Source organism: Massilia mucilaginosa (assembly GCF_011682145.1).
Taxonomy (GTDB): domain Bacteria; phylum Pseudomonadota; class Gammaproteobacteria; order Burkholderiales; family Burkholderiaceae_D; genus Telluria_A; species Telluria_A mucilaginosa.
The window spans coordinates 115,219-199,720 of sequence record NZ_WHJH01000007.1; the positions used below are offsets into that span (position 1 = coordinate 115,219).

Genomic DNA, 84,502 nt, shown 5'->3' on the forward strand with positions numbered 1-84,502 from the left:
GCGCAACGAACTGGCGACCGCATTCTGGAGCGCGGTCAAGACCGGCACCAGCAAGGACATGCGCGACAACTGGTGCGTCGGCTACTCCGAAAAATACACGGTGGCGGTCTGGGTCGGCAATTTCGACGGCAGTCCGATGTGGGATGTGTCGGGCGTGACGGGCGCCGCGCCCGTGTGGCGCGACGTGATGGAGCGCCTGCACCGCGCGCTGCCCAGCCGCGCCCCGGCCGTGCCGCCCGGGCTGGTGCAGCAAACGGTGAGCTACCAGCCGGCCCTGGAAGCGCCGCGCCGCGAATGGTTCGTGCGCGGCACCGAGAGCGCGCAGGTGACCCTGGCGGGCGCGGAGAAGCGCCGCGCGGCCATCCTGTATCCGGGCCAGGCCGGCGTGATCGCACTCGACCCGGATATTCCGGCCGGCCGCGAACGGGTGGTATTCCGCGCGCAGGGGGCGCAGGGCCTTGCGTGGCGCCTCGATGGGGTGGCGCTGGGCGCCGGCTCGGCCAGCCACGCCTGGCAGCCGGTCGCCGGCGAGCACGAACTGGCGCTGGTCGACGCCGACGACAAGGTGGTCGCGGCGACCCGCTTCAGCGTGCGCGGCGCGGCCGCTGCCATCCCGGCCGCGTCGGCGCAATGACCCGGCATGGCGGCAGCGGGCAGGATGGCGCCGTGGCGCGCACGGGCGGCCGCATCGGCCGCCTGCGTTACCTCGTGTACACCATGCTGCCGGGCGTGCTGCTGTTCCTGCTGATGGTGTTTCTGACGGGCCGGCACAGTCCCTTCGGCCTGATCGTGCACATTCTTTTGATGGAGACGCTGCCGCTCGTTGTCGCGCTCTGCTTCACCGCGATCGCGACGCTGATGACGGCCAGGCGCCTGCGCGATATCGGCGTGTCGCCGTGGTGCTCGCTGCTGATGCTGGTGCCGGCAGTCAATGGGCTGCTGGCTTGCTATTTGCTGTGCAAGAAGGGCGACCCCGCGCCCAACCGCTACGGACCAGCGCCACCCGGCAACACGATGGCGCTGGCCGCAGGTGCGTGGTGCCTGGCGCCCCTGGCCGGCGTTCCGCTGGTACTGCGCTCGCTCGGGGGATGACGGCGGCGGCTGTTGTTAATGCTCCAAAACAAGTATTCGGCCGGGTTTAGTTTGATATAATTGCAATTCTTAAACCTCGGCAACAAAAGTTCCTGCAGCACCGACGCGGGCACGAGCCAGCCGCACCGCACATGCCCATGACTACCCCAGCCAACCACGCCGCAGCGACCCTGCGCGACGCCATCCGCGAAGCCGCCGATGGCCTGATCAACCGCGACCATCTGGCCGAACTGATGATCCTCGGCGCCGTGGCGCAGGAACACCTGCTGGTCATCGGCCCGCCCGGCACCGCCAAGAGCGCCGTGGTGCGGCGCGTGGCGCAAAGCCTGGGCGGGCGCTATTTCGAGTACCTGCTGGGGCGCTTCACCGAGCCGTCCGAACTGTTCGGCGCGGTCAACCTGGGCAAGCTGCGCGAAGGGCTGGTCGAGACCGACGTCGGCGGCATGCTGCCGGAAGCCGACATCGCCTTTCTCGATGAAGTCTTCCTCGGCTCGACCGCGATCCTCAACACGCTGCTGGGCATCCTCAACGAGCGCCAGTTCCGCCGCGGCCACACGCATATCGCCTGCCCGCTGCGGCTGTGCGTGGCCGCGTCCAACGCGCTGCCCGACGACGACAGCCTGGCCGCTTTCGCCGACCGCTTTCTGCTGCACGTTTTCGTCGAGGCGGTGCCGGACGCGCGTCTGGAAGACCTGCTGGCCGGCGGCTGGGCGGTTGGCCAGCGCGCCATCACGCCGCGCGCCGACATGGCCACGCTCGACGCCCTGCACCGCGCGGTGCCGCTGGTGGACATGCAGGCCGTGCGCGCCGACCTGGCGCAGGCGGTGCGCAAATTGCGCGGCGCCCAGATCGTCCTGTCGGACCGGCGCATCGTCAAGGCCCAGCAACTGATCGCGGCGGCCGCCGTGCTGGCCGGGCGCACGGTCGCCACCCGCGCCGACCTGTGGCCGCTGGTGTACGTGGTGCCCAGCGCCGCCGGCCAGCAAAGCGCGCGCGAAACCCTGCGCGAGCTGTTGGCCGAAGCGCGCCATCCGCTCCTGCACGCGGTGGTGGAGACGGCCGTGCAGCAGCCGCTGGCGCGCATCGCGCGCCTGGCCGAAAGCGCCGACCAGCTGCTCGGCGCCGTTCGCGGCGAGGCCTTCCGAGGGGCCGCCTTTCGTGGCCCGGCGGAAGCGCTGCTGCGCGAAATCGACGCCAACTTCGGCAAGGATAGCCTGCCGCCGGAACTGTCGGCGCGCCGCGCGCAGCTGGTGGTGGCCGTGCAGGGCGCGTAATGAGCCCGCTGGGATGGATGGCGCGCCCCGCCGGCAGCGCGCCGGAAGCGCGCGGCCAGGTGTCGCAGGGCGGCGCGCTGCGCCAGGTACTGGCGCGCCTGGCGCGCTGCGACGACGAGGCGCTTGCCGCACTGACGGCGGTGGCCACGCGCGACATGCTGGTGCTGCTCGGGCGCGGCGCCGCGCTGCCGTGGGTCGACGGTGCGCGCTACTGCGCCGCGGACCCGCTCCAGCGCATGCTGTGGCTGCCCACCGACACGGCCCCGCAAGCGCCGCTCGACCTGGTGCTGGCCAACCTGGCCGGGCGTGGCGCGCACCTGCCCTTTTTGCTGTGGGACGCGCCCGAACAAGTGCTGCCTCTGGGCCAGCCGCTTGCGCTGGACCGGGCCAGGCTGGCCTGGCTGGCGCGCGAACTCGCGGCATGACGACCTTGCTTCCGGACCGCTGGGATCCCTGGCTGGACAGCCTGCCGCCGGGGCTGGCCGATCCGCTGCGCGCGATGATGGCGCAGCTGCAACCGCTGCTCGGCCTGCTGGCGCCGCTGGCGCCGGATGCCTGTCCGCGCATGCGCTGCGTGGCCATGTTCGACGCCGGTCCGGGCCAGCCGGACGCCGCGCGCGTGCTGCACATGGCGCTGTTCATCCTGCTGGCGCGGCGCGCGCGGGCGGCCCGGATGCACTTGCGCTGGGGCGTGCTGCAAGCGCCGGGCCGGTCGCGCTTCAGCGCCGACGAGCATGCGCTGGGCGCGCTGCTGACGGTGCGCGCGCCGCTGCCGGCCGGCCAGGCCGACCTCGATGGCTGGAACACGGACCAGGCCTCGCACGATGCGCCCGACGATTTCTGGCAGATCGGCGGCGCCGGCACGGCCGCGCTGGCGCGCATGACGGCGCGGGTGACCGTGGCCGTGGCGCCCGATGGCGCGTCGCTGCAGGTGACGCTGGCGCGGCAGGGCGGCGTGCACGCGCTGCGCCTGGCGCTGCCGCAGGCCGGCATCGTGCAACGCCTGGTGCGCCATCCGGTCGCGGCGCTGGCTGAAAACGGCCGTTTGCGCACCGGCTTGCGCGACGCGCCCACGCCCGAGCACGCGCCGCACTTCGGCTTGTCGGACACGAAAGTGCTGGCCTCCCGCTTCGATGGCGGCACGCTGGAGTTTTCCCTGCATCACGCGTTCGAGCCGCACGCCGGCATGCCGGTAAGGCGGCGCCTGCCGAAACGCGGCAGGCTGGCCGGCCAGCTGCTGTTCGGCGGCCGCGCCGGCCTGGGCCAGGTCGCGCTCAGTGGCGAGAGCATGATCTTCAACGGCTTTACCGGCGAGTTCACGAATAGCCGGCGCTGCCCGCTTCCTCCCCCCGCGCAGTTCCAGGCCCCCGGGCGTGGCGGCCGCCCGCTGCCGACCTTCTACCAGTTTCATGACCGGATGCAGTACGTCTTCATGCTCGATGGCGCCGGCCGCCTGCTTGAATGGTCCGCCGAGCGCGGCCAGCCCGAGATCGGCTTTCGGGTGGTGGCCAGCGGCGGCGCCAGCGTGGCCCAGGGTACCCAGGTGCTCGGCTACGCCAGCGTTGCCGGCGGCAAGACGACCATCCACGCCATCTCGCAACATGGAGACGCTGCGACGATCTGTTTTCCGTTTGCCGCCAGGCGCGTGCTGTTCGGCGAATTCATCGGCATGCCCAGCCTGGCGCGGCTCGCCGTGCAGGTCGGCGCGACGCAATGGCTGCTCGCGGCCGGCGCCGACATGCAGACGGTCGAGGTCGATGAGGGCGCCACAGTCATCGCACTGGTACGGGCATCGGCCAGCCATATGAACAAGCAGCCGGCGCTGCTGGTATTGAGCGCCGACCGCCAGAGCGCCAGCCTGTGCACGGCCACGCTGCGCCAGGTGGTGCTGGTCACCGGGCTGCCCATGGTGCATCTGGTGACCGACCAGCGCGCGCAGCTGCTGTGCTGGATGCTGGCCGGTACCCACGAGCTGTGCGTGCGCGCGCTGCATGGCGGTGGCTTGCTGCTGCACGTGATTCCCGACCAGGCCGCGCTGCCGGACGCGCGTCCCGCATGAAGCTGCCCGCGCAACTGGCGCCGTGGAGCGCCTGGCTGGCGCTGCTGCCGGATCACCTGGCCGCGCCGCTGGGCGAGATGCTGCTGCGCCTGCAGCCGCTGGTGGGGCGCATGGCGGGCCTGGCGCCCGGCCCGGACCGCACGCCGGTGGGGGTGGGCGGCATTTCCCGGCGCGGCCCCTACCATCGCCTGCTCCTGAGCGAGTGGGCGGTGCTGGACGCGGCGCCCGATGAATTCCTGCGCCGCGCCGCCGCCGGCGAACTGCTGTTCGGCGCGCCCGAGCCGCAAGTGCAGCGCCGCGCGCGCACCTGCGTGGCGCTGTTCGACGCCGGTCCGGCGCAACTGGGCGAGCCGCGCCTGGTGCACCTGGCGCTGTTCATCCTGCTGGCGCGCCGCGCGCATGACGAAGGCGCCAGCTTCGGCTGGGGCATCTTGCAAACGCCCGGCCCGCTGCATGCCGACTGCGGCCAGCAGGCGCTGTTCCGCTTGATGAGCGCGCGCACGCTGCTGCGCGCGGGCGCCGCCGCGCGCGACGGCTGGAACGGCCTGCTGGCCGGCATCGCGCCGCACGCCGAGCTCTGGCAGGTGGGCGCGCCCGAGGCCGTGGCGCTGCGGCGCGAAAGCGCGCGCGCCACGATCGGGCAGGCGCTGTCCGAGGATGGCCTGCAGGTCGGCATCACGCAGCAGGGCAGGGCGCGCCACATGCTGCTGGACCTGCCCGCGCCGGCCAGCGCGGTGCGCCTGTTGCGCTTTCCGGGCGGCGAGCCGGCCAAGCCGGCGCGCAACCGCATGGGCGGGCGCGATACGCCCTCGCTCAAGCATGCGCCGCGCTTTACCATTTACCAGGATCACGTGGTGACAGGGCGGCCCGATGGCGGGACGCTGAGTTTTTCTTACCTGGACGCGCACGCCGCCATTGCGCCGGCGCCGCGGCGCCAGCGCGCGCCGAAACGCGGCAGCGTGCTGGGCATCTGGCCGCTGAGCCACGGGGTGGCGGACGTGGCCGCGTGCGGCGAGACCCTGATCTTCCGCCATTTCGGCGGTGCGTTCGAACGCTGCGAATGCGCGCGCCCGCCGGCGCAGCAGTTCGCGGCGGCGCGCGGGCCGGGGCGCTGGCTGCCGACCTTCTTCCTGCACAAGGCCAGCTTCGACCAGGTCTTGATGATCGATAGCGCCGCGCGCCTGGTCGGCTGGAGCGCCAGGCGTGGCGCTACTGGCGCGACCAGCTTCGCACTGGTGGCCGGCGGCGTCGTCGGCGCGGTCCAGTGCCAGAACCGGCTGCTCTACGCCAGCGTGGCGGACGGCCACACCAGACTGTATCGTTACGAGTCCGCCGCGCCGGCGCCGGTCGACGACCTGGTGTTCGAGTGGCCGGTCTTGCGCGTGCTGTACGGCGAAGTGAGCAGCCTCGCTCCCGAGCACATGCTGGGCCTGCAAGTGAGCGGCACCGAATGGCTGCTGGTGCATGGCCGCGCCTCGCGCACCCTGGCGATCGGCGACGGCGCCACGGTGATCGGGGTGGCCCGCCTGGCGTCCGACAGTCCCGAGCTGGCGCTGCTGGTGATCAATCCCGACCGCTGCACGGTGGAGCTGCGCGGCGCGACGCAGCGGCGCACGATCCTGCATGCCCATTTTCCGATCGCGCACCTGACGCTGGACCCATCGAGCCAGATCATCAGCTGGCTGCTGAGCGGGAGTCACGAACTGTTCGTGCGCCGGCTGCACAGCGAGCTGGCGCTGCTGCACTACACGCCGCCGCTGCAAGTGTACCCATGAGCGCGCGCGTGCATGTCATTCCCGATAGAGGTCCGTATGGATATTGAGATTCGCCAACCGCTGTTCAGCGGCCACCTTGACGTGCGCGCGCTGTGGTTCGACTTGCCCCTGCTGGGCGAGGCCGAGGCGCGCCGCCGCGTGCTGGGGCACTGGCAGGCCGGGTCGCAGCTGTTCCAGGCCGGCGGCGGCTATCTGCTGGCCTGGCCGGCGCCGCGCTGGCGGCATGTGGAGTCGCTCGACGCGCTGGCATTGTGCCAGGTCGGCGACGTGCTCAGCAGCGCGCCGCTGACGGCGGCCGAACTGGGCGCGCTCCCGGCCGGCGCTTACTGGCTGGTGCGGGGCGGCGTGGCGCAAGCGGCGGTGCCGCAGGCGCGCGTCGATCCGGCGCCGTGGCTGGCGCTGGACGCGATCGCGCTGCGCCAGCCTTTGGCGCCGCCGCGTCCACCGGCCGAGACGGCCGTGCAGGTCCCGATGGCGCTGCATGAAGTACTGGGCGAGGCCATGCCGGTGCGCAGTGCCGACAGTATCGTGTTCGAGCAGAAGGCGAGCGAGCGCATTCGGCGCGACCCGCAGGCCAAAGACACGCCGCAGCCGTCCGGCGCGGGCGCCGCCGAGCTGGCCGCCGGCGCGGCGCTCGGCTTGCTGGGCCTGCTGGCGCGCGGCCTCGGCGCCGGCCGCGCGGCGGGTCCGGCGCAGGGCGCGGGCGCAGGGCAGGGCCGCAGGGTGGGCGCGGGACATGTGCCAACGTACGCTACGGGCAAGCGTAGCGCGAAGGCCGCGGGCAAGGACGCGCAGGAGAGTGCGGGGCAGGACGACGGCGCCGGGCCAGGCCGGCGCGCCGGGCCGGGGCCGTTGGCACGCCGCCTGTCGGCCTTGATGGCGCGCCTGGCATCGCTGACCCGGGTGTCGACAGTGCTGGGCTGGCGCCAGGCCACCTACCTGCAGCATTTGTTCGACCTGTTCGACAAGGGCGACCTGGCCGAAGCGCTGCGCCGCGCGGTGCCGATCGATGCGATCGGCGGCGCGGCGGCGCCGCAGGCGCTGGGCAGGCCGCGGCCGCGCACCAGCCTGACCGTGCGCGGCCCGAGTCCGTCGGCGCCGTCGATCGGCCTGGCGGACGACCTGGTCGCGCGGTTGCGCGAAAAATACCGGCGCAGCTTCGAGCAGCTCGAGCGCGAAGGGCGCATCGACGAAGCGGTGTACGTGCTGGCCGAACTGCTGCAATGTCCGCTGGAGGCGGTCACCTATCTCGAAAAGAAGGAGCGCTATCTCCAGGCGGCGCAACTGGCCGGCACCGTGGAACTGGCGCCGGCGGTGGCGGTGCGGCTGTGGCTCCTGGCCGGCGAGATCGAGCGCGCGGTGCGCGTCGCGCGCCTGCACAACGATTTCGACGCCGGCGTGCGCCTGCTCGAAAGCGGCGACAGCGAGCACGCGGCGCCGCTGCGGCGCGCCTGGGCCGAGTACCTGGCCGCGCGCGGCGACCTGATGGCGGCGATCGATGTCATCTGGCCCTTGCCCGAGCATCATGCGCTGGCGCTGGGCTGGCTGGTGCAGGCCGAGCGCGGCGGCGGCACCCTGGGCCTGCAGGCGCTGGCGCGCAAGCTGGCGCTGATGCCGGGCACCCTGCGCTCGAGCGCGGCGGCGATCGAGGCGCTGCTGGCGGCGCCGGGCGAGGAAGGCGTGCAGCGGCGCGCGCGCATGGCGACGGCGCTGGTGGCCGCCTTGCCGGCCTCGGACGCCACGCGCCGGGTGGCGGGCGCGCTGCTGCGCCTTGTACTGCCGGAACGGATGGAAGGCTTGAGCCGGCTCGACAAGACGGTGCTGGTGCAGCTGGCCGACCTGGCCGCCAGCGACGCGCTGCGCGCCGACCTGCCGCTGTTGTCGACCAGGGACGATCACCCGGCGCCGGGCCTGCCGCTCGGCGGGCGCAGCGAGCCGCTGGCGCTGCGCCTGGAAGAACGCGGCCTGATGCCGATCCACGACGCGCGCGCGCTGCCGGACGGCGACTATCTGCTGGCGCTGGGCGAGAGCGGGGTGGTGCGGATCGGGCGCGACGGCGTCCAGCTGGCCCATTATCCGGTGCCGGCCGCGCACCTGGTGATCTCGCACAACGGCACACGCGCGCTGGCGCTGATGGGGCGCGAGCGCACATACCGGGTCAGCCGCCTGGACCTGATCGGCGCCAGCGTGTCGGACTGGCTCACGCTGGAACTGAAGCACTGGTCGCCCGATTACGATGGCGTGTCGTGGAACGTGGCCATGGAGCGGCGCCTGGCGGTGCTCGACACGGGCGCGCCGCGGCAAAGCATCGTGTGGCAGGTGGCGGACTTGCCGGGCCCGGTGGTCAGCTATGCCGACCGGGCCGGCGCGCTGACCATGCTGTTGCAGGTCGACGACGGCATCGAGCAGTGGTCGTACGAGCAGCCGGGCCGCCACCTGCGCCAGCGCGACTGGTGGAGCGACATCGCCTGGTACGAGGGCATGTCGATCCTGCCGGGGCCCGCGGGCGAGGCGCCGTATCTGGCGACCGCCGACTGGATGAACGAGCAATTGCTGGTGGTCCAGCATGGCAAGCCGACGCCGGTGACGGTGGCGCTGGGGTCGAACACGCCGCGCACCGTGCTCATCGACGGCAAGTGGCTGGTGCTGATCGCGGCGGTGGAACAGGCGGTCTGCTGCCAGATCGTCACCCTGGCCGATGGCAAGCTGCGCGCGCGCGTCGAATTCGCGCAGGACGATGAGGCGCGCTTCAGTTTCCACGACGGACGCCTGCTGGTGTTCGACCGGGCCGGGCGCCTGGTCGACATCGATTGCGCCTCCGGGCTGGCGCACAGCCTGTGCCTGAGCTGAGCGGGGGCGGCGGCATGGAAGAGACGGACAATCCCTACGCGGCCCCGGCGCCGGGCGCGTTCTACACGCCCTCGGTGTTCGGCCTGCACGGGCGCATCGGGCGCGGGCGTTACCTGATGTATTCGCTCTTCCCCACCTGCGCCACGCTGCTGCTGCTGGCGCCGACGTTCATGGTTTACTGGATTTTCCTGATGGCTGTCGTGATCGGGCTCGCGCTGCTGGCCTTGCTGTCGCATTTGCTCATCGTCGCCGCGCGCCGCCTCGACGACCTGGACCGTCCGCGCCGGTGGAGCCTGCTGCTCGTGGTGCCGGGATTGAACCTGCTGTTGGTGTTGTATCTGCTGGGCGCCCCCGGCGATCCCGGGGCGAACGCGCACGGCCCGGCGCCCACCTCGGGCGTGGCGGCCTTGACCCGGGGGGCGTGGCTGGCCTGTGCGCTGCCGCCGTGTATTCTGCTGGCCCTGTACCTGCTCGCCGCTCTCACACTGCCGGTATGATATGGCAAGCGTTTCAGCTTGAAACGACGCCAGCGCCAACGCTGGGCCACTAACGGGAGCGAGACCATTGGATAATCCGTACGCAGCGCCGGCATCGACGACACCGGTGCCGGATCCGCGCGCCAGCTACACGCCGACGCCGTTCAGCCTGGACGGGCGGATCGGGCGCTTGCGTTACCTGGTGTATGGTTTTTTGCCGGCGCTCGTCTTGCTGATCGTGCTGGCGTTTCTGATCGGCCAGTTCGGCCTGGGCCAGCGGCGCGGGCTGGTGCAGCTGCTTGCACTGGGGACAGCGCTGGCCGCGCTGGCGATCGCGCTGGCGATGACGCGGCGCCGCCTGCACGATCTGGCACGGCCGGGATGGTGGGCGCTACTCATGCTGGCGCCGCCGCTCAATCTGCTGCTGATCGGCTATCTGCTGTACCGGGCCGGCGACGGCGGCGGCAACCGCTACGGACCGCCGCCGTCCGGGAACACGACCCTGGTGGCGGCGGGGATGTGGGGCATACTGATGCTGGGGGTGACGCTGATTGCGGCGCAGTTCGAGATCGGATGAGGCAGGCCGAGGGGTGGCGCGATGCCGCACCCGGCCGCCTACAGCTGGCCGCTTTCCTTGATGTCGAGGTAGCGGTTCACCAGCGCGGCGCTGAGCTGGTCGGGGGTGATGTCGATCAGGCGCTCGGCGCGGATGCCGAGGCGCCGGATGGCGTCGCGCCGCTGCTGCAGGTAGTGCACCGTGGCGCTGTAGCGCAGGGCGCTGGCGAAGGTGTCGACCTGTTTCGCGCGGGTGCCGTCCATGACTTTTTCGCGCAGGCTGGCGCAGATCACCAGGTGCTTGCTCGACATCAGCTCGCAGGCCGAGCGCAGCGCCGTGTCGTCTTCGTCGCGCAGGTTGGTGATGATGACGACAAAGGCGCGCTTGCTCAGGCGATTGAGCAGGTTGCTGGCCGCTTGCAGGTAGTCGGGCGCCATCTCGGCCGGCTGCACGTCGTACACCCCGGCCAGCAGGCGATCGAGCCCGTTGCGGCCCTTGCTCGGGGCCAGCCAGCGCGTCTCTTCGCCGCCGAAGGTCATCAGGCCGACCGCGTCGCCCTGTTTTTGCGCCAGGAAGCCGAGCGTGAGCACGGCGTTCAGTGCGTGGTCGAAGTGGGTGGTGACGTCGTCGCGCGCCAGCATGCGGCGCCCGGTGTCGAGCAGGAACACGACTTGCTGGTCGCGTTCTTCCTGGTATTCGCGGGTGATCGGCTTCTGGCGCCGCGCGGTCGCCTTCCAGTCGATCGAGCGCATGCTGTCGCCGTCGCGGTATTCGCGCAGCTGGCGGAAGTCGGTGCCTTCGCCGCGGCGGCGCTTGCGGATCGCGCCGGCCGCCGGCGCGCGCCGGTCGGTCGCCGAGAGGGTGTGCCCGAGCAGCTTGGAAAAGTCGGGGAAGACCTTGATGTGCGATTGCTCGCCCAGGCGGTGCAAGCGCTGCCACAGGCGCAGCGGCGAGCGCACGCGCAGGTGGGCCGCGCCAAAACCGGCCGGGCCGCGCTGGTCGGGGCACAGGGTATAGGTGACGGCGGCGTAGGCGCCGGGCGCGATCGCGCTGGTGTGCGGCAGGCCCTGCATGCCCCAGCCGGCCGGATAGTCGTCGTACAGGTCGAGCGCGAGCGCGCGCGTGCCTTCGTTATGGAGCTTGAGCGTGACCTTGTTCCAGGTCCCGACCGGCCACACGCCGGCCAGCTCGCGCTCGATGCGTACGTGCGGCGTGGTGCGCGAGATCCAGGCGTCGGCGCAGGCGGCCACCAGCGCGGCCAGCCCGGCGCCCTGCCACAGCGGCACCAGCGCCGGCACATGGCTGGCGGCCGCGCCCAGCAGCGCCCAGCCGCCGGCCAGGGCCAGCAGGGTGCGCGACGGCATCAAGGCGTCAGCCACGCGGAGCGGCGATTTCTTCGATCAGGCCAAGCAGCAGGTCGTCGCTGGAGAGGCCATCGAGTTCGCTTTCCGGGGATACCGCGATGCGGTGGCGCAGCACGGGCAGGGCGGCCGACTTGATGTCGTCGGGCGTGACGTAATCGCGTCCGCAGGTCAAGGCCATGGCGCGCGCCATGCGCACCAGCGCAATGGACCCGCGCGGACCGGCGCCGATGGCGATCCCGGGCCAGTCGCGCGTGGCGCGCACCAGCCGCACGGCGTAGGCGGAAACCGCATCGTCGACGCGGATCTTGGCCACCAGCTGCTGCAGCACGACGATGGTTTCGGGCTTGACCAGGGTGGCCACCTGGTTCACATCCAGGCCGTCGCCGACGCGGTCGCGCGTGACCATGCGAAGCATCTGTTCTTCTTCCTCGACGCTCGGGTAGTCGATCCGCACCTTGATCAGGAAGCGGTCCAGCTGCGCTTCCGGCAGCGGGTAGGTGCCTTCGTTTTCCAGGGGATTTTGGGTGGCCAGCACCATGAACGGCGGCGGCAGCTGGTGCGATTCGCCTTCGATCGTCACCTGGCGCTCCTGCATCACTTCGAGCAGCGAGGACTGGGTCTTGGCCGGGGCGCGGTTGATTTCGTCGGCCAGCAGCAGGTGCGAGAACACCGGGCCCTTGCGCACGCTGAAGGACTGGGTCTTCATGTCGTAGACGGCGTGGCCCATGACGTCGGCCGGCATCAGGTCGGGGGTGAACTGGATGCGCGAAAAGTCGCCCGAGAAGGTCTTGGCCAGGGCCTTGACCAGCAAGGTCTTGCCGAGGCCCGGCACGCCTTCGATCAGCACATGGCCGCCGGCCAGGCAGCAGGCCAGCACCTGGTCGACGACGGCCTGCTGGCCGATCACGGCGCTGCGGATTTCCTCGCGCATGCGCTGGACGATGCCGATCGCCTGGGTCAGACGGTCGGCCGGAATGGCGCTGGCGGCGCTGCTGGCGATGCTATCGTTCATAGTGATTTCTCAGTGTTTGTAGGGTGCGGATCTGGCGTGTGAATCGGGTGACGTGGCTGGCGGCATCCTGCTGCAGGGCTTCGCTGACGTCGGCTTCAGGGATGGCGCAGGTGCGCGCCAGGGTGGCGAACAGCTCGCCCTCGGGCATGCGGAACAGGGCCGGGACGCGGCGCCGGATCAGGGCCAGGGTGTCGTCGCGCGCCGCTTCGAGCAGCATCTGGCGCCCGCCGTCGGCTTTCCACAGCCAGGCGCCGGAGGCGTCGATATGTTCGAGCAGCGAGCGCCGTTCGGCCTTGGGCGCCGGCAGGATCGGGCCGAAGCGGCGCACCGCGCTCCAGAACAGCAGCGCCAGGCAAACCGCCAGGCTGACCAGGGCCAGCTGGTAATGGCGCCACAGCGCCTTGTACCACGGCAGCACGTTGAGGCGCTTGACGATGGTGACGTGCTTGCCCGGCGTGAGTTCGGTCAGCGCCAGCAGCAGCTGGGCGTGGTCGCGCTCCGGCAGCTTGCTGTTGGTGAAGAAGCCGTTCGCGACCAGCACGATGCGGCCCTTGCCTTCGCCGTACACGCGCACGGCGCCGCCATCGTCGTCGCTCCACAGGGGGGCGGCAGCGCCGACCAGGCTGACCATTTCGGTGGTCCCGGCGTCGAGTTCGAGCGCGTACTGCTTGCCGGGCAGGGTCAGATGGCTGAGCGCCTGTTCGCGCGCCAGCCTGGCCTTGGCCATCGCTTCCGGCTTGTTCTTGTCCTTCTCGTCCGGCTCGGTGCGGCACTTGCAGGCCAGCGCATCGGGGCGCGCGCGCACGCCGAGGTGGTCGGTGAGCGGGTCGATGTCGTGGTCGGCTTCGTCATCAGTCGTTTCTTCGGCGGTCTTTTCCTCGTCCGCCGCGTCAGCCGCCGGCGCTTCATCGGTGGTGCTGGCGTCTTCGCCGGCCGCCGCTTGCGGTTCCGCTTCTTCTTCGGTCGCTTCTTCGGTCGCTTCTTCCGACTCTTCTCCCGCCTCGTGTTCCGCTTGCTCTTCGTCGCTGTAGGCGATCAGCGCTTCTTCGGCCGGCTTGATCCAGCGCGGTTCGGCGATCAGCGTGTTGCCGCGCCGCACCCACTCGAGCAATTCGCGGGCCTGGTCGGGCGTGGCCGTGCCGGAAGCGCCGCTGACGATCATGGTGCCGCCAGCGGTCTGGGGCACCACCAGTTCGCCCAGCGAGCCGGCGCCGGTAACGCTGCGGCCGTTCTGGCGCAACAGGCGCGTGGCGGCCAGCATCGGGTCGGCCGCGGCCGCAGCCGACTCGTGCTCCACCGAGGTCCAGCGCAGTTCCATGTTTTCGTGCCACCACCAATAGCCGAAGGCGCCGAGGATGAGCAGGACGAAGGCGATCAGGATGCCTTTTGCGCTGTCGCTCATGGCGTCACCTCGCGTACCGCGCCGAACTGGGCGTCCCATGCGGCGCAGCAGGCCAGCAGGACGTCGTCGCCCGGCCAGCGCGCGGCGTAGGCGCCGTTCAGCCAGAGCGTGGTGGCGCTGTCGGCCACGTCGAGCCGTGCGCGCGCCAGCCGCCCGCGCTGCTCGGCCTGGCGCGCCAGGCGCAGGCAGTCGCCTTCGGTATTGCCCTGGCGCAGGGCCAGCGCATCCTCGGTCACCAGGCGCGACAGGGTGGCGCGGTACAGCAGCGCCAGCGCGGCGCGCTGCTCGCCCCTGGCCCAGAAGGCGCGCACTTCGTCGGTGACGTTGGGCGGCAGCGATTCGGCGCGGATGTTCAGGCCGCCGATTTCGGTGGCCACGCGCACCTTGGCGGCGCGTTCGAACGCCGGCAGATGGTGGCGGTAGCGGTACAGCAGCCAGCCCACCAGGCCGATGGCCAGCGCGATGACCACCATTTTGAAGATGTCGGCGGCAAAGTTAAAGTTGACCGACGGGAAATTGAAGTCCTCGTCCTTGTCATCTTTCTTTTTCTCCGGCTCCTTGCTCTTTTCCTTCATGCGCCAGATTTCGGTGCAAGCGTAGCCGCGCAGGTCGTCCGTGGCGTACAGCTGGTCGATCTGCTTGCGCACGCCCGCTTGTTCCGGTGCCAGCAGCGGACCGCGTTCGGGCCGGCGCGGGCCGTCCTTGGGCGGTTCGCACTTGGCGGGGCCGGCAACTGCTGCGGCGGGCGCGGTGGCGGCGGCCGGGGCGGCGAGGGCCGGCAGCGGCAGGCTGGCGGCCGACAGCAGCACGCCGGCGCCGGCCAGCGCCAGCAGGGCCGACAGGACCGGCGCGGCGCGCGTGCGCGCGGCCGGACGCTTCATCTGGCGCAGCTTGATTTCGATATCCCACGCTTCCATGCTGGCGCGCCGGTTCAGGTACAGGGTGAAGCAGCAGGCGGTGTAGACCGGCGCCATGATGGCGGTGGCCATGCCGAAGGCGCCCAGGGTCATCAAGGCCACCGCCATGGTCTGCGGGGCGGCGCCGTCGGCGGTGACGTACAGGATGAACGGGTTGGTGGTTTTGCCGTCGCTGATGAAAATCCCGATGAAGCCGAGCACGCCGAGTTGCAGCACCATTTCGAGGTGGGAGCAGACAATGCCGAACCAGGCGGCCGAGGAGGCGGTGCCGTTGTTGCCGAGCGTGGCGCGGCGCAGGTTGGCGACGCGTCCGCGCGCGCCTTCGAGCATCCAGACCGGATGCGACAGGCCGCGTCCGGGGCTGAACGGACGGCCCCAGGTAAGCAGGCGAAAGGCGCCGCCGCCGATCTGGCGCGGCCAGGCGCGCACCGCTTCCTGCCAGGTGACGGTGGTGCCGAACACCTGGCGCGAGAGCACGTACAGCGGCGCGCGTTCGAGCAGGGGCTTGAACCACCACGCCAGCAAGATCCAGGCCCAGCCCAGGTCGGGCAGCCAGACGGTGAGCGCGGCGCACAGCGCCAGCAGCGGCAGCCACAGGACCAGGAAGGACATGTAGGCGGCGCTGGCGTGCGAATGCAGCAGGGAAAAGCCCAGGTCGAGCGCCTGGGCATTCGTGCGCGGGCGCAGTTCGATCTGCAGTTTATCGATTTGCATGGCGGCCTCTTATTGCTTGCCGCGGCCGGCGAACAGGAAAAATCCGATCACCAGCACCCAGCAGGTGCCGCCGACGGCGTATTTGACATTGATCGGTACCACGCTCGAGGCCGACCAGAAGGCTTCGATGAAGGCGGCCAGGAAGGTCATCAGGCTGCCGCCGACGATCACCGGGAACATGGTTTGGCTGGTTTCGTACAGGGCGTGGGCGCGCGTGCGGCGGCCCGGATGGATCAGCGCCAGCCCGAGGCGGATGCCCGACATGCCGCACAGCAGCAGCCCGGTGACTTCGACGCTGGCGTGGGTGATCACGAACGACCAGAACTGGTGCGCGGTGGCCGGGTCGCGGCTCAGCCAGGCGGCGATCACGCCCAGGTGCATACCGTTGAAAGCGACGCTGACGAGGGCTGGAATGCCGCCGAAGATGCCGCCGGCGAAGGTGCGAAAGCCGATCGAGACATTGTTCCAGATGTAGTGGCCGAACATCATCACATCGCCCTCGCTGCCGCCGCGTCCGACGCTGGTGCGGCCCGGCTGGTACATCTCGCGATAGTCGGCCAGCTGGCTGGCCGAGGCGAAGCTGTAGGCCCACTGCGGCTTGAACCAGACCAGCAGGCCGACGCCGAGCGCGACCCCGAAAAAGGCCAGGCAGGTCAGCAGCAGCAAGCGCCATTCGGCGCGCACGCGGCACGGGAAATCGACCAGCATCCAGCGCACCAGCGTGTTGGGGCGCTCGATCGCGGTGCCGTACAGGCGCCGGTGGCAGGCGCCGACCAGTTTTTGCAGATAATCGGTGAGGGCCGGCGAATAGCCGCGCTGGCTCGACAGCGCCAGGCACTGGCACAGGCGGCGGTACAGGGCCGGCAGCGCGCGCTGGTCGGTACCGGCGCCCTCGAGCAGGGCGCTGATTTCGGTCCAGAGGGCGGCGTGGTCGGCTTCGAACTGTTGCTGTTTCATTTGTTAAAGCCTGCCACGTAGCCGCGCATGCGTTCGACCGAATCGGCGCCCTGGGCGCCGGTCAGCGGTTCGGCGATGGTGCCCAGCTCGGCCATGCGGTCGAGCGGCAGGCGGTTTTCGCGTTCGAACAGGTCGACCAGGGTGCGCTGCTGGTCCGGGCTGAGCGGGAAGGGCAGCGGCAGCGGTTCGGCCGACGGCGGGGTCGGGCGCGGCATGGGTTTTTCGACATAGATGACCTGGGTGCCGGCCACGATGTCGCCCAGGCGGCGAAAGCGCGCATCGAACAGCATGCACACCAGGCCGGTGGCGTACAGGAACGGCAGGAAGTCGGCCACCAGCAGCAGGTTGCGCAGGGTCGATTCGCGCCAGCCGACCGGCAAGCCGTCGCTGCGCACCACTTCCAGGCCGAGCGCGCGCTTGCCCAGCGTGCGGCCATTGAAATACACTTCGCTGATGATCGGATAGCCCCAGTAGGAGACGAACAGGATGACCAGGAACAGGCCGCTGCCGAATTTGCCGCTGGGCGTGATCAGCTGGGCCAGCCCGCAAAACAGCAGCCAGACCACGACATCGATCAGCCAGGCGGCCGCGCGCAGGAAGGGGCCGGCGGGCGTCAGTTGCAGGCTCACGCCTTCGGGCGTGGTCAGGGACAGGCGGCCGTCTAGCAAGCGTATGCCTCTTTGCGCTGCGCGAATGCGACTGAAGTGATGACCGCCATGCTTATACCGTGTTAAATTTACTGTAGGATGTATTTATTGTAACCAAGAAACGATGTAAGCATGGCAAAAATGTGAAAATCACAGCGCATTTGTTGGGAATGGACCACTTTTGCTGTCATGTTGCGGGCTTTTTCGTGACATCGGTGCAAGGCGTGCCGGTGACCGACGCTGCGAGTATACTGCGCCCGCGCGGGTCGCGTCACAGATTATCGGGTGGACTTTTTGAATAGAAAACTGATTATTGGCGTGTGTATTGCCGCCGCCGCGGCCTCGGTGGCGCAAGTGCCGGACAAGCATGCGGCATCGCCGTCCGCTACGCTGGCGTTTCCGCGCCATTTGCTGGCCGATGCCGGCAGTTGTCCGCTGCCGGCGTGGCCGCGCGACGCGCTGCTGTACGATTTGCAGGGCAGCAGCACGGTGTCGTTCGCGATCGGGGCCGACGGTGCGGTCGAGCGTGCGCGCTTGCTGCGCAGCAGCGGCTGGAGCGTGCTCGACGACGCGGCCCTGCGCGGCATTGGCGCCTGCCGTTTCAAGGCCGGACTGGACGCGGCCGAACGCGCCGGGCCGTATCCGATGCAGTTCGCCTGGAAGCTCGACGGCGCGGCCGGCGTGGCGCCGCGGCTGCTCGTCGGCAGCTGCCGGCCCTCGGCGCATTTTGCGCGCTTTGTCCCGGACGCGCTGGCGTCCGGCATGGCGTCCGCTACGGCGTCCAATGCGGCGCCGGGCAGCGCCAGTGGCGTGCTGGTACGCTTCTTGGTGGGCGAGGGCGGCGTGCCCGGGCGCGTGGTGGCTGAAGCCGAGGGACAGCCGCCGGCGCTGGTGGCGGAGGCGCTCGACTTCGTCCGCTCGTGCCGCTTCGATGACGACGACACTCCCGGCGAGCGCAGCGCCAGCATGACCGGCCGCGTCGTCGAGAGCTGAATTGGACATCGCGCGCCTTGAAAACAAACTGATCGTCATCAGCGAGCCGGCCGGCGTGGCCGCCTACGACTTCGACATCGGCCTGCACGTCGCCTGCACCCATCCGTACCGGATCGACGGAGAAGAAAGCTGCGTGCTGCGGATCGGCCCGATTGCCGATTACGCGGCCGAGTTCGACGACAAACTGGCCATGGGGCTACGGCTGGTCAATTCGCCGCAGGAGCACGTGCGCGCCAGCGAACTGGAAGCCTGGTACCCGCTGCTCGGCGCGCTCACCCCGCGCACCGAGGTGTTCGACAGCCTGCCATCGGCCGACGCGATCGAAGCCGGGTTCGCGTGGCCGGTGTTCATGAAAGGCTCGCGCCAGACCAGCAAGCACAATCCCGAGCTGTCGGTGATCCGCAGCCGCGCGCACTACGCGGTGGCGGCGCAGCTGTACCGCGCCGATCCGATCCTGCACTGGCAAAAGCCGGTGATCCGCGAATTCGTGGCGCTCGAAGCGGTGCCTGGGCAGGTGGCCGGAAAGGTCCGGCCCTCGGTCGAATACCGCTCGTTCTGGTGGCACGGACACTGCGTGGGCTGGGGGCGCTACTGGAACCAGGTGGCGCCGTACGCCTGCGCCGACGAGCATGCCGGGCGCGCTCTCGCCGCGCAAGCCGCCGCGCTGGTGGCGGTGCCGTTCCTGGTGGTCGACGTGGCCAGGACGGCCGACGGGCGCTGGATCGTCATCGAATGCAACGACGCCCAGGAATCCGGCTACGCCGGCATCGCCCCGCAACTGCTGTGGCGCGCACTGCTGGCGCGCATCGACGCCTGATTCTTCCTTCGGCGCCGGCTTTCGTTTCCCAACCGGGGTCAGAGCTCTGACTTGAAATTTTGCAAAATCTAAAAACCTTCAAGATCGCGCATGGCCGTCGTATTTCGCCAAACTACTCCAATCGGCATGTAAAACAGCCGGTTTGTTGATCGGGCTGCTTAACAATGTTTCGAGTCAGAGCTCTGACCCCGCTTCGGTTTGTTGATCGGGCTGCTTAACAATGTTTCGAGTCAGAGCTCTGACCCCGCTTCAGAGCTCTGACCCCGCTTCAATGTTTCGAGTCAGAGCTCTGACCCCGCTTCCCGCTTCAAAAAAGAAAAGGGACGAAGCGAAACGAAAAGGCGCTGAGGGCGCTTATCTCCAGGTGGCGCGGTAGGCTGCGAAGCGGCTGGCGGAGGCGGGGCTGTTGAGCGGCTCGATGACGTCGTCGCTGCAGTCGCCATCGGCCACGCAGAATACGACCGACACCGCGTCGCGCTCGGCGCCGCTGCCGAACACGCCGTCGTCGGCCAGCTGGCGCAGCGCCTCGGCGCAGGCGCCGAAGACCCAGGCGCGCAGGGCGTCGATGTCGACCTCGTTGGGTAGGTCGCGGTGGTAGGGCAGGATCATGCGGTAGGCAATGTCCAGGTAGGCGCCTTCTTCGAAGAACGACCATTCCTGCGGCGCCCAGCGCATGTCGTCGCCGCCGCCGTCTTCGGCCAGCGCCTCTTCGCTGTTGGCGACCGGGACGATGGTCATGGCGCTTTCGTCGCTCATCAGGGCGAAGCCGTTCATGGCCTGGTCCGGATGGGCCGCGCGCATGGCGTTGAAGGCCTTGCGGGCGCCGTCGCGGATTTCGGCCGCCAGCAGGGCGGCGTCAAGCCGGTTCAGGTCGATCTCGAGCTGGCGCGAGAGCGTGAAGCCGGCGGCCACGGCCTCGCCGCACAAGGCGTCGTAGCGCGCCTGAGCGGCGGCCGGGCTGGCCAGTTCGTCGAGGCCGTCCGTGCCCCAGGTTTCGGCCATGCCGGTGGCGTGCCAGACGGCGTTGCCAAGCAGGCGGACTTCGAAGAACTGGCGCGGTTTGGCGCCGATGTGTTTGTGGAAAAGCGACCAGTTGGTTGTCATTGTTGCGTGTCTGATTTGATAGTGGAGAATGTGGGGGAAGCGTCAGCTTTCCATCTGGACCGAGGTGACGGTGCCGTCGAGGTCGGCGTACACCACGATGATCTGGTCGCTCGCCATGCCGGCCAGCCGGTAGTCGAGCACCATGTAGGTGTCGTCGCTTTCCCAGTAAAAGCCGATGCGTTTGAGGCGCAGCGCGGCCAGTAGCTGGTCCACGCCGATCGCGTGCTTCACGCCGCTGCCGAAGCAGGCGGCCAGTTCGCCGGTGGAGCATTCGTCCAGATGGTACTCAAGAAAACGGAAGCTGCGTGCCCGTTCGCCGCTGGCGAAGTCGGCGCGGATGCTTGCGCGGGCGCCGGCGTCGAGCGCGGCGACGTCCGCCAGCATGGGCGCCGCTTGCGCCGCCACGCCGCCGATGGCGTGGCCGTCCCGGGCGTGGAAGTCGATGCGCAATCTGCCCAGCGGCGAGTCGGCCTCGTGCCACCAGTCCGGGGCCCCGGCATCCGGAAAGCCGGCCTGGCCGAGCAGGGGAAGCGAGATCGTGGTCATGGATTTCCTGATAAATAGCGCCGTGGCGCGGGCAAGCCTGTTTCGGCAAGAAGTATGCAGGCCGCGCCCGCTTCTGTCACGCCCAATCTGGGATGCCGGCCTGTCCCGCCTGCTCGCGGGCCAGGTCGATGAAAGCGCGCAGCTTGGGCTGATGCTGGGTCCGCACCGGAAAGTAGAGGAACAGCCCGCTGGTGGTTGGCACGAATGGCGCCAGCACCCGTTCGAGCCGGCCGGCCTCGATATCGGCAGCCGCTTCCATGTCGGGCAAGTACGCCAGGCCCATGCCGGCCAGCGCAAACTGGCGGATCAGGGTGGTGTCGTTGACGATCACGCCGCCGCGCGTGTCGACGTGGAAGGCCTGGCCGTCGCGCACGAAGCCCCAGCGATGCAGCGCGCCGGAATCGGGGAAGCGGTAGCGCAAGCTGTGGTGCGCCGTGAGCGCTTCGGGTGTGTCCGGACGGCCGCAGCGCGCCAGGTAGGCGGGCGCGGCCAGCACCGACCAGCGCAGGTCGGCGCTGAGGCGGACAGCGACCATGTCCTGGTCCACCGACTGGCCGAGCCGGATGCCGGCATCGAATCCGGCCGCGACCAGGTCGACCGTGCCATCGTCGAGCGCGATATCGAGCGTGACGTCCGGGCAGCGCTGGCGGAACCGTTCGGCCAGCGGGGCAATGCTCAAGGCGCCCAGCGCGCGCGGCATGGTCAGGCGCAAGGTGCCGCTGGGCCGGCCGTTGGAGGCGTGCAAGGTGGCGAAGGCATCGTCGATCTGGCCGACCGCGCCGCGCAGCATGCCCGCGAGCGCGGCGCCGGCTTCGGTCAGGGCCACGCTGCGGGTGGTGCGCCGCAGCAGGACGGCGCCGTGGCGCGCTTCGAGCAGCTTGACCGCCTTGCTGACGGCGGTGGTGGTCACCCCGAGGCGGGCGGCGGCGGCCGTGAAGCTGTTCAGGTCGGCAACGGCAAGAAAGGCGCGCAAGCCGTCGAAGGAAGAGTCTGTCATTGTGATTGTGAACTGGAAGTGCAAAGGCTATGAAGCATTATGCTCTTTTTATTGATGATCGCGCCAGCTACGATGGAAGCTCTTTCGACACATCAAGGGGAAACACCATGACACTTCAGCTTGCCACTCCGATTGCTACCTACTTTGCGGCTGCGAATGCCGCCGATTCAGACCAGCTTGCCTTGTGTTTCGCGCCTGAGGCCAGCGTGCGCGACGAGGGACACACCATCCATGGGCGCGCGGCGATCGCCGCCTGGGCCAGCGCCTCGCAGCGCCGCTACGGGGCCGTGGCCACCCCGCGCACGGTGCGCGACGACGGCGCGGACGTGGTCGTCACCGCCGATGTGAGCGGGAACTTCCCGGGCAGCCCGCTGCCGCTGCATTATCATTTCACGCTCGGCGAGTCCGGCATCGCGGCCCTGGCGATCACGCCGTGAGCGATGCCTGCGCCGGGCCGGATGTTGCATTAATCTTAACATGGCCTATGATGGCGCTTCTTCAACACGAGTGAAAGCGGCGCCATGTCCATCCCGGTCGACAGCAGGTATTTGCAGGTCTTGTTCGAGGGGCATGGGATGTCGAGCGAGGTGCTTGACGGCTGGGTGCTGCCGGAAGGGCGGCGCCCGGCCATCCGTGCCGAGTGGTACCCGAACCGCAACGGGTTTTCGGGCGTGTTCAATGTGCGTGTCCTGATGCCCGATGGCCAGGAGTTCCAGGAGGCCTGCTCCGGCATGGGAACCGGCGACGACGGCATCGACGATGGCTTCGTCAAGTTTACGGAAAACGCCTTCCATGTGCTGCTGGCCGCGCTGTGGGGGCGCGACCAGGAGGAGCAGGTATGCACCGAGGTGCTCGCTACGCGCGACGGCGCCTGCACGGCGTATCTTGGCCCCTTCCTGGCACGCGGCACGGCGCACTTTCCGCCGGAGCTGCCGGAGCGCATCGAGGAGTGCATCAGGCAAGCGAGCTTGCCGGCCGAGATCCACTGGTTGCGTTTTTTCTTTGGCAACGACGACGGCACATTCACCTTCGAGGCGCTCAACAACGGCGAGCCGTGGGACGACGGCCTGCGTGCGCTGGAAGGCTGCGCCTGGACGCCGTCCGAGCACTACTACACGGTGCGCACCTTCATGGTGCTGCGCCGCGTCGCGCCGGGGTAGGCGCAGGCCAGCCCAGTGTCCCGAGTCAGAAATTCGTTGAATAAATATGGCGATAATCGCGCCGATACCGCGTCACAAATGCTCGCCAGGCATTTGCCTGTCTGCGCTTTGTTCCTTGTCTCGGTGCGATTTCGCCATGTTTAATCATCAACGAATTTCCAACTCGGGACACTAGCCCAGCGCTTCCAGCGCGGCCTGGTCGACCTCTTCGGCGCGTTCCGCTGCGTTCGGGTAGGCGGCGAGGCGGCGCAGGTCGGCGGCCAGCGCAGCGCGCAGGGCCGGCGAGCGCATGAGCACCTGGCGGATGAGGTTGGTTTTCCAGATGCCGTCATCGCCATCGAACACTTGCCTGATGGCGGGCGCGAGCGGCGCGCCGATGCTCGCCAGGAACGGCGCGAGTGGCTTGGCCACCGGCCAGTTCGTATCCCGCATCCACTCCAGCAGGGCGGGCAGCACGGGGAGCACGGCGGGCCAGCCGGCTGCGATGGCCGCCTGCACGGCGTCGAGGTCGTGCTTATCGTCGGGAATCAAGGGCGAGGTCGGGAGCATGGGGTATGGGCTGGACGCCGTTGCCGGCAACAGCGGCAACGGTAACATGAGCGAGCGCTGACGGTCAGCGCGCGCCGGTGCCGCCGGTCAGGGCGGCCGGCAGGTTGTCCACGTTGTCGAGCTTGTACGGGAACAGGGGGGTGTCGCCAAATACTTTGGCGCCGCTATCTTTGTCCGGATCGGTGGCCGACTTGCCGGTGTAGCGGTTGGAGGCGATGTTGGCGTCGATGAAGGCGTCGTTGTTGCTGGTCCAATGCGGCTTGGCGGTGTTGGCGAAGAAGTTGCCTTCGATTTTGACCTGGGCCCCGGCGCCGGCGCCGATGGCGAAGTAGGGCACGTCCAGCCAGTAGTTATTGAACAGGTGGGTGCGCGAGGCGGCGCCGTCGAGCTTCGGATTGCGGCCGGAGGTCTTGTTCCAGAAGTTGTGGTGCAGGGTCACCTGCGAGTTGCTGAAGGCGTTGGTGTAGTGGTGCTGGTTGCCGCATACGGCCGGGTTGGTGCCGTCGAACCGGTTCCAGCTCAGGGTCACGTTCTTGCTGTCCTGGATGTCGATGTGGCCGTCGCTGATCAGGTTGAAGCGCACATGGTCGACCCAGACGTGGCTCGACTTGCTGATGGTGATGCCGTCGCCGCCTTCGACCAGGCCGGGGTTGATGTTTTCGATGGCCAGGTTGCGGATGATGACGTTCTTGGCGCCGGAGAGATTGAGGCTGGCGCCGATGATGCGCGCATCCTTGTTCAGGCCGACCAGGGTTTTGTTGGAGCCGACCCGGATCGCGGTTTCATCGCGCGCACGCATGAAGCGCGTTTCGCTGGTCGAGCCGAGTTCCTTGCAGCTCTGGGCGCCGACCGGGATCCGGTAGGTGCTCTTGCCCGGGTCCTGGTAGGTCGGGCAGGCCACCGCGCAGGTGCTTTCGGAACGCATGGCGGTGCGGCAATCGATGGTGGTGCCGGCGGGAATCTGGATCACGGCGGCGGCGCTCGATTGCAGGGCGCCGCTCAGGGCGCTGCACGAGGTCACCGTCACTGGCGCGCTGTTGCCGCCGCCGGTGGTGCTGCTCAAGCCGTCGGCGCCGGGCTGGGCCGCGAAGCCGTCGGGAGCGGCTTGCGCCGTCGCGCCGCAGGAACCATTGGTGGGGTTGAAGAACCAGCGTTGCAGGCCGCTGCCGGTATCGGTGGCCTGGTAGGCGCGCGTGCCGCTGTTGTTGTCGGCCACGGTGAGCGACTTGCTGGAGTGGCGGGCGACGACGTTGTAGCCGCCGCCGCTCGATTTCTTGAGCAGCCATTGCTGGTTCTGGGCGCCGCTGGCGTTCCACTGGATGATGCGGGCGCCGTCGCTGGCCGACAGGTTCAGCACGTCGAGCAGCAGGCCGCTGTGTTTTGCCTGCATGGTCCAGTAACCGTTGCCGGCGTCGCGCAGCGTGAATTGCTGGTGGGCGCTGGCGCCGTAGCCCCACTGCTGGACTTCGGCCGCACCCTGGGTCGAAGCGGCCACCACGTCGAGCGCTTTGCCGGAGGCGGCGTTGACGATGCTGTACACCCCGCCATTGACCACGGCGGCGTTGCAATTGGCGGCGCTGGCCGGGTTGGCCAGCAGGCACAGGGGAATGGCGAGCGAGGCGGCCAGGGAGGTCAGACGGCGCGCGGGAAGCAGGCGCGCGGTAAGCAGTTGCGGCGCGTCTGGAACAGGAAAATCGGTCATGGGGGCAGAACTCCGGGATGAGTTGTCAATCGGGCTACGCAAGGGGTTCGCTTGTGTTGGCGAAATGAAAAGAAAACGATGCTATCAGCAAAGTTATGCATATAAATATATGCATTTTCTCGTCAGCCATGCCGTATTCGTATGCCTGCGTTGGCGCGCCTCCCGGATCACGCGCTGCAGGGCAGGGCGCGGTCGAGCTCCTCATGCTTGCCGCGCCGGAGCAATTCCCGGATCTGCGCCGCCGGCAGCGGTTTGCCGTAGTGATAGCCCTGCGCCTTGTCGCAGCCGTTGGCGCGTAAAAATTCCCCTTGTTCCTGCGTTTCGATGCCTTCTGCCACGGTTTCCATTTTCAGGCTCCGGGCAAGGGCGATGATGGCGCGGGTGATGGCCGCGTCTTCGGTGCTGTGCGGCAGGTCCTGCACGAAGCTGCGGTCGATCTTCAGCGCACTGACCGGGAAGGTCTTGAGGTAGCTCATCGACGAGTAGCCGGTGCCGAAGTCGTCGATCGCCAGCGCGATGCCGGCGCGCTTGAGCGTGTGCAGCTTGTCGATCACGCTGGCCGAGGCGTCCATCAGCATGCTTTCGGTCAATTCCAGTTCCAGCCAGCGGGTGTCGATGCCGCTGTCGTCGACGATGGCCAGCACCGAGGCGACCAGCCCGTCTTCGCTCAGCTGGCGCCCGGACAGGTTGATCGACATGCGGATGGCGTGGCCGTCGTCATGCCAGGCGCGCAGCTCGTGGCAGGCTTCGCGCAGCACCCATTCGCCGATCGCCACGATCATGCCGGTTTCTTCGGCCACGGGAATGAAGTCGGCCGGGCTGATCATGCCAAGGTCGGGATGGATCCAGCGGATCAGCGCTTCGGCGCCGCAGATGGCGCCGCTGCGCAGGTCGATCTGCGGCTGGTAGTACAGCACGAATTCCTTGCGTTCGAGCGCGCGGCGCAGGTTGTTGTCGAGCGTGAAGCGCTTGCGCGCGTCTTCTTGCATGCTGTGGGTGAACAGCCGGCAGGCGTTCTTGCCGCTGTTCTTGGCGTAGTACATGGCGCTGTCGGCGTATTTGAGCAGCTCGTGCATGTTGGCCGCGTGGTCCGGATAGACGCTGATGCCGATGCTGGCGCTGATGTGGATCTCGTGGCCGGAGATGGCAATCGGCTGGGCAATCTTGAGCAGGCATTTTTCGGCCACCATGGCGGCATCCTCGATCTGGTGCACGTTTTCGAGGATGATGGCGAACTCGTCGCCGCCGATGCGGGCGATGGCGTCGCCGGCGCGCAAGGTGTCGGTGAGGCTGCGCGAGACCAGGCGCAGCAGGTCGTCGCCGATATCGTGCCCGAGCGTGTCGTTGACGGCCTTGAAGTTGTCGAGGTCGATGAACATGACCACGGCGCGCTCATGGCACTGCGCGGCGCGCGCGATGACCGCTTCGAGCCGGTCGTTGAAGAAGTGGCGGTTGTGCAGCTGGGTCACATTGTCGAAGTGGGCCAGGCGGTCGAGCTTGACCTCGACCCGCTTGCGCTCGCTGATTTCGGCCTCCAGTTCGCTTTCGCGCTTCTGGATGCGGTCGAGCATGGTGTTGAACGCGGTCGACAGCATGCCGATATCGGCCAGCGAACTGACCTCGGCGCGGATCGCGTAGTCGCCCAGGCGCGAAATCTGCGCGCTGGTGTCGGACAGCGCGCGCAGGGGATCCGTGATGAAGCGCTGCAGGCGCGACAGTACCAGGTGGGCGATGGCGAGCACGGCGAGCATGACGGGAATGGTGAGCGCCAGGTACAGCGCGAGCTGGTGGTAGACGCTGTCGAGCGAGCTTTGCACGATGAGCGTGCCGAGCCGCTGGTGCTGGACGATCAATGGCGCGGCCACGGTGACGTGGCGCCAGGACAGGGTGGAGTCGCTGGCGCTGGCGCTGGCCCGGCGCGGCGCGAGCGGCAGTGCCTGCCCCGCGCCGGCGTCGCGCAGGTAGCTGGCGAAGCGGCCGCTGGCGTTGTCGTAGACCACGGCCGACTGCACATCCGGCACCACGCGCAGGGCGGCCAGGATTTCGTTGGCGGCGAGCTGGTCGCCGAACAGCATGGCGGCCGACATGTTTTCGCTGCCCATGGCCGCTTGCGCCTGGGTCTGGCGTACCAGGGCCGAGGTGAAGAAATAGCTCTGGATTCCGAGCAGGAACAGGGTCGAGAGCAGGATCACGGTGCCGCTGGTGACCAGATTGGCCCATTTGAGCTTGGTGCTCAGGGTTTGTTTCCTGCGGTTGCGCTGCCATGGGCGTTTCATGATGGGTCCGTTTGGTGGGTTCAGTACACGGCGCGCGCGAGGCGCAGCACTTTGGAGCTGAGCGTGATATTCGCGGCGCGCGCCGCCTCGGCGTTGAATTCGAAGGCGATGCGCTTGTCCTCGACGCCCAGTTCGACCATGATCCCCTGGCGCGCCGCGCCCTTCGCGTCCGACACGGTCAGCACGCCTTCCTGCCGGGCCGACTGCGCCAGCAGGGCCACGCTGTCGCTTTCGGAGGCGCTCACGAAGACGATCTGGCATTGCTTGAGCGCGTCCCCGCCCGAGCGCGGGTAGGCGATCGTCATTTTCGCTTCGCCCAGTGGTTTGCCCTCCAGGCTGGCGAGCAGCTTGCCGAAGGGATCGCGCCCGAGCACGCACAGCCTGACCAGGGGCGCGTCCGGATTCGGGAAGGTGCTGAACAGGGCGATGTTGTAGATGAATGCCGCTTTCGCGGCATATTCCGCGGCGGCCTGGGCTTGCGCCTGGGCGGGCGCGGGCAGCAGCAGGGCCAGCGCCAGGGCGCAGAAGCGCCGCCGGCGGGCGGCGCGCACGGGAGCGCAAGCGGGAGCGGGCACGGCAACGGGAGCGGCGCTGGGCTTGGGTCTGTGGCGCATCATCGGAAGGTGTAGCTCGCCTGGATGCGCCAGCTGCGTCCATCCTGGGCGATGGCGTTCAGGTAGCGCGCCGGCGAGCCGCTGTCGTAGTGCTCTTCGCTGGCCGAATCGGCGTAGTGCTTGCCGAGCAGGTTGTAGATGCTGGCGGACAGTTCGACGTGTTTGCCCAGCGCGCCGCTGAGCACGGTCAGGTTGACCAGGCCGAAGCCGCCCACCTGGCCGCCGGCCGTGGTGCGGCGGCGGCTGGTGAACTGGCATTCGAGCGCGGCGCGCAGGGTATCGCCCCAGAGTGGCTTGGCGTAGTTCAGCTTGAACAACTGGCGCGGCGAGTTGCTCAGCCATTCACCGCTGGTGCCGTTGTGCGCGTATTGCAGGCTGATGCTGGTCTTGAGCGAACTGCCGTCGTTGCGCAGCCATTCGGCCTCGAACTCGGCGCCTTTGGAGCGCGCCGAATCGATATTCGAATGAAACAGCCGGCTGTCGAGCGGGTCGGTGGTGAGGGCGACCAGATCGGTGAGGCGGTACTGGAACAGCGAGGCGGTTGCCCTGAAATTTTCGGACGGAAAATATTCGCCGATCAGTTCATAGGTCTGGATGCGCTCCGGTTTGAGTCCGGGATTGAGCTTGTAGCCGGTGCTGGTGGCGTAGTGGCGCTCGTAGGAGTTGGGCGAGCGGAACGCGGTGCCGTACAGGGCTTTGAGCGTGCTGTGCGCGGCCGCTTTATAGATCAGCGCGAGGCGCGGATTGCTGTTGCCGCCGCCTTCGTCGTCGTGGTCGTGGCGCAGGCCGGCGTTGAGGATGAGCCGTTCGCCCAGCCGGAACTCGTCCTGCACGTAAAGCCCGGCGCGTTTCTTGGGGCGCTCGCTGAGCAGATACGATGCGTAGGGGGCCAGGTCGTAGTTGATCATCGTGCGCTTGTGGTCGCTGGCGTACTCGGCGCCGGCGATGATCTTGTGATTGCGAAATGCCGTGCTCAGCAGGCGCAATTCGGTGGACACGGTGCGGCTTTCGGCGGCGTCGATATTCACCGTTGCGCTGTCGGCGACGTAGATGTAGGTGCCCTGGTAGCGGTAGTTGCGCAGATTGACGCCGGCGTGCACTTCCAGGGTCGGGCTCAGCGCCGCCTGCCAGGCCGCGCTGGCGGACACGTACTCGTCGCTGGTCTGGCTGCGCGGATCGTTGAACTGCTGGCCGTAGGATGCGGTCGGGATGCCCTTGGTGCGCCGTCCGGCATAGGCGCTGGCCGAGAAGCCGCCCCAGCTCAGCCTGGCAAAGGCGCGCTTGTAGAGGTCATGGTCGAGCTGGCGCGCCACGCCGAAGTTGGGGGCGCCATCGTCGTATTCGGGAAAGTACTGGTCGCCGCCCTTGCGTTCGAGCCAGGACGCGCCCAGCAGCAGGTCGAGCCCATTGGTGTAGCCGAAGCCGGTGGCGATGCGGGCCTTGCGCGTGGCGGCGCTGGCGGCGCTGGCGGCCAGGGTGGTGCCCTGGAGCGCGGCGCCGGTCTTGGTGATGACGTTGACGACGCCGAAAAATGCGCTGCTGCCGTACATGGCCGAGCCCGGTCCGGGCACGAATTCGACCCGCTCGACCAGGCTGACATCGATCGGGAATTCGGTGCCGACGGCGCCCTGGTCGTACACCATGTCGTTGAGGCGGCGGCCGTCGACCAGGATCAGCAGGCGGGTGTTGAAGTCGCCCGGGCGGCCGGAGCCGCGCGTGCCGACGTAGCTGTAGTTGCGGTCGTCCGTCACGTAGACCCCGCGCACGCTGCGCAGGATGTCGGCCAGCGAGCGGTAGCCGAAGCGGCGGATGTCGTCGGCGGTGATCACCGACACCGACGAGGGCGCTTCGCTGATTTTCTGGGCGAACTTGGAGGCGGTGATGATTTCCAGGTTGAGCAATTGTTCGATCGGCAAGGCGTTCAGGTCTTGCTGGTAGTCGGGCTCGGCCACGGCGGGCGAGGCCAGGCTGGCCAGCGCGGCGGCGAGCGCGACGGCGCGCAGGGGAGGGTTCGGTGTCGGAGTCATGTCCAGGTCCTGCGCTGTGGCCGCCAAGCGATGCCGGGGCGGAAGGCCCGCGTGCTTGGTGCGGGAATGTTTCCAGTGGTCAACTTAGTAGTCCAGTGTAAGATTGTCCGACACGCAGCTTGTTGATTAAGGTTAAGCATGGGACTGCGGGGTGGGATTGCCGCAACAGCGCTGGCGGGCCGGTACATTGCCGGTTTGGTATCGTGATCGGATACGCTTCGTCGTGCCGGAAGCGTCTTTGGGGTTGATGGGCTAGCAAGGCGATGAGTGGAAGCGATTTGCTTGATAATCAGCAATGAGGTCATCGCTGTTGCGGCCTCTTGCGCGTAGCGCCAGCGCGACAGACGACCGGTCACATGCCATCCGGGAACCTGAGATGCATATTCAGCGACATGGATGTTCGGTACTTTACTTCCCTGCGCCGCAGCGCGTGCCGCGTCGGGAGAAGACAACTTGGGGAATGTAGTGGAGGGTTTAATCTACGGCGCATGCCTGCTGATATTGATGTGCTTCGGCATGCTGTACGCCCTGTTCAAGGGCGGGAAAAGCTGGTGGAGCAGGATCAATACGGTCGGGATCGTGGTGTTGATCGATCTGGCAGTGATCGGGGTCGTCATCCTGCTCGATATGTTCATGCCGATGCGGATCAAGGACCTTCTCAATACGCCGATTCCCTGGCTGATGGGGGCGATTCCGGGTTGGTACTACGCGTATCGGGCCAGCCTGGACAAGGTCGCCGTGGCACGGTGAGCGGGAGGTCGCCGCATGGATCGTCGGGTCCGGCAAATGGCGCACGCATGCGGGAGGTATCCGACGCGGCGTGGCAGGGCGGCGTCGGAGCAGTTATCGGGGAAGGCCGGCAGCGTGGGCGGTCCGGCAATGATGGCGGCGGCGCCGGGAAGCGCCGGCCGGCGTCAACAGGTGACGAGCCCGGATGCTCTGGGTTATATCAGCGGTGCCAGATGTGGCGCAAGAATGTCTTCGAGCGTTAACGGTGCGAGGCTGTTTTCTCCTTCGCACAATTCAAACAGATAGTTGTTGGCATCGCGATTGCGGAATTCCTGGTCGAAAAGCAGCACGCCGTAATGGCCGTTGCGGTCGTAGAAGAAATGGTCCGCCGAGTTTTGGTCGACCTCGCAGTGGCCGAAGCAGACAAAGTCGGCATTCATGCGCGCGATGTCATCGTCCGGAAAATCCTCGCTGTCGCGGTAGTCTTCCCAGCACCATTTGGCGTCGAGGACGTCGACCAGGCCACCGAAAGGATGGGGGAAGCCGGGGCGCGAGCTGAACGTGAGGGCAAAGCCATCGATGTTGATGTCGATGGAAAATCCACCGAGCGTAAGCAGAATGTGCTTGAGATCGGGCGGGACGGGAAAGCCGGTTTTCTGCTCGATGGCGGCGATGGATTGCGCCGTTTCGCAGGGCGAGAAATCGTGGCGCGAGCGTGGCGCACCGGGTGCCGCGGCCCGTTCTTTCAGGGCGTGCAGCGCGGTCAGGATGGTGGGAAGGGATGGTGTCATGCAGAGCCTGATGGTGAGGTGTGGAGGGCTGGCTGGGGCGGCGCGTTTCGTGCTGAGACAGGGCAGGTCTGAGCACGGCTTGTCGAGATCATCGCCGCTTTCACGCGCACTGACAAGTAGCCGCACGGCCGCTTGGAATGCCGGTACCGGTGGACATCAATGTTATCTATATGTGGGACAGGGAGCAGCTGCTGCTGTATTGGGAAGACTATTTCTTGAACGCCGTGCTCGCAACCCCATGCCGCGCCGATCAGTCATCAAGGAGTATGATCGTGTGAATGCAAAAAAAGGTTTCGCGCCGAAGCGGGAAACCCTGTTCTGTACTGCTGTATTCGTGGTAGGCCGTGCGGGATTCGAACCTGCGACCAACGGATTAAAAGTCCGCTGCTCTACCAGCTGAGCTAACGACCCGAAGAAGCAAGATTATAGGGGGCATCCACGCTTCTGTCAAATGCCCCAGCACACATTTTTTACCGTGGTGTGACGCTCAGCTTACTTCAGCACCGCCAGCCGGTCCTTGGCCGCCTGCGCCGCGCTCGACTCCGGATACTTGGCGACCAGGTCCTTGAGCGCCTTCCTGGCGTTCTTGGTGTCCTTCAACTCGGTGTAGCTGCTGGCGATGTTGAGCATCGCGTCCGGCGCCTTGGCGCTGTCGCGGTACTGGCTCACCACCAGTTCCTGGGCCGAGATGGCGTTCTTGTAGTCGCGCAGCGCGTAGTAGGCGTTGCCCAGCCAGTACTGCGCGTTGGCGGCGTAGCCCGAGGCCGGATAGCGGCGCACGAAGTCGCCCAGCGCCGAGGCCGCGCTCTTGTAGTCGCCGCCCTTGAACAGGGCCATGGCCGCGTCGTAGGTGCGCTGCTCGTTCGGATCGACCGCAGCCTCGCGTCCGTCGATGGTCACCTGGCGCGGCTCGAGCTTGCGCAGGCGCTCGTCGAGGTCGGTGTAAAAATCTTTCTGGCGCTTCTGGGCATTGGCCAGTTCGTTGGTCAGCACTTCCACCTGGCCGCGCAATTTGGCGATCTCGGACAGGGTCTGCTCCTGCTGGTTCACCATGTCGAGCGCGCTGCTGCGGTCGGACTTGCTGTCGATGCGGGCATTGAGCTCGCGCGCGATGGTGTCGACCTTGGCGCGCAATTCGAGGATGGCCTTGCGTGCTTCATCATCGTCGAGCAGGCCGGCGTGGCTCTGCAGCGGCACCCAGGCGGCCAGCGCCAGGCAGGCGGCGGCAATGCGGGACTTGGACAGTGTGATCATGATCGTGACTCTTTCAAAACCGTTGAAACTACAGCACCGTGGCACAAGGTCAGCGGGGCGGGCACAGTTCGCACTGCGCGCCGCCCCGATGGTCCGGATGCCGCTTACGGCAAGCGATTAATAGACGATGTCGGCACGACGGTTTTCGGTCCATGCCGCTTCGCCACCACCGGTCGCTTTAGGCTTTTCTTCGCCCAGCGAGACGGCTTCCATCTGCGACTCCGCTACGCCCAGCGACGCCATCGATTTACGAACGGCTTCAGCACGTTTCTGGCCCAGTGCCAGGTTGTACTCGGTGCCGCCGCGTTCATCGGTATTGCCCTGGATGATGATCTTGCGGGTCTTGTTCTTGGTCAGGTAGCCGGCGTGGTTCTCGACGACCGGTTTGCCATCTTCGCGCACGACGTAGCTGTCGAGGTCGAAGTAGATGCTGCGGTTAGCCAGCACGCCTTTTGGATCGTTGACCGGATCGATGACCGATTCGGTCGTTTGGGTGGTGACTTCGCGCGTGTCGTCTTTCACGACGGTCTTGCCGGCAACCGGCTTTTCGGTCACTTGTACCGGCGTGTCTTTGACCGGGGTGTTGCAAGCGGACAGCAGGGCGGCGCTGGTGACGATGAATGCGAGGGTTTTAAAATTGCGCATGGGTGTTTTCTCCTGGACGGTGTTAAAAATAACGTGAACGATGTTGTTACTGCGATTACTTCATGAAGGGACCCCAGTTGGGCTCCCTGATGTTTCCTGCCTGGGTTGTTAAGCGCTGCTTGACCCTTCCATCGACCGACACCACAGCCAGCGAAGTACGACCGCCGCCTTTGGTTGCGTACATGATGTATTTGCCGTTTGGCGAAAAACTCGGTTCGGTGGCCGCATCGGCCAGGCGCAGTTCCTGGCCGCTGGCCAGGTCCATCGCATAGAGGGAATAGCCACCGTCACGCTGGGATACCCAGGCCAGGGTTTTGCCGTCCGAGGAGACGCGCGGGCTGATATTGTAACTGCCATTGAAGGTCACGCGTTGCGCGTTGCCGCCGGCCGCTGGCATTTTGTAGATTTGCGGACCGCCGCTGCGGTCGCTGGTGAAATAGATGGTCTGGCCGTCGGCCGAGAATTGCGGCTCGGTGTCGATGCCGTTACTGTTCGACACGCGGCGCAGGCCGCTGCCGTCGATGCCCACCACATACACCTGGGTGTGGCCGTCTTTCGACAATGCCATCGTCAGGCGCGTGCCGTCGGGCGACCAGGACGGTGCCGAGTTGCTGCCTTTTTCATTGACCACGATCTTGCGCGCGCCCGTGACCAGGTCTTGCACATAGATGATCGGCTTGCGCTTTTCGAACGAGACGTAAGCGACCTTGCCGCCGTCGGGCGACCATGACGGCGAAATGATCGGTTCGTTCGAGCGCACCGCGACCTGCACGCCTTCGCCATCGGCGTCGGCGATTTCGAGGCGGTAGTCGCGCGCGCCGCGGTTTTCATTCACGTAGGCGACGCGGGTGGAAAAGGCGCCGCGGCTGCCGGTCAGTTTTTCGTAGATGTCGTCGGCGATCTTGTGGGCCGACAGGCGCGTGTATTTCGGCTGCGCGGACTGGGTCATGCCCGACAACTGGCTGGTCTTGATGGTGTCGTGCAGCTTGTAGCGCACTTCAAAGCGGCCATCGGCCAGTTTCTGCACGCTGCCGACCACCAGCGCATCGGCGCCGCGCGACTTCCAGCTGCCGTAGTCGATGGAGGACGTGTCCGACAGGGTGCCGGCGTCGATGATCTTGAAAACGCCGCTGCGTTCGAGGTCGGCCCGGATAATGGCCGACACCTGGGCCGGCGCCACGCCTTCGTCGGCGAAGGCGGCAATGGCGATCGGGATCTGGTTATTGCCGTAACCGGCGATTTCAATCTTCAGCTGGGCCTGGGCGCTGGCGCCGGTGAGCAAGCTTGCGCTGAGTATCAGATAGTGTAGTTTCTTCATGGTTCCATTCGGTGAAAAATCGTGGCGCGTGAAGGTGGATCAGTTCATTTCTTTCAGGGCGAAGCCAATTTCGAGAGAGCGTTCTACCGTACCATCTTTTTTCTTTGGCAGTGGTGACGATTTGATAATGCTTTTTTCCACAGCATCATCGAAAGCGGCGACACCGCTGCTCTTGACCAGTTTGACCGAGATGATCTCGCCGGTCGGCAATTGTTCGATCCGGAACACCGCCCTCGGATTGCCGGAATAGGCTTCGCTGTTCACATAGCCACCCTTGGCGTTCTTGATCTTGGCGGTGATGCTGGCAATGTAGCCGGTATCGCTGCGCGGCGCGCTCGATTTCTCGGCCTCGCCGGCGCCGCCGGCAGCCCCGGTGATTCGGCGCATTTCATCGGCCCGCATTTTATCGAGTTTTTTCTGCTCCTCGGCGGCCTTTTTATCCTTGGCGGCTTTTTCCTGGGCCAGTTTCTCGGCCTTGTCGTCGGCTTGCTTTTCAGCCTGCTTCTCGGCCAGCTGCTTTTGCTGGTCCTGCTTCTGCTGTTCCAGCTTTTTCTGGTCGAGTTTCTTCTGCTCGTCGAGTTTCCTCAGTTCGAGCAGTCTCTTTTCTTCAGCCAGTTCCTTGCGCGCTTTTTCAAGCGCCTGTTTTTCCTCAAGCAAGCGCTCCTGCTTGCGCTTTTCTTCCTTGAGCTTCTTTTCGCGTTCGAGCGCGATGTCCGGCCTGGCGACCGGCGGCTTTTCCACCGGCGGCGGTTCGACCGGCTTCGGAATGACTTTTTCGACCAGCTTCGGCGGCGGCGGTGGCGGCTGGCGCACCGGCGGCGGCGCTTCGCGCGGCTCGGGCGGGGCGGCGGCCGACTCGGTTTTCATGTCCCAGATTTCCGCTTCGGTTTCGGTCGGCACCGTGTTCTGCCAGCTGATGCCGGCCCACAGGAACAGCAGCAGACCGGCGTGCACGGCCAGCGCCAGCGCGACCGACGGGACGCGGCTCGGCTCGGGCGGCACGGTGTAGGGGCCGCTAGGCGCGGCGGCGGGAGTCAGGGGCGCCATCGTCTTCACTTGGTGGCAAGGCCGACCCGGTTGATACCCATCTTTTTCGCTTCCGAGATGAGCTGGATCACGTCGTCGTACTTGCTCTCGCGGTCGCCGGCGATCATCACCGGGTACGCCGGATGCTCGGCGTGCAAGGCGCGCAGGCGGCGCATCACGGCGGCGCGGTCCGCCAATTGCTCGGCCGCGGCACTGTTCTTGCCGTTGATGCCGATGCTCAAGCTGGCGTCAGGTTTCAGCACGATCTGGATATAGTCGTCCGGCGGCAGCGCGGATTTCTCCGCGCTCGGCAGGTTGATCACGCTCGGGCTGTTGGCTGGCGGCACGACCATGAAAATGATCAGCAACACCAGCATCACGTCGATGTAGGGGACGACGTTGATTTCGGACTTGAACTTGCGTTTGCGTCCGCCGCGCAGGCTGCTGGAAAACGATGCCATGAGTGCCTCCGATCAGCGCGACTGGCGCTGCAAGATGTTCGAGAATTCTTCGACGAAGCTCTCGAAGCGGATGGCCAGGCGGTCGATGTCGTGCGTGAAGCGGTTGTAGGCGACCACGGCCGGAATGGCCGCGAACAGGCCGATGGCGGTCGCGATCAGCGCTTCGGCAATCCCGGGCGCGACGGCGGCCAGGGTCGCCTGCTGCACGTTGGCCAGACCGCGGAAGGCGTTCATGATGCCCCATACGGTACCCAAGAGGCCGATGTAGGGCGAGACCGAACCGACCGAGGCCAGGAAGTTCAGGTGCGAGTCGAGCGCGTCGAGTTCGCGCTGGAAGGCGGCGCGCATGGCGCGGCGGGCGCCATCGAGCACGGCGCCGGTGTCGAGCGGATCGCGCTGCGGCGAGGCTTGCTTGCCCTTGATGAATTCGCCCATGCCGGCTTCGAAGATGCGCGCCAGCGCGCCGCTCTGTTCGCGCGTGGTGCTGGCGTTCTGGTGCAGGGTGTGCAGGTTGCCGCCGGCCCAGAAGCTGCGTTCGAACTGTTCGGTCTGCTGGCGGGCGGCGCGCACCGCGAAGGCTTTGCGGAAGATATAGGTCCAGCTCATGATGGACAGGCCCAGCAACAGTGCCATGATCAATTGCACGATCAGGTGCGCGTTACCGATCAGGGCGATAAAGGAAAGGTCTTGGGCTGCATTCATTGGCGTTGGAATTTTCTAGGTGTGAAGTGTCAGGCGGCACGCATTTTAGCAGCGGTGGCGTCGGGCAGGGCGCGTGGACGCAGGGTGACTGCGTCCACGCAGCCCACTTTGACCGTCGCGCTGGCCAGCAAAACATCGCCGTGCCAGGCTTGCTGGAGGAACTGGACCGATGCGCGCCCCAGTTTTTCTATACTCAATGTCAAGTTTAATGCATCATCGAGCCGCGCTGGCGCGTGATAGTCGATGCTGGCGTTCTTGACGACGAAGATCGCGCCGTGTTCGTCGCGCAGCGCCTGTTGGCCAACGTTGGCCGCACGCAGCCATTCGGTGCGCGCGCGTTCGAAGAATTTGAGGTAATTCGCGTAAAAAACGATGCCGCCGGCATCGGTGTCTTCGTAATAGACCCGAACCGGCCAACTGAATACAGAGGGCATTTCATTTGCCATAAGTGAATATCGGAAACATTTTACGCGGTTTTTTGCTGTAAATGTACGCAAGCGTACATAAAGATCGGTGCCCGGCGGCCCGGATGGCGCACAAGTAGACGTGAGCCATGCCGAAGTGCCAAGTTCTGTAACAATCGCTTACATGGGCAAGTAGTCTTGTTACGCGGCCGCCGGCGCCGCTGTCAGTTGCGCTTGATCGCGAACGGCCCGAAGCCCTGGCAGGTCGGCATCATCTCGATCATGTTGATGTTGATATGCGGCGGCAAGGTCGCGATCCAGAACGCGGTGGCGGCGATATCCTTGGCCGTGAGCGGGTCGGTACCTTCGTACACCTTGGCCGCTTTGTCGTCGTCGCCCTTGAAGCGCACGTTCGAAAACTCGGTCCCGCCGCACAATCCCGGTGCCAGGTTGGTCGCGCGCACGCCGGTGCCCACCAGGTCGGCGCGCAGGTTCAGGGTGAACTGGTCCACGAACGCCTTGGTCGCGCCGTACACATTGCCGCCCGGGTAAGCATAGTTGCCGGCCACCGATCCCAGATTGATGATCAAGCCGCTGCCGCGTTCGACCATGGCCGGCAGCAGCGCCCGCGTCATGGTCACCAGGCCGGTGCAGTTGGTGGCGATCATGGTTTCCCAGTCGGCCAGCGGGGCTTCGTGGGCCGGCGCCGTGCCCAGCGCCAGACCGGCATTGTTGATCAGCACATCGACCTGGCGCCATGATTGCGGCAGCATCGACAAGGCTTCGTTGATGGATTCCTTGCAGGTGACATCCATGACGAGCGGCAAAGCCAGGTCGCCCAGTTCGGCCGCGAGGGCTTCCAGGCGGTCCTTGCGGCGCCCGCTGATGACGACCTGATGGCCGTTGTTGACGAAGGTACGCGCCATTTCGGCGCCGAAGCCGGCCGAGGCGCCGGTGATGAAAACGATCATAGTGGTGTCCTGGAGAAGTGCAAAGCTGTGCCGGATTGTAGCCCAAGTGACCAGATTGACCGCCACCTGCCATTTAGGCAATCCCATTCCTTGCCCTATTCAAGGACTTAACTTACAATTTGGGCTCCATTACGTCTCACGTAACTGGCGAAAAGTCGCGGCGCATAGCTGCCTGGCGGCGAAAGGTGGGCATCCACCGGGGAACGTGAGATTTCATCAGCCGTTCGCCTGGGCAGCCACCGATGGAAGCGCACGATGAGGCTGCCTGTTCCATTTCCAACGGCTCCCCTCATTCGATCCTTGCATATCAGGTGCCTCGCACTCTTATCGATTGGAGTTTTTTCATGTTTTCAAAAGAACACACGCTCGCCCATGTTGACCCGGAATTGTGGGGCGCGATCCAGAAGGAAAACGCACGCCAGCAAGATCACATCGAGCTGATCGCGTCCGAGAACTACACCTCGCCAGCGGTCATGCAAGCCCAGGGCTCGCAGCTGACCAATAAATATGCCGAAGGCTATCCAGGCAAGCGCTACTACGGCGGCTGCGAATTCGTCGACGTCGCGGAACAACTGGCGATCGACCGTGTCAAACAGCTGTTCGGCGCCGAAGCGGCCAATGTGCAGCCCAATTCCGGCTCCCAGGCCAACCAGGGCGTGTTCTTCGCCATGCTCAAGCCGGGCGATACCATCATGGGCATGTCGCTGGCCGAAGGCGGCCACCTGACCCACGGCATGGCGCTGAACATGTCGGGCAAGTGGTTCAATGTGGTGTCGTACGGCCTGACCGAACAAGAAGACATCGACTACGAGGCCATGGAGCGTCTTGCGCATGAGCACAAGCCAAAAATGATCATCGCCGGTGCATCGGCGTTTTCGCTGAAAATCGACTTCGAGCGTTTCGCCAAGGTCGCCAAGGCAGTGGGCGCTTACTTCATGGTCGACATGGCGCACTACGCCGGCCTGATCGCAGCGGGCGTATATCCCAACCCGGTGCCGCACGCCGACTTCGTCACCTCGACCACGCACAAATCGCTGCGCGGTCCGCGCGGCGGCATCATCCTGATGAAAGCCGAGCACGAAAAAGCCATCAATTCGGCCATCTTCCCTGGCATCCAGGGCGGCCCGCTGATGCACGTGATCGCCGGTAAGGCAGTTGCCTTCAAGGAAGCGCTGGAGCCATCGTTCACCGAGTACCAGAAGCAGGTCGTGAAAAACGCCGACGCACTGGCCAAGGCGCTGATCGCGCGCGGCCTGCGCATCGTGTCCGGCCGCACCGAGTCGCACGTCATGCTGGTCGACCTGCGCGCCAAGAACCTGACCGGGAAAGAAGCCGAAGCCTTGCTGGGCGCCGCCCACATGACCTGCAACAAGAACGGCATCCCGAACGACCCGCAAAAACCGTTCGTGACTTCCGGCATCCGCCTCGGCAGCCCGGCCTTCACCACGCGCGGCTTCAAGGAAGACGATGCGACCACGGTCGGCAACCTGATCGCGGACATCCTCGACAACCCGAACGACGCCGCTGTCGTGGAGCGCGTCAAGGCCGAAGTCAAGAAGCTGACCGACAAGTATCCGGTCTACGCGGCTTGATCTAAGCTCACTCACAGCAGCGGCCGGCGCCCCATGAAATGTCCTTTCTGTCAGCATGAAGATACGCAGGTCCTCGATACGCGCGTATCCGAGGAGGGCGATTCAATCCGGCGCCGGCGCCGCTGCGCCAAGTGCGACAAGCGCTTCACCACCTATGAACGGATCGAATTGTCGATGCCGATCATGGTCAAGAAAAACGGCAGCCGCACCGAGTACGCCTCGGTCAAGCTGCGCGGCAGCCTGATGCTGGCGCTGCGCAAGCGGCCCGTGTCGGCCGAGGCCATCGACCAGGCCGTCGCGTCGATCGAGGAAAAACTGCTCACCAGCGGACAGCGCGAGGTCGATACCGGCCACGTGGGCGAGCTGGTCATGCAGGAACTGAAACGCCTCGACAAGATTGCCTACATCCGCTTCGCATCGGTCTACAAAAACTTCGAGGACCTGGCCGAGTTCCAGGAAGCGATTGCCGAAGTAGGCCACGAACGCAAACCGCGTAAATAGTTCAGCTCACACCTTTGAGGCAGGCCATGCATGCCTGTCCGCAGCGCTGTTAACGTAACTCCCAAGCGATCCGGATCACCAGTTCACCGACCTTGCAGCCCTTGCTGACAGGCTGCGGCGGTATGACGGGGCGCGTCGTTCAACGCGTCGTCTAACGCGTCGTCTAACGTTGCGGGGGAGTCATGCGGTCAAAGCGGAACCATGTCGCCGGCGGATTCACGCTCATCGAAGTGCTGGTCGCGGTGCTGCTGCTGGTCGTCGGCATCCTCGGCGCGCTGGGCACCCAGGTCGCGGCGCTGCGCACCCGCCAGGAATCGAGCCTGATGTCGCGCGGGGTGCATCTGGCCAGCAGCCTGGCCGAACGCATGCGCGCCAATGCCGCGCAAATGCAGTTAAGCGACGCCATCAATCCCTATTTGCAACTGCGCTACCAGGCGGGCGAAGGTGCGCCGCCGCCCGCGCCCGTCCAATGCTACGGCGCGGGCCGCTGCGACAGTGCGCAACTGGCCCGTTTCGATATCGCCGACACGGTGGCCGCGCTGCACGCCGGCTTTCCGGGCGGGCGCATCGCGGTCTGCCGCGACGCCGCCGTGTGGGACGATGCGAGCCGGGCGCTGGCGTGGGAATGCGCGGGCGCGGCCGGGGCGCCGGTGGTCATCAAGCTCGGCTGGCAGGGGCGGCGCGCGCAACGCGCCGGGTCCGGCCCCGCCGCGCCGTCCGCGCCGGCGGTGGCGGTGATGCTCGGGACGGGGACGCCATGAGGGCGCGCAGCGGCTCGCGCAGGTGGCGCCAGACCGGCCTGGGTCTGGTCGAACTGCTGGTCGCGCTGGTGCTCGGCCTGCTGGTGAGCCTGGCGGCGGCAGCGCTGCTGGTGTCCGCCCAGTCCGGCTACGCCGCGCAGCACCAGCTGGCGCAGACCGACGACGCCGGCCGCTTCGCGCTCGAGACCATCGAACGGGCGGTGCGCCAGAGCGCCTGGGTCGACCTCGAGCGCGAGGACGCGCCGCCGGCGCCGGCCGCGACGGCCGCCCGCATCGGCGGGCTGGACGACCATGTGCTGGCGCGCAGCGGGCCGGGCATCGACAATGCGCGGCCGGGCGGCGTCAACGGCAGCGATGTGCTGGTGCTGCGCTTCGATGGTGCGGGAGCCGGACCGGACGGCGACGGCAGCGTGCTCAGCTGCGCCGGGTTCGCGCTTGGCACCGGCCATGAGGGCTGGAGCATTTTCTATGTCGCTGCCGGCGCCGCCGGCGACGCCGAACTGCGCTGCAAATACCATGGCCAGAAGAACTGGCGCAGCGATGCCGTGGTGGGCGGGGTCGATACCTTCCAGGTGCTGTACGGGCTCGATACCGACGAGCCCGGCGACGGCTTGCCCAACCAGTACCTCGGCGCCGGCGCCGTCAACGCGCTCGACGCCGCCTTGATGCTCGATGGTGCGACCCCAAGCGAGCGCGAGCGCGACCTGCGCCGCAAGACCCACTGGAAGCGCGTCGCCAGCGTCAGGGTGGCGCTGTTGCTGCATGGCGCGCGCGGCGGCGCCGGCGGGCGCGAGCCGATTGCCTACGAGCTGTTCGGCCCCGGCTACAGCGGCGCCGGCGACCCCGGCACGCGGATCGACGAAGCACTCCTGGCGCCGGCGCAGCGCTGGCGCGAGCGGCGCATGTTCGCCACCACCATCGTGATGCGCAACGCGGCCATGTGAATCCCATGCAAACACTTCCATGCCAACGTGAGCGCCAGGAGGGCGCCGTGCTGCTGACGGCGCTGTTCGTGCTGCTGGCGCTGATGATCCTCGGCGTGTCCGCCGCCCGCAGCGCACTGAGCAGCGAAAAATCGGCGCGCCACGAGCGCGACCGGCAGATCGCCTTTGCCGCGGCCGAGGCGGCGCTGGCCGATGCCGAACACGATATCGAGGGCGGCAGCGATCCCTCGTCCGAGCGCGCCGCACTGTTTGCACGTGGCAATGCGCTCGGCTTCGTGGATGGCTGCGGCGCCGGGCGCGACATCAATGCCGGCTTGTGCCTGCACGTGGCCGGCCAGCCGGCGTGGCAGAGTGTCGATCTGTCGGGCAATGACGGGCCGCAGGCGGCCGGCGTGGCGTACGGCCGCTTCACCGGTGCGCAGCTGCCGGCGGGCAAGGGCACACTGCCGCTGCGCGCGCCGCGCTACCTGATCGAACTGTTGCCGCACACCCAGGCCGGCGCCGATGCCGCCCGTCCGCCCGGCAACTTTTACCGCATCACCGCGATCGGATTCGGCTCGCTCGATGCGACCCGGGTAGTGCTGCAAGCGTTTTACCTCAAGGCGGCGCCGGAGGAGGGGGCATGAACGCCACCATTGAGCGCTGGCTGGCGTCGCTGCCCGCTTCACTGTTCGCTGCGCTGCTCATCTGCTGGGCCTGCGTGGCCGGCGCCGCGCCGCCGCTGTTGCAGGTGCCCGACGGCGTGCTCGGCGCACCCGGCCAGATTCCGCCCAACCTGCTGATCAATCTGTCGCTCAGCTTCGCCGACGCCGGCGCCGCCTATCGCGACACGTATGCGGGGGCGACCGATTATCCCGGCTACTTCAACCCGCGCCTGTGCTACCGGTATCCGATGAAGGCGCATGCGCGCTCGGTAAGCGAGCCCGACTTGGACGAACGCCTCGGGCATTTTGCACCGGTCGGCCCGGTGGGGACGGACCTTGGCTGCGGCGGCGCTGCGTTCAGCGGCAATCTGCTGAACTGGGCCACGGCCGCGACCCTGGACCTGGTGCGCCTCGGCCTGACCGGCGGCGACCGCGTGCTCGACGACCCGGGCATCACCGTGCTACAGCGCGCCTGGCTGCCCGATGGCGCGGCGCACGTCGATTTTTACGCGAACGCCCTGCATTTCCCGCGCAAGATGCTGCCCGCCGTCCAGAGCGCGGTGCTGACTCCGTTCGGCAAGATCGACCTGGTTATCGTGTCGTGCCGCAACCGCGTGCTGTTCAGCGATACCCAGAAAGGCAAAAGTTGCGACGCTCCGCGCTACGGCAAGAGTGGGACCCGGCTGGCGTCCGATAAATTTCATGGCGAATTTCTCGCACGGGTGCGCGTTTGCACGCCCGAGGACAGCGCCAGCCGCCCAGCCCTGTGCCGCCCGTACGGCGGCGCGTTCAAACCGGAAGGCGCGCTGCAGCGGCATGCGGCAAGCGGACGTATCGGCGTGATGGCCTATGCTGCTGGCGAGCGCGAGCAGGGCGGCGCGCCCGATGGCGGCGTCCTGCGCGCGCCGCTCAAGTTCATTGGCGACCAGGCCATCGCGCCCCCGCGCTACGAGGCGCAGCCCAACCAGCGCGCCGAATGGAGCGCCAAGACCGGCGTGTTCGTCCCCAATCCCGACCGTGGCAGCGGCGCGGCCAGCGGCAGCATTGCCGCCATCAATCTGGCGGGCCGGAGCAAGCCGGCCAGCGCCGGCAGCTACGCCGCCAGCGACCCCGGCGCGGAACTGTTTTACGAAGCGCTGCGTTATGTACAGGGCCGCGAAGCGAGCGCGCCAGCGGGCGGCGTCGCGCCGGATGGCTTGCCGGTGTGGTCGAGCCGCGCCGATCCGGTGACCGCCGCCTGCCAGCGCAACGTGATTGCCACCATCGGCCACCCGGCCTTTATCGACGACCGCCACGTGCCGGGCAACACCCAGGCCGGGCGCAAGGACGCCGCGCGCGCCGCCGATGGCTTCGCCCCGGTCCGTTTCGACGTCATGCAGGCAACGCGCCGCGTCGGCGAGATGGAAGCCGACCGCGGCGGCGCCTACGGCAATAGCGCCCCGCGGGCCGAATTGAGCGAGCTCGACAAACGCAGCGACGGGCCGAACGGCGCCGGCAGCCTGTACCTGGCCGGCGCGGCCTGGTGGGCGCACACCAACCCGATCCGGCGCGACAAGCCGGTCACCATCACCAGCATGGCGCTCGAGCTGGGCGTACCGGAACGCGAGCGCACCAGCGCGCTGTACCTGGCCGCCAAGTACGGTGCCTTCGACGACCGCAACGGCGACGCCAATCCCTTCATCACCAGCGGCGAGCGGCGCGACGATACCGAGTGGCGCGCTGCCGGCGGCAGTCCGGCCGGCTTCTTTGGCGCCAGGGATGCGTTTGCGATCGGGCCCGCCATCGACGCCCTGTTCGCCGCTGCGGGTTCCAGCGGCGGCGACACGCCCGGTGCGCTGGTGGCCAGCCCCGTCAGCAAGGGGCGCGGCTTCGTGCTCCAGGCCAGCGGCGACCTGTCCAGGGCCAGCGGCAGCTTGCGGCGGCGCGCGCTGACCGTGGGCAAGGACGGCGCACCGTCCATCTCGGACAAGGTGGAATGGGATGCCGCCGAACTCCTCACCGGCAACGATGGCGTGCGGCCAGCGCTGCCGCCCCGCATGGCGCCGGCGGCGCGCAAGATCTTCACGCTGGCCTACCAGCCCGACAAAACGGTGACGGTCCCGTTCGACTGGGCCAGCCTGCCAAAGGAATCGCGCGCCTTGCTGGACGTTGCCGTTGCCGGCGGCGCGCCGGACGGACTGGGCGAAGCGCGCACGGCCTTCCTGCGTGGCGGGCGCGACAGGGAGGAAGGCCAGCCGGGCGGCGTCTTGCGGCGCCGCGCCAGCGTGCTCGGCGACGTGGTTCACAGCGTGCCCCTGCTGGTCGGGCCGCCGCCGCCGTCGCGCGGCGACCTGGCCTATCTCGACTTCCACAAGCGCCAGCGCGAGCGGCCTGGCGTGGCCTATGTCGGGGCCAACGACGGCATGCTGCACGCTTTCGACGCCGCCAGCGGCGCCGAACTGTTTGCCTATGTGCCGCACGCCTTGACGCCGGTGCTGGCGCGGCTGGCCGACCCCGGCTACCGCCACCGGCCGTATGTCGACGCCAGCGCCGGCAGCGGCGAAGCGCTGGTCGACGGGCGCTGGCGCACCATTCTCGCCTCCGGCATGGGCATGGGTGCGCGCGGCGTGTTCGCGCTCGACATCTCCGATCCGGCCGCTTTTCATACCGGTCTTGGCGCGCTGTGGGAATTCACCGGCCGCGACGACCCGGCCATGGGACATGTCGCCGCGCCGCCGCTGGTCGTCAGGTTCCGGATTGCCGTCAAGGATGGGGTGCCGCAGTACCGCGACTTTGTCGTCGTCGCCAGCGGCATCAACAACGGCGCCGGGGATGGCAGCGGCGCGCTGTTCCTGCTCGCGCTCGACAAGCCGGCCTCGGAGCGCTGGCAGCGCGGCGTCAATTACTACCGCTTCCTCACGCCGGTGGCCGATCCGTCGCAGCCCAACGCGCTCTCGCCTCCGGCGCTGGCGCTGGCGGGCGACGCCAGCGTGCGCCATGCCTACGCCGGCGACTTGCAGGGCCGGCTGTGGCGCTTCGATTTCAGCGGATCGGCGCCGTGGAGCTCGGCGGTGTCGCCCCTGTTCGACGCGCGCGACGCCGGCGGCAGGCCCCAGCCCATCGCGCACGCGCCCCGGATCGTGTTCGCGCCCGGCGGCGGCTACCTCGTGCTGTTTGGCACCGGCAAGTTCATCGAACTGGCCGACACGCAGCGCGGCAGCTTTCTGCCGCAATCGTTTTACGCCGTCCACGATGCCCTGGACAAGCAGCCGCCGATCTCGCGCGCCCGGCTCGTGCCGCGCATCCTGAGCGGCACGGCGCGCTACGCAGTGGCGGGCGCATCCGCCGAGCTGGATGGACTGGACGGGGAAAACGCGCCGAAAGGCTGGTTCTTCGATTTTCCCCATACCGCCGTCGACGGCGAGCGCGTCGCAGGCAGCCCGCTGTCCCGGGCCGGAACCCTGATCGTCGACACCTTGCTCCCTGGCGCCGACCCATGCAGTGCGCCGGCGTCGCGCAGCTATGTGCTCGACGCGCTGAGCGGCCTGGCCATCGGCGCCGATGGCCGCGTGCGTTCCGGCGAGAGCACGGGCGAGCGCTACTCCGCGCTGGCCGGCGTGCCGCCGCTGCTGATCGAGACCGCCGCCAGCACCGGCGCGCGCGGCGCCACCGGCCGCGCCGAGGCGGCGCACACCTACGCCATCGTGCGCCCGCAGGAGGGCGGCAAGGCGGCGCCGGCCCAGCAGGTAAGCATCCGTTACCCGTCGCGCCGCCTCGGCTGGCGCGAGGTGCACAACTGGCAAGACCTGCACGATGCGGCAAAGGAAAAATAGTCACCCAGCGAAAGGAAACGGCAATGAAAACCAGTCGAGGCTTTACCCTGATCGAAACCATGATCGTGATGACCATCATCGCGCTGCTTGCCGCGCTCGCCTATCCCGGATACCAGGGCTTCGTGGTCAAGGCGCGCCGCGCCGAAGCCCAGGCGGTGCTGCTCGATCTGATGCAAAAGCAGGAGCGCTACTACACGCAGCACAACCGCTACCTTGCTTTCGCGGCCGGCCAGAGCGGTCCGGATCAGGACCATTTCAAATGGTGGTCCGGCAGCAGCGCGCAATCGAGCGCCTACGAACTGCGCGGCAAACCCTGCGCCGGCCAGGAGATCGCGCGCTGCATCGTCATCGAAGCCATTCCCGGCACCGACCGGGTTGACGCCACCTTCCGCGATGGCGAATGCCAGACCCTGACGCTCAACAGCGCCGGTGAACACAGCGCCAGCGGCAGCGCCGCCGGTTGCTGGCCATGACGCGCGCAGCACCGCCGCCGGCGAACGCGTTTTCGCTGGTCGAGCTGATGGCGGTCCTGCTCATCGCCGCCATTGCGCTGGCCGTCGCCGTGCCGGACCTGCGCGCCATGATCCGCCTGTACCAGCTCAACGCCGCCGTGAACGACTTGTCCGGCGCCATCGGCCTGACGCGCGCGCAAGCGATGGCACGCGGCCAGCGCGTCGTTCTCGCACCGCTTGAACCCGCCGGTACCGACTGGAGCCTGGGCTGGGTAGCGTTTGTCGACCACGACGGCGACCGCCGCCCCGGGGCGTCCGACGAGCTGATCGCCACGCACGGCCCGGTCGGCAAGGGCATCGTCGTCAGCGCCGTGTTTTCCAGCCAGAAGCTGCCCGATTACCTGGCCTACAACAGCGCCGGACGCAGCTGTACTGCGACCAGCAGCGCGGCGGCGCGCTGGGGCACGCTGTCGCTGTTCCAGGGCGAGCAGACGCGCCGCATCAAGATCAACATGCTCGGCCGCGCCCGCGTGTGCGATCCGGCGCGCGACGGCGCAAACTGTGAAGGGGAAGAGGAGGAGTCTTAGCGGTGACAGTGAAAACCGGCGCGGCGATGGCATTGTCACCGGCATCGCGATTGCTCCGACACGGCGTGGCGTTTGCCTCGTTACCTGGGCAGCGCTTGCTCCGTCACCGGTGCGGCGTCTGCCACGTCGCCGGCGCGGGCAAAGGCGCGCCGCGGCGAACGGCGAAAAAGCGGCCATCGCACCCGCCCCGGCGGGAACGGCTGTCTTGGCGTAAAATCGCGGTCAGCCATTTACGCTGGGACACTTGTGCAATTACTTACTGATTCAGCAGCCATGAGCCTGGCCCTCGACTGGGCCGCCAAAGGGCTGTACACCACCTCGCCGAACCCGCGTGTCGGCTGCGTGATCGTGCGCGACGGCGTGGTCATCGGCGCCGGTCACACGCAACCGGCCGGACAGGCCCACGCCGAAGTCCAGGCCCTGCGCGACGCCGAGGCCCGCGGTAACGACGTACGCGGCGCCACCGCCTATGTCACCCTGGAACCGTGCAACCATTTCGGACGCACGCCACCGTGTTCGGATGCTCTGGTGCGCGCCGGCCTGGGCCGCGTCGTCGCCGCCATGGTCGACCCCAATCCGCTGGTCGCCGGGCAAGGGCTGGCCAAGCTGGCGGCGGCCGGCATCGCCGTCAGTTCCGGACTGCACGAAGCCGAGGCGCGCGAACTGAACATCGGCTTTCTGTCGCGCATGCAGCGCGGCTTGCCATGGGTCCGCCTCAAGACCGCCGCCAGCCTCGACGGCATGACGGCCCTGCACAATGGCGCCAGCCAGTGGATCACCGGTCCGCAAGCGCGTGCCGATGGCCATGCCTGGCGCGCGCGCGCCTGCGCCATTCTCACCGGCATCGGCACGGTCAAGGCCGACGACCCGCAACTGAACGTGCGCGCCGTGGAAACCACGCGCCAGCCGCGCCGCATCATTGTCGACAGCAAGCTCGAGATCGATCCCGCCGCCCGCGTTCTCGCCGGTGCGCCGAGCTGGATCGTGGCCGCCGTGCCCGATCCCGCCAAGGAAGCCGAGCTGCGCGCCGCCGGCCACGACGTCATCCTGCTGCCCAACGAGAGCGGCAAGGTCGACCTGCCCGCCCTGATGCGCGAGCTGGGCCGGCGCGACATTAACGAACTGCACGTCGAAGCCGGCGCCAAGCTCAACGGATCGATGATCCGCGAAGGCTGCGTCGACGAACTGCTGGTCTACCTTGCGCCGAGCCTGCTGGGCGAAGCCCAGGGCATGTTCGCGCTGCCCGCCTTGACCAGCCTCGACCAGCAAAAGCGCCTGCGTTTTCACGATATTGCCCCGCTGGGCGAGGATCTGCGCATCCTCGCCCGCTTTACCCATACCAAGGAATAGACCAGCATGTTTACAGGAATCGTCGCCGCCGTCGGCAAGATCAGCTCCGTCCAACCACTCGAAGGCGGCCTCGACGCAGGCGTGCGCCTCGACATCGACGCCGGCGGCCTGCCGCTGGCCGACGTCGCCCTGGGCGACTCGATCGCCATCAACGGCGCCTGCATGACCGTGGTCGCCAAGACCGACAGCGCCTTCAGTGTCGACGTCTCGCGCGAAAGCCTCAACTGCACGGTCGGTCTCGACGCCCCGGGCGAAGTCAACCTTGAAAAAGCGCTGACCCTGGCCGAACGCCTGGGCGGGCACCTGGTGTCCGGCCACGTCGACGGGCTGGGGCTGGTGCACCGCTTCGAAGCCGTGGGCGAATCGTGGGAGCTGGTCATCGACGCCCCGCACGACCTGGCCAAGTTCCTCGCCTTCAAGGGCTCGGTCGTCATCAACGGCGTCTCGCTGACCGTGAACCGGGTGCAAGACCTGGACGCCGCCTCGGGCAAGCTGTGCCGTTTCTCGATCAACCTGATTCCGCACACGATCTCGGTCACCACGCTCAAGCACTTGCGCGCCGGCAGCAAGGTCAATCTGGAAATCGACCTGATCGCCCGCTACGTCGAGCGCATGCTCTCGGTCGGCAAGGCCTGACCGGCATCCCCGGCGGTGCACCCGTGTTGCGCCGCCAGTCTTACTAGAACCGAACGGAAGCGCATGACGATTACCCTGCAAGCTGTCACCGAACACAATTTCCACGCCATCATCGAGCTGCCCCTGCTGCCCGAGCAGCAGGACTACCTGGCCAGCAATGCCTATTCCATCGCCCAGGCCAGTTTCTACCCTGACAGCTTCTTCACACGCGCCATCTATCTGGGCGACACGCCGGTCGGCTTCATGTTGTATGCGTCGAATGACGACGATGGCAAGCCGGATGAGTACAGTATCTTCCGCTTCATGATTGCCAGCGGCGAGCAGGGCAAAGGCTACGGGCGGCGCGCCATCGAATTGTTGCTCGATGAAATCCGCAACCGTCCGGGCGCTGCCGCGATTCACATCTGCTACGTGCCCGGCAACCCGATCGCAAAAACGTTTTACGGCAGCCTGGGCTTCGTCGAAACCGGCCTGGATGAGGATGGCGAGATGGTTGCGCAAATCCGCCTGGACGGGGCCGGACAGGAGCCAGGAACTGCCCACGCTTGACCGGCAGTCCCTCAGCGCGGCCGGAAACTTTGCCGGTACTGCTGGGGACTGGTCCCGACCTGTTTGCTGAAACATGCGCGCAAGGCGGCGCTGGTACCGAATCCAGTCGCGTTGGCAACCTGCTCGATTGACAGCGCGCTCGTCTCCAGCAGGGACTGGGCGCGCCGCACCCGCGCGCCAAGCAGCCATTGCAGGGGCGAGGTGCCGGTCTGCTCCAGAAAGCGCCGGCTGAGCGTACGTTTGCTCAGCGCGGCATGCGCGGCGATGGCCTCCAGCGTCAATCCGCGATGCAATTGCGACTCCATCCATTTCAGCACCGGCTGCAGCGCCAGCGACGACGACGGCTCCGGATGCACGATGAACTGCGACTGCCCGCCGCCACGTTCGAGCGGCATCACCGCTGCGCGCGCGGAATCGGCAGCGACCGCGGCCCCGTAGTCGCGCCGCACCAGATGCAGGCACAGGTCGAGTCCGGCCGCAGCCCCGGCCGAGGTCAGTACCTTGCCGTTGTCGACGAACAGCACGTTCGGATCCACGCTCACCGCCGGAAAGCGCCGCGCCAGTTCGCTTGCCGCCAGCCAGTGCGTTGTGGCGCGCTGGCCGTCCAGCAAGCCGCTCGCCGCCAGCAGAAAGGCGCCGGTGCAAATCGACGCGATCCTCGCCCCGCTTGCGGCGGCATTCCTGATGGTCGCCAGCACCGCTTCCGAGGCCGGCGCGTCGATATCGTCGATGCCCGGAACGATCACGGTATGCGCCCCGGCCGCGTGGCCCAGATGAAAGCGTGTGTGCAGGTCGAACAGCCTGGCCGCGACCGAGGGCGCTTCGCCGCACACAAGCACCTCGTACGCTACAGGCAAGCCCGGCACATGAACGCGGTCGAAAATGTCACACGCTGTGGCCAGGTCGAATGGGATGACGCCATGCGGCGCCAGAATGACAATTTTATGCATGGCGCAATTCTAGCGGTCGTATGCAAACGTGTCAGTCCTGGCAACGGGTTTGGCTCAATCCTTGCGCAATATGGCAATCCGGCCAATGTTCAGCCGGCCACCGCGTCCCCATAATCCTGCTTCAACCCAAAGGGGGACCATGGACTCACGACTGAAGCAATTGGAACGCATACGCCACGCGGCCCTATGGGGAGGGGCGACCTTGGTGCTACTGCTCGGCATCGCGGTACCGCTCAAGCATCTTGCCGGCCAATCCGGCCTGGTGACGCTGATGGGGCCGCTGCACGGCATGGCATTTCTCTATTATCTCTCGACCGTCACCAGCAACGTCACGGCCGACGACTGGACCCGCACCGAAGTCGCGCAACTGATCGGCTGCGCCATGCTGCCGCTCGGCGCCTGGTTCAGCATCGGCCTGGTCAAGCGCAAGGCCGCCGCGCTGGCCGGGCCGGCCGCATGATCTACCTGCTCCTGAAAGCGCTGTATATCGTCGCCGTGATGACGTGGATCGGCGGCGTGCTGATGCAGGCATTCTTGTTGCGCACCGTCGTCCGCCAGCGCTTGCCGCTGTTGCCGGACGAGCGCAGCGTGATCGGCGCCGCGGTGCGTTGGGACCGGCGCCTGATCGCTCCGGCGATGCTGCTGGCGTGGGCTTGCGGACTCGGGCTGGCCAGCCAGGGACACTGGTCGATGATGCCCTGGCTGAATCTGAAGCTGGCGCTGGTGCTTGCCTTGTCGGCCGTACACGACATTCAGTCAGGCAGCCTGCGGCGCATGCTCGACAATCCGGCCCGCCCTCCGGCCGCCTGGCTGCGCCACGCAAGCGCCGTGGTGCTGTGCGGCGTGAGCGCGATTGTTTTTCTGGTCGTGCTAAAACCGGGCTGAGGGTGACGAGTGGCGCGGCGGCAGCATGGACGTCGCCGGTGCTCTGTACTGGCCTGATACAAAAAGGGCGCGGCAAGCCTTGGTAGCGCACTGCGCAATCGTATATATTGAAGCCGCTGAAAGCGTCGTCCCAGGCTTCCTGGCCGATCATTGCCTGTCTCTTGCAAGAGCCGGCAGAAATCTCACCTACCTCCACTCACTATGTCACAACTCCACACAGTCCTGTTCTCGGTCATGATGGCCGGCGCGATTGCCCCCGCATTGGCTGCCGAGCCGGCGGCCCTGCGCGACTACCGCGCCCTGGCGATCACGCCCGACGGCAAGCGCATCGCCGCCCTCGAATCGCTCGACCCGGGCGCTCTGCCGGTGCGCCCGCACGCGGTCGTGGTCGTGCGCGACGCCGCCAGCGGCGCCATCGTCGCCCAGTACGACCCGTGCGCCACCTGCATCTACGACCATCCCGCCTGGTCGCCCGACCGGCAATCGCTGGTGTTCATCAGCGCCGACGCCAAGGCCGGTACCGCCACCGTCTACATCGCCGGTGCGGCGGGCGCCGCTCCGGTGGCCGTCGTCAAGGGCGTGGCCAGCACCGCGCGCTGGTCGCCCGAAGGCAAGCGCATTTCGCTGCTCGCCACGCCGGGCGCCAAAAAGCTCGCCGGCGCTGTCGAAGCCGGGGCACGCCAGGTCGGCGAAATCGGCGTGCAGGAAGACGCCCAGCGCCTTGCCCTGGTCCCCGCCAACGGCGGCGAACTGACCATGGTGTCGCCACCTGACAGCTATATTTACGAATACGACTGGACCCCGGACGGCAAAGGCTTCGCCGTCACCAGCGCCAAGGGCAATGGCGACAACAACTGGTGGGTCGCCACGCTCGGCCACGTCGACATCGCCAGCGGCGCGCTGCGTGTGCTGGCCGCTCCCAAGATGCAGATGAATATTCCGCGCGTCTCGCCCGACGGGCGCAGCGTCGCCTTCATCGCGGGGCTCATGAGCGACTTCGGCTCGGTCGGCGGCGATGTGTTTACCGTGCCGCTGGCCGGCGGCGAACCGCACAACGTCACTCCGCGCTTTGCCGGCTCCTTCAACGCGCTGGCCTGGCAGGGCAAGCACTTGATCGCCTCGGCGCTGGTCGGCAGCGAGCACGCGGTGCTCGCCATCGATCCGGTCAAGCGCGGCACGCGCACGCTCTGGTCGGGCGCCGTCGGCGCCACCGGTTCGCGCCAGGGCCGCTTCGTCTTCAGCGCCGACGGCGCCGTTGCCGCTTCCGTCCACGAAGACTTCGCGCGCGCACCGCGCATCGTCGCCGGACGCCTGCCGCAACTGGCCGCCATCACGCGCGACAACGACGGCTTTGCGCCGCAGGTACGCGCCAGCAGCGTCGAATGGACCAACGACGGCTTCAGGATGCAGGGCTGGCTGCTCGCACCGCTGGCGATCGAAGCGGGCAAAAAATATCCGATGGTGGTGCAGGTGCACGGTGGGCCGGCATCGGCCGCTTCGCCGCGCTTCGTCTCCAACGGCGAACAGGCCAACCCGCTGCTGCGCGACCTCGCGCGCAAAGGGTATTACGTTTTCTTGCCCAACCCGCGCGGCAGCTTCGGCCAGGGCATTGCCTTCAGCAGCGCCAACAAGCGCGATTTCGGGGGCGGCGACTGGCGCGATATTTTGGCCGGCATCGACGCCGCCGCCAAAACCGCGCCAGTGGACACGGGCCGTCTCGGCTTGATGGGACACTCCTACGGCGGCTTCATGACCATGTGGGGCGTCACCCACAGCGACCGCTTCAAGGCCGCGGTGGCCGGCGCCGGGATCGCCAACTGGATCAGCTACTACGGCCAGAACGGCATCGATCAGTGGATGATTCCCTTCTTCGGCGCCTCGGCCTACGACGACCCGGCGGTGTACCGGGCGGCCTCGCCGATCGAGTCGATCAAGGCCGCAAAGACGCCGACCTTGCTGTACGTGGGCGAGCGCGATGTGGAAACGCCGGCGGTGCAATCGATGGAGTTCTGGCACGGCCTGCGCGCCATGGGCACGCCGACCGCGCTGGTGATCTACGATGGCGAAGGCCACGCGATCCGCAAGCCCGAGCACCAGCGCGACCAGCGTGCGCGCACGGTGGCGTGGTTCGAGCGCTATCTCAAGTAGGGAAGGGTGAGCGTGCCGGATTCCGTGCGGCGCCCGGCACGCTCGCCAGATTGCAAGCGTGATTGAGCGGTGGGGTCAGATGTTGTCGGGATGATCAATGCGCTTCCAGTTCAGTCCATCGAACACAGCCAGCCAGCGCTTTGCAACCACTAACATTTGCCCAGCGCAGGAATCCAGCGCCCTGCATTTGAAGCTTCCCTCGCCGGTGTCCACATATCGCAATCCGTCTTTTTCCAGACGGTATAGACCTTTCAGACCACCTACATAAAGATGGTCGTCAAACCATGTTGCCGCGTAAAAATCGTCATGCACGCCAGTAGCCAGAGCATGGAAATTGTTACCTTTGCCTTGGACTAACACGCCCCTGTTGCCTGCCGCATAAACAAAGCCATCTTCGGCACAGTGAACGCAATTCAAGTCTACATTCGTCGGTTTTTCTATTTGAAACCATATCTGTCCATCAAAATGAAAAATTAAGCCTTCGCGGCCAACGCAGTAAATGTCGTCCTCAGAAAAACCGTTGATTGCGGTCAAGTCGCGCTGGGTGGGAGCGGCTGCTTGTAGCGCATCCGGGACGGTCATGCCTCGTTGCAGAAAATCCCCAAAGGTCAACGCCTTCAATCCCTTGTCGAAGGGCTCCCACTTTCCGTCGACGCGGCGCATCACTCTGCCACCGTACCCACACAGATAAAGATTTCCTCCGACTTGCGAGATATCTGTCAAAGAAGCGATGCCGTGTCCATGCTCTCCACCTGGCAAATCTTCGTCGATCACATCTTTCTTCCTGCCCGGAATGTAAAACCCAACGACCCCACTTCCCTCTTCCAGAGTGACATAAGCGCGGTCTTCTTTTGATACCGTGTTTGCCAAGACGCAGACTGCACTTACCTGCCAGTTTCTGTCCTGATAAAACCACCTCCCGGATTCGAACCACATAATTCGACCGTGATCGTACTCATCCAACGGTTGGATGTCCAATCGGGTTGAAAAGAAAAAGTAGTCTTTTTCAATAATGCAGCCATCTAGGAATTCTAATGATGCAGCGCTTTTTGCCAAAATATACTCCTAGTTAGACGGTTTCATTTTGCTGGCGCGTGATAGTGCTTCCCCAAATTTTTGCATTGTTAATCCACTTTTACCGCGTGGGTCAGCTCTAAGTAGTAAATCTTCATCTAATCCGAGAGCTTCATGTCGCGTTCGTAGCGTAGTCCTGATTTTTTGCATGTTGCAACCTGTAACGATCGATGCTGCATCCGATCCGACCGCTTCAAGATTTTCCAGCGTGGATGTCCATTGTGGATCGGCATTTTGGCCGACGATTTCTTCGTTGTAATCGTAGATTTTGTGTATGGCAGCATGCTGTTCTTCCGAAACGCAAATACACTGACCTTTATCGTCGTCCATCTTTTTCGCATAATAATACCCGCCGCCCCGGCTTGACAGATATTTATCCAGAAGCTGATCGATTACAGTTCCATAAGATATGATCCCGGTTCTCTGTCTCCGGGTTCCAGGGGAACGCCAGCAGCGGTCCGGAACGATGTGATGCGAACGTCCGCCCGGACACTCTTTATCCCTGTCCTTATACGAATAGATCTTGCACTTGTCGTCTTCCTCATCGTTCTTATTGTCCTTGAACCGGTTGGCGAGGATATTCAACAAACCCATCAGCGCCGCATAATGTTCCGCAGGACCCAGCAACACCGGTCCCGGTGGCGCCGCCCCCGGACTGGCTGGCTGTGGCAACTCGTCTATCGGAAAGCCGCCCGGCGGCCGTGGCGCCGGTAATCTCGGCGGTCCTTTTCTCACCAGCACGCCGGCTCCCGCCTGCTGCCCGACAGCCCCACGAACCAGGATAGACATGTTCGCCGCTCTTAAGTTTTATGGTTATGGCTCATGAGGTCAAGGTGTCGCGGCACGTTGTACCCTTCGACGAACACGTTCGGCGACCACGACAGAAAGTAGGCCTTGCCCTTGATGGCGCCGCTCTTGATCCCCTTCCTGAACGCCTCGGTGGCAGGCTCGTTGCCGGTACTGGTCGCAATCCGGCTCTTGTCGCGCAGCGCGACCGGTTCGCCGTACATGAAGACACTGGTCGAGCCGTTTTCCAGATCGCTGATCTTTGCCGTGTTGGGGTAGGGGACGGGGACGCCGATCCTGGCCGGTCCGGGCGGGCTGCCGCAGACGTCGGGGAAGGCCGCGGTGCTCATCCCCGCCTTGGAGGCCTTGCCCGCGATGGACATGCTATTGGCGTAAATTCGGAACATGGCCATCCTGGATTCCTCCGTTATGATCAGGCTGAAAACTCTCCAAAACTAAGCAGGGCGGCACTGCGTTCGCCTTCATCGCTCGCCATCAGGCACAGCATGTTGAACGACGGTGCATAGCCCTTGTGCGCGGCGGCGTAAGCCCACGCGAGCGCCAGCAACCCGGCCGCCGCTCCGGTCTCGCCGAGGCTATCGGCCAGCATCCATAACGGCGTGCCGCAGACATTCGTGCGCGCCGCCGCCAGCGCGAGTTCCTTGGCGTAGAAGTCTTCGCTGGACTGGCCGCTGATGCGCAAGCCGACCGCGCCCGAATCTGGCGGCAATCCACCCAGCGAAGTCCTGATCGCGTCGCTCATGGCGAGCGCCCTGTTCGGTGCCGCACCCCCGATAATGGCCAATTCGTGCGCGATCCCCAGGCCCGTGCAAAACAAGGTTGCGCCCGACGCGGACGAAGACGCCCGCTGCCTGTTGCTCCATCGTGGCGCAAGCTGCGATACCTGATCGGGCCGCGCCACCAGCACCGCGCACGCTGCCTCCCCCGGAATGAACCCGTGCGTATTGACCGACGAGAGCACCCGTCCGGCGCCATGCATCGCCAGCAAAGTACCCGCACCGACATAGGAGTCGACGGCGGCAATCAGCACGAACGGATGCGCCCCGGCCAGCGCGAACGCGTCGTTGAGGGCGATCGCGGCGCCGGCCTGGCCGTACGCATACACCCGCGACTGCGGCGAGAAGTGACGACCGAGCGCTTCCTCCAGGGCCGGACGCAAACCGGCATCGAGCGCAGCGACGCGTCCCGGCCGCGTCACTTCGGCGACGCATAGAAGCAGCGGGATATCGCGCGTATCCGGATGCGCCAGACCGTCGAGGCATTCACCGATCGCACGCGCCAGCATGGCGGCATGCTTGTCGATGGCCGGCCCCCGGTCGGCTTCCTGCCCCAGCGTGACCAGTCCCGCCGTCATCGGCTCGCCACGGGGATCGATGAATGTCAGGTCGTGAAAGTTATTGAGCCTCGTGCGTAGTGCCGCGAAGGTGGACGGCGCGTTCAGTCCCACGCAGGTCACCGCACCGGTGCGCAGCAGGGCAAGCGGTGCGGTCATGGCGCGCCCCCGGCGCTGTCGCGCCGCCGGGATGGAAATTCACCGGCCAACACCTCCAGAGCAATGGTAACGACGTGGCCTTGTGGACGCTCGCCGATCTCGATGCCGCTGAACCGCAGGATATCGTTGTCCAGCTGTCTGACCACCCGCCACACGACCGTGAAGCGCTGCCTGTCCGGCTCGAAAACGAGTGTGTCCGCACGCGCGTCCACGTGTTCCTGGCTTCCCACGCGCGGTGTCAGCGTCACGCACATGGCCAGGTCGGGAAGCGTGAATGCGAGCCGGCCCGATGGCGTCAACGCCGGATGCGTCAGGTTCACCAGGATCACGGCTTCACCGCCGCCAAGCTGCGCTAAGCGTTGATCTTCCGGCGCGCTCTGAAAATAGCGCGCGTCGAAATCAGGCGGCAAAAATGGAAAAACCTGTTCCAGCCAGTTCGCGTCGTACGTGCCTGCGTACTTGACGCGTGGCTCCCAATGGCGGCCCAGCGGGCCAAAACTCAGTGGCGCATACGTTCCCCTTGGGCTGGTCACCGGGTCGGACGGCGATTCGGTCCGCGCCACCGGCAAGCCGTGCGCAAATGTGCGCTGCGGGTGATAGCCGCAGCCAACCGGGTTGCGAACATAGACCAGGCGATCGGCGTCCTCCTCCGGGCCGGCCTCCATTCCGCCGTACGCAATGTCGTAGCTGATGGACTGCCTGATAAACGGTTCCGGCTTGCCGATGCCGACCAGCGCGCCGAACAGGTGGGCGCGCCACTGGCGTTTGCCGAGCACATTGAATGCCTTGGACATGCTCCCGACCCGCAGCCCTACCGGCACCACGTCCGCCGCAACACCGCGTGGAGCGTAAGCACTGCCCAGCAGAAGAACATCGACCATCGGCTTGGCCAGGCAGTAATCGCACTCGTATTCCGGCGCGCTCGAACCGGGTTCGCCGGTGGCCGTGTCGGCCAGGGTGATCGGTACCTGTTCATCCATCGGCTCCGGCAGCTCGCCAGCGCAAGGCAAGCGAAACGTGGCCTTGACCACCACCACCACCAGGCACTCGCTTCCCGCCTTGTCGTGCATCGTTGTGTAGCCCGCGGCGAACCTGGTGTGATTGGTGAGGTTCATGCCATCCCCGGTCAGTTCAATGAAACGGAAGCGCCCTTGACCCTGTTCTGACCCGCTGCGCGAGAAAGGATATGCTTACCCCTGATTTCAATATTGCCTTGCGCGTCAAGCGTGATCGAGGCCGCACCGCACATGAGCGTCATCCGGCGATGCGCGACCAGCACGATTTCTCCGTCATCGGCCGATACCTGCAATGGTGCTCCCGACAAGGCGGCCGGCGTCCCGCCACCGGCGCGATCCTCCTTCGCCCGGGGCGCCCGGACAATACCCATCACGACGGGGGACCCGAGGTCGGCGCCTTCGAACTGCAAGGCGATGCGTGCGCCGATATGCTCCTGCCGAAGCTCGACCAGGGACAGCGCGGCAATGGCGGGTCTGCCGCCGGCTTGTACCAGGGGAGCGCCGTCGGCATCGAAACCCGCCAGCGTGCCAATGACGATGCCAGGTTCGTTACATGCGTCCCGGCGCTTCGCGGCCGGCGCGCCCGGGTGGGCAAGTGCGCGGTGAAGCGTCGCCAGCCCGCGATGCGCCTGTTCGCCGGTCGATAAAATATGCGTAATCCACGAATCGGATACAGGCCTGCCCAGCAGATACCGCACACCGCTCGGGTAAAACTGCGCATTGGCGTCCACCAGGCTGTCAACCGGGCGCGATCCGGCAGGGGGTACGCCGGTGTACTGTCCGCGCCCGCCCGAGGTTCTGCGCGCACCATCTTGTTGGCATCCAGATCGAGGCCGGTAATCAGGCGCATCGCCTCGCCAGCCAGTCTGGCCTCGGCGCTGTCGTCGAGCTGCGCAATCAGCCAGGGGATATCGGCCGGGTCGCCGTTCCATCCGGCCGCTTGAATCGTCAGCGCGCGCTGTTCGGCGCATTGCTTCCATCGCGCCATGTGTTCTTGTAATTGGCTGCCCGACAGTGCAAGGCAAAGCAGCTTTACGGCCTCCGAAGCATGCGCGCCTTGCGACGCCGCACAGGACTGCAAGGACGGAATCGACCCATCGCGCTCACCGAGCAGCAATGCGCATCGGGCCGCACTGAAAAACGCTGGGTCCTCGGGCGTGGCTGTGCCGAGAAAGCTCGCTACGCCAGGTAAGAGGCCGGCTCTCCCGCAGTGTGCGATCGCATCGAATTCGGCGGCGCCCGGTGAGGCGGTGCCGGCCAGCAGCGCATCGTCCGCGATTGCGGCATGAAGGTGACAATGGGCGAGGGCGGCATGGCGCAAGACGCCATTTCCGGAGCTGATTTTTTCAGCAATCAGGCTGGCGGCAGCGGCCGAGTCGAACCATGCCAGGGCGCCGTGAACGGCATCGGAAAATCCGGGCTTGCCGGCCAGGCTGGCGATGGCATCATCCATCGCCTCGCGATCGTCGTCGAGGAAGGCGATGGACAACAAGACAAACGCGTCGGCGCCGACATCGAAGCATCGGCGCGCGGCGGCCTTGTCGTACGCCGCTTTGGCCAGCGCCATGCCGGCATCGCCGGCTTCATAGAGGCCATCCAGATGGGCATCGATTACGCCATCGATATCGACGAGTTGATCGAAACGCAGCCGGACATCGGCCGACTCACGGCGTCGTCGCCACCATGTTGTGGCCACATCGGTAACGTGTTGCGCGACGATCGCAGGATTGGTCACATTGGCACCGTGAAAGCATATCGTAATATAAACTTTTCACAGCGCACCGCTACTAACAGTAATACTGGGCAAAGCCGGTGTCAGGTCTGACATTAAGCCGGTGTCAAGCCGGTGTCAGGTCTGACATTCGGACACGACCTCTGCTGTAAGTGCCGCTGCCGCACATTTAAGGCCGGGCTCGTGTCCGAATGTCAGACCTGACACCGGGTTTGACAGCGAGTTAAGGCCGAGTTCGTGTCCGAATGTCAGACCTGACACCGGGGTGACACCGGGGTGACACCGGGGTGGGGTATATTTTTTTTCCGGGTACAGCACTACCTGCACATAATTGTTCATGTCGAAGTAGCGCTGCGCGGCCTGTTTCAGTTGCTCCGGGGTGATGGCGGCCACTTTTTTCGGATACGCCAGGATCTCGGCCGGATCGCTTCCTTGCAGCTGCGCCGCTTGCAGGCGGTTGAGCCAGTAGCCGTTCTCGCGCAGCGACTTCTGGTGGTTCTGCAGCCAGTTTTGCTTGACCTTGTTCAGGTCCGCCAGGTCCGGCCCTTGTTCCTTCATGCGCGCAATCTCGGCCATCGTGGCGGCGATCACCTTGTCCACGTTCTCCGGACCGGTCGGCAGCGATGCCGACACCACGTAATTCTCGTACGGGTATTTGCTCAAGCTGCCGTTCATGCCGCCGCCGTAGATCAGCGCGAGCTTCTCGCGCAGGATGTCGGTGATGCGGATGTTGATCACTTCCAGCATCGCCTGGAAGCGCATCGCTTCGTCGTCCGAATAGGGCGCTTCGCCGCTGAAGTTGAGCGAGACGCTGCTTTTCGCTTCGGTCCCGCTGCGCACTTCCTTCTTCACCACGCCGCGCACCGGACGCACCCCCGCATCCTTGTAGCCCACCTCGATCTCGCCCACCGGCAGCGCCCCCAGATATGTCGCCAGCAGCGGCTTGACCTTGGCCATGTCAAAACTGCCGACCAAAATGAAGGTCATGTCCTTCGCGCTGAAAAAGCGCGCGCGGTACACCGCCAGCGCGCGCTCCAGATCGAACTTGTCGAAGTCGCTCGGACGCGCCGTGCGCGCCACGCGCGGGTGGTCCTGGTACATGGTGCTCACCAGGGTGTCGCGAAACACCGATTCCGGCTGCGCCATCGCGTTGCGCGCCGCTTCGATCTGCTTGCCCATGAAGGATTTGTACAGGTCCGCGTCGCGCCGCACGCCCGTCATGCGCAGGTACACCAGCTGCAGCATGGTCTCGATGTCGTCGTTGGCGGCGCTGCCGGTGATGCCGTCGATATGGTTGCCAAGCGAGAGGCTGACCGTGGCCGCTTTCCCCGCCAGGATCTTTTGCAGGTCGAGCGGGGAGTAGTCTTTCAGTCCCATCGTGCCCACCACCGCATTCGCGTAGCGCGCGTTGATGATGTCGGCGTCGCCGAACAGGGTCTGGCCGCCGAAGCGCGCGGCGCTCATCATCACCTGGTCGTTGCGGAAGTCGGTCGGCTTGAGGATCACTTTGACCCCGTTCGAGAGCGTCAAACGGGTCAGGCCCAGCGCCTTGTCTTCGCTCTGCGCGACGATGGCCCCGCCCGCCGGCGGCTTGTCCATCAGTTCCGTGGCCAGCGTCTTTTGCTCCTGCGCGTGCACCGTCACTTTTTCGGCCGCCGCCACCGCCGCCAGCAGCCCGGCGCTGGTCGGCGCCGGGCTGTCTGCCTTGGCGCTGCCCATGTAGACGACCAGCTTGGCGGAGGCGCCGGGAATGGTGGCGCGCGCGTAGCGGTTCATGTCGTCGAGGGTAATCGCCGGCAGCAGCTCGCGCACATAGGCGAATTCGTTGACGATGCCGGGAATGCTTTCCTGTTCGAGGAAGTTGCGCACGTATTCGCCGACATAACTGCCCGAGTCGGTCTTGTCACGCTCGTTATAGGCCAGTTCATACTGGCGCATCATGTTCTTGCGCGCCCGCTCGAATTCCTGGGCGCTGAAACCGAACTGGCGGGTGCGCGCGTTTTCCTGCACCAGCGCGTCGATGGCCGGCGTGGCGCCGCCCTTGCCCAGCGCCGCCGAGGCGTTGAACGAGGTGTAGCGCGGCGTGAGTTTGCCGACCGAGCTGGCGCCGGCCATGAACGGCGGATTGGCTTGCTGCGCCAGTTCCTGCATGCGCTGCCCCAGCATGCCGGCAAACAGCGCTTCGACCAGCTTTTCGCGGTAGGCGCCGAAGGTGCCCTTGTCGATCGCTTCCTTCACCGGATAGCGGATCAGCAGCGCATTCGACGACGCTTCCTTGTCGGTCACCACCAGCGCTTCGGTATGGGCGCGCGTGGGAATGGCGGCGTAGGTGCGCGCGCGTGGCCGCGCCGGGTTCTTCAACTGTCCGAAGTGCTGTTTGACGAGGCGCTCGGCGTCGACCGGGTCGATGTCGCCCACCACCACCACCGCCATCAGGTCGGGCCGGTACCAGTCTTTGTAGAAGCGCCGGATCGCTTCGTGCTTGAAACCCTTGATCACGTGTTCCTGCCCGATCGGCATGCGCTGCGCGTAGCGCGAGCCGTTGTACAGCTTGGGCATGATCACCTTGTTCATGCGGTCGGCCGCGCCTTTGCCAAGCCGCAGTTCTTCCAGGATGATGGCGCGTTCCTTGTCGATGTCGGCCGCGTTCATGGTCAGCCCGCCCGCCCAGTCCTGCAGCACCAGGAAGCCCTTGTCGATGTTGTCCCGGTTGTCGGTGGGGATCGGCAGGATGTAGACCGTCTCGTCGAAGCTGGTGTAGGCATTCAGGTCGGCCCCGAACTTCACGCCGATCGATTGCAGGTACGATATCAGTTCGTGCTTCTTGAAGTTGGTCGAGCCGTTGAAGGCCATGTGCTCGGTGAAGTGGGCCAGGCCTTGCTGGTCGTCGTCTTCCAGGATCGAGCCGGCTTTCACGACCAGGCGCAGTTCGAGCTTTTTCTCGGGCTTGCCGTTTTTCTGGATGTAGTACGTCAGACCGTTGGCCAGCTTGCCCACCTTGACCTGCGGGCCTGCCGGTATCGCGTCGTCCAGCTTGATGGCTGCCTGGGCGCTCAGTGCGAACGCCATCAGTAGGGTGGCCGCACAAGCGGATCGAACGGAATACTTGCTCATTAGCGTCTCTGGAATGTTTTTAGTAGAGCGCGGATTTTACTCCTTTGGTGACGCCGGTAGGGACGCCGGTAGGGACGCCAGTAGGGACGCCGGTAGGGACGCCGGTAGGGACGCCGGTAGGGCCACCGGCAGCGAAGGGGGGCGCGTATCGGCCGGCGGCGGTAGCGCCAGGCGCGCATCGGACGCCATCAGCGTCGCCATGGCGTCGGCCGCCAGCGGACGGCTGAACAGGTAGCCCTGCACTTCGTCGCAGCCGATGCGCTGCAAAAAGGCCAGCTGTTCCTGCGTCTCCACGCCCTCGGCCACCACCGACAGCGACAGCCCGTGCGCCAGCGCGATGGTGGCCTGGGCGATGGCGGCGCTGCGCGGGTCGGTGATGATATTGCGCACGAAACTCTGGTCGATCTTGAGTTTGTCGAGCATGAAGCGCGACAGGTAGCCGAGCGACGAGTAACCGGTGCCGAAGTCGTCGAGCGAGATCGACACGCCCATGCCGGTCAGTTCGGCCAGCTGCACTTCGGCCGCTTCGCTGTCGCGCATCATGACGCTTTCGGTCAGTTCGATTTCGAGGTACTGCGGCGCCAGGCCGGACTCGCGCAGCGCCTCGCGCACCACGGCCGGCACCGTGCCGGCCGTGAACTGGTGCGCCGACACATTCACCGCCACGCGCAGCGGCGCCAGCCCCGCGTCCTGCCAGGCCTTGTTTTGCAGGCAGGCCTGGCGGATCACCCAGTTCCCGATCGGCAGGATCAGGCCCGTGTCCTCGGCCAGCGCGATGAAGTCGCCCGGGCCGACCTGGCCCAGTTCCGGACTGCTCCAGCGCAGCAGCGCTTCCATGCTGCAGATGCGGCCATCGCCCAGCGAGACCTGCGGCTGGTAGTGCAGCGACAGTTCGTTGCGCTCGATGGCGCGGCGCAGGTGCGTTTCCAGCGCCATCCAGCGCAGCGCGTGCGCGTTCATCTCGCCCTTGAAGAAGCGGAAGCCGTTGCGCCCCGCATCCTTCATGTGCGACAGCGCCACGTCGGCCGCCTTGAGCAGTTCGCTCGGATTGGCGCCGTCGCGCGGATAAATGCTGATGCCGACGCTGGTGGTGACGATCAGTTCGTGGCCGTCGGCATGGAACGGCTGCGCAATTTCGTCGATCAGGCGCCGCACCGCGACGATGATGGCGTCCGAGTCCAGGCATTCGGTCAGGAGCAGCACGAATTCGTCGCTGCCCAGGTGCGCCAGCGAGTCGGCCGGGCCGGCCAGCAGGCCCGCGCGGCGCGCCACTTCGCGCAGCAGGGCGTCGCCGGCTTCGTGCCCCAGGCTGTCGTTGATGCGTTGCAGGCGGTCGATGTTAAACAGCAGCAGGGCGATCTGGCGGTCGCCGTGGCGCGCCGAGGCGATCGCCTGCTGCATCCGTTCGGTCAGCACCGAGCGGTTCGGCAGCAGGGTCAGTGGATCGTGGTTGCTCAGGAAGTCGACCTGGTGGTGCGCCGCCTTCAGCGCGCTGATGTCGCTCGATACCGAGACGTAGGCATCGATCTCGCCGCCGGCGCCGCGCACCGCGTTGATGCTGATCCGCTCCGGGTACACCTGGCCGTTCTTGCGGCGGTTCCAGATCTCGCCGCGCCACTGGCCGGTGGTCAGCAGGCTGGCCCAGATCGCGCGGTAGAAGGCGCTGTCGTGCCGCCCGGAGCGCAGCAGGCGCGGATTGCGCCCCAACACGCTCGCTTCGCTGTAGCCGGTAATGTGTTCGAAGGCCGGGTTGACGGCGATGATGTCGGCGTTCGCGTCCGTCATCATGATGCTTTCCTGCGTGCTCTCGAGGATGCGGGCCGACAGGCGCAGGCGCTGTTCGCTGTCGCGCAGGGCGCGGTCGGCCTGCTGGCGCGCGGCCGCTTCCAGCTGCAATTGGGCGGCGTGGCGCTGTACCACTTCGTACAGGCACAGGTTTTCGTAGGCCACCGCCAGCTGCGCGCCGAGCGTGACGCCGATGCGTTCGTCTTCGTGGCTGAACGGTTCCGCCCCGCTCGCGCGCGTGCAGTACATCCAGCCATACAGCTGGTTGCGGTCGCGGATGGCCAGGCCCAGAAAGGCGCCCACCGCCGGATGGCCGTCCGGCAGGGCGGCCTGGCCCTGCACGCGCAGCGCCAGCGGCTGGTCGAGCAGGGCGCCGGGCAGGCGCTCGCGCTCGAGCGCAGCGTCGCACAGCACGTCGCGCGCGACCCCTTGCACGCCCAGGTGGCGCACGCGCTGTTCGCCGCTGTCGAGCAGGCACACGGCCACGCACTCGGCGTCCAGGATCGCGCCGGCCGCCTGCAGGAACACGCCGAGCATGGTGTCGGGATTGCGCTCGCCGGCCAGGCGCAGGCCCATTTCTTCCAGGGCGCCCAGGCGCGCGGCCAGGCTGCGCAGGCCGCTCATGCGTTCCCCCAGCAGGGTGGCCAGGTCGGATCCCAGGGTCGGATTGGCGACTTCGTGGCGCTCGAGCAGGGCGCCGAGCGCCTGGCGCGCCGATACCAGGGCGTCGTCGACGCTGCTGCCCAGGTCCAGGTCCATGTTCGGCGCCGGCGCGCTGGGCGCGGGTGCGCCGCCGCGCTCGGCCGCCTGGTGCGCCAGTCCCAGTTCGCCGTGCACCGCGGCCAGGATGTCGTCCGGGTCGGCCGGCTTGGCCAGCACCCGCGACACGCCGCAGCTGCGCGCCAGCGCCGTCGTTTCGCTGACCGCGTAGATGGCCGAGTAAAAAATCACGCGGGTGGCGGCCAGTTCCGGGTCGGCGCGCAGCTGCTGCACGAATTCGTAGCCGTCCATGGCCGGCATCAGGATGTCGGTGATGATCAGGTCCGGACGCTCGGCGCGCACCTGCGCCAGCGCGTGGGCGCCATCGTAGGCTTCGAGCAGGCGGTGGCCGGTGTGGCCGAGCAGGGCGCTCAGGTAGCGCCGGTTCGACGGCCGGTCGTCGACAATCAGGATCGTGGACATACGCCATGCTCCGGTTGCCAGGATCGTGCGCGGGGGTGGTCGTGAAAGCGTGCTGGCATTAGTGGCTCCGGGCCACGCTCCGGCAGGCAAAAGACGGAAGGCGAGGCCTGCAGTGATGATAATGCAGGTCGGCGCGCGCTCCCGAAATTTGTTTCGGCTCGTTTTGAAAAGCGTAACATTCCCTTATCATTTCAAGCATATTGTTGTCCCAGTGCAACGAATTAGCTTGCCGACAAGTGCCGGCGGCGTGGGCGGCGAATATCTTCCCAAGCTTAGCTCAGTTGAAGTCGGGTAAATCCTTTAAAATAGCGGATTACGCTCCAGCAGCTTTCCGTATCCGAGGATCATGTCATGTCAATCTCCAGTACCCCCGAAATCGTCGAAGAATTGCGCGCAGGGCGCATGGTCATCCTGGTCGATGAAGAAGACCGCGAAAATGAGGGGGACCTGGTGCTGGCGGCTGATTTCGTGACGCCCGAAGCCATCAATTTCATGGTCAAGCACGCGCGCGGCCTGGTCTGCCTGACCCTGACCGAAGAACGCTGCAAGCAGCTCAACCTGTCGATGATGACGTCGAGCAACGGCACCTTTTACGGCACCAACTTCACGGTCTCGATCGAAGCGGCCGAAGGCGTGACCACCGGCATTTCGGCAGCCGACCGCGCCAAGACCATCCAGGTGGCGGTGGCCAAGAACGCCAGCCCGGCCGATATTGTGCAGCCAGGCCACATTTTCCCGCTCAAGGCCCAGCGCGGCGGCGTGCTGATGCGCGCCGGCCACACCGAAGCCGGCTGCGACCTGACCGAGATGGCCGGCCTGACGCCGGCCTCGGTCATCTGCGAAATCCTCAAGGACGACGGCACCATGGCGCGCCTGCCGGACTTGCTCGAATTTGCCAGGGAACACAATCTGAAAATCGGCACCATCGCCGACCTGATCCACTATCGCGGGCAGAACGAATGCCTGGTCGAGCGCATCGCCGAGCGCGCCATGCAGACCGCCTACGGCGAATTCCGCCTGATCGCCTTCCGCGACAAGCCGAGCGGCTCGGCCCACCTGGCCATGGTGCATGGCGACCTGGCGCCGAACCTGGACGCGCTGGTGCGCGTGCACCAGCCGGTCTCCATCCTCGACCTGCTCGACAGCGAAGCGACCACCCACTCGTGGACCATGGCCTCGTCGATGCAGGCGATCAAGCAATCCGACCGTGGCGTCATGGTGCTGCTCAACTGCGGCGAGACGGCCGACCAGCTGTTTGCCCAGTTCGCCGCCCTCGACGCCAACAGCAAGCCGACCGGGCGCGCCGCCAGCATGGACTTGCGCACCTATGGCATCGGCGCCCAGATCCTCAAGGACTTGGGCGTAGGCAAGATGGAATTGCTGGCCAGCCCGCGCAAAATGCCATCGATGACCGGTTTCGACCTGGAAGTGACCGGCTATCGCGCCAAGCCGGACAGTGCGTCGCAGAGCGCGTCGCCAAGCGCGTCGCCAAGCGAGCCGTCCGCCAAGGCAGCCGCCTGAAGCGGTACACTCCATACTCAATCACATACATATATATAGAAGGGGTCTGCCATGACCGTAGGAACTTATGAAAGCAATCTGACCGGTGCAGGCCTGCGCGTTGGGATCGTCCAGGCGCGTTTTAACGCCGATGTGGGCCACGGCCTGCTGTCGGCTTGCCTGGCTGAACTCAAGCACCTGGGCGTGGCCGACGAAGACGTGCTGCACGTCACCGTGCCGGGCGCGCTCGAAATCCCGCTGGCGCTGCAAAAAATGGCCGAGACCCAGCAGTTCGACGCGCTGGTCGCGCTCGGCGCCGTCATTCGCGGCGAAACCTACCACTTCGAGCTGGTCTCGAACGAATCGGGCGCCGGCATCACCCGCATCGGCCTCGACTACGGCATCGCCATCGCCAATGCCGTGCTCACCACCGAGAACGACGAGCAGGCTGAAGTGCGCATGGCGGAAAAAGGGGCGGAAGCTGCGCGCTGCGCCGTCGAAATGGCCAATCTGCTGATCGCGCTCGAAGAGCTGCAAGCCGACGAAGACTGATTTGGGGCCGTCAGCAATATATCGTCAAGAACACATCGTCAAGAACACGTCGTTAAGAATAAACGGTAAGAAGAAGGTAAGAACATGACAGAGAAAACTTTGCACGCCAATCCCAGCAAGAACCGCACGCCGCGTCACCGGGCGCGCGAGTTCGCCTTGCAGGGACTGTACCAGTGGCTGCTGAACAATGAAGACGCCACCACGGTCGTGAACAACATCCGCGCCGCGCACGGCTTCGAAAAAGCCGACGCCGACCACTTTGCGGTGCTGTTGTATGGCGCGATCAAGGATTCGGTGGCCTTGCGCGAAGCGTTTGCGCCGCTGATCGACCGCGGCGTGGCCGAGCTGTCCCCGATCGAGCACGCGGTGCTGCTGATCGGCGCGTTCGAGCTGAAAAACAACCTGGATATTCCGTATCGCGTTGTCATCAACGAAGCGGTCGAGCTGACCAAGTCGTTCGGCGGTATCGACGGCCACAAGTACGTCAATGGCGTACTCGACAAGCTGGCCCCGAAACTGCGCGCCGACGAAGTCGCGGGCGACACCCGCCGCTAGGAGTCTGCGCGGCAGAAGGAGTCGAGGCGAAACGGGTGGGAAAAGAACCCAATTCACACCCACTTTTGAGGTCTGTAGCCGTAGGTAGGTGCGCGACGGCGCACCTACGACCGAGAAATGGGTGGGGAGTGGGACTTTTCTCCACCCGTTTCGGCCGACGAGCTTCTGCCGCGCAGACTCCTAGGGGGTCAGACCCCGGTTTTTCTCTTAGGGGTCTGACCCCGGTGCTAGCTCCGCCGCAAGCGTTCCGCCCACAAAAAAGCCCGATGCAAGCATCGGGCTTTTTCATATCCACTATATATATAGTGTGCGGCAATCACAGGCCGGCGATCTGCTCCTGCGATGCCTTCTCGACCATGACCGGTTTCGGCGCGGCCGGCGCGGTAAACGTCGGCACTTTCTTGCCGCTCGCTACCAGCTTGAGCTTCTGATACTCGTTCATCACGCGCGAACCATAGCCCTGGTCGGTTTCGAAGGCGGCGGCGCCCACATACGTCTTCAGGCCGGCTTCGACCGAACCGCCGCGTTTCACGTATTCCTTGAGAATCAGCGAACCGACGCGGATATTGGCCACCGGATTGAGCGCAGCCCGGGTTCCGCCCATATCCTGGAACTTTTCGTGGTGAATCTTCGACATCACTTGCATCAGCCCCTGCGCGCCCACCGGGCTCTCCGCGAAAGGATTGAGGCCCGATTCGATCGCCATGACCGCCAGGATCAGCAGCGGGTCGAGCTTGATTTCGCGCGCCGTCGAATAGGCGGTCGAGACCAGCATATCGGCAGCGTCGCCGGCAACGCGGTAGCGCTTGGACAGCCAGGTGGTCACAAATTCCTGCTGCTTGCGGTTGGCCTTGAGGGCCTTGTCGTCGAGCGCCAGGATGGGCGGCTGGTTGTCGACCAGCACCGCCGGAGCGGGGGCGGTCATCAGGGCCGACAGCGCGGGCGCCTGCACGGGCGCGCGCGCAACGGCGGGCGCCGGCTTGACTGGCTGGGCCAGCAACTGCGAGGCTTCATGCGCCAGTTCGGGGCGCAGGTAGAGCAAGGCCATCATGGCCAGTGCGGAAACACCAAAGAACGTCAGTGTGTGTTGCATCGTGGTCAGGAGAGCACGCGCCGTTTTGCTCACGGAAGACCACGTGACTGGCTGGCTGGCCATTGTTTGGGCGAGCTTTGCTGTCGCCCCGTTGAAACGATGTATCATCGAATTCCCCTTTGTCGCGGAAAAAGCCGTCCCTGTACCGCGCGTTGGCGCAGCGGGCCGACAAATGCCGTGCATCAGAAATATCGTCCATCGCCGCCGCTCGGGCACGCGATTAACGCCGTCATTGCTTGCTTCAGCTGGTCGTTCCCTGTGGTATTGGACCAGTGGCTAAACAACTTTTTCGGGGGAGAAGGCAGACGCCTATTGAAAACACTCCTTAAAATGTCATTGGGGCCCCGACCCCGTGAAGTTATGAGACAGGCTAGAATCGTATCCGTGGACAGCGCCTGCTCATCAAGTAGGGCGAATTGTAGAAGCGGGTATATACTAAGTCAATACTAACACAAACATTCTATATTACTTTTAGATCTAGCTTTTTGTGCTGCATTGCAGCAAAGCCCTATGAAATCAACAACTTGCCATGGCGAATTCAACAACCATGCTCACATGAAAAAAAGAATTAAAACCAGATGAATTATGTAGACTTGCGCGATTTCATGACGAAAATGCAAGAAATGGGCGAATTGAAGCGCATTTCCGTGCCTGTTTCGCCCTATTTGGAGATGACGGAGGTGTGCGACCGCGCTTTGCGGGCCGCCGGACCGGCCATTTTGTTCGAAAAACCGACCGGTCATACGATTCCGGTGCTCGGCAATCTGTTCGGCACGCCGCGCCGGGTCGCGCTCGGCATGGGCGCCGACGATGTGAGCGAGCTGCGCAAGATTGGCCATGTCCTGGCGCGCCTCAAGGAGCCGGAACCGCCCAAGGGCTTCAAGGACCTGATGGGCCTCGGTTCCCTGGTCAAGGCCGTGTGGGACATGTCGCCCAAGGAAGTGCGCGGGGCCGCCTGCCACGATATCGTCTGGGAAGGCGCCGATGTCGACCTGGCGCGCCTGCCGATCCAGCATTGCTGGCCGGGCGACATCGCCCCCCTGATTACCTGGGGGCTGGTCATCACCAAAGGCCCTAACAAGAAGCGCCAGAATCTGGGCATCTACCGCCAGCAGGTGATCGGTCCGAACAAGGTCATCATGCGCTGGCTGGCGCACCGCGGCGGCGCGCTCGACTTCCGCGAGCATGGCATTGCCACCAAGGGGCAGCCGTATCCGGTGGCCGTGGCCCTCGGCGCCGACCCGGCCACCATCCTCGGGGCGGTCACGCCGGTGCCGGACAGCCTGTCCGAATACCAGTTCGCCGGATTGCTGCGCGGCAGCCGCACGGTGTTGACCAAGGCCATCGGCAGCGAGCTGCGCGTGCCGGCCTCGGCCGAGATCGTGCTGGAAGGACATATTTACGCCGATCCGACCCATCCGACCGGCTACGAGCATGCGCTGGAAGGGCCGTTCGGCGACCACACTGGTTACTATAATGAGCAGGACAGTTTTCCGGTGTTCACCATCGACCGCATCACCATGCGGCGCGATCCCGTGTATCACTCTACGTATACAGGCAAGCCGCCCGACGAGCCGGCCGTGCTCGGCGTGGCGCTCAACGAAGTCTTCATTCCGCTGCTGCAAAAGCAGTTCAGCGAAATCACCGACTTCTACCTGCCGCCCGAAGGATGCAGCTACCGCATGGCCGTGGTGCAGATGAAAAAGCAGTACGCCGGCCACGCCAAGCGCGTCATGTTCGGGGTGTGGAGCTTCCTGCGCCAGTTCATGTATACCAAGTTCATCGTGGTAGTCGACGAAGACGTCAATATCCGCGACTGGAAAGAGGTGATCTGGGCCATCACCACGCGCGTCGATCCGATGCGCGACACCTTGATGGTCGACAGCACGCCGATCGATTACCTCGACTTTGCCTCGCCGGTCAGCGGGCTGGGCAGCAAGATGGGCATCGACGCCACCAACAAGTGGCCGGGCGAGACCAACCGCGAGTGGGGCACCACGATCAGCATGACGCCGGAAGTGAAGGCGAGGGTGGACCGGATCTGGGGCGAGCTGGGCCTGTAGCCATCGCCGGTGGCGGCGATCTGGCGCGCGTGGAGGATGCACCTGGCCCAGTCGGGCAAGGGCGGCGACATGTTTCATGGCATGTTCGAGTGGATCATTTGTTGGTATAGTTGTATTCTTGCGGTTTCGTCCAGCGCGATCATGCTGGCGTCGCACCGCCGTACCGAAAGAGCGCCAACGCATTAGCCTTCACTAACCAGGACGAGCCCGCCCATGTTTGAAGCCGCCCGCCTCACCGACCCCATCGCCCACAGCAGTGCCCTGGCGGGTTTTCTCGTCGGCGCCCTGATCGGCATCGCCCTGATCGCCGCCGTCGCGTTCGCCACCTTCACTTGCGGCTTCGGCGTCGCGCTCATTGCCGGCCTGGTCGCCGGCGTGGGCGCCACGGCCATACTCGGCATCGGCGAGGCGATCGGAAAGTCGATCATGTCGCCCGCCGGCACCATCACCAGCGGCTCGCCCAATGTCTTCACCAACAAGCTGGCGGCCGCTTTCGCCAAGACCAGCACGGTCGTGTGCGACAAGCACAGCCCGGTGCCGTTGGTGGCGGAGGGCTCGACCAATGTTTTCATCAACGGCTTCGCGGCGGCGCGCAAGGACGACCACACCACCTGCGGCGCCGTGATCGACGGCGGCTCGTCGAACGTGTTCATCGGCGGCGGCACCAAGGCTTATCTGCCGGTCGCCGACGAAGTGCCGCCATGGCTGCGCACCACGGTCGACTGGGCGTTCGCGCTGGCCGGACTGGCGGGCGGCCTGGCCGGCCTGGTCAAGGCGGCCGGGGGCTTGTCGCGCGCGGTGCTGCCGTGCGCGGCCAAATTCATCGGCGGCTTCGTGGCCGGGGAAGCCATCGGCCGTTACGTGGCCACCCCGATCGTCTCGCGCGTGCTGGGCGGCCTGATGGGCAATCCGGTCGAGGTGGCGACCGGGCGCAAGGTGCTGCTGGCCCAGCACGAAATCGACGCCGTGGTCCAGAGCCCCATCCCGCTGGTCTGTTCGCGCTTCTACGCCAGCGACCTCGCTGTCGACTCAAGCCTCGGCAAGGGCTGGGTGTTGCCATGGGACTTGCGCCTGCAGCAGCGCGACGGCATGATCTGGTATACCGACGGCCAGGGCCGCGAGACCGGCTTCCCTCTGGTCCAGCCCGGTCACTGCGCTTACAGCGAAGCGGAGCAGTGCTACCTGGCCTGCAGCGCCGCCGGACAATACATTTTGTACGACCTGAACGAGGTGTATCACGACTTCGGCCAGCTCGACCCCGGCGGCGCCGTGGCCTGGGTGCGGCGCAGGGAAGACCGCACCGGCCAGTGGCACAGTTACCTGCGCGACGAGGCCGGCCGCGTGAGCACGATTCGCACCAGCGGCGGCCAGCAGCTGGAGCTGCGCTACGCCGATGCCCCGGTGCGCCTGCGCGCGATCGATTGCACCGGCGGCGGCACCCCCGGCACCCTGGTCGGCTATGGCTACGATGGCGCCGGCCAGCTGGTGTCCGTCACCGACGCCAACGGCGCCGTGGCGCGCCGCTTCAGCTACCTCGACGGGCGCATGGCCAGCCACACCAACGCGCTCGGCCTGACCTGTACTTACGAATGGGCCGAGATCGGCGGTGCCGCGCGCGTGGTCGCATGCGGCACCAGCGAGGGCGAACGCACCAGCTTTCGCTACGACCCCCAGGCGCGCCAGACCTGGGCGCAGGACGAGCAGGGACGCACTGCCCATTGGCAGTACGACGCCCATTTCCAGATCACCGCCTGCACCGATTTCGATGGCGCCAGCTATCGCGCCGCCTTCAATGACGCCGGCATGCCGCAACGGGTCTGGCTGCCGGGTGGGCGTGAAGTGGCGTTCGAGTACGACCTTGCCGCGCGCATCATCGCCGAGACCGATCCGCTGGGGCGCGTCACCCGCACCACCTACGACGGCAACAGCCTGCGCATCAGCGAACTGACCCTGCCCGACGGCGCCCGCTGGCGCGCCGAGTACGACTACCTGGGGCGCCTGCTGGCGACTGTCGATCCGCTGGGCCGCGAGGAACGCAACGAATACCCGCAGGGCCTCAGCCCCTTCCCCCTCGCGCGCATCGATGCGGCCGGCGGGCGCCAGCAGATGGCATGGAACCCGCGCGGCCTGATGACGTCCTACACCGACTGCTCGGGCAAGGTCACGCGCTACCAGTACAACGCCGACGGCCAGCTGGCCAGCCTGACGGATGCCCTCGGCCAGGCCACGCATTACCGCTACCTGCGCACCGGCGAGCCGACCCAGGTGCTGCTGGCCGACGGCAGTGCCGAAGAATTCAGCTACGACGCGGCCGGCCTGCTGATCGAGCAGCGCGGCCCCGGCCGGCAGCCGCGCCGCTGGGTGCGCAACGCGCGCGGCCAGGTGCTCGATGTGATCGAGCAGGCGCAGCATCAACTGCGCTACCGCTACGATGTGCGCGGGCGCGTGGTGGAGTTGGCGCGCGGCGAGCTTGCGCGCTACCGCTTCGAATACGATGCCGGCGACCGCCTGGTGCGCGAAGTGCGCCCGGATGGCGCCGAGCGGCGCATGCGTTACGACCCGGCCGGCGAACTGCGCGAGATCGAAAAAATCGGCGCCGTCCATGGCCGGGCCGCGCCCCGCACCGTCGTCTACGAACGCGACAAGGCAGGGCGCGTGCTGGCCCAGGCCACCGCAACGGCGACCACCCGCTACACCTGGGACGATGGCGACCGCCTGCTCGCAGCGGCCTGCGAGCCGGGCGAGGAAGGCCTGGCGCTGGGCGTGAGCGCGGGCGCGGTACGCTTCGACTACGACGCGGCGGGCCGCATGGTGGCTGAACATGGCGCCGAGGGCACGCTCGGCTATGGGCTCGATCCTCTCGACAACCTGGCGTCGCTGGCGCTGCCGCACGGCCAGCGCATCGACATGCTCTCCTACGGTTCCGGCCATGTGCACCAGATCCGCTGCGCCGGCCAGGTGATCTGCGACGTCGAGCGCGACGACCTGCATCGCGAAGTGGAGCGCACCCAGGGCGCGCTGACGCAGCGCATCGCGTACGACATCCTGGGCCGGCGCGCGTCGCAGACGGCCGGCAGCGCGCCGGAACTGGCAGCGGGGCAGGCTCGCCTGTGGCGCAACTATCGCTATGGCCCTTCCGGCGACCTGGCCGAGCAGCGCGACAGCGTGCGCGGCGCGATCGATTTTCAGTACGACCCGCTCGGCCGCTTGCAGCGCCAGACCCGCCGCGCCGACCAGCGGCAGGAACGCTTCGTGTGGGATGCCGCCGGCAATCTGTTGCAGGATGCGGGAGCGAACAGCCGCGGCCAGGTCGAGGGCAACCGGCTCAAGGTCTGGCAGGACCTGCGCTTCGAGTACGACACCTGGGGCAATATGGTCACCAAGCGCAAAGGCGCGCACCAGGTCCAGCGCTTCAGTTTCGACGCCGAAGACCGGCTGCTGAGCGTGGTGACGGAAAACCCGGGCGGCGTATCGGAAATGCGCTTCGCGTACGATCCGCTGGGCCGCCGCATCGCCACCACGGACACGCATACCGACGCCGGCGGACGCGCGCGCACGCGCATCAAGCGCTTTGTCTGGCAGGGGCTGCGCATGGTGCAGGAGCGCCGCGACAACGCCGTCAGCAGTTATGTGTTCAGTCCCGACGCCGCGTACACGCCGCTGGCGCGGGTCGACGCGCTGATCGCCGCCGCCGCGACGGCCGCCGCCATCGCCGGCGCGCAAAATTCGGCGCGCGTGTATCACTTCCATACCGACCTGATTGGCGCGCCGCTCGAAATGACCGATGACGCGGGCGAGCTGGCCTGGGCCGCAAGCTACCAGGCCTGGGGCAAGGTCGGCCACGACGACGATGTGGCGCTTGCGGGCGCCATCGAGCAGCCCTTGCGCTACCCGGGCCAGTATGCCGATGAGGGCACCGGGCTGCATTACAACACCTTCCGCTTTTACGACCCCGACATCGGGCGCTTCATCAGCCCGGACCCGATCGGACTGGCCGGCGGCGACAATCTGTATGCGTACGCGCCCAATCCTTCCGGCTGGATGGACCCCCTGGGGCTGATGCCATGGGTCGATCCGGTCAGGGTCGGGCACCACCTGGTTCCGCAAAGCCTGGCCCGCTCGACCGGTACCAGCCTGGTGGCGACCCTGTTCGGCAGTAACACAAGGACGCCGACCTTTTTCTTCGCGAAACCCTATGTGTCGGGCGCCCATGAAGCCATTCACGCGGCCCAGAAACCGTTCGTCGGGGCCCTGACCGGATCGTGGAGCGGCAAGCCGATGGACCTGGTGCGGGCCGCCGGCAAGGGGCTCGACGCGGTGTCGCATATCCGCGGCGACCTGAAAATACCGGCAACCGGCGAGGTCATTGCCCGCAATGTCACGCCGCGCCAGGCGTTCTCGGCGCTGTTGACGTGGGGCAGGCAACAGGCGATGCCGCCGCCGTCGGGCGGCTGTTGAGATGAATGGACGGACCCACTATGATTCTGGAGGTATGAACGTGCAACAATTCGAGGTGATCGTCGACTTTGGCGGCATCGTCATGTTCGACGACAAGAGCTTGCAGGCGTATTTCGGCCAGATCGCCGAAGGCGACAATCTTTACACGCGCCTGACCACCAGCGACGATGGCGACAAGGTGGTGGAGCAGGGCATCGTGGTGCCGATCATCGGCGTCAACGACAGTTTCTACCGGGTCGTGGTGCGCATGGCTGGCGAAGCGTCCGTCGTTCCTGATGAGCTGATCATTGTAAGAAACGCGTCGTTCCCGCTGCGTGTGACGGGCCGGCTCATCATTGCAGACCTGGCCGTGTTTCTGGAGTGGTATCCCGAGCAAGGGTGGCAGCGGGTCGATGTTGCGCCGGGATGCTACGCGGTGGCGGTCAACGGCTTTCGCAAGGTGGACAATAATGTGGTGGTCGACTTCGGTTTTGAAATCGTCCTCACCCCCGCCGCCACGCTCCCTGCCATGAGCGCTTCGCTGCAGCAAGACATGCAGGTGCTCGAACTGCCAGCGTAGGGGCGTGCAAGCTGTTTCCCACAAATCCTTCCGGTCGGTTATAATTGTCGCTGGCGGGCCCCTGCGCATTGTGGCATGGCTAACCTGGTCAGGTCGGGAACGAAGCAGCCACGGCCGTTAACCATAAGTGCCGCAGATCAGGCTCGCCTCTTTCGATCTTCCAGTCCGTCCCACCTCGTTCGCACCTCCCAAATTTCCTTTGTAAAACAGCGCTTGCACAAGCGACGGTTTCGCATTCTCGCGCACTCTTGCTACAATTGCCTTTTCGGGCAGCGGGAAGCCCCCGCGTTCGCTATCTACGGTAAAATTCAGCATGTCCTATCAAGTCCTCGCCCGCAAATACCGTCCCAAGAATTTCGACACGCTCGTCGGCCAGGAGCATGTGGTGCGCGCCCTCACGCACGCGCTGCAAAGCGGCCGCCTGCACCATGCCTACCTGTTCACCGGCACGCGCGGTGTCGGCAAGACGACCTTGTCGCGCATCCTGGCCAAGTCGCTCAACTGCATCGGCCCCGACGGCAACGGCGGCATCACCGCCAACCCGTGCGGCGTGTGCGAAGCGTGCACCGCGATCGACGCCGGCCGCTTCGTCGACTATATCGAGATGGACGCCGCATCGAATCGCGGCGTCGACGAAATGGCCCAGCTGCTGGAGCAGGCCGTGTACGCCCCATCGAACGCGCGCTTCAAGGTCTACATGATCGACGAGGTGCACATGCTGACCAACCACGCCTTCAACTCCATGCTGAAGACGCTGGAAGAGCCGCCCGAGCACGTCAAGTTCATCCTGGCGACCACCGATCCGCAAAAAATTCCCGTCACCGTGCTCTCGCGCTGCCTGCAGTTCAATCTCAAGCAGATGCCGCCGGGGCATATCATCAGCCACCTCGATAACATCCTCGGCCAGGAAGGCATCAGCTTCGAGCAGCCCGCATTGCGCCTGCTGGCCCAGGGCGCGCACGGCTCGATGCGCGACGCGCTGTCCCTGACCGACCAGGCCATCGCCTACGCGGCCGGCGAAGTCACGCTCGACGCGGTGCAGGGCATGCTCGGCGCACTCGACCAGACTTACCTGGTGCGCCTGCTCGACGCGCTGCTTGCGCAAGACGGCGCCGACCTGATGGCGGTGGCCGACGAAATGGCCAGCCGCAGCCTGTCGTACAACGGCGCGCTGCAGGACCTCGGCACCTTGCTGCACCGGATCGCGCTGGCGCAAAGCGTGCCGGCCGCCGTGCCGGAAGACCTGCCCGAACTGGCCGACATCCTGCGCCTTGCGCAAGCCTTCGACGCCCAGGAAGTGCAGCTGTATTACCAGATCGCCGTTCACGGCCGCAACGAGATTGGCCTCGCGCCCGACGAATACGCGGGCTTCACCATGACCTTGCTGCGCATGCTCGCTTTCCGCCCCGGTAACGGTGGCGGCGAAGGGGCGCCGCCAAGCGGTTCGTCCGCCGCCCGTTCGCCCGCGCCGGCACGCGCAGCCGCCGCCGCCGCGGCCGCGGCACCGGCGCGCGCCGGTATGGCCGCTGCGGCGGCCGTCGCCAGCCATGCCGTCGTGAGCGCGCCACCGCCGCCACCGCGCATGCCGCCCGCGCCCGTGCAACAAGCCGCGCCGCCAGCGCCCGCGCCTGTGCAGCAAGCGGCGCCGCCGGCCAGCGTGCCGGCCATGAACTCGGCGCGCGCCGCCATCAATGCCGCCCTCGAAGCGGCACGTTCGGCCAGCCGTGGACAGAACTCGTCGCCGCGCCGTCCGACCGCGATGTCGAACCAGGCCGCCGCCAGCGCCGCCGCCGCCGCGCCGCCGGCCCCCGCAGCGGAGCCCGAGCCCCCGGCCGCAGCCAAGCCGCCGCCGCCATGGGAGCAGGGCGAGTCCCAGGCCGCCGCCCCGGCAGCGCTGGCCATGCCGGCGCCGCCGATGCCCGAAGCGCACTATCCCGACACGCACGATGACGGCGAACCGCCATCGTGGGTCACCGAATTTTCCGACGACACCGCCGTCGCGCAAGAGGCCCCGCCCGCCGCCGCCGCGCGCGCACCGGCGCGGCCGCGCCACGCCTACGTCATCACCCCGGTGCCCGCCATCGACTGGGACGGCAACTGGCCCGCGCTGGCCGCCGGCCTGGTGCTGCGCGGCGTGTCGCAGCAACTGGCGCTGCAAACGGAACTGGTGTCGTGCGTGGTCGACGGTAACGTCACCACCTTCAGCCTGCGCGTGCCGATCGACACCCTGCGCGCCAGCGGCAATACCGAAAAACTGTGCACGGCGCTGCAGGAGCGCTTCAGCGGCACCAAGATCCACCTCGAGATCGACATCGGCCCGGTGTGGTATACCGCCAGCGCCGAAGCGATCGCCTACCGCGAAGAGTGCCAGCGCGTGGCCGAGGAAACCGTGGCCAACGATCCTTTCGTCAAGGACGTGATGCGCGACCTCGGCGCGTTCATCGTGCCCGGCTCGGTGCGTCCCGCCCCAAGCGCGCCGGCATGAACCGGCCACCCTATTAATCTCATTCCTTACTCTCATTTCTAAAAAATCCGGAGAATCACCATGATGAAGAACCAACTCGCAGGCTTGATGAAACAGGCGCAAGCCATGCAGGACAACATGAAGAAGGCGCAGGAACAGCTGGCGAGCGTCGAAGTCGAAGGCCAGTCCGGCGCCGGCCTCGTGAAGATCGTCATGACCTGCAAGAACGACGTCAAGCGCGTCACCATCGACCCGTCGTTGCTGGCCGACGACAAGGACATGCTGGAAGACCTGGTCGCCGCCGCCTTCAACGACGCCGTGCGCAAGGCAGAAGCGACTTCCGCCGAAAAAATGAGTGGCCTGGGTGCCGGCATGCAGCTGCCGCCCGGCTTCAAGATGCCTTTCTAAGAACGCAGCAAGAGCCCATGTCCAAATCGCTCGACTTCCTGACCGAAGCGCTGCGCCGATTGCCCGGCGTCGGCCCGAAGTCGGCGCAACGCATGGCCTTCCACCTGCTGCAGCACGACCGCGAGGGCGCAGCCATGCTCTCGCGCGCGCTGTACCAGGCAGTCGACGCGGTGCATCACTGCGCGCTGTGTAACACCTTCTCCGAAACCGAGGTCTGCGACCTGTGTCTCGACGACCAGCGCGACACCAGCATGCTGTGCGTGGTCGAGACCCCGGCCGACCAGATGATGATCGAGCAGACCCTGACCTACAAGGGCCTGTACTTCATCCTCATGGGCCGCCTGTCGCCGCTCGACGGCATCGGCCCCAAGGACATCCATCTCGAAAAACTGCTGGCGCGCGCCGCCGACGGCGTGGTCGTCGAAGTGGTCCTGGCGACCAACTTCACCAACGAAGGCGAAGCCACCGCCCACTACATCAGCGAGATGCTCAAGGCGCGCGGCCTCAAGGTCAGCCGCCTGGCGCGCGGGGTACCGGTCGGCGGCGAGCTCGAATACGTCGACCCGGGCACCATCGCGCGCGCGATGCTGGACCGGCGCAGCACCTGATGACGGCGGCGGCGCTCAAGCCCGGCGCGCTGGCCGGCATCAAGGTGCTCGAACTGGGCACCCTGATCGCCGGCCCGTTCTGCGCGCGCATGCTGGCCGAATTCGGCGCCGACGTGATCAAGGTCGAAGCGCCCGACGGCGGCGACCCGATCCGCCAGTGGCGCATCCTCAAGGACGGTACCTCGCTGTGGTGGTCGGTCCAGTCGCGCAACAAGAAAAGCATCACCCTCAACATGAAAGATGAACGCGGGCGCGCCATCGCCCGCCAGCTGGCGCTGGAAGCGGACATCATCATCGAAAACTACCGCCCCGGCGTGCTCGAAAAATGGGGCATCGGGTATGAAGCGATCAAGGCCCTCAATCCGGCCGCGATCATGGTGCGCCTGTCCGGCTTCGGCCAGACCGGGCCGATGAAAGACCAGCCGGGTTTCGGCGCCATCGGCGAATCGATGGGCGGGCTGCGCTACGTGTCGGGCCACGCCGACCGCCCGCCGGTGCGGGTGGGCGTGTCGATCGGCGACTCGGTGGCCGCTTTGCACGGCGTGATCGGCGCCATGATGGCGCTGCGCCACCGCGACGCCACCGGCGGGCGCGTTTCCGGCGAAGGGCAGATGGTCGACGTGGCCCTGTACGAAGCCGTGTTCAACCTGATGGAGTCGCTGGTGCCCGAGTTCGACCACGCCGGCGTGGTGCGCGAGCGCACCGGCGGCGCACTGCCGGGCATCGTGCCGTCGAATACCTACACCACCGGCGACGGCGAGAACATCGTCATCGCCGGCAATGGCGACGCCATTTTCAAGCGCCTGATGCTGGCCATGGGCCGCATCGACATGGCGGGCGACGCGCAACTGGCGCGCAACGATGGCCGCGTGCCGCGCAGCGCCGAGATCGACGACGCCATCGCCGCCTGGTGCGCCACCCACACCATCGACAGCGCGCTGGCGACCCTGAAGGCGGCCGATGTCCCGGCCGGCAAAATCTACTCGGTGCGCGACATGATGAGCGACCCGCAATTTCTCGCGCGCGAGATGTTCGAGCAGCACCACTTCAGCGACGGCACGCCGGTCAAGCTGCCCGCCATCACGCCCAAGCTGTCGGCCACGCCGGGCCGGACGCGCTGGCTCGGGCCGGCGCTGGGCCAGCACACCGATGAAGTTCTCGCCGGCCTCGGCTACGATGCCGAGGAGATCGCGGCCTTGAGGCAGGCTCAAGTGCTGTAAGGGCGCGTCCGCAAGCGCGTCCCCAACTGGCGCGCCGTCCGTTTGCGCGCGCTCAAACTTCCTAAGTTATCCGCTGCTAAGGTGGGCTCTCTCAACTGGGCCCACCAGCATGCACCTCGTCGACATCACCATGTTTTATGCCGCGGAAGGCGGCGGTGTGAGCACCTATCTCAACGCCAAGGCCGCCTGGCTGGCGCAGCGCAGCCGCGTCCGCCACACCATCCTCAGCACCAACGTCGACAACCGCGACGGCACGCCCGCATTGCTGCGCTTGCCCGCCGTGACCGTTCCGGGCATGCACGGCTACCGCGTGCCGCTCACGGTCGGCGCCCCCGCGCGCCTGATGCGCGGCCTGCGGCCCGACCTGATCGAAGCGGGCGACGCCTTCCACGCCGCCTGGGCGGCCTTGCGCGTGCGGCGCCAGCTGGGCGTGCCGGCGGTGGCTTTCTATCACTCCGACCTGGCGCGCCTGGTGCACGAACGCTTCGGCCGCACCGCGCGCCGTGCCGCCGGCGCCTACCTGGCGCACCTGTACCGCCAGTTCGACCTGGTGCTCGCGCCAAGCCGGCTGATGGTGCACCAGCTGGCCGCCATCGGCGTGCGGGGCGCGCTGCACCAGCCGCTCGGGATCGACATCCGCACCTTCTCGCCGCAGCGCCGCGGCGAGTCGCTGCGCCAGGAGCTGGGACTGGCGCCCGACACCCGCCTGCTGGTCTACGCCGGCCGCTTCACCGCCGAGAAAAAGCTGGCGCTGCTGATCGACGCCGTGCGCAAACTCGGGCGGCCGTATCACCTGCTGCTGATCGGCGGCGGCGGCGAGCTGCCGCGCTGCGCACACACCAGCGTGATTGGCTTCCAGCGCGACCAGTGCGTGCTGGCGCGCCTGCTGGCCAGTTGCGATGTGCTGGTCCATCCCGGCGACTGCGAAACCTTCGGCCTGATCGTGCCCGAGGCGATGGCGTGCGGCTTGCCGGTGGTGGGCACGCGCGGCGGCAGCGTGGCCGAACTGATCGACGACGGCACCGGCATCCTGGTGCCGCCGAACAGTGTCGATGGCCTGGCGGCCGGCATCGAAGCGATTTACGGCAGGGACCTGGCCGGCATGGCGCGCGCGGCCTCGCGCAAGGCGCGCGAGCAGTACGACTGGAACCGCATCATGCCGCAGCTGATGAACCGCTACGCCGGCTTGCTGGCATCGCGTGCGCGCGCCGACCTGGAGGCCGAGCGTGTCTGCGCCACCGAATGAACGTCGCCGCGCGTGGACTGGCCCGCAGACTGTGTGCGAGGCCGCATCGCCGGAGGAGCGGCCCGCGCTGTGCGTCGTCATCCACGACGTGGCGCCGGCCACCTGGCCCGACTGCCTGCGCCTGTTGCAGGCCGTGCGCGAGGTGGCGGATATTCCCTTGACGTGGCTGGTGGTGCCGCGCTGGCACGGCAGCGCGGCGCGTTCGCCGGCGCTCGAGGCGGCGCTCGGCCACTTGCTCGCCGATCGGCACGAAATGGCCCTGCATGGCTACACCCATCTCGACACCGCCGCGCGGGCAAACGGCTGGCGCAGCCGCTTCCTGCGCGGGGTGTACACCGAGGGCGAGGGCGAGTTCGCCGCGCTCGATGTGGCCGAGGCGCGGCGCCGCATCGCGCGCGGGCTGGCCTGGTTCGACCAACGCCGCTGGCCCGTGAGCGGCTTCGTCGCGCCCGCGTGGCTGCTTGGCGATGGCGCCTGGGAGGCGGTGCGCGGTCATCCGTTTGTTTACACGACGACGTGGCGTCATTTTCATTGCTTGATGCCGACGGAGGCGCAGTCCGAGCCAGCGGAACCTGGCCCGCATCAAGCCGTGCAGCGGCAACGCCGGCTTCCCCCGCTTTCTTTGAACCCGTTGTTCCCGCGCTGGCGGGAACCCAAGTTCGCCGCGCCGGCACCGCAGCGTTCCGAGGCTTTGCACTCCCCCTCCCTTGTGTACGCCGCGCGCAACCGCACCGGCCGCATCGTCTCCCCACCCGCCGCGCGGATGCTCGCCACGCTCCTGCGCGACGCCCCGCTGGTGCGCCTGGCCCTGCACCCGCGCGACGCGCATCATCCGGCGCTGCTGCGCCACGCGCAAAAACTCATCGAACATCTGCTGCAATCGCGCGTCGCCCTGACCAAGGCCGGCTTCGCCAGTCAATGGCTTGGCGCTACCAGTACGGCCCCCAATACCCGCCCAGCGACCAGTGCGAGCGCCCCAGCGCCCCGTAGTAGTGCGGATAGCCATAGCGCAGCAGATCGTCGCGCGCGCTAAGCTGGAGCACGCAATTGCGCCAGGTATCCGAGTTGGCCGGATAGCCGAGCTTCGAGCACGCCGGCCCGTACACCACCATCGTCCGCTCCATCTCCGCCTGCGCCGCGGCGGCCCTTTGCTGTGGCGTGGTGCAGCCTGCGAGCAGCAGCACGCCAATACACGCTGTCGTCAACCTATGCATCGAACTCTCCTTTATGCGCGCCCACTTTGCGCGCGGCCGCGTAGCTCCTTGATCTAGTGTCCCGAGTCGGAAATTCGTTGAATAAACATGGCGATAATCGCGCCGATACCGCGTCACAAATGCTCGCCAGGCATTTGCCTGTCTGCGCTTTGCTCCTTGTCTCGGTGCGATTTCGCCATGTTTAATCGTCAACGAATTTCCAACTCGGGACACTAGCCTTACTGTGTCATAAAAGCATTGTAACTATTAGCCCTTGTGTATACTGAAACCTTCCATGACGATGGGGGTGAAGATGGACAATTTGGCAGATCTGGACGAGTATCTCGAACACCTTTGCACTGCACTGGGCCATGCCGACCGAAGGGTCA

74 protein-coding genes, 1 tRNA gene, 1 other RNA gene, 1 pseudogene and 1 riboswitch (1 of these 78 cut by a window edge) are annotated in these 84,502 nt (G+C 66.4%); of the genes and pseudogenes, 42 read left to right on the top strand and 35 right to left on the bottom strand.

Annotated features, from left to right (window positions below; translation table 11 throughout):
* The 9 genes from pbpC to F2P45_RS09140 form a co-directional block, all read left to right on the top strand.
* Window positions 1–634: the final stretch of a penicillin-binding protein 1C gene (gene pbpC, locus F2P45_RS09100; protein WP_166873140.1), read on the top strand. Its footprint begins 1,475 nt before the window's first position; the window shows 634 of its 2,109 coding nt (coding positions 1,476–2,109); its start codon lies beyond the left edge, outside the window; it ends in the stop codon at window positions 632–634.
* Window positions 631–1,092, top strand: a complete 462-nt coding sequence (locus F2P45_RS09105; RefSeq protein ID WP_166873144.1) for a DUF805 domain-containing protein — start codon at window positions 631–633, stop codon at window positions 1,090–1,092. The genes pbpC and F2P45_RS09105 overlap by 4 nt, the downstream gene beginning before the upstream one ends.
* A gap of 137 nt (window positions 1,093–1,229) precedes the next feature.
* Window positions 1,230–2,366, top strand: coding sequence for an AAA family ATPase (locus F2P45_RS09110; protein ID WP_166873146.1), 1,137 nt, complete (start codon window positions 1,230–1,232; stop codon window positions 2,364–2,366).
* Complete coding sequence (locus tag F2P45_RS09115; protein WP_166873149.1) at window positions 2,366–2,791, top strand: bpX5 domain-containing protein; 426 nt, start codon at window positions 2,366–2,368, stop codon at window positions 2,789–2,791. Before F2P45_RS09110 ends, F2P45_RS09115 begins: the two co-directional genes overlap by 1 nt.
* Window positions 2,788–4,425 (top strand): hypothetical protein, encoded by a 1,638-nt coding sequence (locus F2P45_RS09120; RefSeq protein ID WP_166873152.1) that lies wholly within the window; start codon window positions 2,788–2,790, stop codon window positions 4,423–4,425. Before F2P45_RS09115 ends, F2P45_RS09120 begins: the two co-directional genes overlap by 4 nt.
* The gene (locus F2P45_RS09125; protein WP_166873155.1) at window positions 4,422–6,200 is read left to right on the top strand and encodes a hypothetical protein; all 1,779 of its coding nucleotides are present in this window, start codon (window positions 4,422–4,424) and stop codon (window positions 6,198–6,200) included. The genes F2P45_RS09120 and F2P45_RS09125 overlap by 4 nt, the downstream gene beginning before the upstream one ends.
* A gap of 36 nt (window positions 6,201–6,236) precedes the next feature.
* Entirely contained in the window at window positions 6,237–9,050 is a 2,814-nt protein-coding gene (locus tag F2P45_RS09130; RefSeq protein ID WP_166873158.1) for a bpX6 domain-containing protein, read from the top strand.
* Window positions 9,038–9,547, top strand: coding sequence for a DUF805 domain-containing protein (locus F2P45_RS09135; RefSeq protein WP_187367157.1), 510 nt, complete (start codon window positions 9,038–9,040; stop codon window positions 9,545–9,547). Before F2P45_RS09130 ends, F2P45_RS09135 begins: the two co-directional genes overlap by 13 nt.
* A gap of 67 nt (window positions 9,548–9,614) precedes the next feature.
* Entirely contained in the window at window positions 9,615–10,103 is a 489-nt protein-coding gene (locus tag F2P45_RS09140; protein ID WP_166873161.1) for a DUF805 domain-containing protein, read from the top strand.
* Between the two features lie 38 nt (window positions 10,104–10,141).
* Here the strand turns inward: F2P45_RS09140 and F2P45_RS36080 are convergent, their stop codons facing one another.
* Genes F2P45_RS36080 through F2P45_RS09170 form a run of 6 tightly spaced genes read right to left on the bottom strand, consistent with a single transcriptional unit; the run spans window position 10,142 to window position 17,116 of the window.
* Entirely contained in the window at window positions 10,142–11,461 is a 1,320-nt protein-coding gene (locus F2P45_RS36080; RefSeq protein WP_166873164.1) for a DUF58 domain-containing protein, read from the bottom strand.
* The gene (locus F2P45_RS09150; protein WP_166873167.1) at window positions 11,454–12,458 is read right to left on the bottom strand and encodes an AAA family ATPase; all 1,005 of its coding nucleotides are present in this window, start codon (window positions 12,456–12,458) and stop codon (window positions 11,454–11,456) included. The genes F2P45_RS36080 and F2P45_RS09150 overlap by 8 nt, the downstream gene beginning before the upstream one ends.
* Window positions 12,448–13,860, bottom strand: coding sequence for a DUF4350 domain-containing protein (locus tag F2P45_RS09155; protein ID WP_166873170.1), 1,413 nt, complete (start codon window positions 13,858–13,860; stop codon window positions 12,448–12,450). The genes F2P45_RS09150 and F2P45_RS09155 overlap by 11 nt, the downstream gene beginning before the upstream one ends.
* Entirely contained in the window at window positions 13,857–15,491 is a 1,635-nt protein-coding gene (locus tag F2P45_RS09160) for a hypothetical protein (protein WP_166873173.1), read from the bottom strand. The genes F2P45_RS09155 and F2P45_RS09160 overlap by 4 nt, the downstream gene beginning before the upstream one ends.
* 9 nt (window positions 15,492–15,500) lie before the next feature.
* On the bottom strand, window positions 15,501–16,448 hold the full coding sequence (locus tag F2P45_RS09165) for a stage II sporulation protein M (RefSeq protein ID WP_166873176.1): 948 nt from the start codon (window positions 16,446–16,448) through the stop codon (window positions 15,501–15,503).
* Window positions 16,445–17,116, bottom strand: a complete 672-nt coding sequence (locus F2P45_RS09170; protein ID WP_166873179.1) for an RDD family protein — start codon at window positions 17,114–17,116, stop codon at window positions 16,445–16,447. Before F2P45_RS09170 ends, F2P45_RS09165 begins: the two co-directional genes overlap by 4 nt.
* Window positions 17,117–17,389: 273 nt before the next feature.
* On the opposite strand from F2P45_RS09170, the gene F2P45_RS09175 reads away from it, so the two are divergent.
* Both F2P45_RS09175 and F2P45_RS09180 read left to right on the top strand, forming a co-directional pair.
* Window positions 17,390–18,088 carry an energy transducer TonB gene (locus F2P45_RS09175; RefSeq protein ID WP_166873181.1) on the top strand — a complete coding sequence of 233 codons (699 nt, stop codon included), beginning with the start codon at window positions 17,390–17,392 and terminating at the stop codon, window positions 18,086–18,088.
* 1 nt (window position 18,089) lies between these two features.
* Window positions 18,090–18,905: an ATP-grasp domain-containing protein gene (locus tag F2P45_RS09180; RefSeq protein WP_166873183.1), complete on the top strand. Its 816-nt coding sequence runs from the start codon at window positions 18,090–18,092 to the stop codon at window positions 18,903–18,905.
* A 354-nt stretch (window positions 18,906–19,259) separates the two neighbouring features.
* Here F2P45_RS09180 and F2P45_RS09185 read toward each other — a convergent pair whose 3' ends face one another.
* The 3 genes from F2P45_RS09185 to F2P45_RS09195 form a co-directional block, all read right to left on the bottom strand.
* Window positions 19,260–20,009 (bottom strand): DUF4303 domain-containing protein, encoded by a 750-nt coding sequence (locus F2P45_RS09185; RefSeq protein WP_166873185.1) that lies wholly within the window; start codon window positions 20,007–20,009, stop codon window positions 19,260–19,262.
* Between the two features lie 42 nt (window positions 20,010–20,051).
* Window positions 20,052–20,555 carry a DUF2004 domain-containing protein gene (locus F2P45_RS09190; protein ID WP_166873187.1) on the bottom strand — a complete coding sequence of 168 codons (504 nt, stop codon included), beginning with the start codon at window positions 20,553–20,555 and terminating at the stop codon, window positions 20,052–20,054.
* 76 nt (window positions 20,556–20,631) lie between these two features.
* On the bottom strand, window positions 20,632–21,552 hold the full coding sequence (locus tag F2P45_RS09195) for a LysR family transcriptional regulator (RefSeq protein ID WP_166873189.1): 921 nt from the start codon (window positions 21,550–21,552) through the stop codon (window positions 20,632–20,634).
* Between the two features lie 107 nt (window positions 21,553–21,659).
* On the opposite strand from F2P45_RS09195, the gene F2P45_RS09200 reads away from it, so the two are divergent.
* Entirely contained in the window at window positions 21,660–21,989 is a 330-nt protein-coding gene (locus tag F2P45_RS09200; protein WP_166873191.1) for a nuclear transport factor 2 family protein, read from the top strand.
* Window positions 21,990–22,073: 84 nt separating this feature from the next.
* Entirely contained in the window at window positions 22,074–22,712 is a 639-nt protein-coding gene (locus tag F2P45_RS09205; protein ID WP_166873193.1) for a DUF6348 family protein, read from the top strand.
* A 171-nt stretch (window positions 22,713–22,883) separates the two neighbouring features.
* Here F2P45_RS09205 and F2P45_RS09210 read toward each other — a convergent pair whose 3' ends face one another.
* The 5 genes from F2P45_RS09210 to F2P45_RS09230 form a co-directional block, all read right to left on the bottom strand.
* Complete coding sequence (locus F2P45_RS09210; protein ID WP_166873195.1) at window positions 22,884–23,261, bottom strand: DUF5071 domain-containing protein; 378 nt, start codon at window positions 23,259–23,261, stop codon at window positions 22,884–22,886.
* Between the two features lie 64 nt (window positions 23,262–23,325).
* Complete coding sequence (locus F2P45_RS09215) at window positions 23,326–24,963, bottom strand: RICIN domain-containing protein (protein ID WP_166873198.1); 1,638 nt, start codon at window positions 24,961–24,963, stop codon at window positions 23,326–23,328.
* A 167-nt stretch (window positions 24,964–25,130) separates the two neighbouring features.
* Entirely contained in the window at window positions 25,131–27,239 is a 2,109-nt protein-coding gene (locus tag F2P45_RS09220; protein ID WP_166873201.1) for a putative bifunctional diguanylate cyclase/phosphodiesterase, read from the bottom strand.
* A 20-nt stretch (window positions 27,240–27,259) separates the two neighbouring features.
* Window positions 27,260–27,856 (bottom strand): YfiR family protein, encoded by a 597-nt coding sequence (locus tag F2P45_RS09225; protein WP_229504986.1) that lies wholly within the window; start codon window positions 27,854–27,856, stop codon window positions 27,260–27,262.
* Complete coding sequence (locus F2P45_RS09230) at window positions 27,853–29,880, bottom strand: TonB-dependent receptor plug domain-containing protein (RefSeq protein ID WP_166873204.1); 2,028 nt, start codon at window positions 29,878–29,880, stop codon at window positions 27,853–27,855. The genes F2P45_RS09225 and F2P45_RS09230 overlap by 4 nt, the downstream gene beginning before the upstream one ends.
* Window positions 29,881–30,345: 465 nt before the next feature.
* On the opposite strand from F2P45_RS09230, the gene F2P45_RS09235 reads away from it, so the two are divergent.
* Window positions 30,346–30,630, top strand: a complete 285-nt coding sequence (locus F2P45_RS09235) for a hypothetical protein (RefSeq protein ID WP_166873207.1) — start codon at window positions 30,346–30,348, stop codon at window positions 30,628–30,630.
* Between the two features lie 194 nt (window positions 30,631–30,824).
* On the opposite strand, the gene F2P45_RS09240 is transcribed toward F2P45_RS09235, so the two are convergent.
* The 10 genes from F2P45_RS09240 to F2P45_RS09285 all read right to left on the bottom strand — a co-directional run bounded on the left by F2P45_RS09240 (window position 30,825) and on the right by F2P45_RS09285 (window position 38,181).
* Window positions 30,825–31,526 (bottom strand): SMI1/KNR4 family protein, encoded by a 702-nt coding sequence (locus tag F2P45_RS09240; protein ID WP_166873210.1) that lies wholly within the window; start codon window positions 31,524–31,526, stop codon window positions 30,825–30,827.
* 209 nt (window positions 31,527–31,735) lie between these two features.
* A tRNA-Lys gene (locus F2P45_RS09245) sits at window positions 31,736–31,811 on the bottom strand.
* 81 nt (window positions 31,812–31,892) lie between these two features.
* Complete coding sequence (gene ybgF / locus F2P45_RS09250) at window positions 31,893–32,654, bottom strand: tol-pal system protein YbgF (RefSeq protein WP_166873213.1); 762 nt, start codon at window positions 32,652–32,654, stop codon at window positions 31,893–31,895.
* Window positions 32,655–32,771: 117 nt separating this feature from the next.
* Window positions 32,772–33,299, bottom strand: a complete 528-nt coding sequence (gene pal / locus F2P45_RS09255; protein WP_166873216.1) for a peptidoglycan-associated lipoprotein Pal — start codon at window positions 33,297–33,299, stop codon at window positions 32,772–32,774.
* 55 nt (window positions 33,300–33,354) lie between these two features.
* Complete coding sequence (gene tolB, locus F2P45_RS09260; protein ID WP_166873219.1) at window positions 33,355–34,617, bottom strand: Tol-Pal system beta propeller repeat protein TolB; 1,263 nt, start codon at window positions 34,615–34,617, stop codon at window positions 33,355–33,357.
* Between the two features lie 39 nt (window positions 34,618–34,656).
* On the bottom strand, window positions 34,657–35,664 hold the full coding sequence (gene tolA / locus F2P45_RS09265) for a cell envelope integrity protein TolA (protein WP_166873223.1): 1,008 nt from the start codon (window positions 35,662–35,664) through the stop codon (window positions 34,657–34,659).
* Between the two features lie 5 nt (window positions 35,665–35,669).
* Window positions 35,670–36,104, bottom strand: a complete 435-nt coding sequence (locus tag F2P45_RS09270) for an ExbD/TolR family protein (protein WP_166873226.1) — start codon at window positions 36,102–36,104, stop codon at window positions 35,670–35,672.
* Between the two features lie 12 nt (window positions 36,105–36,116).
* Window positions 36,117–36,806, bottom strand: coding sequence for a protein TolQ (gene tolQ / locus F2P45_RS09275; protein ID WP_166873229.1), 690 nt, complete (start codon window positions 36,804–36,806; stop codon window positions 36,117–36,119).
* A 29-nt stretch (window positions 36,807–36,835) separates the two neighbouring features.
* On the bottom strand, window positions 36,836–37,240 hold the full coding sequence (gene ybgC, locus F2P45_RS09280; protein WP_166873232.1) for a tol-pal system-associated acyl-CoA thioesterase: 405 nt from the start codon (window positions 37,238–37,240) through the stop codon (window positions 36,836–36,838).
* Window positions 37,241–37,434: 194 nt separating this feature from the next.
* The gene (locus tag F2P45_RS09285; RefSeq protein ID WP_166873235.1) at window positions 37,435–38,181 is read right to left on the bottom strand and encodes an SDR family NAD(P)-dependent oxidoreductase; all 747 of its coding nucleotides are present in this window, start codon (window positions 38,179–38,181) and stop codon (window positions 37,435–37,437) included.
* A gap of 130 nt (window positions 38,182–38,311) precedes the next feature.
* A riboswitch (ZMP/ZTP riboswitch) is annotated at window positions 38,312–38,422 on the top strand.
* A gap of 103 nt (window positions 38,423–38,525) precedes the next feature.
* Here F2P45_RS09285 and glyA point away from each other — a divergent pair.
* The 11 genes from glyA to F2P45_RS09340 all read left to right on the top strand — a co-directional run bounded on the left by glyA (window position 38,526) and on the right by F2P45_RS09340 (window position 50,009).
* A complete protein-coding gene (glyA, locus tag F2P45_RS09290) occupies window positions 38,526–39,773 on the top strand; it encodes a serine hydroxymethyltransferase (protein WP_166873238.1) in 1,248 nt (415 codons plus the stop codon).
* A gap of 33 nt (window positions 39,774–39,806) precedes the next feature.
* The gene (nrdR, locus tag F2P45_RS09295; protein WP_166873241.1) at window positions 39,807–40,274 is read left to right on the top strand and encodes a transcriptional regulator NrdR; all 468 of its coding nucleotides are present in this window, start codon (window positions 39,807–39,809) and stop codon (window positions 40,272–40,274) included.
* Between the two features lie 182 nt (window positions 40,275–40,456).
* Entirely contained in the window at window positions 40,457–41,035 is a 579-nt protein-coding gene (gene pilV, locus F2P45_RS09300) for a type IV pilus modification protein PilV (RefSeq protein WP_166873243.1), read from the top strand.
* Window positions 41,032–41,979, top strand: coding sequence for a PilW family protein (locus F2P45_RS09305; RefSeq protein ID WP_166873246.1), 948 nt, complete (start codon window positions 41,032–41,034; stop codon window positions 41,977–41,979). Before pilV ends, F2P45_RS09305 begins: the two co-directional genes overlap by 4 nt.
* 5 nt (window positions 41,980–41,984) lie before the next feature.
* Window positions 41,985–42,605 carry a pilus assembly PilX family protein gene (locus tag F2P45_RS09310; RefSeq protein ID WP_166873249.1) on the top strand — a complete coding sequence of 207 codons (621 nt, stop codon included), beginning with the start codon at window positions 41,985–41,987 and terminating at the stop codon, window positions 42,603–42,605.
* A complete protein-coding gene (locus tag F2P45_RS09315) occupies window positions 42,602–46,435 on the top strand; it encodes a pilus assembly protein (RefSeq protein WP_166873252.1) in 3,834 nt (1,277 codons plus the stop codon). The genes F2P45_RS09310 and F2P45_RS09315 overlap by 4 nt, the downstream gene beginning before the upstream one ends.
* A gap of 23 nt (window positions 46,436–46,458) precedes the next feature.
* The gene (locus F2P45_RS09320) at window positions 46,459–46,908 is read left to right on the top strand and encodes a type IV pilin protein (protein WP_166873255.1); all 450 of its coding nucleotides are present in this window, start codon (window positions 46,459–46,461) and stop codon (window positions 46,906–46,908) included.
* On the top strand, window positions 46,905–47,474 hold the full coding sequence (locus tag F2P45_RS09325; protein ID WP_166873258.1) for a GspH/FimT family pseudopilin: 570 nt from the start codon (window positions 46,905–46,907) through the stop codon (window positions 47,472–47,474). Before F2P45_RS09320 ends, F2P45_RS09325 begins: the two co-directional genes overlap by 4 nt.
* 273 nt (window positions 47,475–47,747) lie before the next feature.
* Window positions 47,748–48,824 carry a bifunctional diaminohydroxyphosphoribosylaminopyrimidine deaminase/5-amino-6-(5-phosphoribosylamino)uracil reductase RibD gene (gene ribD / locus F2P45_RS09330; protein ID WP_187367158.1) on the top strand — a complete coding sequence of 359 codons (1,077 nt, stop codon included), beginning with the start codon at window positions 47,748–47,750 and terminating at the stop codon, window positions 48,822–48,824.
* Window positions 48,825–48,830: 6 nt separating this feature from the next.
* Entirely contained in the window at window positions 48,831–49,460 is a 630-nt protein-coding gene (locus F2P45_RS09335) for a riboflavin synthase (RefSeq protein ID WP_166873264.1), read from the top strand.
* Window positions 49,461–49,523: 63 nt separating this feature from the next.
* Entirely contained in the window at window positions 49,524–50,009 is a 486-nt protein-coding gene (locus tag F2P45_RS09340; RefSeq protein ID WP_166873266.1) for a GNAT family N-acetyltransferase, read from the top strand.
* A gap of 11 nt (window positions 50,010–50,020) precedes the next feature.
* Here the strand turns inward: F2P45_RS09340 and F2P45_RS09345 are convergent, their stop codons facing one another.
* The gene (locus tag F2P45_RS09345; RefSeq protein ID WP_166873269.1) at window positions 50,021–50,959 is read right to left on the bottom strand and encodes a GlxA family transcriptional regulator; all 939 of its coding nucleotides are present in this window, start codon (window positions 50,957–50,959) and stop codon (window positions 50,021–50,023) included.
* 139 nt (window positions 50,960–51,098) lie between these two features.
* Here F2P45_RS09345 and F2P45_RS09350 point away from each other — a divergent pair, with 139 nt between their 5' ends.
* The 3 genes from F2P45_RS09350 to F2P45_RS09360 all read left to right on the top strand — a co-directional run bounded on the left by F2P45_RS09350 (window position 51,099) and on the right by F2P45_RS09360 (window position 53,992).
* The gene (locus tag F2P45_RS09350; protein ID WP_166873272.1) at window positions 51,099–51,419 is read left to right on the top strand and encodes a DUF3817 domain-containing protein; all 321 of its coding nucleotides are present in this window, start codon (window positions 51,099–51,101) and stop codon (window positions 51,417–51,419) included.
* Window positions 51,416–51,844, top strand: coding sequence for a CopD family protein (locus tag F2P45_RS09355; RefSeq protein ID WP_166873274.1), 429 nt, complete (start codon window positions 51,416–51,418; stop codon window positions 51,842–51,844). Before F2P45_RS09350 ends, F2P45_RS09355 begins: the two co-directional genes overlap by 4 nt.
* 201 nt (window positions 51,845–52,045) lie before the next feature.
* Window positions 52,046–53,992, top strand: coding sequence for a S9 family peptidase (locus tag F2P45_RS09360; RefSeq protein WP_223164700.1), 1,947 nt, complete (start codon window positions 52,046–52,048; stop codon window positions 53,990–53,992).
* A 75-nt stretch (window positions 53,993–54,067) separates the two neighbouring features.
* Here the strand turns inward: F2P45_RS09360 and F2P45_RS09365 are convergent, their stop codons facing one another.
* The 7 genes and pseudogenes from F2P45_RS09365 to F2P45_RS37230 all read right to left on the bottom strand — a co-directional run.
* Window positions 54,068–55,048 carry a beta propeller repeat protein gene (locus tag F2P45_RS09365; protein WP_166873278.1) on the bottom strand — a complete coding sequence of 327 codons (981 nt, stop codon included), beginning with the start codon at window positions 55,046–55,048 and terminating at the stop codon, window positions 54,068–54,070.
* Window positions 55,049–55,057: 9 nt separating this feature from the next.
* Window positions 55,058–55,855: a hypothetical protein gene (locus F2P45_RS09370; RefSeq protein WP_166873280.1), complete on the bottom strand. Its 798-nt coding sequence runs from the start codon at window positions 55,853–55,855 to the stop codon at window positions 55,058–55,060.
* Window positions 55,856–55,866: 11 nt separating this feature from the next.
* Window positions 55,867–56,259 carry a DUF4150 domain-containing protein gene (locus F2P45_RS09375; protein WP_166873362.1) on the bottom strand — a complete coding sequence of 131 codons (393 nt, stop codon included), beginning with the start codon at window positions 56,257–56,259 and terminating at the stop codon, window positions 55,867–55,869.
* Window positions 56,260–56,285: 26 nt separating this feature from the next.
* Entirely contained in the window at window positions 56,286–57,365 is a 1,080-nt protein-coding gene (locus F2P45_RS09380) for a hypothetical protein (RefSeq protein ID WP_166873283.1), read from the bottom strand.
* Window positions 57,362–58,480, bottom strand: a complete 1,119-nt coding sequence (locus F2P45_RS09385) for a DUF2169 family type VI secretion system accessory protein (RefSeq protein ID WP_166873286.1) — start codon at window positions 58,478–58,480, stop codon at window positions 57,362–57,364. Before F2P45_RS09385 ends, F2P45_RS09380 begins: the two co-directional genes overlap by 4 nt.
* Before the next feature lie 11 nt (window positions 58,481–58,491).
* A complete protein-coding gene (locus F2P45_RS36090; RefSeq protein ID WP_166873289.1) occupies window positions 58,492–58,755 on the bottom strand; it encodes a DUF2345 domain-containing protein in 264 nt (87 codons plus the stop codon).
* A gap of 45 nt (window positions 58,756–58,800) precedes the next feature.
* A pseudogene (locus F2P45_RS37230) lies at window positions 58,801–59,361 on the bottom strand (hypothetical protein); the annotation flags it as partial.
* A gap of 305 nt (window positions 59,362–59,666) precedes the next feature.
* Here F2P45_RS37230 and F2P45_RS37235 point away from each other — a divergent pair.
* Entirely contained in the window at window positions 59,667–60,206 is a 540-nt protein-coding gene (locus F2P45_RS37235) for a hypothetical protein (protein ID WP_223164702.1), read from the top strand.
* Between the two features lie 24 nt (window positions 60,207–60,230).
* Here the strand turns inward: F2P45_RS37235 and F2P45_RS09400 are convergent, their stop codons facing one another.
* Window positions 60,231–63,227, bottom strand: a complete 2,997-nt coding sequence (locus F2P45_RS09400; protein ID WP_166873295.1) for a M16 family metallopeptidase — start codon at window positions 63,225–63,227, stop codon at window positions 60,231–60,233.
* Window positions 63,228–63,263: 36 nt separating this feature from the next.
* On the bottom strand, window positions 63,264–66,194 hold the full coding sequence (locus tag F2P45_RS09405; protein ID WP_229504987.1) for a two-component system response regulator: 2,931 nt from the start codon (window positions 66,192–66,194) through the stop codon (window positions 63,264–63,266).
* Window positions 66,195–66,545: 351 nt separating this feature from the next.
* On the opposite strand from F2P45_RS09405, the gene ribBA reads away from it, so the two are divergent.
* The 3 genes from ribBA (at window position 66,546) to nusB (ending at window position 68,801) form a co-directional block, all read left to right on the top strand.
* Entirely contained in the window at window positions 66,546–67,715 is a 1,170-nt protein-coding gene (gene ribBA, locus F2P45_RS09415; protein WP_166873298.1) for a bifunctional 3,4-dihydroxy-2-butanone-4-phosphate synthase/GTP cyclohydrolase II, read from the top strand.
* Window positions 67,716–67,766: 51 nt separating this feature from the next.
* Window positions 67,767–68,246 carry a 6,7-dimethyl-8-ribityllumazine synthase gene (gene ribH, locus F2P45_RS09420; RefSeq protein ID WP_166873301.1) on the top strand — a complete coding sequence of 160 codons (480 nt, stop codon included), beginning with the start codon at window positions 67,767–67,769 and terminating at the stop codon, window positions 68,244–68,246.
* Between the two features lie 84 nt (window positions 68,247–68,330).
* Window positions 68,331–68,801, top strand: coding sequence for a transcription antitermination factor NusB (gene nusB, locus F2P45_RS09425; RefSeq protein ID WP_166873304.1), 471 nt, complete (start codon window positions 68,331–68,333; stop codon window positions 68,799–68,801).
* A 316-nt stretch (window positions 68,802–69,117) separates the two neighbouring features.
* Here the strand turns inward: nusB and F2P45_RS09430 are convergent, their stop codons facing one another.
* Window positions 69,118–69,903: a transglycosylase SLT domain-containing protein gene (locus tag F2P45_RS09430; RefSeq protein ID WP_308613422.1), complete on the bottom strand. Its 786-nt coding sequence runs from the start codon at window positions 69,901–69,903 to the stop codon at window positions 69,118–69,120.
* A gap of 569 nt (window positions 69,904–70,472) precedes the next feature.
* Here F2P45_RS09430 and ubiD point away from each other — a divergent pair.
* From ubiD to F2P45_RS36100, 10 genes are all read left to right on the top strand, one after another.
* On the top strand, window positions 70,473–71,957 hold the full coding sequence (gene ubiD, locus F2P45_RS09435) for a 4-hydroxy-3-polyprenylbenzoate decarboxylase (RefSeq protein WP_166873310.1): 1,485 nt from the start codon (window positions 70,473–70,475) through the stop codon (window positions 71,955–71,957).
* 213 nt (window positions 71,958–72,170) lie between these two features.
* Window positions 72,171–76,415, top strand: a complete 4,245-nt coding sequence (locus F2P45_RS09440) for an RHS repeat-associated core domain-containing protein (protein WP_166873313.1) — start codon at window positions 72,171–72,173, stop codon at window positions 76,413–76,415.
* A gap of 34 nt (window positions 76,416–76,449) precedes the next feature.
* Window positions 76,450–76,974, top strand: a complete 525-nt coding sequence (locus F2P45_RS09445) for a hypothetical protein (protein ID WP_166873316.1) — start codon at window positions 76,450–76,452, stop codon at window positions 76,972–76,974.
* A 52-nt stretch (window positions 76,975–77,026) separates the two neighbouring features.
* An RNA gene (ffs, locus tag F2P45_RS09450) (signal recognition particle sRNA small type) lies at window positions 77,027–77,125 on the top strand.
* Window positions 77,126–77,287: 162 nt separating this feature from the next.
* A complete protein-coding gene (locus tag F2P45_RS09455) occupies window positions 77,288–79,459 on the top strand; it encodes a DNA polymerase III subunit gamma/tau (protein WP_166873318.1) in 2,172 nt (723 codons plus the stop codon).
* A gap of 60 nt (window positions 79,460–79,519) precedes the next feature.
* Window positions 79,520–79,846, top strand: coding sequence for a YbaB/EbfC family nucleoid-associated protein (locus tag F2P45_RS09460; RefSeq protein ID WP_166873321.1), 327 nt, complete (start codon window positions 79,520–79,522; stop codon window positions 79,844–79,846).
* A gap of 17 nt (window positions 79,847–79,863) precedes the next feature.
* The gene (recR, locus tag F2P45_RS09465; RefSeq protein WP_166873324.1) at window positions 79,864–80,454 is read left to right on the top strand and encodes a recombination mediator RecR; all 591 of its coding nucleotides are present in this window, start codon (window positions 79,864–79,866) and stop codon (window positions 80,452–80,454) included.
* Window positions 80,454–81,674 (top strand): CaiB/BaiF CoA transferase family protein, encoded by a 1,221-nt coding sequence (locus tag F2P45_RS09470; RefSeq protein WP_166873327.1) that lies wholly within the window; start codon window positions 80,454–80,456, stop codon window positions 81,672–81,674. The genes recR and F2P45_RS09470 overlap by 1 nt, the downstream gene beginning before the upstream one ends.
* A gap of 109 nt (window positions 81,675–81,783) precedes the next feature.
* Window positions 81,784–82,920, top strand: coding sequence for a glycosyltransferase (locus F2P45_RS09475; RefSeq protein ID WP_166873329.1), 1,137 nt, complete (start codon window positions 81,784–81,786; stop codon window positions 82,918–82,920).
* Complete coding sequence (locus tag F2P45_RS36100; RefSeq protein ID WP_370663226.1) at window positions 82,901–83,953, top strand: DUF2334 domain-containing protein; 1,053 nt, start codon at window positions 82,901–82,903, stop codon at window positions 83,951–83,953. Before F2P45_RS09475 ends, F2P45_RS36100 begins: the two co-directional genes overlap by 20 nt.
* The last annotated feature ends 549 nt before the right edge of the window (window positions 83,954–84,502 follow it).

Bases quoted from the DNA above. Each gene is read 5' to 3' on its own strand.
- F2P45_RS09105 (WP_166873144.1), top strand. From the start codon at position 631: ATGACCCGGCATGGCGGCAGCGGGCAGGATGGCGCCGTGGCGCGCACG.
- F2P45_RS09110 (WP_166873146.1), top strand. From the start codon at position 1,230: ATGACTACCCCAGCCAACCACGCCGCAGCGACCCTGCGCGACGCCATC.
- F2P45_RS09115 (WP_166873149.1), top strand. From the start codon at position 2,366: ATGAGCCCGCTGGGATGGATGGCGCGCCCCGCCGGCAGCGCGCCGGAA.
- F2P45_RS09120 (WP_166873152.1), top strand. From the start codon at position 2,788: ATGACGACCTTGCTTCCGGACCGCTGGGATCCCTGGCTGGACAGCCTG.
- F2P45_RS09125 (WP_166873155.1), top strand. From the start codon at position 4,422: ATGAAGCTGCCCGCGCAACTGGCGCCGTGGAGCGCCTGGCTGGCGCTG.
- F2P45_RS09130 (WP_166873158.1), top strand. From the start codon at position 6,237: ATGGATATTGAGATTCGCCAACCGCTGTTCAGCGGCCACCTTGACGTG.
- F2P45_RS09150 (WP_166873167.1), bottom strand. From the start codon at position 12,458: ATGAACGATAGCATCGCCAGCAGCGCCGCCAGCGCCATTCCGGCCGAC.
- F2P45_RS09155 (WP_166873170.1), bottom strand. From the start codon at position 13,860: ATGAGCGACAGCGCAAAAGGCATCCTGATCGCCTTCGTCCTGCTCATC.
- F2P45_RS09160 (WP_166873173.1), bottom strand. From the start codon at position 15,491: ATGCAAATCGATAAACTGCAGATCGAACTGCGCCCGCGCACGAATGCC.
- F2P45_RS09165 (WP_166873176.1), bottom strand. From the start codon at position 16,448: ATGAAACAGCAACAGTTCGAAGCCGACCACGCCGCCCTCTGGACCGAA.
- F2P45_RS09185 (WP_166873185.1), bottom strand. From the start codon at position 20,009: ATGACAACCAACTGGTCGCTTTTCCACAAACACATCGGCGCCAAACCG.
- F2P45_RS09190 (WP_166873187.1), bottom strand. From the start codon at position 20,555: ATGACCACGATCTCGCTTCCCCTGCTCGGCCAGGCCGGCTTTCCGGAT.
- F2P45_RS09195 (WP_166873189.1), bottom strand. From the start codon at position 21,552: ATGACAGACTCTTCCTTCGACGGCTTGCGCGCCTTTCTTGCCGTTGCC.
- F2P45_RS09200 (WP_166873191.1), top strand. From the start codon at position 21,660: ATGACACTTCAGCTTGCCACTCCGATTGCTACCTACTTTGCGGCTGCG.
- F2P45_RS09205 (WP_166873193.1), top strand. From the start codon at position 22,074: ATGTCCATCCCGGTCGACAGCAGGTATTTGCAGGTCTTGTTCGAGGGG.
- F2P45_RS09210 (WP_166873195.1), bottom strand. From the start codon at position 23,261: ATGCTCCCGACCTCGCCCTTGATTCCCGACGATAAGCACGACCTCGAC.
- F2P45_RS09215 (WP_166873198.1), bottom strand. From the start codon at position 24,963: ATGACCGATTTTCCTGTTCCAGACGCGCCGCAACTGCTTACCGCGCGC.
- F2P45_RS09220 (WP_166873201.1), bottom strand. From the start codon at position 27,239: ATGAAACGCCCATGGCAGCGCAACCGCAGGAAACAAACCCTGAGCACC.
- F2P45_RS09225 (WP_229504986.1), bottom strand. From the start codon at position 27,856: ATGATGCGCCACAGACCCAAGCCCAGCGCCGCTCCCGTTGCCGTGCCC.
- F2P45_RS09230 (WP_166873204.1), bottom strand. From the start codon at position 29,880: ATGACTCCGACACCGAACCCTCCCCTGCGCGCCGTCGCGCTCGCCGCC.
- ybgF (WP_166873213.1), bottom strand. From the start codon at position 32,654: ATGATCACACTGTCCAAGTCCCGCATTGCCGCCGCCTGCCTGGCGCTG.
- pal (WP_166873216.1), bottom strand. From the start codon at position 33,299: ATGCGCAATTTTAAAACCCTCGCATTCATCGTCACCAGCGCCGCCCTG.
- tolB (WP_166873219.1), bottom strand. From the start codon at position 34,617: ATGAAGAAACTACACTATCTGATACTCAGCGCAAGCTTGCTCACCGGC.
- tolA (WP_166873223.1), bottom strand. From the start codon at position 35,664: ATGGCGCCCCTGACTCCCGCCGCCGCGCCTAGCGGCCCCTACACCGTG.
- F2P45_RS09270 (WP_166873226.1), bottom strand. From the start codon at position 36,104: ATGGCATCGTTTTCCAGCAGCCTGCGCGGCGGACGCAAACGCAAGTTC.
- tolQ (WP_166873229.1), bottom strand. From the start codon at position 36,806: ATGAATGCAGCCCAAGACCTTTCCTTTATCGCCCTGATCGGTAACGCG.
- ybgC (WP_166873232.1), bottom strand. From the start codon at position 37,240: ATGCCCTCTGTATTCAGTTGGCCGGTTCGGGTCTATTACGAAGACACC.
- F2P45_RS09285 (WP_166873235.1), bottom strand. From the start codon at position 38,181: ATGATCGTTTTCATCACCGGCGCCTCGGCCGGCTTCGGCGCCGAAATG.
- glyA (WP_166873238.1), top strand. From the start codon at position 38,526: ATGTTTTCAAAAGAACACACGCTCGCCCATGTTGACCCGGAATTGTGG.
- nrdR (WP_166873241.1), top strand. From the start codon at position 39,807: ATGAAATGTCCTTTCTGTCAGCATGAAGATACGCAGGTCCTCGATACG.
- pilV (WP_166873243.1), top strand. From the start codon at position 40,457: ATGCGGTCAAAGCGGAACCATGTCGCCGGCGGATTCACGCTCATCGAA.
- F2P45_RS09305 (WP_166873246.1), top strand. From the start codon at position 41,032: ATGAGGGCGCGCAGCGGCTCGCGCAGGTGGCGCCAGACCGGCCTGGGT.
- F2P45_RS09310 (WP_166873249.1), top strand. From the start codon at position 41,985: ATGCAAACACTTCCATGCCAACGTGAGCGCCAGGAGGGCGCCGTGCTG.
- F2P45_RS09315 (WP_166873252.1), top strand. From the start codon at position 42,602: ATGAACGCCACCATTGAGCGCTGGCTGGCGTCGCTGCCCGCTTCACTG.
- F2P45_RS09320 (WP_166873255.1), top strand. From the start codon at position 46,459: ATGAAAACCAGTCGAGGCTTTACCCTGATCGAAACCATGATCGTGATG.
- F2P45_RS09325 (WP_166873258.1), top strand. From the start codon at position 46,905: ATGACGCGCGCAGCACCGCCGCCGGCGAACGCGTTTTCGCTGGTCGAG.
- ribD (WP_187367158.1), top strand. From the start codon at position 47,748: ATGAGCCTGGCCCTCGACTGGGCCGCCAAAGGGCTGTACACCACCTCG.
- F2P45_RS09335 (WP_166873264.1), top strand. From the start codon at position 48,831: ATGTTTACAGGAATCGTCGCCGCCGTCGGCAAGATCAGCTCCGTCCAA.
- F2P45_RS09340 (WP_166873266.1), top strand. From the start codon at position 49,524: ATGACGATTACCCTGCAAGCTGTCACCGAACACAATTTCCACGCCATC.
- F2P45_RS09345 (WP_166873269.1), bottom strand. From the start codon at position 50,959: ATGCATAAAATTGTCATTCTGGCGCCGCATGGCGTCATCCCATTCGAC.
- F2P45_RS09350 (WP_166873272.1), top strand. From the start codon at position 51,099: ATGGACTCACGACTGAAGCAATTGGAACGCATACGCCACGCGGCCCTA.
- F2P45_RS09355 (WP_166873274.1), top strand. From the start codon at position 51,416: ATGATCTACCTGCTCCTGAAAGCGCTGTATATCGTCGCCGTGATGACG.
- F2P45_RS09360 (WP_223164700.1), top strand. From the start codon at position 52,046: ATGTCACAACTCCACACAGTCCTGTTCTCGGTCATGATGGCCGGCGCG.
- F2P45_RS09370 (WP_166873280.1), bottom strand. From the start codon at position 55,855: ATGTCTATCCTGGTTCGTGGGGCTGTCGGGCAGCAGGCGGGAGCCGGC.
- F2P45_RS09375 (WP_166873362.1), bottom strand. From the start codon at position 56,259: ATGTTCCGAATTTACGCCAATAGCATGTCCATCGCGGGCAAGGCCTCC.
- F2P45_RS09380 (WP_166873283.1), bottom strand. From the start codon at position 57,365: ATGACCGCACCGCTTGCCCTGCTGCGCACCGGTGCGGTGACCTGCGTG.
- F2P45_RS09385 (WP_166873286.1), bottom strand. From the start codon at position 58,480: ATGAACCTCACCAATCACACCAGGTTCGCCGCGGGCTACACAACGATG.
- F2P45_RS37235 (WP_223164702.1), top strand. From the start codon at position 59,667: ATGAAGGTGACAATGGGCGAGGGCGGCATGGCGCAAGACGCCATTTCC.
- F2P45_RS09400 (WP_166873295.1), bottom strand. From the start codon at position 63,227: ATGAGCAAGTATTCCGTTCGATCCGCTTGTGCGGCCACCCTACTGATG.
- F2P45_RS09405 (WP_229504987.1), bottom strand. From the start codon at position 66,194: ATGTCCACGATCCTGATTGTCGACGACCGGCCGTCGAACCGGCGCTAC.
- ribBA (WP_166873298.1), top strand. From the start codon at position 66,546: ATGTCAATCTCCAGTACCCCCGAAATCGTCGAAGAATTGCGCGCAGGG.
- ribH (WP_166873301.1), top strand. From the start codon at position 67,767: ATGACCGTAGGAACTTATGAAAGCAATCTGACCGGTGCAGGCCTGCGC.
- nusB (WP_166873304.1), top strand. From the start codon at position 68,331: ATGACAGAGAAAACTTTGCACGCCAATCCCAGCAAGAACCGCACGCCG.
- ubiD (WP_166873310.1), top strand. From the start codon at position 70,473: ATGAATTATGTAGACTTGCGCGATTTCATGACGAAAATGCAAGAAATG.
- F2P45_RS09440 (WP_166873313.1), top strand. From the start codon at position 72,171: ATGTTTGAAGCCGCCCGCCTCACCGACCCCATCGCCCACAGCAGTGCC.
- F2P45_RS09445 (WP_166873316.1), top strand. From the start codon at position 76,450: ATGAACGTGCAACAATTCGAGGTGATCGTCGACTTTGGCGGCATCGTC.
- F2P45_RS09455 (WP_166873318.1), top strand. From the start codon at position 77,288: ATGTCCTATCAAGTCCTCGCCCGCAAATACCGTCCCAAGAATTTCGAC.
- F2P45_RS09460 (WP_166873321.1), top strand. From the start codon at position 79,520: ATGATGAAGAACCAACTCGCAGGCTTGATGAAACAGGCGCAAGCCATG.
- recR (WP_166873324.1), top strand. From the start codon at position 79,864: ATGTCCAAATCGCTCGACTTCCTGACCGAAGCGCTGCGCCGATTGCCC.
- F2P45_RS09470 (WP_166873327.1), top strand. From the start codon at position 80,454: ATGACGGCGGCGGCGCTCAAGCCCGGCGCGCTGGCCGGCATCAAGGTG.
- F2P45_RS09475 (WP_166873329.1), top strand. From the start codon at position 81,784: ATGCACCTCGTCGACATCACCATGTTTTATGCCGCGGAAGGCGGCGGT.